The sequence below is a fragment of the Duganella sp. GW821-FHT07F09 genome, assembly GCF_059418705.1.
On the sequence record NZ_JBWKQJ010000001.1, the window covers coordinates 867464 to 982806 of the forward strand.

The window sequence follows — 115343 nt, forward strand, 5'->3', positions numbered from 1 at the left end:
CGAGGCCTTGTATTCGCCGTCGCTGCCGTCCCAACAAGCGGCCGGCCAGCCCGCCGGCACCGGCCGCCCGCCGGCCGCCACCGTCCCCGGCCAGCCGGGCCAGGCTGAAACGGCCGCCGCCGGCGACCCGGACGCCCTTCCCGGCCAGGCGCGTCCCGGCGTCGCGCCCGGCGGTCCGGCCGCCCACCCCGCCACCCAATCAGCCACTCAGCCCGCCGTGACACGCCCCGGCAGCGAGGCTGCCCAAACCGCCGCGCAGGGTAAACCCGACGCCGCAGCGGCCGGACCTGCCGGACGTCCATTGCCGGCCGCCGCCGGCCAGCCCGCCGCCGGACCGGCCGCATCAGCCGCCGGCACGCCGCCGCCCGCCGACGCCGTCAAGCCGCAAAGCCTGGCGGCCACCTTGCTGGGCAAGGCGCCGTTGACGCCGTCCAGCGAACTGCCCGAACTCGACCACACCACGCCGCAATCGACATTGAGCAACACCGCCCGCGTGCTGACCACCGTGCTGACCGCGGCCCAGGGCGGCCAGATGGCGCAACTGGCGCTGATCGGCAAGACCGCGCTGTTCGGCAACAGCCTGCCGGCCACCGACGCGCTGGCGCAAAAGCTGCAGGACACCATCTCCAAGAGCGGCCTGTTCTATGAATCGCATGTCACCGAATGGGTCAAGGGCGAGCGCACCTTGCCCGATCTGATGCGCGAGCCGCAGATGCAGCGCATGGCGCAGGGCGGCGAGCAGGCCGCCGCGCGCGCTGCCGCCAACGGCCCCGACCTGACGGCCGCACAGATGATCAACCAGCAACTGCACACCCACGAGCAGGGCCGGGTCCAGTGGCAGGGCGAGGCCTGGCCGGGCCAGCAGATGCAGTGGGACGTGCGGCGCGAACAGCGCGAAAAAGACAAGCAGGATGGCGGCGCCGGCGACGAGACGCCGGAACAGATCTGGCGCAGCGGCGTGCGCTTCCGCTTCCCGCTGCTAGGCGAGGTGTCGGCCTCGGTCACCCTGGTCGGCGGCCAGGTCCACATCCAGGTGCAGGCCGGCAGCGACGACACCGCCGACACCCTGCGCATCCACGCCAGCCGGCTGGAGCAGGCGATGGAGGCGGCCGGGGCGCCGCTGTCGTCGCTGCTGATCACACAGGATAGTGGAGGCGGCGATGGCGGATAACACCCCGCGCCGGCCGCTGCAGCAGGCGGTGGCCCTGGCCTACCAGGAGGGGGCGCCGGCGCCCAAGGTCGTGGCCAAGGGGCGCGGGCTGGTGGCCGAGCAGATCATCGACGTCGCCAAGGAGGCCGGCGTGTTCATCCACGAGTCCAAGGAACTTGTGTCTTTGCTCATGGATGTGGATTTGGATCAACAAATTCCACCCACGCTCTATAGGACGATTGCGGAACTGTTGGCGTGGCTATATCATATTGAATCAGCGCAAAAGTCCGGCTTGCCGCTTCCCGAGGCGCCGGACACCAGCCTCCCACTCACCGAAATTTGACGCCGGCCGAGATGTATCCACACTTTCAGGATGTCGAATTGGAAAACTGGCATGACTATGAAATCGAGTCACGCAAGGAGATCGTCTCCCTGCTGCGTGGCATCGGTGAGAAAAACCAGCTGATCCGCATGCTGATCCAGGGCGAGTCCGACGTCTGCGTCACCTCCATCCTCGACGTCGACGACCAGCTCGACACGGTCGTGCTCGACAGCTCGATCGACCCGGAGCAAAACAAGCGCATCCAGGCCTCGCAGGGCTTGTCGTTTGAAACCACGCTCGACAAGGTGCGCATCCTGTTCGCCGCCGAACGGGTCGAAGCCATCGTTTTCGAAGGCAATCCGGCCTTCAAGATCGTGGTGCCGCCGACCCTGATCCGCCTGCAGCGGCGCGAGTATTACCGCATCGCCACGCCGGTGACCAATCCGGTGCGCGTGGTCGTCACACTGCCCGAGGAACTGGGCGGCAGCACCACCTTCCCGCTGGCCGACATCAGCTGCGGCGGCATCGCCATCCTGGACAACAAGATGATCCTGGGCGACGCCATCGGCAAGGAATACCCGAACTGCCGCATCGACCTGCCGGAGATCGGCCAGGTCACCACGGCGCTGCAGGTGCGCAACTCGCTCGACCTGACCCTGCTCAACAACAAGACCAACCGCCGCCTCGGCTGCGAGTTCGTCAACATCCAGCGCAGCACCCTGTCCTATGTGCAGCGCTACATCACCAAGCTCGAACGCGAACGCAACGCCCGCATCGCCGGCATGATGTAGTCAGCGGCGATACGTTCCACGGTAGGCCGACGGCGACGTCTGCAACACCGCGCGGAAATGCTGCCGCAACGACAACGCCGAACCGAATCCGGCCTCCTGCGCCACCACCTCGATCGACGCGTCGCCGCTTTCGAGCATCCATTGCGCGTGCGCCAGCCGCTGTCCCAGCAGCCACTGCTTGAACGAGGTGCCGGTGGCCTGGCGGAAATGGCGCGTGAAGTTGCGCCGGCTCATGGCGGCGCGTTCGGCCAGCGCGTCGATGCTATGGGGTTGCTCCAGGCGCTGCGTGACCCATTCCAGCACGTCGGCGAAGCGGCCGTCGCTGCTCGACACGGGCAACGGCCGTTCGATGAACTGCGCCTGCCCGCCCTGCCGGTGCGGCGCGATCACCAGTTGGCGGGCCACGCGGTTGGCGGCGTCGGCGCCGCGTAGCTGGCGCAGCAGATGCAAACAGCAATCGAGCCCGGCGGCAACGCCCGCCGACGTCAGCACCTGGCCGGCATCGACATACAGCACATCGGGATCGATGTCGATGCGCGGATGGCGCGCGGCCAGCGCGGCGGCGAATTGCCAGTGGGTGGTCGCGGTTTTGCCGTCCAGCAGGCCGGCCTCGGCCAGCGGAAACGCCCCCAGGCACAGCCCCACCACGCGGGCGCCGCGCGCATGGGCCGTGCGCAAGGCTGCCAGCAGCGCGGGCGGCGCGGCCCGGCAATCGTTATGCCATGAGGGCATGATGACGATATCGGCGTCGTCGAGCGCGCGCAGGTCGTAGTCGGTGGCGATGGCGAAGCCAGCGGAGGTGCGCAGCGGCGTGCCGTCGGCCGCGCAGACGCGCACGTCGAAGCCCGCCTGCCCGCTGTCCTGGCCCGCGTCGAACACCAGGCACGGCACGGACAAATGGAAAGGCGTGATGCCGTCGTAGGCGATCACGGCAACGCCGATGGGGCGGTCGGGACTGTTCATGGCCCGATTATACCGAAACGGTGCCTTCGGGCCACTGGCCGGGGTGGCGGGATGGACCGACAATTGACTCATCATCCACCACCCGAAGGAATCCACCATGTCCAGCTCCCCGCGCCGCGCCCTGCTCGTCATCGACGTGCAAAACGAATACTTCACCGGCCAGCTGCCGATCGAGTTTCCGCCAGTGTCGACCTCGCTGCCCAATATCACCTTGGCGATGGACAGCGCCACGGCGGCGGGCATCCCGGTGATCACGGTGCAGCACGACGCGCCCGCCGAGTCCCCGGTGTTCGCCGTCGACTCCCCGGCATGGCAGTTGCATCCGGGCGTGGCCGGCCGCCACGCGGACCACCACATCCACAAGCAAGCCTCGAGCGTATTCGCCGGCACCGACCTGGCGCAATGGCTCAAGGACAAGCGGATCGACACCTTGACGATCGCCGGCTACATGACGCACAACTGCGACGCCGCAACGATCTACCACGCGGCGCACAACGGTCTGACGGTGGAGTTTTTGGCCGATGCGACCGGCTCGCTGCCCTACAAGAACGCGGCGGGAGAGGCCAGTGCCGAGGAGATACACCGGGTCTACAGCACGGTGTTCCATTCGAACTTCGCGGCGGTGACAACGACCGCCAACTGGGTAAAAGCCGTGCAAGCAGGCCAAGCCATCGAACGCGACAACATCTATCTGTCCAACCAGCGCGCCCGAAACCCGGACTAAAACCAACGGGGTCATAAAACCAACGGGGTCATAAAACCAACGGGGTCAGGTCCGACATTCGGACAAACCAGTCGGAATGCGGAACCTTTTGCAGTCAAAAGAGTTCCGCAATGTCCGAATGTCGGCACTGACCCCAGGGTTAGACTTGCATATTCATGATCTCGTGATACGACGACACCAGCTTGTTGCGCACCTGGATCGTTGCCTGGAAGTTAATGCTGGCCTTTTGCATCGCGATCATCGTGTCCGACAGGCTGACGCTGTCGTCGCCCATGGCGAAGCGCTTGCCCATGTCGGCCGCCTTGACCTGGCTGGCGTTGACCGCCGCCAGCGACTTTTCCAAGGCGTCCGAGAACTGCGCCTTCGGCACGGCCGGCGCCTCGGTCTGGATCACCGGCGGCGTCAGGCTCGGGCGCGTGGCGTGCGCCTTCAACTGGGCGATCATGGCCTGGATCTGGCTGCTGTCGATGCCACCTGTTTTCATTTCACACTCCTATCTGTTGCTGTCGCGAAACAAATTCCACGACATGGCCTAGCCCGGCGTTACAATACGGAACGGCTCTATCAGTCCTGCCAGAATACCAAGCCCGGCGCAACGGCACATGGACGAGCAGGACGGTAAAGGGTGCTCTATTCCAAGTATTAAATTTCCGGACGACAAGCAATAATCTGTTCTGCCCTCCCCCATTTCAGACCCAGTTACCCGGAACCCAACCATCATGGCCGCAGCCGAAGCAATCGACAACGACACAGCAGCCCCGCCAGCACCCGGCGACGACGGTGCGGAACGGCTGCCCTTCATCCGCACCCCGATGGGCCGCAACTTCATGCGCGCGGCGGCCGCCGCCGCGGTCGTGGCGGTGCTGATCGGCCTGTACATGTGGAACAAACCGCCCGATTACGGCGTGCTGTTCTCCAATTTCACCGACCGCGACGGCGGCGCCATCACGGCCGAGCTGGACAAGCTGAACATCAAGCACAAGTTCTCGGAGAACGGCGGCGCCATCCTGGTGCCGACCGAGCAGGTCCACGACGCCCGCCTGAAACTGGCCGCGCAAGGCTTGCCCAAGGGCGGCAACGTCGGCTTCGAACTGATGGAAAACCAGAAACTGGGCGTGTCCCAGTTCCTCGAGCAGGTCAACTACCAGCGCGCGCTCGAAGGCGAGCTGGCGCGCTCGATCCAGTCCCTGGCCGCCGTCGAGAACGCCCGCGTCCACCTGGCGCTGCCGAAGCCGTCCGTGTTCGTGCGCGACCAGCAAAAGCCGACCGCGTCGGTCCTGCTGACCCTGCACCCGAACCGCATGCTCGACCCGGCCCAGACCGCCGCCATCGTCCACCTGGTCGCCTCCAGCGTGCCGGAACTGATGCCGGCCAACGTCACCGTCGTCGACCAGGCCGGCAACCTGATCTCGGACCAGAACAAGAACGGCAGCGGCGGCCTGAACGCCAAGAACATGGATGAAACCCAGCTCAAGTATGTCAAGGACATGCAGCTGCAGGTCATCAAGCAGGTCGAGTCGATCATCGTGCCCATCGTCGGCGAAGGCAATGTGCGCGCCGAGGCGACCGCCGACGTCGATTTCTCCAAGGTCGAACAGGCCGCCGAGACCTACAAGCCGAACTCGCCACCGGCGGCGTCGGCCATCCGCAGCCAGCAAAGCAGCGAGACCAGCGGCGACGCCAACGTCAACCCGGGCGGCATTCCGGGCGCGCTGTCGAACCAGCCGCCGGGCACCGCCACCGCCCCGCTCGACCAGGCCGTCGCCAACGGCCCCAACGCGCCGGCGCCGGGCACGCCGCCGGGCGGCGTCAACGCCAACGCCACCGGTCCGAAGCACAAGGAATCGACTACCAATTACGAAGTCGACAAGACCGTGCGCTACGAGACGCGCGGCATGGGCGGCCTGCGCCGCATGACGGTGGCCGTTGTGGTCAATTACAAACGCATCGTCGACAAGGACGGCAAAGTCACCATTAAAGCCTATACTCCTGAAGAGATGTCCAAGATCAACGATCTGGTCAAGCAGGCGATGGGCTACAACCAGGACCGGGGCGACGCCGTCAGCGTGGCCAACTCGCCGTTCGACGGCGTCGACCGTCCGTTCGAGCCGGCGCTCGACTGGTGGCGCGATCCGGCCAACCTGCCGATGGCCAAGGACCTGGCCAAGTTCCTGATCACCGCGCTGATCCTGCTGTACATCGTGCTGCGCATCGTGCGTCCGATGATGCGGCCGGTCTTCAAGAAGATCGACGAGATCAACGCGCCGGAGCCGGAGCCGGAAGAGCCGGAGGAAGTCGTCGAGGAAGGCCCCGACGAGGCCCTCATCGCCGAGGAAGAACTGCGCAAGATGGAAGAGAACACCGTCAAGACTTACCGCGAAAACCTGGCGATGGCGAAAAAGCTCGCCGTCGAGGACCCACGCATCGTTGCCAACGTCATCAAGGAATGGATAGGCGCAAATGACTGAGAATACCGGACTCCAAAAAGCCGCCATCCTGATGCTGGCGATGGGCGAGAGCGAAGCGGCCGAAGTGATGAAATACCTCGGCCCGCGCGAAGTGCTGAAACTCGGCGCGGCCATGGCGACCATGAAGAACGTGCCGCACGAGGAAGTCGTCGGCACCCTGGACAACTTCCGCGAGATGGTCGCGGCCGCCTCCACGGTCGGCCTCGATTCGGACGAGTACATCCGCCAGGTGCTGACCAAGGCGCTGGGCGACGACAAGGCCTCGGTGCTGCTGTCGCGCATCCTGGGCGGCAAGGACGCCTCCGGCATCGAGTCGCTCAAGTGGATGGATTCGCAATCCGTCGCCGAGCTGATCCGCAACGAGCACCCGCAGATCATCGCCACCATCCTGGTCCACCTGGAGCGCGACCAAGCCTGCGAAATCCTCAGCCACTTCACCGACCGCCTGCGCAACGACGCCGTGCTGCGCATCGCCACCCTGGACGGCGTGCAGCCGGCCGCGCTGCGCGAACTGAACGACGTGCTGACCAAGCTGTTGTCCGGTAACGAGAACATCAAGAAGTCGTCGCTGGGCGGCGTGCGCACGGCCGCCGAGATCCTCAACTTCATGAGCGGCGAGCAGGAAGGTTCGGTGATGGACAACATCAAGAACTACGACAACGACATGGCGCAGAAGATCATGGACGAGATGTTCGTGTTCGACAACCTGATCGACATCGACGACCGCGGCATCCAGCTGCTGCTGCGCGAAGTGCAGTCGGAAATGCTGATCATCGCGCTCAAGGGCGCGTCGCAGGAATTGCGCGACAAGATCTTCAAGAACATGTCGGCGCGCGCCAGCGAGATGATGCGCGAAGACCTGGAATCGAAAGGACCGGTGCGCCTGTCCGAAGTGGAAACCCAGCAGAAGCAGATTTTGCAGATCGTGCGCCGCCTGGCCGACGAAGGCCAGATCGTGTTAGGCGGCAAAGGCGAGGATTCGTTTGTCTAATTTGCCCAAAGAGCAGCAAACCGCATTCCAGCGCTGGGAGATGCGCTCGTTCGGCGACGAGCGCCCGAGCGTGGTGGCGCTGCGCGACGCCGAGCAGCGCGAACGCGACGCCGAAAACGCCCGCGTCGAGGCCGAGCAGCGCGTGCACGAGGCGCTGCTGGAGCAGCAGGAACTGGTCGAAATCGGCCCGCCACTGCCGCCGCCGCTCGAATACCCCACCGTCGAAGAACTCGAACAGATCCGCGAAGAGGCGCGCCAGTCCGGCTACGACGAAGGCCACGCGGCCGGCCACGCCGACGCCATCGCCGCCGGCGAAATCGTCACCAAGGAAGAACTGCAACAGATGCGGGCGCTGGCCGACGGCTTCAGCGGCGCGCTGCGCGACGCCGACCAGTTGATCGCCAACGACGTGCTGGACCTGGCGCTGCAGCTGGCCAAGGGCATGCTGAAGAACGCGCTGCAGGTCAAGCCGGAACTGATTTTGCCGATCGTGCGCGACGCCATCGACTACCTGCCGGCGCTGCAGCAGCCGGCGCAACTGCACCTGCATCCGGACGACGCCGTCATCGTGCGCGCCGCCATCGGCGAGGAGCTCGACAAGAGCGGCTGGCGGGTGATCGAGGATGCAAACGTCGGGCGCGGCGGCTGCAAGGTCGATACCGCCAGCAACCAGATCGACGCCACCGCCGCCGCGCGCTGGCAACGCCTGAGCCACGCGCTGGGCAAGGAAGTCGATTGGCTGGACTGACATGAACGCCGCCCGCGACAAAAACCCCAACGACGCGGACGCCCCCGCCAGCGCCAGTCCGGCCACACATGCAGGCCGCTGGAAAGCCTATCTGGGCGACTGCGGCGCGCTGGTCGGCTTCGTCGAACCGATGCAGATCTCCGGCCGCGTCACCCGCGTGGCGGGCCTGGTCATGGAGGCGGTCGGCCTGCGCCTGGCCGTCGGTGCCGCCTGCACCGTGCCGCTGCCCGGCGGCGGCAAGATCGAGGCGGAAGTGGTCGGCTTCGAGGGCGAGCGCCTGTTCCTGATGCCGCAAAGCGATGTCGAGGGCGTGGTGCCCGGCACCCGCGTGTTCCCGGTCGAACCGGCCATCCCCAAGCCGGGCACCGTGGCCCATCCGCGCCGCCGCCCCAGCGACCGCGCGCGCCACCTGCCGGTCGGCCCGGAGCTGCTGGGCCGCGTGCTCGACGGCGCCGGCCGCGTGCTCGACAACCTCGGTCCGCTCAACGCCTCCGACAGCGCGCCGATCAACACCCGCCCCGCCAACCCGCTCGGCCGCGCGCCCATCGTCGACACGCTCGATGTCGGCGTGCGCTCGATCAACGCCATGCTGACGGTCGGACGCGGGCAGCGCATGGGCCTGTTCGCAGGCTCCGGCGTCGGCAAGTCCGTCCTGCTGGGCATGATGGCGCGCTACACCGAGGCCGACGTCATCGTCGTCGGCCTGATCGGCGAACGGGGACGCGAGGTCAAGGAATTCATCGAGCAAATCCTCGGACCCGAGGGCCTGGCGCGCTCGGTGGTCGTGGCCGCGCCGGCCGACACGCCGCCGCTGATGCGCCTGCAAGGCGCGGCCTACGCCACCGCCATCGCCGAGCACTTCCGCGACAAGGGCCAGAACGTGCTGCTGATCATGGACTCGCTGACCCGCTACGCCATGGCGCAACGCGAGATCGCGCTGGCCATCGGCGAGCCGCCGGCCACCAAGGGTTATCCGCCGTCGGTGTTCGCCAAGCTGCCGGTGCTGGTCGAACGGGCCGGCAACGGCGAGGTCGGCGGCGGCTCGATCACCGCCTTCTACACCGTGCTGACCGAGGGCGACGATCAACAAGACCCGATCGCCGACTCGGCGCGGGCGATTTTGGACGGCCACATCGTGCTCAACCGCCGCCTGGCCGAGTCCGGCCACTACCCGGCCATCGACATCGAACAATCGATCAGCCGCGCCATGCACTCGATCACCTCGCACGAGCACCAGCAGCGCGCGCGCCACCTGAAACAGTTGTTTTCCCGCTACGAGCGCAGCCGCGACCTGATCAGCGTCGGCGCGTATGCCCCCGGCACCGACCCGGTATTGGACCAGGCTATCGTGCTGCACGATCGGATAGAAAACTTTCTTCAGCAGCAAATCACCGAACGGGTCACCATGGACGAGAGTTTGGGCCAACTTACCTCTCTGTTCGACTGATGGACGCGGTACGCCGCCACCTATAATTGATTCACTATGGCATCCAAAGCGCAACTTGAAACCTTGATCGACCTGGCCCGCCGGGAAACCGACGATGCGGCCAAGCGGCTCGGCGCATCCTTGAAAGCGGTGGACGAAGCCACGCAAAAGCACCAGATGCTGGTCGGCTACCGCGACGAATACGTCAAGCGCTTCGAGGAGGCGCAGGCGGCCGGCATCACGCCGATGGCCTACCGCAATTTCCAGGCCTTCATGGAAAAGCTGGACGTGGCCGTCAAGGGGCAGCTGGAGATGATACGGCACGCCGAATACCGCGCCGACCAGGAAAAAGCCGCGTGGCAGACCGCCGAGCGCAAGCGCATGTCCTACTCCACGCTGAACGAGCGGGCGGACGCCGAGGCGCTCAAGCTGGAAAACAAGCGCGACCAGAAGCAGATGGATGAACACGCAGCACGACAGGCTTATTACAAGCGTTGACCCGAAATCAGTTGAACCCTACCGACACGGCGCGATCATGCAAACCACCAATCTCCAACTTCCGACGCTGAACGCCAACGCGGTCTCGGCACCCAAGGCCAACCTGAACCTGGGCGCGGGCGGCGACAACAACGCGTTCAAGAAGGCGCTGTCGCGCGAGATGGATCAACGCCAGGCCAACAACACGAATATGATCGCCAAGACGCCGGACCGCCCGGCGCCGGCCTCGCGCCCGTCGGCGCCGAAACAGACCGCGCCGACCAAACCGGCGCAGCCACAGAACCAGCAGGCCGACGCGGCCGACAAAGCCGCGCAGCCGGCCGTGCGCGGCGAGACAACAACGACCGCCGCGCCGACCGCTCCCGCTAAAACCAGCGCCGGAGACAGCGGCACCGATGGCGCCAGCGACAGCGCGACCAGCGACGCCCAGGCCGCCAAGTCGGCCGATCCGGTGGCCGATATGCTGGCATTGGTGGCAGCGTTCAATCAACCGCCCGTCCCGGCCGCCAGCGCGCCAAGCGAGGCCTCCGCCGCGATAGGCGGCAAGGCCGGCGCCAGCGCCGCCGCGCTCGCCGCGGAAGCGGCCGCCGCCGCAGCGGAACTGGCCGCCGCCAAAGCGGGCGATGCCGCCATCGACGCCGAGGCCCTGGCCGCCGCCGGCGACCCGGCCAAAACCGCCGACGCCGGCGCGCTCGACGACGCCGCCCTGTTGGCCGCCAAGGCCGGCGCCGGCGCCGATGCCGCCGCCGACTTCAAAGCCGCGCTGACCAACGCCGGCGCCGGCGCGCAGGCGGTGGCCGATGCCGCCGCAGCGGCAGCGGGCGCCAAGGCCGCCGCCGATGCCGCCAACGCCGCCGGCAAGTTGATACCTGTACCGTCCAACGCCGTGCGCGGCATCGCCGCCGGCACCGACGCCAATCCGGGCGCGGCCGGCTTGGACGACAAGGCCGGCGCCACCGCCGTGTTGAAAGACACGGCCGCGACGGGCGCCGATGCCGACGCGGGCGCGGCCACCAGCGGCAAGGCCGCGCCGGCCGCCGACTTCCAGCAGCAACTGACGCAGTCACAGCAAGCCCAGCAGCATCAATCGGAGGCCGCGCTGGCCGCCGCCGCGCCGCGTTCCGCCGCTGCCGCTAGTGCCGAATCCTTGCCCGTGCCGAGCGAGACGGCGACCACCGCCCTCGCGCCCACCGCGCAGGCGGCGCTGGAGACCGCCAAGGCGGCCGTCGCCGTGCCGACGGACAAACTCACCAGCCGCGTCGGCACCCAGGCATGGGACCAGCAGTTGGGCCAGAAAGTGATCTTCATGGCCGCCGGCGGCGAACAAAGCGCCACCATGGAATTGAATCCGCCGGACCTCGGTCCGCTGCAGGTCGTGCTGAGCGTGAACAAGGACCAGGCCACCGCCGCCTTCAGCTCGGCGCAGCCGGAAGTGCGCCAGGCGCTCGAGGCGGCGCTGCCGAAGCTGCGCGAAATGATGAGCGAGGCCGGCATCCAGCTCGGCAGCGCGACGGTCTCGGCCGGAATGTCGGACCAGAACAACGGTTTCAACCAGCAAGCCGCGTCCATGCAAAACGATAACAACGGCCAGCGCGGCGGACGCGCCGGCGGCAGCGGCCTTGCCGGCCGTGGCGACGGCGACGACGGCGGCAACGCCGCGCGCGCCGCCACCCCGGCGCGGCGCGTGCCGGCCGGCGCGGTCGACACCTTCGCCTGAACGGCGGCGGCCGGCGCGCCGGGAACGGCGGCGCGGCCCTCACGGTTTTGTTGTCGGTTCAACTATGGAAGCGTCAAGCAGCCACTGGATCACCGTTCTTTTCGGCATTTCCAACCGCGCAGGCACAACCGATAATGACATAATGGCGAAATGATCCATTCGTCCCATACGGGCAAAGGCAAGGGTAATTTTGAAAGCGAATCCAAAAGTGAAAGCTGATCAGAAAGTTGAAGCGCCCGCGGGCGGCGGCAGCAAAAAGCTGATCATCATCATCGTCGCGGTGGTGCTGTTGCTCGGCGCGGCCGGCGGCGGCGCGGCCTGGTTCTTCATGCACGGCAAGGAAGAAGCGCACGAGGAAGAAGACAAGCCGGCCAAGAAAAAATCGGCCAAGAAGGCCGGGCCGTCGGAGTACATCCCGGTCGAGCCGTTCACCGTCAACCTGCAGCCGGGCGAGGCCGGCGGCGACCAGTATCTGCAGCTGGCGTTCACCTTGGAAGTGGGCAGCCTGGAAGAGGCGGACAACCTCAAGAAGAACATGGCCAAGGTGCGCAACCGCGTGTTGCTGCTGTTGTCGAGCAAAAAAGCCGCCGACATCAACACGCCCGAGGGCAAGGTCCAGCTGTCCAAGGAAATCACCGAGCAGTTGTCGGAACCGTTCGAACATCGCGGCGACAAGCAGGACATCATCGATGTGCTGTTCACGTCGTTTATCATCCAGTAAGCAGCAGTTGACAGGTAAGTAATCCACCATGGCCGATAATTTTCTCTCCCAGGAAGAAGTCGATGCCCTTCTGAAGGGCGTCAACGGCGACCAGGACGACGCCCAGCAACAAGAGGACGTGGCCGGCGTACGGACCTACAACCTGGCCACGCAGGAACGCATCGTCCGCGGCCGGATGCCGACCCTGGAGATTATCAACGAGCGTTTCGCGCGCCTGCTGCGGGTGGGCCTGTTCAACTTCCTGCGCCGCAGCGCCGAGGTGTCGGTCGGCTCGGTGCGGGTGTCCAAGTACAGCGAATTCATCCGCAATCTGGTGGTGCCGACCAACCTCAACCTGGTGCACATGAAGCCGCTGCGCGGCACGGCGCTGATGGTGTTCGATCCGGGCCTGGTGTTCCTGCTGGTGGACAACCTGTTCGGCGGCGACGGCCGCTTCCACACCCGCGTCGAGGGCCGCGACTTCACCCAGACCGAACAACGCATCATCCTGCGCATCCTCGATATCGTGTTCGAGGCCTACACCAAGTCGTGGGAGCCGGTTTATCCGGTCGAGTTCGAGTACATCCGTTCGGAGATGAACACGCAGTTCGCCAACATCGCCACCCCGAACGAGGTGGTGGTGGCGTCGACCTTCACGGTGGAGCTGGGATCGGTCTCCGGCCAGATCCACTTCTGCATGCCGTACTCGATGATCGAGCCGATCCGCGATTCGCTCACCTCCAGCCTGCAGGGCGAGGCGCTGGAGGTCGATAAGCGCTGGATCCGCCTGATGACGCAGCAAATCCAGATCGCCGAGGTCGAGGTGGTCGCCTCGCTGGGCACGGCCAAGGTCAATTTCGACGAGATCCTCAACATGCGGGTGGGCGACATCATCCCGCTGACGATCCCGGAGATGATCTCGGCCACCGTCGACGGCGTGCCGGTGATGGACTGCAGCTACGGCGTGATGAACGGACAATATGCGTTGAAGGTCGAGAAATTGCTCTCCAATGCAGAAAACCTTAAATAAGACCTTAAATAAGACCGGGGCGTTGGCCGCCGGTAACCGCAACACAGGAGAGAAACATGTCGGATAATCAAGACGACGATCAAAGCATGGACGACCCTTGGGGCGCCGCGATCGCCGAGCAAGCCCAGGCCGAGGCGGAAGCGTTGCAGGCGCAACAAGCGCAGCAGGCCGCCAGCGCGGCCGTCTTCAAGGACTTCTCCGGCTCGCCGAGCAAGACCGAGACCCACAACGACATCGACTTCATCCTCGACATCCCGGTCCAGCTGACGGTCGAGCTGGGCCGCACCAAGATCGCCATCAAGAACCTGCTGCAACTGGCGCAGGGTTCCGTGGTCGAGCTCGACGGCATGGCCGGCGAACCGATGGACGTGCTGGTCAACGGCTGCCTGATCGCCCAGGGCGAGGTGGTGGTGGTCAACGACAAGTTCGGCATCCGCCTGACCGACATCATCACGCCATCCGAACGTATCCGAAAACTGAATAAATGAAGCACGGACCGACCCTCTCCCTGATCCTCGCGGCGGCCCTGGCCGCCGCGCCCGCGATGGCGCAGACCACCACCGCCGACAAGGCCGCCGCGACCTCCGCGCCGGCCGCCGCCACCCCGGCGCCGACCGTGACGCCGCTCGTCCCGGCAGCCGAACCCTCGACCGCCCCCCCCAACGCAGCGGCCGCGACGGCGCCGGCCACCCCGGCCGCCACCCCGCCCGGCCCGCTGGCGATGACGATTCCGACGCCGCCGCCGGCGGCCCCGGGCGCCGGCAGCCTGATGCAAACCACTTTCGCGCTGCTGTTCGTGCTGGCGCTGCTGGTGGGCGGCGCCTGGTTCCTCAAGCGCTTCGGTCCGAAGAACCTGGGCGGCGCCGGCGGCACCGTCAAGCTGGTCGGCTCGCTGAGCCTGGGCACGCGCGAGCGCATCCTGGTGGTCGAGGTGGGCGACCAGTGGATCGTCGTCGGCGCCTCGCCGGGCCGCATGAACGCGCTGGCGACGATGCCGCGCCAGGAAAACGCCGAAGCGGTGCCGGCCACCTTGCAGACGGCCAACTTCGCCGAGTGGTTCAAACAAACGATCGACAAGCGCAATGCGAAATAAAACGCAGGGCAACAAGTCGCGCGCGCTCAAAGCGCTGCTGCTGGCCGGCGCGCTGGCGCTGCCGCTGCTAGCGGCGGCCCAATCGAACATCGGCATCCCGGCGCTGAACGCCACGCCGGCGCCGGGCGGCGGCACCAACTACACCCTGCCGCTGCAAACCATGCTGTTGATGACGGCGCTGTCGTTCATCCCGGCGGCGTTGTTGTTGATGACTTGTTTCACCCGCATCATCATCGTGCTGTCGCTGCTGCGCCAGGCGCTGGGCACGCAGTCGGCGCCGCCGAACCAGGTCATCGTCGGCCTGGCGCTGTTCCTGACCTTGTTCGTCATGGGACCGACCTTCGACAAGATCTACAACGAGGCCTACCTGCCGCTGCAGGAAAACAAGATCACCATGACCGAGGCGATGGACAAGGGCGCCGCCCCGCTCAAGACATTCATGATGAAACAGACCCGCCAGGCCGACCTGGCGCTGTTCGTCAAGCTCTCGCGCAGCCCGGCGCTGCAGGGGCCGGAGGACGTGCCGCTGCGGATTTTGGTGCCGGCGTTCGTCACCAGCGAACTGAAGACCGCGTTCCAGATCGGCTTCGCCATCTTCATCCCCTTCCTGATCATCGACATGGTGGTGGCGTCGGTGCTGATGTCGATGGGGATGATGATGATGTCGCCGGCGGTCATCTCGCTGCCGTTCAAGCTGATGCTGTTCGTGCTGGTCGACGGCTGGCAGTTGCTGCTCGGCTCGCTGGCGCAAAGTTTCTACTAGGAGGCCGCGATGACACCCGAAAGCGTCATGACGATGGGCCGCCACGCGATGGAGGTCACCCTGATGATCGCCGCGCCGATGCTGCTGGTGGCGCTGATCATCGGCCTGGTCGTCAGCATCTTCCAGGCCGCCACGCAGATCAACGAGGCGACGCTGTCGTTCATCCCCAAGCTGGTCGGCATCTTCGTCGCGCTGGTCGTGGCCGGCCCGTGGATGTTGTCGGTCATGCTCGACTATATGCGCGAGGTGTTCGGCGGCATTCCCAATCTTGTTGGCTAAATGCTATTAGTTCCGCAAAGAAATGTAACTGTGGGTAACAAACCCTCATGATTACCATCGCCAGTGCCGATATCAACATGTGGATCGCAGGATTGCTGTGGCCGCTCACGCGCATCCTCGGCCTGCTGGCGGCCGCCCCGCTGTTCGGCAACAAGGCGGTGCCGGCCAGCGTCAAGGTGCTGCTGGGGGTGATGCTGGCGGCGATCGTGGCGCCGGCCGTGCCGGCGCTGCCGGCGACCGATCCGATGTCGCTGGCCGGGCTGCTGATCCTGGCGCAGGAGATGCTGATCGGGCTGGCGATGGGTTTCAGCATCCGCATCATCTTCGCCGCGGTCGAGATGGCGGGGGAAATCTCCAGCCTGACGATGGGCCTGGGCTTCGCGACGTTCTTCGATCCGAACACGCAGGGGCGCTCGTCGGCGATCAGCCAGTTCCTGGCGCTGGTGGCCACCCTGGGTTTCCTGTCCGTCAACGCCCACCTGGTGCTGCTGTCGGCGCTGGTGGAGAGTTTTTCGTCGTTGCCGGTGTCGGCCACGCCGATCTACAGCGGCGGCTTCAAGCAGTTGGCCGACTGGGGCGGACGGATCTTCAGCACCGGCGTCCAATTGTCGCTGCCGATCGTGGCGGCGTTGTTGATCACCAACGTCGCGCTCGGGATTTTGACGCGCGCGGCGCCGGCCTTGAATTTGTTTGGTATCGGTTTTCCGATCACTTTAGGTGTGGGTTTGCTGGTGGTCGCCATGACACTGCCGTACCTGGCGACGCCGGTACAGAACCTGTTTTTGGATGGCATTGAACGGGCGCGGCTGATGCCGCGCACCTGGTCCCAACGGCCCCCTCCCGTCGCCCCGGCAAGCTTGCCGAACCGACAACCGGGCCCGGCGCCATAGCGACGTTCAATCGCCTTTCGGTAGTATTTGGTTTCCATGTGGCAATTTAGTGCGTATCATGGAAGCTCCCCGGGAGACCCAGTAATGACTTCGCTCATATCCAGCTTTACCACAGACCAGATCATCAGTCTTTCGACGACTGACATCGCCGGCCTGTCGACCGAAGACATGCGGGCCTTCAGTTCCGACCAGTTCGCCGTGCTGAACACGGCGCAGCTGCGCGCCATCGGCACCCGCCAGCTGAGTTTCCTGAGCGCCGACGGCCTGGCCGGCATGACCACCGACCAGGTGCCGGCGCTATCGCTGCCCCAGGTGTCGGCGCTGACCACCCTGCAGATCGCGCTGCTGAGCACCGACCAGCTCGTCGCGCTGAGCACGCGCGAAATGACCGCCCTCACCAGCCGCCAGCTCAACACCCTCAACCACCTGCAGGTCGCCGCGCTCGAGACCGACGACCTGCGCGCGCTGCAAACAATCCAGATCGCCACGCTCGGCTCCGACCAGGTCGCCTCCCTGACCACCGACCAGCTCAACGCGCTGGCCACGCGCCAGCTGGTCGCGCTGAGCACCGGCGCCATCCAGGCGCTCGGCCCCGACCTGCTGACCTCGCTGGCGACGGCCGCCATGGCGCGCCTGACGAGCCAACAGATCAACGCCTTGACGGCCGAACAACTGGCGCTGGTCTCGACCGACCAGATCGCCGGCCTGGGCACCTTGCAGATCAGCGCGCTGGCCACCGCCTCGCTGGCCGTGCTCACCAGCGACCAGATCGCCGCGATCGAGACGCGCGACCTGATCTGGATGAGCTCGGCCCAGATCGCCCTGCTCAACGGCGACCAGCTCGCCGGCCTCACCACCGACCAGGCGCACGCGCTGCGCAGCAACGCCGTCGCCGCCCTCACCGTCAACCAGTTGCCGGTGCTGACGACCGACCAGATCGTCGCGCTGGCGTCGCTGGCTCCGCTGAACTCGGCGCAGATGGCCGCGCTTACCACCGACCAGCTCGTCGCGTTGACGACCAGGACCGTTTCCCTGCTCAGCAGCGCGCAGTTGGCCGCGCTGCTGCCCGAGCAGGTGCAGGCGCTGACCACCGACCAGGTCGCCGGTCTGACGACCGCCCAGGTCATGGCGCTGGGCACGGCCATGGTCGCCCAGTTGACCACCAACCAGGTGGCCGCGCTCGAGACGCGCGACCTGGCCCGGCTCACCAGCGGCCAGATCCGCGTGCTCAACAACGACCAACTGGCGGCGCTGACCACCGACCAGATGGTCGCGCTCAGCAGCGACAACCTGGCCGCGCTGCTGCCCGAGCAAGTGGCCGTGCTCAGCACCGACCAGGTCGCCGCGCTCAAGAGCCTGGCGCCGCTGGGCACCCTGCAGATGACGGCGCTCACCACCGACCAGATCGTCTCGCTGGAAACGCGCGACCTGGTCAACCTGACCAGCACCCAGCTGGCGGCGCTGACCGCCGAGCAGGTCCAGGCGCTGACGGCCGCGCAGATCATCGACCTGACCGCCGCCCAGTACCGCGGTTTGAGCACCGCCATGCTCAACGCGCTCACCAGCGCCCAGATCGGCCAGATCGAAACGCGCGACATCGCCGCGCTGCAATCGACGCAGGTGGCGCGCCTGTCGACCGACCAGATCGTCGCCCTCAATTCCGACCAGTTCGGCGCGCTCGCCAGCGCCGCCGTCGCCGCCCTCGACACCGACCAGATCGGCGTGCTCACGAGCGACCAGGTCAACGCGCTGTCGACCCTGTCCATGCTGTCGAGCGCCCAGATCACCGGCGTCACCACCGGCCAGCTGGCGTCGCTGACGACGCGCCACCTCGGCACGCTCACCAGCGGCCAGCTGCGCGCGCTGTCCTTGGAACAGGCGCAATCGCTGACGACCGACCAGATCGTCGCGCTGAGCGCCGCGCAGCTGCGCGGCCTGGGCTCGGCGACGATGGCCGCGCTCTCGACCGACCAGATCGCCGCCATCGAAACGCGCGACATCGCCGGCCTCGACACCAACCAGATCGCCCAGCTCACCAGCGACCAGATCGCCGCGCTGGGCACCGCCCAGGTCGCCGCGCTCGACACCGCCGGCACCGCCGCGCTGTCGACCGACCAGATCGTCGCGCTGTCCACCGACCAGATCGACGCGCTGCGCTTCATCGCCGCGCTCTCCACGCGCCAGGTGCGCGCGCTCACGACCGCCCAGGTCGCCAGCATCACGACGCAGGACTTCAGCGCGCTGGCCACCCGCCAGTTCGGCGCCCTCGACGGCGACCAGTCGGCCGCGCTCACGACCGACCAGATCGTCGCGCTCAACAGCGCGCAACTCGCGGCGCTCAGCACCGACGCCGTCGCCGCGCTCACCACCGACGCCATCGCCGCCATCGAAACGCGCGACTTCCGCGCGCTGCGCACGGCGCAGCTGGCGCGCCTCGGCACCGACCAGATCGTCGCGCTGACCACCGCCCAGCTGGCCGTGCTGGGCACGGCGGGCATCCGCGCGCTCAACGCCGAGCAGTTGGCAGTGCTCAACAGCGACCAGATCGCCGCCTTGAGCGCGCTCACGCCGCTGACCTCGCGCCAGATGGCGTCCTTGACGACCGACCAGATCGCCCAGATGGGCACGGCCGACTTCGCCTCGCTGCAAACGGCCCAGATCGCCGCGCTCAGCGTCGAGCAGGCCGCCGCCATGACCAGCGACCAGGTGCAGGCGATGACGACGGCGCAACTGCGCGCGCTGGGCACGGACCGCATCGCCGCGCTCGGCACGGACCGCATCGCCGCGCTGCGCCTCGACGAGATCGTCGCGCTGAGCACGCGCCAGATCACCGCGCTGGGCAGCGACCAGCTCGACGCGCTGAGCAGCCGCCAGCTGCGCGCGCTCACAACGGCCGAGGTGGCCGCGTTGACGGCCGCCCAGATCGCCAGCCTGGACGACGCCCAGATCGACGCGCTGGCCACGCTGGCCGCGCTGACGTCGCGCCAACTGGGCGCCTTCAGCACCGACCAGCTGTCGCACCTGAACCTGGCCGACCTGCGCACCCTGCGCTCGAACCAGATCGCCGCCCTCAACAGCGACCAGCTGATCGCGTTGACCACCGACCAGATCGCCGGCCTGGCCACCGCCCAGGTGCGCGGCGTGTCGACCGCCAACATCGGCCTGCTGACCACCGACCAGATCGTCGCGCTCAGCTACACGGTGCTGGCCAGCCTGTCGACGCGGCAAGTGGCCGCGCTGTCGACCGACCAGGTGGCCTCGTTGACGACCAACCAGATCACCGTGCTGACGACCCAGGAGATCGCCGCGCTGACGGCCGAGCAAAAGGCCGCCCTCACCAGCGACCAGCTCGGCGCGCTGTCGTCGCTGGCGAGCTTCTCGACGGCCTCGATCGCCGCGCTCACCACCAACCAGATCGCCTCGCTGTCGCTGGGCATCCTGGCCAGCCTGACGACGCGCCAGATCGCCGCCCTCACGACCGACCAGATCGGCGCCTTGACCACCAACGCCGTGGTGGCGCTGAGCACCGCGCAGATCCGCGCGCTGGGCTCGGCCCAGATCGCGGCGCTGAACTCGGACCAGGTGCCGGCCATCGAGCTGGCCGACGTGCTGGCGCTGTCGACGCGCCAGATCGCCGCGCTGACCACCGACCAGCTGGGCCGGCTGACCAACACCCAGTTCGCCACGCTGAGCACGCAGCACATCGCCGCCTTGACCACGCGCCAGATCGCCGCGCTCACGACCGACCAGGTGGCCAGCTTCGCCAACCTGGCGCCGCTGACGAGCCGACAGATCGCCGCGCTCACCACCGACCAGATCGCCAGCCTGGCGCTCGACAAGATCACCACGCTGCGCACCAACCAGATCGCCGGCCTGACCAGCGCCCAGGTGGGCGCGCTGACGACCGACCAGATCGTCGCGCTGAGCACCGGGCAGGTGCGCAGCCTCAACGCCGCCACCCTGGCCGCGCTGTCGACCGACCAGGTGGCCGCGATCGAGGCGGTCGACATCGCCGCGCTCGGCACCAACCAGATCACCATCCTCAACAGCGACCAGCTGGCCGCGCTGACCGCCGGCCAGTTCGCCGCGCTGAGCACGCGCGCCATGGCCAGCCTGAAGAGCGCGCAGATCGCCGCGCTCTCGACCGCGCAGCTGGGCAGCCTGGTGTCGCTGGCGCCGTTGACCACCCTGCAGATCCGGGCCTTGACCAGCACCCAGATCGACAGCCTGGGCCTGGGCCAGATCACCACCCTGGGCACGCGCCAGCTCAACGCGCTGGCCAGCGCCCAGTTGCAGGCGATCAGCACCAACCAGATCGTCGCGCTCGAGACGCGCCAGGTGCGCGGCCTGTCGACGGCCGCGCTGGCGGCCCTGACGACCGACCAGATCGCCGCGATCGAACTGGCCGACATCGTCGTGCTGCGGACCGACCAGGTCGCCGCGCTGACGACCGACCAGGTCTCCGCGCTGACCCTGGTGCAACTGGCCAGCATGACCAGCCAGGAGATCGGCGCGCTGACCACCCGCCAAATCGCCGTGCTGAGCAACGCGCAGTTCGCCGCGCTGGGCAGCCTGGCCAGCCTGAGCACGCGCCAGGTGGCCGGCCTGTCGAGCGACCAGATCCTCGCGCTCACGCCGGACCAGTTCGCCGCGCTGCGCACCGCCCAGATCGCCGCGTTCACCACCAGCCAGATCCAGTTCTTCACCACCGACCAGATTCCGGCGCTGACCACCGCGCAAATACGGGCCTTGTCGAACGCGGCCATCGCCGCGCTCACCACCGACCAGATCGCCGCGCTGGCCGGCGACGACCTGGCCGCACTCAGGACCAGCCAGCTCGTCGTGCTGGGCAGCGACCAGCTGGCGGCGCTGTCGGCCGACCAGTACAACGCCCTCACCAGCAGCGAGATCTCGGCGCTGACCACGCGCCAGATCGGCTACCTGACGGCCGACCAGTTGGCCGCGCTGTCGAGCCTGAAGCCGCTGACAAGCGTGCAGATCGCCGCCCTCAGCACCGACCAGCTCGGCGCGATGTCGGCCGAGCGCTTCGCCACGCTGGGCACGCGCCAGCTGGCCGCGCTGACGAAAAACCAGGCCGGCGGCCTGACCGCCGCCCAGCTGGTCACGCTGTCGACCGCGCAGATCCGCGCCATCGCCACCGCCCTGCTGTCGCGCCTGGACCCGACCCTGATCGCGCAGATCGAGGTCGAAGACCTGGCCGCGTTCACCACCGCCCAGCTGCGCTCGCTCACCACCGACCAGATCCTCGCGCTGACCCTGGACCAGTTGCACGCGCTCAGCAGCGCCGACATCGCCGCCTTCTCGCAGACCCAACTGGGCGCGATGACGCCCGAGCAGGCCGCCGCGCTGGGCAACCTGGCCGACTACACGACGGCGCAGATCGCCGCCATGTCGCTGGCGCGCATCGCCGCGCTGACGGCCTCCGACATCGAACTGCTCAACTCGCGCCAGATCGGCGCGCTGCAGACCGAGCAGATCGCCGTGTTCAGCGCCGAGCAGCTGGTCGCGCTGAGCGCGGCCCAGGTCGGCGCGCTGAGCCTGGCGGCCGTGCGCGCCCTCACGCTCGAGCAAATCGCCGCCATCGAGGCGGCCGACATCCCGGGCATGAAGACGGCGCAGATACAGGCGCTGTCGACCGACCAGCTGCTGGCGTTCACTATCGACCAGATCGGCGCGCTGACAAGCCAGGAGGTGGCCAGCCTCAAGCTGCAACAGGTGAACGCGCTCAGCGCCGACCAGTTGCGCGCGCTCACCAACATCCGTGCGCTGACCACCGCCCAGGTGCGGGCGCTGACCGGCGACCAGCTGCAGGCGCTGTTGCCCGACCAGATCGCCATCCTGCGCACCGCGCAGATCGCCGCGCTGAGCAACACCCAGGCGGCGCTGCTGACGACCGACCAGATCGTCGCGCTCACCGCCGCCGAGCTGCTGGCGCTGACCACGCGCGCGCTGGCCGCGCTCACCGCCGAGCAAATCGGCGCGATCGAGCTCGGCGACATCGCCGCGCTGCGCTCGACGCAGCTGATGTCGCTGGCGACCGCGCAGATCGCCGCCCTCAGCCTCGACCAGATCGGCGCCATCACCACCGGCGCGATCAGCGCGCTGACGGTCAACCAGGTGCGCGCGCTGAGCGTCGACCAGATCATCAATCTGAGCCCGGGGCAGGCGGCAGCGCTGTCGACCAAGGCCATCGCCTCGCTCAGCATCGAACAGTTCACCGCGCTCGAGCCGCTCGACCTGGCCGCGTTCAAGACCGCCCAGATCCGCGCGCTCACCTCCGCCGAGGTCAGCAGCATGACCAGCAGCCAGCTGCTGGCGCTGACCGCCGCCCAGGTGGCCGCGCTCAGCCCGGCCCAGCTCGCCTATCTGACGCCGGAGCAGTTCGCGCTGCTCGACGTGATCGGTTCGTTCAGCACGGCCCAGGTGGCCGCGCTGAGCACCGATCGCATCCAGGCGCTCAACGACACCCAGCTGGCAGCGCTCAGCAGCAGGCAGGTGGGCGCGCTCACCAGCCGGCAGGTGCAGGCGCTGACCACCCATCAGATCCAGGCGCTGTCGGTCAACCAGTGGCGCGCGCTGGGTACCGCCGCGCTGCGCGGCCTGTCGGGCGAGCAGATCGCCGCGATGGAGATCGAGGACCTGTCGGGTCTGCGCGCCAGCCAGTTCTCGACCCTGTCGACCCTGCAGATTTCCCAGTTGAGCGTCGACCAGTTCGGCGTGCTGTCGACGGCCGAACTGGCGTCGCTGACGGCGGCCCAGATGAAGGCGGTGTCGAACGAACAACTGGCCGGCCTGACCACCTTGTCGGCCTTCACCACCGCCCAGGTCAGCGCCTTGACCACGGACCAGTTGGTCGCGATCGGTATGGACCAGCTCGCCACGCTGCGCTCCGCCCAGGTCGGCGCGCTCACGCTCACACAGATGCGCGGCATCACCACCGACCAGTTGGTGGCGCTGAGCACGGCCCAGGTGCGCGCCATCAACCTGACCGCGCTGGCCGGGCTCAGCACCGACCAGATCGCCAGCATCGAGATCGAGGACATCGGCGCGCTCAGCGATGCCCAGGTCGACGCCCTGACCCGGCCCCAGATCGCCGCGCTGACACTGGCGCAGGTGGCCAACTTCAACACTTCGCAGATCGAGGCCATCAGCGTGGCCGACATCGGCGCGTTGTCGACCGGCCAGATCAACAACCTGCGCACCTTGGGCGCGTTCAACGGCGCCCAGGTGGCCGCGCTGACCACGCAGCAGATCGGCGCCATCGATGGCGAGCACTTCGCCACGTTGCGCTCGGCGCAGCTCAGCGGGCTAAGCCTGACCCAGGTGGCGCAACTGACCGCCGGCCAGCTCGGCGCGGTGAGCACCCGGCAGTTGCCCGGCTTGAATCTGGTGGCGCTGAGCACGCTGCAAATCGGCGCGCTGAACGTGGCGGCCGTCGCCGGCCTGAACTCGGCACAATTGAGTTCGCTGAAAACCAACCAGCTGGGCGCGCTCACGATCGAGCAGTTCTCGGCGCTGAGCACGCGCACCCTGGCCGGGCTGGACGTGACCAAGGTGCGCGGCCTGACCGCTGCCCAGCTCGGTTCGCTCACCTCGTTGAACACCTTCACCGCCGGCCAGATCACCGGTTTCACGTCGGCGCAGATCGCCGGCCTGGGCGCCGAGATGATCGGCAACCTGCGCACCAATCAACTGGCCGCGCTGGGCGCGGCGCAGGCGCTGGGCCTGACCACCGGCCAGATGGCGACCTTGGAGGCGCCGCAGGTGGTGGCGCTGAACGCGTCGGTGTTCAACGCGTTGAACTCGGACCAGCTCCAGATGCTCGACGCCAACGACATCGTCGCGCTGCGGACGGCGCAGGTGGCCGCGCTGTCGGCCGCCACCATCGCCAACCTGAGCGCGCAACAGGTCGCCGCGTTCACCACGGCGCAGGTGCGCTCGCTCAAGGCGATCCAGATCGCCGCGCTGACGTCCGACCAGGTCGCCGCGCTGACGGTGGCCGAGCTGTCGGCCTTCACGATGACACAGGCCGGCGCGTTCACCGCCGACCAGCTCGCCGCGCTGAGCGACGAGCAGCGCGCGGCGTTGCTGACCAGTCCTCTGATCCTCGACCTCGACGGCAACGGCGTGCGCACCCTGGCGCTGGAGGCCGGCGTGCGCTTCGACCTGCACGCCGACGGCCAGCAGGTCGCCACCGGCTGGGTCGGCCAAGGCGACGGCCTGCTCGCGCTGGACCGCAACCATGACGGCACGATCAACGACGGCGGCGAGCTCTTCGGAACCAGCACCAGCACAGCCACCGGCGGCGGCAAGGCGCGCGACGGCTTCGCCGCGCTGGCCGACATCGACGCCAACGGCGACGGCGTCGTCGACGCAAAGGACGCGCAGTTCGGCGACCTGCGCGTGTGGGTGGACGCCAACGCGGACGGCGTCAGCCAGGCCGGCGAGCTGCAATCGCTGGACGCGCTGGGCATCACCGGCATCAACGTCGGCGCCACCAAGGCCAGCGAGCTGGACAACGGCAACTGGATCGGGTTGCGCTCCAGCTACACCACCGCCGACGGCGGCGTCCACCAGGTGGCCGACGTCTGGTTCCGGGCCGAGCGCGCCACCCCGGCGGGTACGCAGGTGGGCACGCAGGTGGGCACGCAGGTAAGCGCGCTGACACAGGCGCTGGGCGGCTACGCCCGGGCGCAGGCGACGCCGGACATTGCGGGAGGCCAGTTGACGATGCCTGCCGGCATGCCGACAAGTGCGCTGGGCGGCAGCGTCGCCGCCCTGGGCGAGCAGATGCGGCAGTACCAGGCAAGCACCGGCTTGAGCGGCGGCGCCACGGCGCATACCGACGAGTGGTTCCGCAAGCCGGCGCAACCGGGCATGCTGGCGGCCAAGTAAGGCCGCGCGGTCAACATGGGGAGCAACGGAAGCGGCAAGCGCCATGCTTGCCGTTTTTTTTGCGCCGTCCGTTTGCACTTTGTAATTTACACAACGTTGATTCCTTCGTAGACTAGCGTCGATACCTCCACCGGCCGACCAGCATGCCCACGCGAAAAATCAAGATCGGCGCCAAGACCGTCCAACTGGACGCGCGCCCGGACCGGCTCGACCTGCGCGACCGCCCGTACGCGCCGCCGATCGCCTCGCTGCCGCCGCGCTGGCCCGACGACGCCGCGCTGCGCAAGCTGCTGCCGCCGTATATCAAGCAGGGCCTGGTGCTGGACCAGAAAAAGGATGGCGCGTGCACCGGCTACGGTCTGGCGGCCGCCGTCAATTTCCTGCTGTGGACGAACACGAAAAACAAAAAGGATTTCGCCGGCGTCAGCCCGCACATGCTGTACGACCTCGCCCGTTTCTACGACGAATGGCCGGGCGAGGATTACGACGGTTCGAGCTGCCGTGGCGCCATGAAGGGCTGGAACAAGCACGGCAGCTGCGCCGGCGCGCTGTGGACGCGCAGCGTGCACGCCGCCGGCGCCAGGGCCTACCGCCCGGCCGCCGACTGGGCGCGCGACGCGCTGGCGCGCCCGCTGGGCACCTATTACCGGGTCGACAGCGCCTCGGTGACCGACATGCAGGCGGCCATCCACGAGATCGGCGCCATCTACGTGTCGGCCGCCGTGCACGACGGCTGGGCGCTCGACGCCAGCCCGCCACAGGCGCCGGGCAAGGGCCACGACGGCCTGCCCGACATCGCCTGGCGCGAGGGCGAAGAGGCGACCGGCGGCCACGCTTTCGCGCTGGTCGGCTACAACGAGCGCGGCTTCGTGGTGCAAAATTCCTGGGGCACGGACTGGGGCGCGGGCGGCTTTGCGGTGCTGGGCTATCACGACTGGCTCGCCAACGGCACCGACGCCTGGGTCGCCGCGCTGGGCGTGCCGCAGGTGGAACAAGCGCTGCCACCGTCGCGCGCGCGGCGCATCGGCCACTCGCTGGTGTCGGGCGAGGTGCGTGCACACAGCGGTCCGCCCACCGGTCCGGCCACGGCGGCGGCCCACCCATGGACCACCGACGCCGCCTACGAGCACGCGCTGGTGGCCGGCAACAACGGCGCGGTGCGCATCGGCCGTCCCGACATCGGCCGCGCCGAAGACCTGGTCGAGCGGGTGGCGCTGGACAACATCGACCGCTGGCTGCGCGGCGACGGCGCCGCCGGCAAAAAAATCGTCATCTACGCGCACGGCGGCCTCAATGCCGAGGACGACGCGATCCGGCGCATCCGCGTCATGGGCCCCTACTTCCTGGCCAACGGCGTCTATCCGCTGTTCTACACCTGGCGCACCGGCATCCTCGACACCGTGGCCGGCGCGCTCGACGACGCGCTCGGCATCGTGCCCGGGCAGGCCCTGTTCGGCGGCCCGGTGGCCGAGGCCCGGGACAAGCTGCTGGAGGCGGCCGCCCACAACATCAAGTGGGCGTGGAACGAAATGAAGGCCAACGCCGCCGAGGCGGCGCTGGCCGGCGGCGCGCTGCACCTGCTGGCCGCCGCGCTGGTGCGCCTGCGCGCCGCCCACCCGGAGCTGGAGCTGCACCTGGTGGGCCATTCGGCCGGCGCCTTCGTGCACGGCCACCTGCTGGACCTGTGCCAGGCCGCCGCCGTGCCGGTCGCGTCGGTGACCCTGTACGCGCCGGCCTGTTCGCTCGACTTCGCCGCGCGCCACTACCAGGCCCGGGTGGCCGACAAGTTCGTCGCCGCCGACCGCTTCTGGCTGCACCTGCTGTCGGACGTGAGCGAGCGCGCCGACACGGTCGGGCCGTACGGCAAGTCGCTGCTGTATCTGGTGAGCCGGGGCTTCGAAAACCAGCGCAAGACGCCGCTGGCGGGCCTGCAGCGCCTGCTGTACCGGGGCGCCAACCAGCACGACGACGATCTATGGAAGCCGGCCGACTGGCCGCGGGTAAAGGCGTGGCGCGCGTGGGTGGCGGCGCTGCCGCCGCAGGCCGACGGCGCGGCCGCCTGCGAGGTGACGAGCGACCGCATCAGGGTCTCGGCGACGCGCACCGAGCAGGCCAGCCACGGCGGCTTCGACAACGATATCCGCGTGCTCGGCCGCACCATCAACCGGGTGCTGGGGCGCTCGCCGGCCGCGCCGCTGGCGGTGCCGGTCGCGGACCTGCGCTATGACTAACTCAGGCGACTAGGTGATGTAGCTAAGTGATGTAATTAAACAGCGACAGGCCGGCCATGGTCTTGAACGACTTCTGCGCCGCGTCCAGGTTGGTCTGCTGCTGCGTGAACAGCGAGATCGCCTTGACCACGTCGACGTCCTGCAACCCGGACAGGGTGGTCGCGTATTGCAGGTTCAGGTCGTCGCCGGAGCTGTCGAGGTAGTCGAGCTCCTTGAGGCGCGAACCGACCGCCGACTCGATCGACAGCATATTGTCGTAGGCGTTGTCGATGTTCAGGTGCGCCTGGTTGAGCTTGTTGGTCAGGCTGGCCTGGCCGGCCGGGCCGTCGCCGGGCGCGCGCAGCGCGGAGATGATGTCGGTGACGGTGGTAAACACCGATTGCTTGGTGCTGGGCTCGACGCTGAAGCTGTCGAGATCGGCCGGATCGCCCTTGATATCGAACTGCAAGCCGTCAAAGGTGATGTTCTGGCCGCTGACATAGGGCTGCGGCACGGCCGGCACCGGCGTGGCGGGCACGGGCTGGTTCAAGGTCAGGTCGGTGACGGTGTAGGTGGTCACCTTGGGCACGCCCGGCGTGGCCGGCACCACCTGGAAATCGATCTGGTAGCGGTTGCCGGTCAACTGGGTGGCGTCCTTGACCGAGCCGCCGCTGATGATGCCGTTGCCGCCGCGGTCGAAATTGCCGGGCGCCGCGCCGGTGACGAAGGTGCCGTTGCCTGTGGCGTTGTTCTCATACACGGACGCGCCCGAATCGCTGATCGGCAAGGTGCGCGTCGAGCCCACCTGCAGCGAGCGCTGACCCTGGTCGCCCTGGTAGGCGGCGCCGGTGGCCGTCTGCGTGAACGGCAAGGTGGTCGATTTATAGCCGGAAAACACATAGCCGCCGACCCCGTCCGAGCTGTTGGCCTGGCCCAGCAGATCCTCCAGCCTGCCTTCGAGCTCGACCGCCAGCGACTCGCGGTCTTTCTGGGTCATGCTGCCGTTGCCGGCGTTGACCAGCAGCGTTTTGATATCCTGCATGATCGTGCCCGAGCTGTGCAGCGCCACCGTTTCCAGCGACAGCATGCTCTTGGCGTTGGCGCGGTTGGTCACCAGCTGGGTATTGATGCCCTGCGACTGCGTCACCTCCAGCGCGCGCGCGGTGGCGATCGGATCGTCGGCGGCGGTCAGATTCTTGCGCCCCGTGGACAACTGCGACTGGGTGCGCGCGAGCGCCGACTGCAGCGAGCTGATCTGCCCGACGCCGACGTCGTAGATGGTCTTGGAACTGATGCGCATGATCATGATGCTACCTCTTTAATTTTGCTCATCCCTGATTTACCCGACTTAGTTGCCCAAACTGAGCAGCGTATCGAACAACTGGCTGGCCACCTGCATCACCTTGCCCGAGGCCTGATAGGCCTGCTGGTAGCGTAACAGATTGGCCGCCTCCTCATCCAGATTCACGCCCGACACGCTCTGCTGGGCGTTGGTGGCCTGGGCCACGGCGGCGTCGGCGGCGGCGCCGCCGATCTGCGCCTCGCGCGCCTTGTTGCCGACATAGTTGACCATCTGCGCGTAGGTGGTCTGGAAGTTGGCGTTGCCGTTGTCCATCGTGTTCTTGGTCTGCAGCGCCGCCAGCAAGGCACCGTTGCGGCCGTCACCCACGCCGCTGGTGTTGGGACCGACCGTGAACTTGTCCAGGTCGGCCGGCGTGCCGCTGATGGCGAGGTTGACGCCGCCAAAGCTGATCGAGGCGCCGTCGGTGTACGGAATGCTCGGCGTGCCGGCCGGATACACCGTGGCCACGCCGTTGACGGTCACCGTCACGTCCTGCGCGGCCGGGAAGCCCGACAGGGTATTGGTGGCCTTGTCGAAGGTCAGGGTTACCGGCGCCGTGAGCGCGTTGCCCGGCGTCAGATAGTTGGCGTCGACGGTGCCGGCGGTGATCTTGGCGTTGCCGGCGTTGGTGGTCGGCGCGGCCGTGGCGATCGGCGCGGCCAGCGCGATCTTGGTGCGGTCCTCGACCAGGACGTCGAAATCCTTGGCGGCGTTGTAGGTCGGGCGCACCAGGAAGTTGTCGTTGGCGGCCGGCGTGCCGGTGATGGTGTAGGCCACGCCGTCGATCACCTGCGGCTCGGTCTGCGGGAACGGGTTGATCTGCGTAACCTGGCCATCGCTCAGGCGCTTGACGCTGAAACTGGTGCCGTCGAAGTCGACGCTGTAGTCGCTCGCCGTCAAGGCGCTGGCGTCCTTCACCACGGCCGTGACGTCGGCGGTGCTGGACGACAGGTTGTTCGTATTGGTGCCGACGTAGGCGTTGATCGGGCCGAAGAAGGCGGTGCCGAGGGCGCCGTTCTGGTCCTGGCCCAGCTGGTGCTGGGCGTTGAAGGTGACGGCGATGGCGGCGGCCACCTGGCCCAGCGAATTTTGCGCGCGGTCCATGGCGCCGTTGCGGAACTCCAGCAGGCCGCCCAGTTGGCCGCCGGTCAGCACCCGGTCCGGCAGCGGGCTGAAGCCGCCGTTGTCGGCCAGGTAGCCGACCGTGACGCGCGAGACGTCGGTCGGCGAGGTCGAGGTGCCCAGGGTGAAGGCCTTGTTGCCGACCACCAGCGGCTGGCCCGTGCCCATCTGCACGGTCAGCGTGTTGTTGTCGCCGGGGATGACGCTGGTCTTGACCAACTTGTTCAGTTCGGTCAGCAGCGCGTCGCGGTGGTCCAGCAGGTCGTTGGGCGCCTTGCCGTCGGTGGTCAGCCCCGCGATGGTATTGTTGAGTTCGGCAATCTGGCGGGCGAAGGAATTGATCTCGCCGACGTTGGAGACGATCTGGCCGTTCACGCCGGAGGCGATTTCCGTCAAGCGCGCGCTCATGCCCTGGAAGCGCGCCGCCAGCGACTCGGCGCTCGACAGCATGGCCTGGCGCGACGCGGCCGAGGCCGGATTGGAGGTGGCGTCCTGGACGCCGTTGAAGAAGTCCTGCATCGCCGGCGACAAGCCGGCGGTCGGATCGGCCAGCAGGTTGTCGATCTGGCTGATTTGCTTGTTATACACATCGAGCGAGGCCTGGTTCGACTCGGCGTTGCGCAGCTGGGTGGCGAGGAAGTTGTCGTAGTAACGGCGCACGGCCGCCACCTCGGTGCCGGTGCCGACGAACCCGAAGCCCTTGTCCTGCGTCGGCGTGTCGACCTGGATCGCCACCTGACGGCTGTAACCGGTCACGCCAGCGTTGGTGATGTTGTTGCCGGTGGTCGCCAGCCCCACCTGCGCTGCCAACAAACCACTTTTGCCGATGCTGAGAAGACTCATGATAGTTCACTCTATGTTGTTATTGTTAACGGCGGCGCAAGCGAAAACTTGAATAACCCGCTTGAGCGCGCCAGGCCGTCAACGGTCAGCCGGCCAGCGAGCGCTTGATGATGCTGGTCAATTTGGCCGCGTAATGCGGGTCCGTGGCGTAGCCGGCCTTCTGCAAGCCCTGGGCGAAGCTGCTGGCGTCGCCGGCGCTGGCGAGCACCTTCTCGTAGCGTGGATTGTTCGACAACAGTTTCGCGTAATCCTTGAAGCTATCGGCATAGCTGTCGTAGGCGCGGAATTTCTCGACCCGGGTCTGGGCCTTGCCGTTGATGTATTCGGTGGTGGTGGCGTCGACCGTCTTGCCCTTCCAGTCGCCGCCGGCCTTGATGCCGAACAGGTTGTGGCTGTTGGTGCCGTCGCGGCCCTTGATCTCGCGCTTGCCCCAGCCGCTCTCGAGCGCCGCCTGGCCCAGCATGAACTTGGCCGGGATGCCGGTGGCCAGGCTGGCCTCCTCGGCGTGGGACGACAATTTTTCCTGGAAGCTGCGCACGTGCGGCGCCTGCGAGCCGCGATTGCCGATCACGGTGGCGGGCACGGCGGAGTTGTCATCCACAGACCCAGCCTTCGGGGCGACATTCGCGGCACCGGCCCCCCCGGCCGCGGCGATGGCCTTTTGCAGCTTGGCGTCCATCAGGCTGGCCACGCCGCTGAAGCTGCCCGCGTTGGCGCCGTTGGCGCTGTCGCCGGCGCCGCCGATGGCCAGCGCCTTGGCGTCGGCGGTCTTGGTCAACTGTCGGATCAGCACGTCGGACAGGCCGATGCCCTTCTTGGCGATGTTCTGGCTGGTCTGCTGGTCGAGCATGGTGGTGAACATCTTGGTCTGCTCGCTGTTCATCATGCCGTCCTGCGGCGAGGCGTCGCGCATGCTCTTCATCATCATGTTGACGAACATCGCCTCGAACTGCGTGGAGGCGGTTTTCAGCGACTCGGCGCTGCCCGACTTGGCCGACTGGCGCAAGGCGCCCATGTCCTTGACGTCGAGGGCGAACTTATTGCTCAGATTACTGCCGAGGTCGTTGGAGGTCTTGGGACTGGTCATGGCGAACTCCGCTTAAATAATTTCCAGCTCGGCGCGCAACGAGCCGGCGGCTTTCATGGCCTGCAGGATCGACAGCAGATCCTGCGGCGTGGCGCCGATGGCGTTGAGTGCCTTGACCACCTCGGCCAGCGAGGCGCCGCCCTTGACCATCATGACCTTGCCGCTATCCTTTTTGATATCGACGGTCTGGTTGGGCGTGACGACGGTGCGGCCGCCGGCCAGCGCGTTGGGCTGGCTCACCTGCGGATCGGCTGTCACCGAGACTGACATATTCCCGTGGGAAATGGCGCACGTTTCGAGCGTCACCGCGCGGTTCATCACCACCGAACCGGTGCGCGCGTTCATGATGACCTTGGCGGGCTGCTCGGCCGGATTGACTTGCATGTCCTGCAAGGTGCCGATGAAGGTCACGCGCTGGTCGCTGCCGCTGGGCGACTGCACGCGGATCACGCGGCTGTCGAGCGCGTAGGCGATGCCGGCGCCGTATTTTTCGTTGATGGCCTCGACCACGCGGCTGGCGGTGGCGAAATCGGCCGTGTTCAGTTCCAGCTTGATCTGGTTGCCCTCGCCCAGGCTGGAGGCGACGGCGCGCTCGACCGTTGCACCGGCGGAAATCTTGCCCACGCTGAGGTGGTTGACGGTCAGCGAGCTGCCGCCGGCGCCACCGGCGGCGATGCCGACGCCGCCGACCAGCACGTTGCCCTGCGCCATGCCGTAGACCTGGCCGTCGGCGCCCTTTAACGGCGTCATCAGCAGGGTGCCGCCGCGCAGGCTCTTGGCGTTGCCCATCGACGAGACCGTGATGTCCAGGGTTTGGCCCGGCTGCGCGAACGGCGGCAGCGAGGCGGTGACCATGACGGCGGCGACGTTCTTCAATTGCAGCTGGGTACCCTGCGGCAGGTTCACGCCCAGTTGCTGCAGCATCGACACCACGCTTTGCACGGTGAAAGGGGTCTGCGTGGTCTGGTCGCCGCTACCGTCGAGGCCGACGACGAGGCCGTAGCCGATCAGCTGATTCTGGCGCACGCCGGCGATGCTGGCCAGGTCGCGCAGGCGCTCGGCGTGGGCGTTCTGCACCAGCGAGGCGAGCAAGGTGAACGCGAGGACGATCGCCACCAGCTTGCACACTTTGGCAAGACGGCGCGGGCCATAAATCAGGTCGGGAGTTTTCATCATCGGCCTCAGAACGGCAGCAGGCTCTGGAAGAAGCGCGAGGCCATCGAGGCCATTTCCGCGCGGTCGACCTGGCTGCTGGTGCGGTATTCGACCTTGGCGTCGGCCACGGCGGTCGAGGCCACGGTGTTGCCGGTGGCGATATTGTCTGGATTGATCATGCCGGAGAAGCGGATGAATTCGACGCCCTTGTTCATCGCCACTTGCTTCTCGCCGGCCACGATCAAGTTGCCGTTGGAAAGCACCTCAACCACCGTCACGCCCATGGTGCCGGTGAAGGCGTTGCTGGCGGTCTGGTTGTCGCCGTCGGAATAGCTGCTCTCGTTGGACACGGCCAGCGGATTGCCGAAGGTCGACTGCAGCGGCTTGGGCATGGCCACGCTGACGCCGCCGGTCTTGTTGCCCGAGCTGGTGCCGGCCTTGTTGGCGGTGGTGCGTTCGGTAATGACCAGGGTCAGCACGTCGCCGACCTGGCGCGCGCGGCGGTCCTCGAAGATCGGGCGGAAGGCCGAACCCTGGTAGATGGCGCCGTTGTTGGGCTTGGCGGCCAGCTGCTCGGCGTTGAGCGGACGGGCCGACATCGGCGAGTTGACGATCGACGTCGGCGTCGTCATGCAGCCGCTCAGGGCGGCGGCGGAGAAGATGATGGCGATAGCGTGTTTCATGGTCTGCCCCTTACAGCTGCGCCAGCTTGGCCAGCATCTGGTCGGACGTGGTGATGGCCTTGGAATTGATTTCGTAGGCGCGCTGGTTCTGGATCATATTGACCATCTCCTCGACCACGTTGACGTTGGACGTTTCGACAAAGCCCTGCAGGATCACGCCGGTGCCGTTGGTGCCCGGGGTGTTGGTCTGCGGATTGCCCGACGCGCCGGTTTCGACATACAGGTTCTCGCCCTTCGACTCCAGCCCGGTCGGGTTGATGAAGGTCGACAACTGGATGCTGCCGATCTGCTGCGGCGCCACTTGGCCCGGCAACGTCACCGAGACGGTACCGTCGCGGCCGACCGTGATGCTTTGCGCGGTGATCGGGATGGTGATGGCCGGCTGCAGCACGAAGCCGCTGGAGGTGACCATCTGGCCGTTGTTGTCGCGTTGGAAGGAGCCGTCGCGGGTGTAGGCGGTGGTGCCGTCGGGCAGCAGCACATTGAAGAAGCCGTTGCCGTTGACCATCAGGTCCTTGTCATTGCCGGTCGACTGGGGATTGCCCTGGGTGTGGACGCGCTCGATCGCGACGGGACGCACACCGGTACCGAGCTGCATGCCGGACGGCAGATTGGTCTGTTGCGACGATTGGCCGCCGGGCTGGCGGATGTTCTGGTACAGCAGGTCTTCGAAGACGGCGCGCGACTTTTTAAACCCGTTGGTGCTGACGTTGGCCAGATTGTTGGATGTGACGTCGAGCGCGGTCTGCTGCGCCTCCATGCCCGTCTTGGCGATCCAAAGTGAACGTATCATTTTCCTTCTCCCGTAGCATGGATGGGAGCGGCCAGAAGCGACAGCTACTCATCCCACACCACCATTATGCGGGAGAGGTCATCAACCCAAAGCGAGGATCTGGGTGGCTTTTGCGGCGTTATTCTCGGCGTTCTTCAAGAGGCTCATTTGCATCTCGAACTGCCTTGCCAGACTGATCATATTGACCATGGAATCGACCGGATTGACGTTGCTGCCCTCGACCGCGCCGTCGACCACGCGTACCAGCGGATCGTTCTGCGCCGGCGTGCCATCCTTCTGGCGGAACAGGCCGTCGTTGCCGCGCACCAGGCCCTTGGGGTCCGGATTGACCAGTTTGATGCGGCCCAGGGTGTTGGACGGGCCCGGCTGGTAGTCGGTCGAGACGGTGCTGACGGTGCCGTCGCCGGCGATCATCACCGTCACGTCCGGCGGAATGGCGATCGGGCCGCCGTCGCCGATCAGGGTCTGGCCGCTGGCCGTTTGCAGCAGGCCGTTTTCGCTGACCTTGAGGCTGCCGTTGCGGGTGTAGGCCTCGGAGCCGTCCGGCGACTGCACGGCGATCCAGCCCTGGTCGCGGATGGCGATGTCGAGCGGGCGGCCGGTGGTCTGGATCGGCCCGGCGCGCATGTCGGCGCCGACCGTCGAATCGACCACGAAGGCGCGCGTCTGCAAGCCCTCCGACACCACCGGCACGGCACGGAAGCTGTCGAGCTGCGCGCGAAAGCCGGTGGTGTTGACGTTGGCCAGGTTGTTGGACGTGGTGGCTTGTTGCTCCAGCACGTGCCGCGCCCCGGTCATCGCGGTGTAGATCAGACGGTCCATGACTTACCTCGTTAACGTTAGCGCAGATTGACCAGGGTCTGCATGATGCCGTCCTGGGTCTTGATCGTCTGCGCGTTGGCCTGGTAGACGCGCTGCGCGGTGATCATATTGACCAGTTCGGCCGTCAGGTCGACGTTCGAAGTTTCCACCGAGCTGGCGCGCAGCGAACCCATCGAACCGGCGTTGGGCACGCCCACTTGCGGTGGACCCGAGTTCGAGCTTTCCGCCCAGGCGTTGTTGCCCAGCGGGGTCAGGCCGTCGACGCTGGCGAAATTGGCCATGGCGATCTGGCCCATGGCGCGCGACTTGCCGTTGCTGTACTGGCCCAGGATCACGCCGTTCTCGTCGATCGCGTAACGCTGCCACGAACCGGCCGAGTAACCGTCCTGGGTCGAGCCCAGATCGTTGGTGACGCTGCCGTACTGGGTGGTCTTGTCGAACGTGGTCAGCACGGTCATCGGCTGTTCCGCGCCGGTGTCCGGGAAGATCGGCAGGGTAATCGAGAACGGCAGGGTTTGCGCCGGCACCATCGCGGCCATTGCACCAGGGCTGAGCGCGCCGTTGCGGTCGAATACCAGGGTACCGGCTTTGACGGCTGGCACGGTGACCGCGGCGGCCAGCCTGGCGGCGATGTCGTCCGGCGTCATGTCGATAATCGCACCGCTGCTCGTCGGGTCGAGCGCGGCGAGCGCGTCGGCCAAAGCCTGCAATTGTTCTGGTGTTGCACTGGCCGGCGGCGTAACGGCGGAGGCAGCCATCACGTCGTGGGCGGCCTGCGCGTAGACGAAAGCGGCGGCAGCGATGTCGGCCGGCACTGGCGGTGTAGCCTTCACCGCGTCGTTGTAGGCGGTACGGGCCGCGACCACGCCAGGCTCCAGGTTAATCGACGCGACCACGCCGGCCGACACCACCTCCTTGTTATCGGCCGACGCGTACACGTCCCAGGTATTGGCGTCGGTCTTGACGTAGTACGTGGTCATGATGTGCGAGGTGCCCAGGCTGTCGTAGACGTTGAGCACGGTCTGCTTGTTGTACGAGTTCGGATCGTTGGCATTGAACGGGTTCGTCTTCGGCACTTTTTCGGCCGAACTCAGGTTCATCTGGAAGTTGGCCTTGGTGGTCTGCACCGGCGTCAGGTCGGACTTGTCCAGGGTCAGCGGCACCGGGGCGCCGAGCTGGATCACGCCGGCAGTGTTCGACAGGTAACCCGTCAGCTGCGCGCCTTGGGCATTGACCAGGGTGTGGGTGTTATCTTCGTGGAACTGGCCATTGCGCGAATACTGCACCGCGCCGTTGACCACCAGACGGAAGAAACCGCCGCCGTTGATCGACACGTCAAGCGGGTTGTTGCTGGTCTCGATATTACCTTGCGTGAATTGCTGGGCCAGTTTGGCCGTCGTCACACCGATACCCGGGTTGTTGCCGGAGACGCCGTTGAGCGAGTTGGCGTACAGGTCCGCAAACTGGGCTTGCGAACCCTTGAACCCGACCGTGCTGGCATTGGCGATGTTGTTGCCGATGACGTCCAGCGATTTGGATGCGGCGTTCAGGCCGCTCAGTCCTTGTTGGAACATGGTATTCCCCTATGGTGTGAAGACTTACAAAACTTCCTTGATTTCAGCCATCGTGAAATGGCCAAGCGAGGTATTCAATTTGACGCCGGCCGCTCCGGTCGACACGCTGGCGACGGCCGCCAGTTGCAATTGGGTGGCGTCGGTGAGCGTCTTACCGGTGCTGACGGCCTTGACGCTGAAGGTGTAGCTGCCCGCCGCCGCCGCGGTCTTGTCGTCCATGGTGCCGTCCCAGGTGATAGGGTAGGTGCCGACATCGACGTTTTTCATCGACATGTTGCGCACCACCTTGCCGGTCTTGTCCATGATGCTGATGTCAACCGTTTCGGCCGGCGAGGCCAGGTCGACGCCGAACACGCTGCTGCTGGTCTTGACGCCGGCCGCGTCGGTGCTGGTGCTCAGTTCGATGCCCTTGCCCGCCACCAGCACGCCTTTGCCGATCAGGCTGACCGCGTTCATCGACTGCGCGCTGGCCTGGTCGGTGCGCAGCGACTCCAGCGTGGCGTTGACCTTGTTGATGCCGGTCACCGTCGACAACTGTGCCAGCTGGCTGGTCATGGCCGCGTTGTCCATCGGGTTGAGCGGGTCCTGGTTCTTCAGCTGCGTAATGAGCAGCTTCATGAACTTGTCCTGGTCGGCGCCGATGTCGTTGTTCGCCGCCGCGCTGGTGCCGCTGGCGGTGTTGGTGGTGTTGTACGTCGACGCCTTGGGCGTGTCGATGATGCCGCTGGTGGCCATGGTTGGACTCCCTTGATCTTGTTAGTTCTGACCGATGGTCAGCGTTTTCGCCAGCAGCGACTTGGCCGCGTTCATGGTCTCGACGTTGGTCTGGTACGAGCGCGACGCCGACAGCATGTTGACCATCTCGTCGACCACGTTCACGTTGGGCATGGTGACGTAACCCTTGTCGTCGGCCATCGGATGCTTGGGGTCGTACATCTGCTTCATCGGCGACTGGTCCTCGACCACCTTGCGCACGCGCACGCCGGTCGAATCGCCACTGGCCGTCGGCGTGGCCTCGAACACCACCTGGCGGGCGCGGTAGGCCTCGCCGCTGGCGCTGGTGGCGCTGTCGGCGTTGGCCAGGTTGGAGGCGACCACGTTGAGGCGCTGCGCCTGGGCGCTCATGGCCGAACCGGAGACATCGAAGATTTTAAATAGTGACATGATTAGTTCCCTGACTGGATCGCCGCCATCATCCCTTTGATCTGGGCGTTGATCATGGTGACGCCGGCCTCGTAGCGGATGGCGTTGTCGGCGAACTGGTTGCGCTCGACATCCATGTCGACCGTGTTGCCGTCGACGGCGCCCTGCACCACGCCCCGGTACAACAGCGGCGTGCCGTCGGCCAGCGTGCCACCTGTTTGCTGGGGGTTGGGGAAATGCTTGGTGGCCGTGGTCTTGAGCGCGGCGTTCGCGCTCGGGCTGGCCTTGTCCAGCGCGGCCTTGAGCGCGCTGCCGAAATCGACGTCGCGGGCCTTGTAATTGGGCGTATCGGCGTTGGCGATGTTGGACGCCAACACCGTCTGCCGCTGCGAGCGCAGGCTCAGCGCGGCTTCGTTAAAGCGCATGTAATCGTCGAGTTTACCAAGCATGACAACCTCCGGATACCGCCCAAACAGTGGACGAACTTGTTATGACAGGATTCATCATACGGAGTTGCTCCAGTGAACCATCGACAGAGAAGCACCCGCTTTTCCGCGCTATTCAAGGTTTCAAGTCGGGGCCGCCAGACTATGATGGCAACATTGAAGGGGAAACCTACGCCATGACATCACGCCTCACACAAACCGCCCGCCCAGCCATCCGTCTGGCCGCCCTCGCCCTGTTGTCGGCGGCGGCATCGACCGCGCACGGCCAGCAAACCCTGCCCGGCCAGTCCGCTCAGCAGACTCAGCCGCGCCAGGCCGCGTATCACGACCGCGCCGCCCTCAAGCGCACCGTGGAGGAGTTCCTGCAGGTGCAAACGGGCGGCCTGCCGGGCCAGGTGACGGTGGCCGTGGGCGCCATCGACCCGCGCATGAGCCTGGCCCCATGCCCGGCGCCGCAAGCCTTCTTCATGCCCGGCGCGCGCGCCTGGGGCAAGACCACCGTCGGCGTGCGCTGTGCGACACCGTCGGCCTGGACGGTATATATTCAAGCCAGTGTGACCGTCATCGGCGAGTACGTCGCCAGCGCCGCGCCGCTGGCCCAGGGCCAGACCATCGAGGCGGGCCAGTTGGTGATGCTTAAGGGCGATTTGACAATGTTGCCAGCAGGTATAGCCACCGACATCAGCCAGGTGGTGGGCCGCAGCAGCAATAGTTCCCTGCCGCCGGGCACGCCGATGCGGATCGACACCCTGCGCACCAAGCCGGTGGTGCAATCCGGACAACTGGTGCGGCTGGTGTCGAGCGGTTCCGGTTTCAGTGTTTCGGCCGAGGCGCGCGCCATGAGTACGGCGGGCGACGGCCAGGTGGTACAGGTAAAAACTTCCGGTGGGCAACAAATCACCGGAATCGCCAAAGTAGGCGGACTGGTGGAGGTGGCGTTTTGATCGAACGCCGGGTTCTGATGACGCGCGAGGCTAAAGTTTTTCAAGCGGGCGCCGTTAAATACTCAGATCCCGGGGCTTTAGGCCCCAACCAGAGAAGGATGATGCTGTGAAAATCAACGATACATTAAAGAACACGACCGGCTTGCCGGCGTCGAACGCGCCTTCCGCGCCCGCCTCGCGCGGCGCGGACAAGGCCGCGCCGGCGCCGACCGCCACCAGCTCGGAAAGTGTGCGCCTGTCGCCCCAGGGCCAGGCCATGGCGGCCAGCGCGGCCGGCGGCAGCAGCGGCGTGTTCGACACCAAAAAGGTCGAGCGCATCAAGCTGGCCATCGCCGACGGCCAGTTCCAGGTCAACTCGGAAAAAGTAGCGGATGGCTTGCTGGATACAGTCAAGGATCTGCTGCACTCACGAAAACGTTAGGATAGTCATGTCAACCGTCACCCCGCTCAACAATCTGCGCGAAGAAGAGCAGATCATGGCTACGCTGCTGGAGCTGCTCAAACAGGAGCAGCAATTGCTGGTGACGGCGGAAATCGACGGCCTGCCGGCCGTCACGGCAAAAAAAACCGCGCTGATCGCGCAGATGACCTTGTTGTCGGCCCAGCGCCACCGGGCATTGGGCAAGGCCGGTTTTCCGGCCCAGGAGTCGGGCATGGAGGACTGGATCGCCGCCAGCGCCGACGACCAGATCGCCCAGTCGTGGAAACTGCTGCTCGAGCACACGCGCGAGGCCAAGGAATTGAACCGCATCAACGGCATGTTGATCAATAAGCAGATGGGCCATACCCAGGGCGCGTTGCAGGCGTTGCAGCCGCTGTCTTCCGGCGCGAATAACTTCTACAGCGCCAGCGGGATGTCGAGCACGATTCCGCGTAGCCGCGGCTTTTTGGCCGGCTGACCGCTCCTTCCCCCCTTTAATACGATTTTCTTGCGGCGCGCTTCCCCCCATGCGCCGCGTCGACGCGGGCATGGCGGATTACGCTTCGTTAATCCGCCCTACGTGGTTTAGAGTGTTTTTGATTATGGGGCCGGGGCCGGCGCTGGGACCGGGACGGGCGACGCTGGCGTCGTCGGCAATTCGGTGACCGTGTCGGGGATGCCCGACAGGATGGTGACGGCGACGCGGCGGTTGCGCGCGCGGCCGATCGGGTCGTCGTTGGGCGCCACCGGCACGTTGGAGCTGAAGCCGACGGCCGTGAGCCGTTCCGGCGCCACGCCCGCGTCGATGAACAGGCGCACCACGCTGCTGGCGCGCACCGCCGATAATTCCCAGTTCGATGGATACAGCGCAGTGCTGATCGGCAGATTGTCGGTGTGGCCCTCGACCTGCACGTTGTGACTGTCGTCCTTGAGCAGCGCGGCGACCGCGCGCAAGGCCTCGACCGAATCGGCCGTCAGGCGCGCCTCGGCCGGATCGAACAGCACGCTGGCGTTGATCTCGACGCTGACGCCACGGCTGTTCTGCGTCACCCGCACCTTGCCCTCCTTGACCAGCGGCGCCAGCGTGGACAGCAGATCCTGCGCCAGCTTGGTCATCTGCTCTTTTTCCTTGCGCAGCATTTCGGTGCGGCGCTTCAGGCCCGGATTGGGAATCGGGAGATTCTGCACCTGCGTGTTGATCGGTTCGGCCGAGCCGGCGCCGCCGAAGGCGTCGCCCAGGGCGTCGGAGAACACCTTGTACTTGCCGATGTTGACCGAGGAGATGGCGTACATCACGACGAAGAACGCGAACAGCAGTGTGATGAAGTCGGAGTAGGAAATCAGCCAGCGCTCGTGGTTCTCCACTTCCTCGTCGAACTTCCTGCGCGCGCGCCGGTACTGGTACTGCATCTCAGTGCTCCCGCAGCAAGGTGGCGATGCGCTCGTCGATGACGCGCGTGTGGTCGCCGGTGGCGATGTCGTAGAACACGGCGGCGGCGATCTCCTGCTGGTGCACGGCCTGCGTGACGATGGCCTTGAGCTTGTTGGCCACGGGGTAGAAGAACAGGTTGGCCAGCCCGACCCCATAAATGGTCGAGACGAAGGCGACGGCGATGCCGGCGCCCAGCTTGTTCGGATCGGTCAGGTTTTCCATCACGTGGATCAGGCCCAGAACGGCGCCCAGGATGCCGATCGTCGGCGAGTAGCCGGCCGCCGATTCCCAGATCCGCACCGCCTGGCGCTCCTCGGTCTCGTAGGCGGTGATCTCGGTGTCGAGCAGGTGGCGCAGCTTGTCGGGATTGATGCCGTCGACGATCAGGCGCAGGCCCTTGGTGTTGAATTTGTCCTTGGAGGCGAGCATGTAGCGCTCCAGCGACAGCAGGCCGTCGCGGCGCGCGGCCAGGTTCCAGGCATTGATGTCGCGCGCCAGCGCGGCGCGCGTGTCCTTGGGCGGCGCGAACACCAGCCGCAGCATCTTCACGCCGCGCACGAAGGTGCGGAATTTGGTCTGCAGCAGCACGGCGCCGAAGGTGCCGATGACGACGATGGCGAAAGCGGCCGGCTGCAGCAGCGACGACAGCTTGCCGCCCTCAAGCGTCTGGCCGACGGCGATGCCGGCCAGCGCCAGCAGCACCCCGATTACACTGGCCCAGTCCACGACTTCTCCCTGAGCGAGGCGCGCAGGCGCGCGACGGCCTGCGTATGCAATTGCGATACGCGCGATTCCGATACGCCCATCACGGCGCCGATTTCTTTCAAGTTGAGCTCCTCTTCATAGTACAGCCCCATCAGCATTTTTTCGCGCGGCGGCAGCGCGTCGATGGCGTCGATCACGGCCTGGCGGAAGTCGCCGTCGAGCAGCGAGCGCAGCGGGTCGCTTTCCTCGTCCGAGCAATAGCGGTCGAGGAAGCTGTCGTTGCCGTCGTCGTCGTGGAAATCCTCGTAGTACACCAGCTGGTGGCCGCCGCCGTCGGACAGCATCTCCTGGTAGTCGGCCAGCGACAGCTTTAGCATCTTGGCCACCTCCGACTCGGTCGGCGGATGGCCCAGGCGCTGCTGCAGGGTGCTCATCGCCGTTTCGATCTTGCGCATGTTCTGGCGCATCGAGCGCGGCAGCCAGTCGCTGTTGCGCAGCTCGTCGAGCATGGCGCCGCGGATGCGCAGCACGGCATAGGTCTCGAACTGGGCGCCATGGGTTTCCTCGTAACGGCTGATGGCGTCGAGCAGGCCGATCATCCCGGCTTGCACCAGATCGTCGACTTCGACGCTGGGCGGCAGTTTCGCCTTCATGTGATGGGCAAGGCGCTTGACCAACGGCATGTGCTCCGTCAGCAAAGAATTCTTGTCCGCTTTCCCTTTGACCGTGTACATAGCCTGATGTTTATATTCTTATTGATAGTTCATTGATAGTTAGCTATGCGCCAAGATCTTCGCCACGCCGCTCCTTTCCGCCCCTTTCCGCTCACAGTGAACGTGCGACCGAAGGCGAACCGGCCAGCGCGAAGCGCCCCGCCAGTTGACGGAACGCGACCGACGCGCCGGCCAGCGGAAAAGCGTCGACCACCGCGCGACCCAGGCGCGCGGCGCGCTGCAGGTATTCGTCGGCCGGCACCGATCCCATCGAGACCAGGTTCACGGCCAGATAGCGGCTTGCCGCTTGCGCCATATTATCGTATACCACTTTTGCTTCCGATTCGGAAGCCCCGGTGACCAGAATTCCGAACGGGCGGCGGCCCAGTTCCTGGTTCAGGCGCTTGATCATGCTGTAGGCGGCCTTGATCGAGGTGGCGCTGTTCGACACCTGCACCACGATCTCGGAACTGGCCATGACCGGCACCGGGAAAGCCTCGCCGTCGAATTCACCGTCGACGATGACGATGCCGGTCTGCTTGACCAGCACATCGAAAGCCTTGGCCAGGCGACGCGTTTCATCGGGACCGCTGCGCAGGGCGCCGCGTGTCATCGACGCCACAGCAAAACCCTGCGGCACCTGGTGGATCACCTGATTAATCGCGCACTCCTGGCGCGCGACATCGAGCAGGCTCGCGCCGCCATCGACGCCGAGGCGGGTGGCGACGCCGTGCGCGCTGGCGCAAGCGTCCATGATCAACACGTCGTTGCCGGCGCGGGCCAGCGAGGCGCCCAGGTTGACCAGCATGGCGCCCTTGTCGTCCTGCGGCGTGGCCGACAGGAAGGTGACGATGCGGGGCTTGGGCCCCGCCAGCATGCGGCGCAGTCCCTCCGCCTGGTCGAAATCGAAATTAGCCAAGGTGCACCTCGCGCATGGACTGGTCGTTGGTGGCGTTGGACATCAGCATCGGCAGCTCGGCATCCAGGTATTGGGTGTTGACGGCGTCGCGTTTCAATTTGAAAGCGCGGTCGATCAGGTAGGCCGGATCGGCCAGGTGCAGGTCTTCCGGCACGCGCTGGCCGTTCGAGACGTAGAACAGGTTGAGCTTCTGGCGGATGACGACATCGAGCACGTTGCCGATCGCCGCCGCCTCATCGAGCTTGGTCATGATGCAGCCTGCCAGGCCGCTGCCCTGGTAGGCGCGCACCACTTCGTTGAGCGTCTCCTGGGTGGCGGTGGCGTTGAGGCACAGCAGGCGCTTGACGTCGGAGCCGGCGCCTTGCAGCATCGAGACTTGTTCGGTCACCATCTGGTCGCGCTGGCTCACGCCGACGGTGTCGATCAACACGGTGTGCTTGTTGCGCAGTTCCTTGAGGGCGATGCGCAGGTCGGCTTCGTCCTTCACCGAGTGCACCATCACGCCGAGGATCTTGCCGTAGATGCGCAGCTGTTCGTGCGCGCCGATACGATAGGCGTCGGTGGTGATCAGGGCCAGCTTGTCCGGGCCGTGGCGCATCACGCAGCGCGCGGCCAGCTTGGCGGTGCTGGTGGTCTTGCCGACGCCGGTCGGGCCGACCAGCGCGAACACGCCGCCCTGGTCGATCAGCGCGTCCTCGTTGGCCATGGCCGACAGGTTGCGGGTCAGGACGGTTTTAATCCAGCGCATGCTGTCGGCGGCGTCGCGGTCAGCCGGCAGTTTCTCGATCAGGTAGCGCGCCAGGCTGGCCGAGAAGCCGGCGGCCAGCATTTCGCGCAGCACGGCGGCCTTTTGCGGTTCGCGCGCTTGCGTGCTTCCCCAGGCGATTTCGGCCAGCTGGGTTTCCATCATGCCGCGCATGGCGCGGATCTCGCCCATCATCACTTGCATTTCGGCGGCGGCGTTCTGCTTGGCGCTGGCGACGGCCGAGGCGACCATCGCGGTGATCTGGTCGACGTCGAGCGACGGCGCGCGGAGCTGGGCAGGCGCCGATGGCGCGGCAGCGTGAGTGGCAGCAGCGGCGGTCTTGCTGGCATAGGACGACGGCGAGGCGACCACGCGGCGCACCGGCTCGGCCGGCATCTCGGCGGCGCGGTTGTCGAAGCGCGGCTCCATGCGTTGTTCGAGGCGGCCGGACGGCAAGCCCAGGCCCAGATCCAGCGACGGCGCCGGCTCGGCCATCGGCGAATGCGGCGCCGGCGACGACAGCGACGCGGCGTCGTCGTTGGCCAGCGCGAGGATTTCGACGCCGCCGTCGGACTGGCGGTTCGACAGGATCACGGCATCCGGGCCGAGCGATTCGCGCACCTTGCGCAGCGCCTCGCGCGAAGTCGGCGCGCTGAATTTTTTGACGTTCATGGCTGGCTCCCCGGGGACTGGGTGGCGCGTGCTTGCGAGGTAGGTTTGGCCATCATCGACTCCTGTAGCTTGAGTAGCGCGTCTTCCGGACGAGACGCTTTTCTACTCGGACAGTGCCATTATTGACGATGCACTTAGGAAACGATCCGCCGAACAAGGGCGGAAAGGGGCCGCATTTCACCCCGGCTGCGGGGATTGCCTATTTATCAGCAAACACCTCGGACAAACCGCGGGCGCCGAGGACGTTTTTGGTCCAGGCGGTGAGCTGCTCGACATCGGCCAAAGCCAGGCTCGCACTGCTTGCCGCGTCGAGTTCGCCAAAGCGCTCGGTTAGCAACACCGTCAACATTTCGGCGAGGGCCTCCCGCCGTCCTTCCTGCCGTCCTTCTTTCCTGCCGATCTCCATGCCGATGCGTTCGATGGAAGACATATAAGTCATGGTCGTTCTCCTTTCCCAATGCAAGATGCCATGGCGCAGCCGGGCATCCAATTCCTGTGGCAACGCCATGATCCAATCGATCACGCGATACAGGTTGATGATACGCTGACGATCCCAATTCCGCTGATACAGTAGCTTGGTCAAACGCCACTTGGCGATGCACCGGCGGCGCGCGTCTCCCTTGGTTTGCTGCGTCAGCAAATGCGCCACGGTGACCAGCGCGAACGGGTTGTCCAGCGCCAGCAATTCGTCCACGCGGTCGGCGTAGTCTTGCAGCTTGACGATGGGGAAATCGATGTGCATCTCACAACCGAGCAGCTTGTAAGAGAATGCGCGGGGCCGCCAGCGCTTGCTGGCATCCGTGAGCAGCGCCAGGCTGGCAACCGGCCGCCGGTAACGGTCGTAGATACGATAGTTGTAGATGAAAATGCGCTCGGCAAAATCCTTGTCGTGCCGCCCCTGCACCTCCAGATGGATCAACACCCATTGCTCGCCGCCGGTATGCAGATGGACGCCCACCAACTTGTCGAGCACGCGTCTACCGAGCTCGGCGTCGCGGGTCAGCGCGGCGAATTCCTGATCGAGAAAATCGTGCGGCCGCGACCAGTCGATCGCGGCGTAGACCTCGGGAAAATAGAAGGCCATGAACTCGGGAAAGTGGTGCGTTACCACTTCCTTCCACGGCGTGTCGAAATCATCATCCATGTGGCCAGTCTAGGCCGGCCGCACGGACGCGAACGCGACGGGATCAATCCCGCGCCAGTTGCCCTTACTGCTGCCCCACCAACGCCGTCACGCGGATGGTTTTAGTTTCCGGAATCTCCGCGTGCGACAGCACCTTCAATTGCGGCAAGGCGCGGCGCAGGAAGCGCGACAGCAAGGCCCGCAACGGCCCCGGCACCAGGAGCACCGGCGTCAGCCCCAGCGCCTCCTGCTGCTGCGCCGCCTGCTGCGCCTGCTGGGCGATGGTGTCGGCCAGGCCCGGCTCGATGCCGGCGCCGTCCGGCCCGCTGGCCGCCAGCGCCTGCATCAGCAAGCGTTCCAGGCGGTTATCGAGCGTCATCACCGACAGCTCGGACGCGCCCGGGAACAACTGCTGCACGATGGCCCGGCCCAGCGAGATGCGCACCAGCGCCGTCAAATCGTTCGGGTCCTGCGTGTGCACGGCGTGCTCGGCCAGGGTCTCGATCACCGAGCGCATGTCGCGGATGTGCACGCCTTCCATCAGCAGGTTCTGCAGCACCTTCTGCAAGGTCGACAGCGACACCATCTTCGGCACCAGGTCCTCCACCAGCTTGGGCGCCTCCTTGCCCAGGTGGTCGAGCAGCGACTGCACCTCGGCGCGGCCCAGCAGCTCGGACGCATGGCTCGTGATCAAATGGTTCAGATGGGTGGCCACCACGGTGCCGGCATCGACCACCGTGTAGCCCATGCCCTGCGCCTGGTCGCGCAGGCCGGCGTCGATCCACGTGGCCGGCAGGCCGAAGGCCGGATCGGTGGTCACCAGGCCCTGCAGGGTGCCGCTGGCCATGCCGGGATTAATCGCCAGGAATTGTCCGTTGAAGGCCTCGCCCGAACCGACCTCCACGCCCTTGAGCGTGATGCGGTAGGCCGACGGCTTGAGTTCCAGATTGTCGCGGATGTGCACCGGCGGCGCCAGGAAACCGACCTCCTGCGCGAACTTCTTGCGGATGCCCTTGATGCGCTTGAGCAGCTCGCCGCCCTGGGTCTTGTCGACCAGCGGAATCAGGCGGTAGCCCACTTCCAGGCCCAGGGTATCGACCGGCATGATGTCCTGCCAGCTGGCCTCCTCCTGCTCGGGCGCGGCGGCCGGCTCGGCGGCCTCGGCAGCCGCAGCGTCGGCCGCCGCCCCGCCGCCGGCCTTGGCGCGCTTGGTCATCAGGTAGGCCGAGCCGGCCAGCACGCCGGCCAGCAACAGGAACACCAGATTCGGCATGCCCGGAATGATGCCCATGCCGCCGATGATGGCGGCGGTGATGTACAGCACCTGCGGCTTGGCGAACAACTGCCCCACCATCTGAGTGCCGATGTCCTCGTCGCTGGCCACGCGCGAAACCACGATACCGGCCGCCACCGAGATGATCAGCGACGGGATCTGCGCCACCAGGCCGTCACCGATGGCCAGCAGGGTGTAGAGCTTGATCGCCTCGCCGAATGGCAGGTCGTGCTGGATCACGCCGACCAGCAGACCGCCGACGACGTTGATCACCGTGACCAGAATACCGGCGATCGCATCGCCGCGCACGTATTTACTGGCGCCGTCCATCGCGCCGTAGAATTCGGCTTCCTGCGACACTTCGCTGCGGCGCTTGCGCGCGTCGGCTTCGCCGATCAGGCCGGCGTTGAGGTCGGCGTCGATCGCCATCTGCTTGCCCGGCATCGCGTCCAGCGCGAAACGTGCGCCCACTTCGGCGATCCGGCCCGCGCCCTTGGTGACGACGGTGAAGTTAATGATGGTCAAAATGATGAACACCACCAGGCCGACCGTGTAGTTACCGCCGATCAGGAAATGGCCGAAGGCCTCGATCACCTTGCCTGCGGCGTCGGGACCGGTGTGGCCCTCGGTCAGCACCACGCGGGTCGAGGCCACGTTCAGCGACAGGCGCAACATGGTCGACACCAGCAGGACGGTCGGGAACGCCATGAAGTCGAGCGGCTTGACCGTGTACAGGCTGGTCAGCAGCACGATCACCGACAGCGCGATGTTAAAGCTGAAGAAGATGTCGAGCACGAACGCCGGCAGCGGCAGCACCATCATCCCCAGCAGCATGATGATCAGGATAGGCGCGGCCAGGCTCGCCTTGTTCTTGCTGTTGGCGATGCCCTGCAACCATGGCGGCAGTTTGATGTTGCTCATTGCGTTCATGCGGAAGCTCCGTTATTCAAATCTGGTTTCTTGCCATTCTTGGGGACATAGGCCGGGTTCAGCGGATCGAGCTCGGGCGGCACATCCAAGGTCTTCGGCACATCCGGACGGTTGCCGCCGCCTTTGCTGAACAGGCGCAGCTGGAAGACATAGGCCAGCACCTCGGCCACGGCCGCGTACAGCTGCTCGGGAATCTCGTCGCCGATCTCGGTGTGCTTGTACAGCGCGCGCGCCAGCGCCGGCGCCTCGAGCAAGGTGACCTTGCTGTCCTTGGCGATCTCGCGGATCTTGGCGGCCACCTCGTCGGTGCCCTTGGCCACCACCTTCGGCGCGCCGCGCATGCCGTCGCTGTACTTGAGCGCGACCGCGTAGTGGGTCGGGTTGGTCACCACCACGTCGGCGGTCGGCACGTCGGCCATCATGCGGCGCTTGGCCATCTCGCGCTGCAGCTGGCGGATCTTGCCCTTGATTTGCGGGTTGCCGTCGGATTCCTTCGATTCCTGGATCATCTCCTGGCGGGTCATCTTCAGCTTGTTAGCGTAATGCCACATCTGATACGGCCCGTCGATGGCGGCGATCAGGCCGAGCGCGCCGACGATGAACAGGAAGCTGCTGCCGAGCATATTCAGCAGGTGCACGCTGCCCAGCTTGAGCGGCTCGACCGCCAAGCCGATCACCGCATCCTTCTGCTTCATCACCACCATGTAAGCGACCACGCCGACCACCAGCGCCTTGGCGATGGCCTTGAACAGCTCGACCAGGGCGTTCTTGGAGAACATATTGCCGATGCCGGTGATGGGATTGAGCTTGCTGAACTTGGGCATGAAGGCTTTGCCGCTAAACAACCAGCCGCCCACCAGCAGCGGCGAGGCCAGCGCGACGACCATGACGGCAACGGCCAGCGGCAGGCAGGCGATCATCACCCGCACCACGTCGACCAGGATGCGGTTGATCAGCACGTCGGCATTGAAGATTTGCTCCTGGTTCAGCGTCAGCCCGGACACCAGGGCGGAATTGAGTTGCCGTATGAGGCCGTCGCCGGTCAGCCACAGGCCGGCGCCGGCGGCCATCAGCACGGTAAACGTGGCCACTTCCCGCGATCGGGGAACGTCGCCTTCCTCGCGCGCCTGCTCGAGGCGCTTCGCTGACGCGGGTTCGGTCTTTTCTGCGTCGCTATCTTCTGACATGTCGGCCTGCCGCGTGGTTCATTTCGATGTTGCCATTATCGAGTGCGGCAGGGCAAGACCATCGGTGGAATACGGCGGTGTTTCAGTGCTTGCTCACTGATTCTGCACGGCAATTATCAGTTTGACTAGCTTGTCTTTTGGACGACCTTCTGGTCGATGGCGCCGAACACCGACTTGCCGTCGCTGCCGAGCATTTCGATGCGGATGGTGTCGCCGAAGGCCATGAAGGGCGTGACCGGCGCGCCGCCGGCGATCATTTCCAGCGCGCGCTGCTCGGCGATGCAGGAATACCCCCGCTTGGCGTCCTTGTTGGACACCGTGCCCGAACCGACGATGGTACCGGTGCGCACGTTGCGGGTCGCGGCCAGGTGGGCGATCAGTTTCGGGAAATTGAACACCATGTCGACGCCGGCGTGCGGCTGGCCGACCAGCTTGCCGTTCCACGTCGAGCGCAGCGGCAAATGCACCTTGCCGCCCTTCCAGGCATCGTCGAGCTCGTCCGGCGTGACCGCCACCGGCGAGAAGCTGGTGGCCGGTTTGCTTTGCAAAAAGCCGAAACCCTTGGAGAGCTCCTCCGGAATCAGGTTGCGCAACGATACGTCGTTGGCCAGCATCAGCAGCCGGATGCGCTGGTGCGCCTGGTCCGGCGTCGCGCCCATGGGCACATCGTCGGTGATCACGGCCACTTCCGCTTCGAAATCGATGCCCCACTGCTCGTGGAACAGTTCGATATCGTCGGTCGGACCGAGCAGGTCGTCGCTGCCGCCCTGGTACATCAACGGCTCGTCCCAGAACGAGTCCGGCATGTCGGCGCCGCGCGCCTTGCGCACCAGCTCGACATGGTTGACATAGGCCGAACCGTCGACCCACTGGAAGGCGCGCGGCAACGGCGCCATGCAGTTGGCGGGCTCGAAATCGAAGGCGCGGCGGGCGCGCCCCTGGTTCAGATCCTGGTAGATCGCCTCCAGTTGCGGCGCAATGAAGCTCCAGTCGTCGAGCGCGCGCTGCAGGCTGCGCGCCACGCCGTCGGCCAGCTGCGCCGTTTTCAGGTCGCGCGAGACGACGGCAAGCTGGCCGTCGCGGGTGCCGTCCTTCAGGGTGGCCAGTTTCATGGGGCGGCTGGCACGGAGGAAGGAGCCAACAGCGCCAGCTGTTCGGCGGTCAGGTAGCACCACTGGCCCTCGGCGATGCCGAGCGATTCCAAGGTCAGGCCGCCGATGGCCGAGCGGTGCAGCGCGCTGCAATGGTTGCCGGCGGCGGCCAGCATGCGCTTGACCTGGTGGTATTTACCCTGCTCGAGCACGATTTCCAGCAGATGCTCGCCGCGCCGGACGCAGGTTTGCGCCGCCAGCGGCGCCGGTTCGTCGTGCAACTGCACCCCGGCCAGCAATTGCGCCACCAGTTCATCGGTGACGGGTTCCTGCGTGGTGGCCTGGTAAACCTTCGGCACATGCCGCTTCGGCGACGATTGTGCATGGATAAAGGGGCCATCGTCGGACATCAGCAGCATGCCGGTGGTGTCGTGGTCGAGCCGGCCGACCGGCTGCACGTCGCGCCAGGTGAACTGCTCGGGCAACAAAGTCAGCACGCCGGGATGGTGGCTGGGCTTGCGCGAACACTCGAAATTGGCTGGTTTATGCAGGGCAATGTACAAATGCTCACGGTAGACCCACTCTTCGTCGAAGATGGTCAACACCAGGCCATCGGTTTCGATGGCGGTTTTGTAGTTGTCGTGTACCACGCCGTTGATGCTCACTTCGCCATCCTCGATGAGGGAGCGGCAGTACTTGCGGGTGCCATAGCCCTGCGATTGCAGGATGCGGTCCAGGGATAATTTACTCATGGCGGGATTTTACAGGATGCACCAGATAGCTGGAAGGTAGCGGAAGGTGGCGTCCGCGCGACAGTGCAATGTCCTGGACACTCCATTTTATTGATCCACATCAAGTGCCCGTGGGATTGAATCGGTAGACTCAAAAGCTCATTAGGAATCCGCCTAATGGACTAGGAAATACTCAGCAGGACGACAACATGACTACCGTACTCAACGTCAACCCGGCGGCACAGAAACAGGCCGCCATGCACAGAACCGAACTATTGCTGGCCCGCTGCCGCAACTGCACCCTCCCCCTCGCCTTGGTGGCGGGCGTCCAGACCCGATGGCACGAGCAGCGCCAGGCCCATTTTCTCGCCTGGCTCGACGCCGGCGGCTTCGCGCAATCCTGGCCGGAGCGCCATCAGCAAGAACAAGAGCAAGAGCGGGCTGGCCATGCCCCGCGCGACGGCGGCCCGGTGGCCGACCCGCATGCCGACGCCGACCCGGCAATGCTGCGCCCAATAGAAAACAGCGGCATTGCGCCGCTGTTTTCAGTCCCATGAAGGGACTCTGACGAGGAATCGAAATTCTCTCAAATCCGCATCCATGATGCGGTTTAAGTAGTTCAATCACACTGAATCAAGATCTGCTGACAACGAGATAAACTGTTTATATCGGCCTCCCTTGGAAAGAACTACCCCCTTACTATAGTCCACCAAGTCGGATATGCAAGCCGAAATAAGACCGGATTGTTAATGTTTATCGGCTCACCAGAAATACCTCCATGGCGGCTAACGCGTCAGCGCAGGCTCGGCGTCACGGTCTGCACCGCCGATTTCATCGCGCCGGCGCCCATCGCCGCGCCGAATTTCTTCAGCACGCGCTCGGGCAGGCCTTCATGCTGGGTGTAGTCAACGATGTCTTCGGCGCGGATGACATCGCGCGCGACGCTGTCGACCGTGCCCAGGGCGTCGGCCAGCCCCATGTCGATCGACTTGGCGCCGGTCCAGAACAGGCCGGAGAACATTTCCGGGCTTTCCTTGAGCCGCTTGCCGCGGCCGTTGCGCACCACCTGGATGAACTGCTGGTGGATCTCGTCGAGCATCGCCTGCGCATATTGTTTATGTTTGTCCGTCAGCGGCGTGAACGGGTCCATGAACCCCTTGTTCTCGCCGGCCGTCAGCAGGCGGCGCTCGACGCCGACCTTGTCCATGAAGCCGGTGAAGCCGAAACCGTCCATCAGCACGCCGATGGAACCGACGATGCTGGCCTTGTTGACGTAGATGCGGTCGGCGCCGGCGGCGATGTAATAACAGCCGGAGGCGCAGATCTCATCGACCACCACATACAGCGGCTTGCCGGGATAGCCCTTGCGCAAGCGGTTCATCTCGTCGACGATCATGCCGGCCTGGACCGGACTGCCGCCCGGGCTGTTGATGTGCATGACGACGGCGACCGAACCGGAATCGGAAAACGCCTTGTTCAGCGCCGGGATCACCACCGAGGCTGCGCCGCTGCCTTCCGATTCGATGGCGCCGTCGATTTCGATCAGCGCCGTATGGCGGCCCAGCGTCTCCTCGGAGCCGGTCCAGCTAAAATCGAAATAAGTGCTGAGGGCGACGACTATCACCAGCAAGGTGGCGAACTTGAAAAAGATTCCCCAGCGGCGCGACGACTTTTGTTCTTTTAACGTGGCAAACACCAGTTTTTCCAGCACCTCGCGCTCCCAGTTGGAAGCGGGCACGGTCGGCGTGACCGGCTGGGCCGGCGTCGGTGGGGTGTGGTGGCTGTCGATGTTGTCGCTCATGGATTACTTTGGTTGGAGGTTTTCAGGCGTTTTGGGGACAAGCGGGCGTACGTAGTCGTCGGGTTGCCAGAAGATCCGCTGGTCGTGTTCGACCACGCCGATCGGCCGCAGGCGTCCGCCCCGGCACGGACCGCCGGCGCACAAGCCGCTCTCGGGCACATAGATCGCGCCGTGGGTGGAACACATCAGGTACAGGCCGCTGGATTCGAAAAACTCGCCCTCCGCCCAATCGAGTTCGATCGGCACGTGGGCGCAGCGGTTCAGGTAAGCATACGGCTTGCCGCCGTAGCGGACCACGAATCCGGTACCGTCGGCGCCGCCGGCGGTGACGGCGAAGCGCACGCCCCTGCCGCCCTCCAGCACCGCGTCCGACGCGCAAACCAGTATTTCTTCGTTCATCAAGCGTGCTCGCTCAACCATTGATGCAGTTCGGCCACGGTCGCCGCCGAATACAGCGGATTGCAGGCGGCCAACTGGTCGACCGGGTGGGCACCATATTGCACCGCGATGCCGGCCGCGCCGGCGTTGTTTGCCATCAGTAAATCGTGGGAAGTATCGCCGATCATCACCGTACGGCGCATATCCTGGCCCAATTCCCGCGTCAACTCCTGCAACATGGCCGGGTGTGGCTTGGAGAAGGTTTCGTCGGCGCAACGCGTGGCATCGAACATCGACAACAGCTTAACGTCGTTCATCGCCCGGTTCAAGCCGACCCGGCTTTTGCCGGTGGCGACGGCCAGGAAATAACCGTTCTGCGACAGTTCCACCAGCATATCGTGCACGCCCGGGAACAGCACCAGCTCGTGATCGCGCGACAGGAAATGGTAGCGGTAACGCTCCACCATGCGCGGATAGTACGACGGGTCGATCTCGGGCAGCACCGCCTGCATGGCCTCGTGCAAGCCGAGGCCGATGACATGCGCGGCCGCATCGTCGCGCGGGATCGGCAGGGACAGGTCGCGCGCCGCCGCCTGTATACACTTCACGATCGTCGAGGTGGAATCCATCAACGTGCCATCCCAATCGAAGACGATCAGATCAAATTGCTTTCTTGCCATGTGTTCCGGCCACGCATCGCGGCCGGCTCCTTAGAATATTTGCGATTAGTTAAGAGGTTTTCCCAAGCTTACCAAGAATCGTTCACATTCGGCGGCCAATGGCGCATTCAACGTCATGATTTTTCCGGAATCAGGGTGGGTGAACGTAATTTGATGCGCGTGAAGGAACATCCGCTTGAGCGCGCCACGGGTCGCGTCGGCCTTCAGCAGGACCCGGTTCAAGGCGAAATCACCGTATTTGTCGTCACCAAGGATGGCGAAGCCGGACGATGACAGGTGAACGCGGATCTGGTGCGTGCGGCCGGTCTTCAACTCGGCCTCCAGCAGCGCGAAATCCTTGAATTTCTTCAACAGCGAAAACACCGTATGCGACGGCAAGCCGTCCGCCTGCACCGCCACGCGGCGCTCGCCGTCGGCCGTGGTGTACTTGTGCAGCGGCAGCTTGACGTGCTGGCGCGCGTTTTTCCAGTCGCCGGCGACCATGGTCAGATAGCGTTTGTCGGTATGGCCGTCGCGCATCTGCTCGTGCAGGTTGGTTAGCGCCGAGCGTTTCTTCGCCAGCAACAACAAGCCGGACGTGTCGCGGTCGAGCCGGTGCACCAGCTCGAGGAACTTGGCGTCCGGACGCGAGGCGCGCAGTTGTTCGATGACGCCGAACGACACGCCCGAGCCGCCATGGACGGCGACGCCGGCAGGCTTGTCGATCACTAATAAGTGGCTGTCTTCGAAAATCACCTTGAATTCGGCCGCGGGCACGTGCGTGGTGTCGGCTTTTTCCGCGATGCGCACCGGTGGAATGCGCACCACGTCGCCCTGGACCAGCCGGTACAGCTGGTCGATGCGGCCCTTGTTGACACGCACCTCGCCCGAGCGCAGGATGCGGTAAACGTGGCTTTTCGGCACGCCTTTGCAAATACGCAACAAGTAGTTGTCGATGCGTTGACCGGCTTCTTCTTCAGTGATGGTGACGAATTGTGCTTGCAGCGGCAGCGGTGTTGAAGGGGGAACAACATCATTTTGCATCTTCATTTGCTCTGTCTTCCCAGAAATCTCTCTAAGTCCTTCATTTTGAATATATAATTGTTTCGCTGCGGTTCTAACTGCGGCAAGTGTAAGAATAAAAGCACATTTTACACAGGGGCGTCTCCACTGGCCTCGCCAAATTGCAAATTCAGAGGAAAATATGTATACGCACCAGCCATGCGGGAATCAAGGTTGCACCGTTGTTGTAATCGGATGCCGGCATGGATGCAGAATTAAAATGATTGGATTGTAAGGATAAAGTCCGGCCAGCCTGGCTTCGAGCCAGGCTGGCCGGTTGATGAAGTTGATAACGCTTGCCGTTTTCGCCAGACCCCATGCTTTGCTGCAAGCGACGGAAGGCTGAAACCAGCCTGGTTACATTGCAACTTCGCGAAGTTGTAAATATCGAAGTTGTAATACTTGTAGTACGTAAGCCTGGTCAGGATTTGGCTTTCAACGACGTTGCTCACCGCCTGCATTTCTCTGCCTCCCCTACGGGCCGCATGGAAGAGTTGCAGGTGATGCGGGCACTCGGCATGTCGATCGACCTCTCAGCGCCCAGTTGCGGCCGCAACGCTGGCTCACCGCCCGCGTCGCTGCGCCGCACAGGATGGGCATACCCACCGCAATCGTCTTAATTCTCGCGTATATCCCTGTACCTCGCCGTTTCGCTTCAGGGCGAACGGCATAGAGATGGCCTACGGGTCGCGGAGTTAATTAAAATGAAACGCATGTTGTTTAATGCTACGCAGCAAGAAGAGCTGCGCGTAGCGATTGTCGACGGTCAGAAACTGATCGATATCGACATCGAAACCGCCGGACGCGAACAGCGCAAGTCCAACATCTACAAAGGCGTGATCACCCGCATCGAGCCGTCGTTGGAAGCGTGCTTCGTCAGTTACGGCGAAGATCGCCACGGTTTCCTCCCTTTCAAAGAAGTAGCCCGCACTTATTTCCGTGAAGGTGTCGACGTCCGCACCGCCTCGGTCAAGGAAGCGCTGCGCGAAGGCCAGGAAATCATGGTCCAGGTCGAAAAGGAAGAGCGCGGCAACAAGGGCGCCGCCCTGACCTCCTTCGTCTCGCTGGCAGGCCGCTATCTGGTCTTGATGCCGAACAACCCGCGCGGTGGTGGTGTTTCCCGCCGTGTCGAAGGTGAAGAGCGCCAGGAATTGCGCGAAACCATGGACAAGCTGGACCTGCCGCCAGGCATGTCGGTCATCGCCCGCACCGCCGGCATCGGCCGCAACGTCGACGAGCTGCAGTGGGACTTGAACTACCTGATGCAACTGTGGCGCGCGATCGAAGGCGCCGGCAAGTCGGCCTCCGGCGCATTCCTGATCTACCAGGAATCGTCGCTGGTGATCCGCGCCATCCGCGACTACTTCCAGCCCGATATCGGCGAGATCCTGATCGATACCGACGATATCTACGAACAAGCGCACCAGTTCATGAGCCACGTGATGCCCGACATGGTGCACCGTGTAAAACGTTACAGCGACGACGTGCCGCTGTTCTCGCGTTTCCAGATCGAACACCAGATTGAAACGGCGTACTCGCGCACCGTGCCGCTGCCGTCGGGCGGCGCCATCGTCATCGACCACACCGAAGCGCTGGTGTCGGTCGACGTCAACTCGGCCCGCGCCACGCGCGGCTCGGACATCGAGACCACCGCCTTCAACACCAACTGCGAAGCGGCCGAGGAAGTGGCCCGCCAGCTGCGCCTGCGCGACCTGGGCGGCCTGATCGTGATCGACTTCATCGACATGGAAGTGGCCAAGAACCAGCGCGAAGTGGAACAGCGCCTGAAGGACGCGCTGCACCACGACCGCGCACGCGTTCAAATGGGCAAGATTTCCCGCTTCGGCCTGATGGAACTGTCGCGTCAACGCCTGCGTCCGTCGCTGTCGGAAGGCTCGCACGTGACGTGCCCGCGCTGCTCCGGCACCGGCCACATCCGCGACACCGAATCGTCGGCCCTGCAGGTGCTGCGCATCATCCAGGAAGAGGCGATGAAGGAAAACTCGGCCACCATCCACGTGCAGGTTCCCGTGGACGTCGCCGCCTTCCTGCTGAACGAAAAGCGCGGCGAAGTGCTGAAGATCGAAAACCGCCACCGCATCGCCGTGATCCTGATCCCGAACAAGCATCTGGACACCCCGCACTACAAGCTCGAACGCATCAAGCACGACGATCCGCGTCTGGAAGACAGCCAGGCCAGCTACACCCTGGCCGAGACCGCCGAAACCGACATGGCCTACAGCAAGCGCCAGAAGGAAGAAGCCAAGCCGCGCCAGGAAGCCATGGTCAAGACCATCACCCCTGACCAACCGGCACCGCTGGTCGAACGCAAGCCGGCCGAAACCGTCATCACGCCGGCCCCGGCCCCAGTGCCGGCGCCGGCCGAGCAAGGCTTCTTCGCCAAGCTGTTCAGCTTCCTGAGCCCGAAACCGGCCCCGGTCGCGCAGCCGCAGCAACCAACCATCGTCGTCAAGGCGCCGTCGCCGGACCGTGGCGACCGCAACGCCCGTGGCCCGCGCGGCCGCAGCCGTAACGGCAAAGGCGCCCGTGGCGAGCGCGAAGAACGCGAACCAGGCGCGGCCCGTCCGGCGGCGGACGAAGCCAAGCCGGTCGACGCCACCGGCCGCCCCGCCCGTCCACCACGTCCGCCGCGCGAACCGCGCGAGCCGCGTGAGAACACGGGTGTCGCCGCCGAAGGCCAGGCGCCGCGCGAGCGCGCCGAACGTCCTGAACGCGCCGAGCGTCCGGAACGTGCGGAACGCACGCCGCGTCCACCACGCGAACCGCGCGCCGACAAGGCCCCGGTCGAAGCCAAAGTGGAAGAGCTGGCATTGAACGCGGGCCTGGCGTCTACCGGTCCGCTGACCGGTGTCGACGCCGCCACCAGCATCCTCAAGACCGCGCCGAACGCCGGTCCCGAGGGGGATGAGAACGAAGTGACGGCCGACGGCGAAGAGCCGCGCCGCCGCCGCCGTCGTGGCGGTCGCAACCGCAATCGCCGCGACCGCGAAGGTGGCGAGGGCGTCGAAGGTGTTGATGGCCAGGAAACCGAAGCAGCCGGCGAGCACGGCGAGCACAAAGCGCCGAGCTTCAGCGTCGCTCCGGCTGCCGAGACGGCTGTCGTGGTAGACGTCGTCGACGCCGCACCGGTACCGGTCGAAGCGTCCTTCACCACCGAGCATGTTATTGCTCAAGTCGAAGCGGCCGAGCCGGCGCCGATGGTTGAGGCGGCTGCTCCCACGCCAGCTCCTGCCCCGGTGATCGAATCGGCACCAGTTGCCGAGCCGGTCGCCGCGGCGGTCGAAGGCACCGTGGTGGTACAAGCCCAAGCGCCTGTCGAAGTAGCGACGCCGGTTCAAACCGAGGACGCCTTCGCGGCCCCGGTCGCAGAGCCAACGCCGGCCCCGGCAGTTGCCGAAGCCGCCGCGCCAGCGGCAGCCGAGCTTGCTCCGGTGGAAGCACCGGTGGCAGCCAAGGTCGAAGCTCCGGTTGAAGCGCCAATTGTCGAAGCGCCAGTCGTTGCCGAGCCGGTCGCCGCCGCGCCTGCGCCGGCACCGGTGGCAGCCCCTGCACCGGCACCGGTGGCAGCGCCTGCCCCGGCACCAGCTCCGGCAGCCGCCGCTCCAGCCGCGCCGATCGACCTGCAGGCAGTGCTCGGCTCCGCCGGCCTGACCCTGGCAGCCACCGACCCGGCCAAGCTGCGCGCGGCACAGGAAGCCGCCGCCAAGGTTGCGGCCCCGGTGCGCGTTCCACGCGAACGCAAGCCACTGCCACCGCAAGCCGACGAACCGCTGGTTCAAGTCGACACCCGCCGCTAACCCGCTCACGGGTCAAGTAGCGAACCAAAAGGGAAGCCGCGCGCTTCCCTTTTTTCATCCTCCCGGAGTTGTTTGATATGGCCGCTAACCCGGCCGGCGCCATCGTGCTATCGTAGCTCCTTCGGTGGTAAGCGAATTTCCTAAACAGCAATATTGTAGAGTCATGGCAGAAAAAATCATCATGATGGCCGAGCAGCGCCGCAACGCGCCCGCCATTCCCGCGATCCTGGAAGCGCCGACCGGCCTGCTGAGCGATCAGTTGGCCCGGCCGTTGCACGACCTGCGCATCTCCGTGACCGACCGTTGCAACTTCCGCTGCGTCTATTGCATGCCGAAGGCGGTGTTCGACAGCGATTACCAGTACCTGCCGCATACCTCCCTGCTGTCGTTCGAGGAGATCACGCGGCTGGCCAAAACCTTCATCGCCCACGGCGTCGAGAAAATCCGCCTGACCGGCGGCGAGCCGCTGCTACGCAAGAACCTCGAGCGCCTGATCGGCATGCTCGCCGAACTCAAGACCATCCACGGCAGGCCGCTCGACCTGACCTTGACCACCAACGCCTCGCTGCTGGCGCGCAAAGCGCAGTCGCTCAAGGACGCCGGCCTGCAACGCGTGACCGTGTCGCTCGACGCGCTCGACAACGCCACCTTCCAGCGCATGAACGATGTCGACTTCTCGGTCGACGACGTGCTCAAGGGCATAGACATGGCGCACCAGGTGGGCCTGGGGCCGATCAAGATCAACATGGTGGTCAAGGGCGGCATGAACGACGATCAGATCCTGCCGATGGCGCGCCACTTCAGGAACACGCCGTTCATCCTGCGCTTCATCGAGTACATGGACGTCGGCGCCTCCAACGGCTGGAAGATGGACGAGGTGATCCCGTCGGCCGAGGTGGTGCGCCGCATCCAGGCCGAGATGGCGCTCGAGCCGGTCGCCGCCAATTACGCCGGCGAAACGGCCGCGCGCTGGCGCTACAGCGACGGCGGCGGCGAGATCGGCTTGATCTCCAGCGTCACGCAGGCCTTCTGCGCGGACTGCTCGCGCGCGCGCCTGTCGACCGAGGGTAAGCTCTACACCTGCCTGTTCGCCACCAGCGGCCACGATCTGCGCGCGCTGCTGCGCGAGGGCCGCAGCGACGAGGAAATCAGCACCGTGCTGGCGCACCTGTGGCGCGCGCGCGGCGACCGCTATTCCGAACTGCGCACCAACAATACCGACGGACTGCCACGCAGCGCCAACAAGGTCGAAATGTCTTACATCGGAGGATAGGGTCTGTGAAGAGCAAGATCACCGGGCTGATACTGGCGGGTGGGCGCGGCACCCGCATGGGCCGCGTCGACAAGGGCTTGCAACCGTTTCGCGGCACGACCATGATCGCCCATGTGCTGCAACGTCTGGCGCCGCAGGTCGACACCGTCGCCATCAACGCCAACCGCAATTTGCCGCAGTACCAGGCCGCCGCCGGCGCAGACACCGTCGTCATGCCCGACCGGATGAGCGGCTTCGAAGGCCCGCTGGCCGGCCTGCAAGCGGGCTTGCATTACTGCGCCACCGAGCTGCTGCTGACGGCGCCTTGCGACTCGCCCTTCCTGCCGTCCGACCTGGCCGCGCGCCTGTACGCCGCGCTGGAGACGGAGGACGCCGACCTGGCCGTCGCCGTGACCATGGAAACGGACGAGCAGGATGGCGGCGCCCCCTATCGCCAGCCGCATCCCGTATTCAGCCTGCTCAAGGCCAGCCTGCTGCCGCAACTGGAGACCTACCTCGCCACCGGCGCGCGCCGCGTGGAGGGCTGGCACAAGTCGCTGCGCGTGGCCGAGGTGATGTTCGACGACGCCTCGGCCTTCCGCAATATCAATACGCTGGAAGAGCTGAAGCGGCACGAGCCCGAATCAGCGCCACCCGCCCCCGCCGCATCCCCGGCGGGCGTGACGGGCGACCCGGACGCCCTGCCCGTCGACGAGGCGCGCCGACTGATCACGCAACGCATAACGCCGGTCGCGGCGACCGAAAAAGTCGCTTTATGCTCCGCGCTGGACCGCGTTCTCGCCGAAGACATCATCTCGCCGATCAATGTTCCCGCCTACGACAACTCGGCGATGGACGGCTACGCGCTGCGCGGCGCCGACTTGCCGCTCGACGCGGGCTCCGGGCCGGTCACCTTGAAGGTCATCGGCGCCGCCTATGCGGGCCGCCCGTTTGAACAAAAGGCGGCGCCCGGCGAATGCGTCCGCATCATGACCGGCGCCGCCATGCCGCCCGGTTGCGACAGCGTGCTGCCGCAGGAACTGGCGGCGGCGATCGGCGACTCGGGCGTCACCATCGCGCACGGCACGATCCGCGCCGGCGCCAATCGCCGCTTCGCGGGGGAGGATCTGAAAGCCGGCGGCGTCGCGCTGGCGCAGGGAAAAATCCTGCGTCCCGCCGACCTGGGTCTGGTGGCGTCGCTCGGCATCGCCGAAGTGACGGTGCGGCGCCGCCTGCGCGTGGCGTTCTTCTCCACCGGCGACGAACTGCGCTCGCTGGGCGACACGCTCGATACGGGCTGCGTCTACGACAGCAACCGCTACACCTTGTTCGGCATGCTCACGCGCCTGGGCTGCGAGGTTGTCGACCTGGGCATCGTGCGCGACGACCCGGCGGCGCTGCAAGCGGCGCTGCGCTCGGCGTGCCGGGATGCGGACGCCATCATCACCTCCGGCGGCGTATCCGAGGGCGCGGCCGATTACACGCGCGACACCATGGCGCTGCTCGGCGACGTCGCCTTCTGGAAGCTGGCGATGCGGCCGGGCCGGCCGCTCGCCTTCGGCGAGGTGCGGACGGACGACGGCGCCGCGTGGCTGTTCGGATTGCCCGGCAATCCGGTGGCGGTGATGGTGTCGTTTTATATGTTCGCGCGTCCCGCTCTGCTGCGCATGATGGGGGTGGGCGAGACGCAGGCGGCGCCGCAAACGATGCGGGCGCGGGCCTCGGAGGCGATCCGCAAGCGTCCCGGCCGCACCGAATACCAGCGCGGCATCTTGTCGACCGGCGCCGATGGCGGCGCGCAGGTGCGGCTCACCGGAGCGCAGGGTTCCGGCATTCTCAGCTCGATGACGGAGGCCAATTGCATTGTCGTGCTGCGGCATGAGCAGGCCAGCGTCGCCGTTGGCGACACGGTCGACATCATCCTGTTCGACGGTTTGATTTAGCGCCACCGGCGGCTCACAGATGGCGGATTACGGCGTTCCGCCTAATCCGCCATCCATGCGCCGCCCGCGACTATTCCCCCTCCTGCCGCAACCGCAACAACGCCTCCGCCGAGTTGGCGAACAGCGCCGCGTCCTTCTCGATGCGGCGGAACGCCCGCCCCAAACTGGCGCGCATGAAGGTGCTGTGCGCGTAGCGCGTGACCTTGCTGTAATAGCGCTCCGCCAGCTGGTTGACCGCCTCCACATACTGGTCCATCAAGTCCGGCGCGATCGAAAAATTATCGTAGTTGATCACCGCCGGCACCTTGCGTCCCAACGGCGCCAGGCGCTCCGACACCAGCTCGCAAATACGCTCGATGGTCGCCGCGTCGCCCACCTCGAACCCTTCGAAGTTCACGAAAAACAGCTCCTGCTGCGCGTCGTACACCAGCCGCTGCTCCAGCGGCTGCGCGAGGAAGTCGACCCGCCAGTTCATCGGCAACGGCCCGAAAATGCGCGCGTCCATCAGCTTGAGCTCCGCGCCGATCGAAGGCTTGAAATCCATCTGCGCCAGGATATCGCGCTCCAGGTCGACGCCGGGCGCGATCTCGATCAACTCCAGCCCCGACATGCCGCCCTCCATCACCAGCTTGAACACGCACCGCTCGGTGACGAACAAGGCTTCCTGGCCGCGCCGCGCGGCATACTCGCCGCTATAGGTGCGATGCTCGACTTCGTCGATGAATTTTCGCGTGCGCCCCTTGTCGGCGGTGAAGGTGCCGACGAACACCACCTTGCGCGCGTTCTGGCTGATGTTGATGAAACCTCCCGCGCCGGCCAGCTTGCTGCCGAATTTGCTGACGTTCAGGTTGCCGTGCCGGTCCGCCTGCGCCAGGCCGAGGATGGCCACATCGAGCCCGCCGCCATCGTAGAAATCGAACTGGTAGGGTTGGTCGATGATGGCGTCCGCGTTGGTGGCCGCGCCGAAGTTCAAGCCGCCGGCCGGCAGGCCGCCGATCACGCCCGGTTCGGCCGTCAACGTCACCAGGTCGAGCAGCTTCTCTTCCGCCGCGACATTGGCCACGCCCTCCGGCATGCCGATGCCGAGATTGACGACATTGTTCGGCCGCAGCTCCATCAGGGCGCGGCGCGCGATGATCTTGCGCTCCGACAGCGGCATCGGCGCCATCGCCGACAAGGCCACCCGCAGTTCGCCGGCGAAGGCCGGGCTGTAAGGCTCGGCGAAGGTCTGCATGTGGTACTCGGGCTTTTCCGCCACCACCACGCAGTCGACCAGGATGCCGGGTATCTTGACCTGGCGCGGGTTCAGCGTGCCGCGCTCGGCGATCCGCTCGACCTGTACGATGACGATGCCGCCGGAGTTGTGCGCGGCCATCGCGATCGCCAGCGCCTCCAGCGTCAGCGCCTCGCGCTCCATGGTGACGTTGCCGTTGGCGTCGGCCGTGGTGCCGCGGATGATCCCCACGTGCACCGGCTGCGCCTTGTAGAACAGGTACTCGTTGCCGCCCATGGTGGCCACCTCCACCAGCTCCTCGGTGGTGCGGTCGTTGATCTTGCCGCCGCCGTGGCGCGGATCGACAAACGTGCCGAGGCCGACGTGCGTGAGCAATCCCGGCTTGCCGGCGGCGGTGTCGCGAAACAGCTGGCTGATGACGCCTTGCGGCAGGTTGTACGCTTCGATCTTTCCGCCGATGGCCAGCTGCTGCAGCTTGGGCACCAGGCTCCAGTGGCCGCCGACGACCCGTTTGAGCATGCCCTCGTGCGCCAGGTGATTGAGGCCGCGGTCCTTGCCGTCGCCCTGGCCGGCCGCGTAGACCAGGGTCAGGTCGCGCGGGTGGCCGCCGCCGTCGGACGCCGGCGCCAGAAAGCGCCGCTCAAGCGCCACCGCGATATTCTCGGCGAAGCCGACGCCGACAAACCCGCCGGTGGCGATGGTGTCGCCGTCGCGTATCAGGCCGACCGCGTCGGCCGCGCTGACGATCTTGTTGCGCTGGACGGCCGGCATGCCGACGGTGGAAAAATCAAGGCTACGTCCTGGCATGATCGACTCCTTTTTTTAATCCCGCTTTTAGTCGGACTCGAGATCTGTTTTGTCTAGTTCAGGCCCCAGCAGCAACTGCGCCGCCTCGCTCGGCAGCGCTTCCACCGTCTTGAGCTTGCGCGCCATCTGGCGGCTGCGGGTCTCGGCCGATTCGATGTTCTTGGCGGCGCGCTCCAACGTCAGCTTGGTGGCGGCCAGCACGTCGCCGAACTTGGCGAACTCCGTCTTCACGGCGCCCAGCACCTGCCACACTTCGGACGAGCGCTTCTCCAGCGCCAGCGTGCGGAAGCCCATCTGCAGGCTGTTGAGCAGCGCCGACAAGGTCGACGGCCCGGCGATGCTGATGCGGTGCAGCCGCTGCAGTTCATCGGCCAGCCCGGGACGGCGCATCACTTCCGCGTACAGCCCCTCGGTCGGCAGGAACAGGATGGCGAAGTCGGTGGTGTGCGGCGGCGACACGTATTTTTCCGAGATCGTCTTGGCCTCGCCGCGCACGGCCCGTTCCAGCTCGCGCCCGGCCAGCGCCACGCCCTCGGCGTCCGCGCGGTCGGCGGCGTCCAGCAGGCGTTCGTACTGCTCCTTGGGGAACTTGGCGTCGATCGGCATCCACACCGGCGCCCCGCCCTCCACCTGGCCCGGCAGCTTGAGCGCGAATTCGACGCGCGCGCCGCTGCCGGCGATGGTTTCGACATTCTTCGCGTACTGCTCCGGCGTCAGCACCTGCTCGAGCAGCATCTCCAACTGCACCTCGCCCCAGGTGCCGCGCGTTTTGACGTTGGTCAGCACCCGCTTCAAATCGCCGACGCCCAGCGCCAGCTGCTGCATCTCGCCCAATCCCTGGTGGACGCGCTCGAGCCGCTCGGACACCTGCTGGAACGACGCCGTCAGCCGCGTCTCCAGCGTCGCGTGCAGCTTCTCGTCGACGGTCTTGCGCATCTCTTCGAGCCGGGCGCCGTTGTCCGCCTGCAGATCCTTGATCTTGGCTTCCAGGGTCGCGCGCACCTCCTGCATGCGCGCCGCGTTCGACTCGGTCAGCCGGGCCAGCGCCTGGTTCATGCTGTCGGCGAACTGCTTCAAGCCCCGGCTCTGCTCCTCGCGTCCGACCAGTCCTTGCGCCTGCAACTGGCGGCGCATGTCCTCGAACTGCTGCACCGTGGCGGCGTGCGTGGTTTGGGCCGTCGTTTGCAGCTGCATGCGCACCTCGCGCTCGACCCGTTCGATGCGCTCGGCCAGGCCGGCGTCGGCCTGGGCGCCGTCGGCGCGCCCGCGCAACAGCACTACCACCTGCATCACCAAAACCATGGCCAACGCCGCCAGCAGGACAAAAAATTCGGTCTGGGTCATCGTGTCAATCCGGCTTGTTGCGCATCCAGTCGGCGGTCTGGTAGAACGACTCCATCAGCCGCACCCGCAGCGCCTCGTCGATGCCGACGTCCTCCATCGCCCACGCCATCGCGCGCAGCCACTGGTCGCGCTCTTGCGTGCCGATGGCGAACGGCATATGCCGCATCCGCAGGCGCGGATGGCCGTGCGCTTCGATGTACAGGTCCGGCCCGCCCATCCAGCCGCTGAGAAACATGAACAGACGCTCGCGCGCGTTGTCCAGGGTGGGCGGATGGGCCGCGCGCAGTAGCGCGAACTCGGGCTCCAGTTCCATCAGATCATAAAAACGGTCGACCATCTCGCGCACGCGCGATTCGCCGCCGATCACTTCATACAGGGTTTGTGGTTCAGTCATAGCCGTCATGATAGCGCACCGCGCCGCCCCATGCGCGCGGCGCGCAACGTACCCACGCGGAACAACGCGCCGCTTACACCAGCGCCAGACGGTTCAGGCGACGCGTCGACGACCAGCTCTCCAGATCGATCTGCGGGCGGATATCCTCGCACGCCTGGACGATGCGCGCCAATTGCGAACTGTCCAGACCCGAGTTGAGCGTCAGCCGCACCAGCGAGCGGTTCTTGGCCGTGGCCGGCGCGCAGAACATGGCGCCATAGATGCCGTGCGTTTCCAGCAGCTTGCGCAACGCCAATGTCTTCGGCTCGGGGCCCGGCTCCAACGCGATGATCTGCTCGCTGCCCTCGCCGACGTTGTAGCCGAGCGCGCCCAGATCCTCGCGCAACTCCAGCGATTTCGCGTGCAGCGCGGCGCGGCGGTCGTCGGCGGCCGCGACAAAATCGATGGCGGCGTCGAACCACGCCAGCTCGTGACCCAGCAGACAGGAGCTGAAAATGGCCGGTCGCGATTCCGACAGGAAGTACCCTTTGAACTTGCTCGAACAGGTGACGAACCCGGCGCGCCCGGCGAACGCCTTGGCCAGCGACGCCGTGCGGAAATGGACGCGCCCGCTTAGACCGTGCGCCGCCACCAGCCCGGCGCCGCGCGGCCCGTGCGTGCCCAGCGAATGCGATTCGTCGACGATCAGCAGGCAGCCGTACTGCTCCGCGATCTCCACCAGTTCCCGCAACGGCGCCAGGCTGCCGTTGGTGCTGTAGAGCGCGTCGACGGCGATCAGCCCGCGTCCATGGCGCGCCAGCTGCTTGCGCAGATGCTGCATGTCATTGTGCAGGAACGACACCGGCGCCGCCCCCGCCGATTGCACGCCTTCCCACAAGGAAGCGTGGGCCTGCATGTCCAGGTACACCGGGATGCCGGGCGCGGCCAGGGTTTGTACCAGGCCGACATTGGCGGCCCAGCCCGATTGGGCCAGGATGCCGTCCTGCGCGCCCATCAGCGCGGCGAACTTGCGCTCCAGCCGATGCTGGGCGCTGCCCTCCTGCAAATACACGGCCGACATCAGCATTTCCCCCTGGCTGTCGCGCAGCGCGGCGATCTGCGCCCCCACCAGCGCCGGCTCCCCGCCCAGGCACAGGTAGTCGTTACCAGCCAAAAACACGGCACCGCGCGGCGTCGGCTGCCACGCGTGCGGATGCTCGCCGCCCAGCAATTGCTCGATGCGGGTGACGTAGTGCTCGTCCATGCGGACGTTGACATAGTCGGGCATCACCTGCTCGGCGGACAGGGCGATGGCGCGGAAGGTGGAAGCGGAATCGGAACGGGTGCGGTGACCAGCGATAGCGTTTGACATCTTATTCTCCTCAGAAGTTGAAAGGTTGCTATTTGTGAATCTCATGTCGCACCTTGCAGCAAATAAAGAGAAGGAGATTGATGCAAATCAACTTGTGATTTGATATGGCCGAGCTCGGTTCAATTTCAGGCGATGATGCTAACTTGATACACGTCACATTGGCCATGAAGCATCCCCTGCAAGCACGCTGGAAACGTTGGCAACACGGAGTGGTCCAGTCGCTGCTGCTTTATCATGGCCGTGAGGACCATGCGACCGTGCGCGTGCTGCTGCTCGCTTGCATCGGCACGGTCGGCATGCCGCTGTACTACGTGATCTGGCAGCATTTTTTCCCGCAAGAATATGAAAGCCTGCCGCTGCGCATGGTCGGCATCCTGCTGTGCGCGCTGGGTCTGTTCGCGCGCCAGTTCACCCGCCGCATGCTCGATCTGTACCTGCTGGTCGCGCTAAGCTATATCTTTCCGTTCTTCTTCACGTTCATGTTCGTGATGAACCACGCCTCGGGGGTCTGGGGGGAGTCGCTGCTGATCGGTCTGGTCGTTCTGTTCCACTTCGACACCAGCCTGGCGCTGCGGGCCTATGTGATCGGCACCGCGCTGGCCTGCGTCGTCGCCGTCGCGCTCGGTGAAACCGCCACCCTGCTCAGCAAGCAGGTGTTGCAGCAGCTGCCGGTGCACTGGTTCACCATCGCCGTGCTGTCGGCGGCCAAGATCAGCCGCAACGTGCTGGCGCAGGAAAAACTGGCCGGGCTGGGCGCCGGGCTGGCCACCGTCGCCCACGAGTTGCGCACGCCGCTGACCAGCGTGGACGCCAACGTGCGCGGACTGCTCAGGTTGTTCTCGGACATCAACGGGCGGGTGGCGGACGACCGGCTCGGCACGATCGACGCGCTGGCCCGCATCCAGTTCGAGGTGCGCCACATGAACCACATGATCGATCTGTTCCTGCTCAGCGCCACGGCGGTGCGGCAAAACCTGCGCCCGGTCGAGACGGTATCGATGGAAACGGTGGTCGAGGCGGTGCTCAAGCGCTATCCGTTCTCCAGCACCGGCCAGCAAAAGATGGTCGCCCTGGAGGTGCGCCACAACTTCCGCTTCGCCGGCCAGGCCGAGCTGTCGGTGGTGATCCTGCTCAATCTGCTGCGCAACGCGCTCAAGGCGGTGCAGCGCGCCGGCAAGGGCCGCGTGCGCATCGTCGTCGACGGCGCCCACGAGCCGCCGCGCCTGCTGTTCATCGACACCGGCTGCGGCATCCCGGCGCCGCAGATGTCCCTGATTTTTCGTCGCTTCTACTCCTACCCGCCGCACAACGGCGCAGGGATAGGCCTCGCGCTGTGCCAGGAAATCATGGAAGCGTGGAACGCCACCATACGCTGCGTGTCGCGCGAGAGCGCGTACGCCATCTTCGTGCTGGAGTTTCCCCAGCAGCTGTCCACTTCAAGGTGAATCCAATGCATCTGCCCGTCTACTCGCATCCCACGCTGACCGTACTCGTCGACGACAGCGACTCCTTCCTCAAAAGCCTGTCGTTCCAGCTCGATCCCATGCTGGCGAGCAAAACCTTCCACGACACCTCCGCCGCGCTGCAATGGCTGCGCCAAAGCGAAGCGGACGACGGCGTACCGCTGCAGGTGAACTTCGACATGCAAAACCTCACCGGCGACCAGTGCAACATCGCGCTCGACCTGGAGCGCATCTATCGCATCGGCGAACAGCGCCGGCGTTTTTCCACGCCATCGGTGCTGGTGATCGACTATTCGATGCCGCAAATGAACGGGCTGGAATTTTGCGAGGCGGTCAGCCACCTGCCGTGCAAGAAGATTTTGTTCACCGGCACGGCCGATGAAAAGATCGCCGTCAGCGCCTTCAACCGTGGCCTGATCGACCGCTACATCAAGAAGAGCGACGACCACGCGCTCGATATCCTGGAAGTGGAGATCGCCGCGCTGCAGCGCAGCTACTTCGACGACAAGTCGGAAACCTTGCGCGAGCTGGTGCTGCTGCATAACTACCATTTCCTGGGCGACCCGGTGCTGGCGGGCCTGGTGCAGCATCTGATGGCGTCGATGGGATTCGTCGAGCATTACATTTTCCCGAATCCGACCGGCATCCTGTTCCTCGACAAACACGGCAAGGCCAAGCTGATGATGATCGAGACCGAGCAGGGCATGTACGCGCAGTACGAGATCGCCCGCGACAGCGACGCGCCGCCGTCCTTGCTCGACGCGCTGCTGGCGCGGCGGGTGTTGCCGTTCTTCTCGGATGCGGAGGGGGACGGGATGTATTCGCGCCAGGTCGGCGACAGTTGGCATCGTTATTGCGCGGCGCCGCAGGTGTGCCAGGGCAGCGAGACGTATTATTGGGCGCTGTTCGACCTGCCGGCGCATTATTTCGACAAGCTGCCGTATGCGTATGCGCAGTTTTTGAAGGAGCACGCGGCGCAGGAACGTGTCGCCGCGTAGGGCGGATTAGGCGGAACGCCGTAATCGGCCATGCATGCGCCACCGACGGCGCAACCATGGCCGATTACGCTGCGCCAATCCGCCCTACGTGGATCCGTGGTGTAATCCGTGATGTATCCACTGGAATGTCCATCGCGCCCCTGCCATCCGCATTACGCCTCGCGCAAGGTCTGCAACGGCGGCTGGCGCAACACATTGCGCAGGCCCAGCCATCCACCGGCGATGGCGCACACCGCGCCGGCCACCAACCCGACCAGCCACACCGACGGACTGAACGCCCAGGCGAACTTGAACTGATACGTCGCCAACGCCCAACCCATGGCCGCCGCGCCCGTCGCCGCCAGCACACCCGACAGCGCGCCCACCAGCGAGAACTCGATCAACTGCGCCTGCGACAACTGCTTGCGCGTGGCCCCCAGCGCCCGCAACAAACCGGACTCCCGCGTGCGCTCGTCCTGCGATCCCATCAACGCCGCGTACAGCACCAGCAAGCCCGACGCCAACGTAAAGATGAACAGGAACTCGATCGCCGTCACCACCTGGTCCAGCACCGACTGCACCTGGCGCAGCAAGCCGCCGACATCGACAATGGTCAAGTTCGGGAAATCGCGCGTCAAGGCATTCATCACCCCGCCCTGTTGCGGCGGCAGGTGGAAGGCCGTGATCCAGCTCTGCGACACTTCCTTCATCGCCGCCGGGTTGATAATCACAAAGAAGTTGACCCGCATCGAACCCCACTCCAGCTTGCGCAGGCTGGTGATGGTCACGTCCACCGGCGCGCCGGCTATGTCAAAGCGCAACTTGTCGCCCAGCTTCCAGCGCAGGGTCTTGGCGATGCCCTCCTCCACCGACGCCTCGGCCGAGCCCGGCGTATCGGCGAACCATTTGCCGGCGCTGATCTTGTTTTCCGCCTGCATCTGCGCCATCGTCGACAGATTGAACTCGCGGTCGGCCAGGCCGCGCGCGCGGTCCTCGGTATACGTCTCGGCGGTGATCGGCTGGCCGTTCACGGCCGTCAGGCGGCCGCGTATCATCGGATACTGCGGCGCGTAGCGCACGCCGGCCGCCTCCAGCCGCTTGGCGACCTGCTCGCGTTGTTCCGGCTGGATATTGATGATGAAGCGGTTAGGCGCGTCCGGCGGCGTGGCGTTGCGCCAGGCCAACATCAAATCCTCGCGCACCACCGTCAGCACCAGCAGCGCCATCATGCCCAGCGCCAACGACACCACCTGCACGATGGTCGCGCCCGGCCGGCGTTGCAGCGAGGTGATGGCGAAGCGCCAGCTTTGATGATCGATGGCGCCGCGCAGGGGTTTGAGCGCCTTCAGCCCCAGCCAGGCCACCAGCCCGAACACCACAAAGGCACCGAGGAAACCGGCCGCCGTGTACGCCGCCAGTTGGGCGTCGCCGGCCTGCCACAGCAACAGCAAGCCGAAACCGCCCATGCCCAGGCCGTAGGTGGCCAGCGCCGCCACCTGCGGCGGGTCCTGCTCGCGGCGGATCACGCGGTTGTGCGGCACCTTGCGCAATTGCAGGATGGGCGGCAGCGCGAACGCGGCCAGCAGCAGCATGCCGATGGCCAGGCCCTGCAGCGCGGGATAGATCGTCGGCCCCGGCAAATCGGCCGCGACCAGCTTGCCCAATACTTCCAGCAACACGTAGTGCGCGCCGAAACCGACGACCACGCCGATGGCGCTGCCGACCAGGCCCACCATCAGGAATTCATATAAGTACATCGCCGTCACCTGGTTCTGCGTCAGGCCCAGGCAGCGCAGCATGGCGCAGGCGTCCAGATGGCGCTGCATGAAGCGGCGCGCGGCCATCGCCACGGCCACGGCGGCCAGCATCGCCGACAGCAGGCCCACCAGCGACAGGAAGCGGTCGGCGCGGTCCAGCGTGTTGCGCATTTCCGGACGGCCGTTTTCCAGCGACTCGACGCGCACGCCCTTGATGTTCTCCGCTTTGATCTTGTCGTCGAGCCATTTCTGGAAGGACGCGGCGACGGCGGGGCCGTTGGTCAGCGTGGCCGGCGCCGCCAGCAACAGCCGGTAGGTGACGCGCGAGCCGGGCTGGATCAGGTCGGTCGCCGGCAGATCCCGCAGCGCCAGCATCACGCGCGGCGCGAAGGCCAGGAAGTTGGCGCCGCGATCCGGCTCGGAGGCGATCAGCTGGGCGATCCTGAAGGTCTTGTCGCCAAGCTTGAGCTGGTCGCCGACCTTGGTGTTCAGGCTGCCCAGCAAGCCGGCGTCGATCCACACCGTGCCGGGCGCCGGAATATCGGCGGCCGGGGTGCCGTAGCTCTGCTCGGCCTGGGCCGGATCGGTGGTCAGCTTCAGCTTGCCGCGCAGCGGATAGCCGGGGCCGACCGCCTTGAGCGAGGCCAGCATCGAGGTCGACGATTCGCCCTCGCCCGCCTGCGCCATGCTGGGAAAGACCACGGTGTCGGTCACCACCAGGCCGCGCCGCAGCGCCTCGGCGCGCCACGCCGGAGCGACCGGGTTGTCGGCGCTGATGACGACGTCGGCGCCGAGCAACTGGTGCGCATCGCGGTCGAGGCCGCTACGCAGGCGGTCGACGAAGAAACCGGTGGCCGACAACGCGGCCACCGCCACCGTCAGCGCGATCAGCAGGAAGCGCAACTGGCCGGCGCGCCAGTCGCGCGCCGTCATTTTCAGGGCAAGCTTGAACATTGGTGTGACCCTCGGTGTCGTCGAGTTTTATACAGCGGCGGTGGCGAAGTAGGCGTCGACCTCGTCGAGGAATTTCTGTTTCTGCTCCGGCGGCAGGAAGGCGGCGGCGAAGCCGTTGCGCGCCAGCCGCTGCGCGTGGGACAGGCCCAGCGGCAAGGCGTCGAAGGTGGCGATGAAGTTGTCGTTCATATAGCCGCCGAAATAGGCCGGATCGTCGGAGTTGACGGTCGCCACGATGCCGGCGTCGAGCAGTTCGAGCAGGTTGTGCTGGCCCATGTGCTGGAACACGCACAGCTTGACGTTCGACAACGGACACACCGTCAGCGCGATCTGCTCGCGCGCCAGGCGCTGGGTCAGCGCGGCATCGTCGAGGCAGCGCACGCCGTGGTCGATGCGCTCGACCTTGAGCACGTCGAGCGCCGTTTCGATGTACGCCGGCGGGCCTTCCTCGCCGGCATGGGCGACCAGGCGGAAGCCGAGCTCCTTGCAACGCGCGAACACGCGGGCGAATTTCTCCGGTGGATTGCCGAGCTCGGATGAATCGAGGCCGATGCCCATATATTTGTCGCGGTACGGCAGCGCCTCCTCCAGCGTGGCGAAGGCGTCCTCCTCCGACAGGTGGCGCAGGAAGCTCAGGATCAGCGTGGCGCTGACCGGGCTGTCCTGGCAGGCGCGGTGGATGCCGTCGATGACGGTCTTGATCGGCACGCCGCGCGCCGTGTGCGTCTGCGGATCGAAGAAGATCTCGGTGTGGCGCACATTGTCGGCCTCGGCGCGCTGGAGGTAGGCGGCCGTCATGTCGTAGAAGTCCTGCTCTTGCAGCAGCACGCTGGCGCCGGCGTAGTAAATGTCGAGGAACGATTGCAAATCGGTGAAGGCGTAGGCGGCGCGCAAGTCCTCGACCGACGCGTATGGCAAGCTGACGTTGTTGCGCCGGGCCAGCGCGAAGATCAGCTCCGGCTCCAGCGAGCCCTCGATGTGGATGTGCAGCTCGGCTTTGGGCATGCCCTCGAGAACGGCGCGCAATTGTGGGTTCAACATGTTCTTTTTCCTGATACGGGTGGCGATGGGGGGACGTAATACGGCTATCTTATCTTATCCCGGAGCCGGGTTCATCGCGGCCGCCCGCGCGGTGCGACAGCGCACGCCGACTTGCGGCAAAATTTATCTATTATGAGGCGCGATCAGCACGGCGCGCACAGGCATGATACTGTGGCATTAGTGTGGTAAAAACGAGCTAAAAAAATGCCATAAAACTCACGGGAAACCTCAAAAAATTCGCAATAATATTCTTTAAAATCATCATGTTACGAAAGAGTATTAACGATATTACGACATATCTTTTGACTTCCTGCGGCAATAGAGCAATAATAAATTTCATAGACGTAAGAAGCATTACGACCAACACATAAAAGCCGTCCACCGGCATGCAGCCAGCGGCAATAAAGCCAGCTCAAGGACACGGGCAATCCGTGCCATCAAAGGAAGCTGGAGACAAGAAAAATAAGATAGAAGGGAACGCACAAATTAGGGCCAGGGCAGCCGTAACTGCCGGTGACCCGTGACTAGTAGGCTTACATTAAAGGACACCCAAATGACCATTTTTGACAACTACGCCGCACGGTACGAACGGACCAAGGAAGAAGAGATGTCCATGAAGGAATATCTCGAACTTTGCAAAAAAGATCGACTTACCTACGCGAGCGCCCCCGAGCGCATGTTGGCCGCCATCGGCGAACCAACCCTGGTCGACACCCGCAACGATACCCGGCTGTCCCGCATCTTTGCCAACAAGGTCATCAAGATCTATCCCGCGTTCCGCGAGTTCTACGGCACCGAGGAAGTGATCGAGCAAGTGGTCTCCTACTTCCGCCACGCGGCGCAGGGCCTGGAGGAACGCAAGCAGATCCTTTATCTGCTCGGTCCGGTCGGCGGCGGCAAATCGTCGATCGCCGAAAAGCTCAAGTCGCTGATGGAACACGTGCCCTTCTATTGCCTCAAAGGCTCGCCGGTCAACGAATCGCCGCTCGGCCTGTTCAACGAGGAAGAGGACGGCGTGCTGCTGGAAGAGGATTACGGCATTCCGCGCCGCTACCTGCGCAACATCCCCAGCCCGTGGGCCGTCAAGCGCCTGCACGAATTCAACGGCGACATCAACCAGTTCCGCGTGGTCAAGCGCTACCCTTCCGTGCTGAAACAAGTGGCCATCTCCAAGACCGAGCCGGGCGACGAGAACAACCAGGACATCTCCTCGCTGGTCGGCAAGGTCGACATCCGCAAGCTCGAGGACTATTCGCAGGACGATCCGGACGCCTACAGCTACTCCGGCGGCCTGTGCCTGGCCAACCAGGGCTTGATGGAATTCGTCGAGATGTTCAAGGCGCCCATCAAGGTGTTGCATCCATTATTGACGGCCACGCAGGAAGGCAACTACAAGGGCACCGAGGGCTTCGGCGCCATCCCGTTCGACGGCATCATCCTGGCGCACTCGAACGAGTCGGAATGGAAAACCTTCCGCAACAACCGCAACAACGAGGCCTTCCTCGACCGTATCTACATCGTCAAAGTACCGTACTGCCTGCGCGTGACCGACGAGATCAAGATCTACGACAAACTGGTGGCCAACTCGTCGCTGTACCAGGCCCCGTGCGCGCCCGGCACCTTGAAGATGATGGCGCAGTTCGCCATCCTGTCGCGCCTGAAGGACCCGGAAAACTCCAGCATCTTCAGCAAGATGCTGGTCTACGATGGCGAAAACCTCAAGGACACCGATCCGAAGGCCAAGTCCATGCACGAGTACGTCGACTACGCCGGCGTCGACGAGGGCATGAACGGGCTGTCGACGCGCTTCGCGTTCAAGATCCTGTCCAAGGTCTTCAACTTCGACAACACCGAAGTGGCGGCCAATCCGGTCCACCTGTTGTATGTGCTGGAGCAGCAGGTCGAGCGCGAGCAGTTCCCGCCGGAGACCGAACAGAAATACTTCTCGTACATTAAAGAGCACCTAGCGCAGAAGTACGTCGAGTTCATCGGCAAGGAAATCCAGACCGCCTATCTGGAGAGCTATTCCGAATACGGCCAGAACATCTTCGACCGCTACGTCACGTTCGCCGACTTCTGGATCCAGGACCAGGAATACCGCGACCCGGACACCGGCGAGAGCTTCGACCGCGAGTCGCTGAACAACGAACTGGAGAAGATCGAAAAACCGGCCGGCATTTCCAACCCCAAGGATTTCCGCAACGAGATCGTCAACTTCGGCCTGCGGGCGCGCGCCAATAATGGCGGCAAGAATCCCGCTTGGACCAGTTATGAGAAATTCCGCACGGTGATCGAGAAGAAGATGTTCTCCAATACGGAGGAACTGCTGCCGGTGATCTCCTTTAACGCCAAGGCCAGCGCCGAGGACGCCAACAAGCACGCCGACTTCGTCGCGCGCATGGTGGAAAAAGGCTATACGGCCAAACAGGTCCGCCTGCTGTGCGAATGGTATTTGCGCGTGAGGAAGTCCTCTTAAGCAGTATTTTCGGCAATCTCGCGCGGCCGTGCCGCGCGGCCGCATGCGCGCCGGCCCGCCGACAGCGGCGGCCGGCGCGGCGCCGACCCATAGCAGCAGGAGGCATCTTTTGACTTACCTCATCGATCGACGTTTGCAGGGCAAGAACAAATCCGCGGTCAACCGCGAGCGCTTCTTGCGGCGCTACAAGTCGCAGATCAAGGACGCGGTGGGACGGGCCATCAAGGGCCGTTCCATCACCGATATTGAAAACGGCGAAAAAGTCTCGATCCCCGTCAAGGACGTGGGAGAGCCATCGTTCGGCCACGCCCATGGCGGCGTGTGGGAAACCATCAACCCCGGCAACCAGGAATACCAGAAAGGCGACCTGATCAACCGACCCAAGGGCGGCGGCGGTTCCGGGCGCGGCAAGGCGGGCAATAGCGACCAGATGACCGAGGATGACTTCATCTTCGAGCTGTCGCGCGAAGAGTTCATGAACTATTTCTTCGAGGACCTGGAACTGCCGCACATGGTCAAGACGCAGCTGACCGCGACGACCGAATTCAAGAACCAGCGCGCCGGCTACAACATGTCGGGCACGCCGTCCAACATCCACGTGCTGCGCTCGCTGCGCGGCGCGCTGGGCCGGCGCATCGCCGTTGGCGGCAACTCGCGCAAGCGGCTCGAGGAAGCCGAGGCCGAGCTCGAGCAACTGCTGCTCGACGGCGAGCCGCTCGACGCCCCGCATGTGCTGGAGCTGAAGAAGCTGATCCACCACCTGCACACGCGGCTGCTGGCGATCCCCTTCATCGACCCGTTCGACCTGCGCTACAGCAACCGCATCAAGGTGCCCAAGCCGATGACGCAGGCGGTCATGTTCTGCATCATGGACGTCTCCGGTTCGATGGACGAGACCCGCAAGGACACGGCCAAGCGCTTCTTCATCCTGCTGTACCTGTTCCTCAAGCGCGCCTACGACAAGATCGACGTGGTCTTCATCCGCCACCACACGGCCGCCGCCGAGGTGGACGAGGAGGAATTCTTCCACTCGCGCGAGTCCGGCGGCACGGTGGTGTCGTCGGCGCTGCACCTGCTCGACAAGATCATCGAGGAGCGCTACGGCGCCGGCGCCTGGAACAGCTACGTGGCGCAAGCCTCGGACGGCGACAACTGGGACAACGACTCGGTGCTGTGCCGCCAGCTGTTGATCAACACCATCATGCCCAAGGTGCAGTACTACACCTATGTCGAGATCACCGACGGCCCGCCGCAAAACCTGTGGGAGCAGTACTCGCAGATTCCGGACCACCACGCCAACTTCGCCATGCAGAAAATAGTCACGCCGGCCGATATCTATCCGGTGTTCCGCGAACTGTTCAAGAAACAGCCGAAATAGGCGGCCGCGCCGGCCGCCCACCTAGCGAGCGCCCCATGAACGACATGACGCACCAGCCCTCCCCCAAGCCGCGCCATCCGCGCGCCCTGCCCGAGCAGTCCGAATGGACGTTCGAACTGATCGAGCAGGCCCACCAGGAAATCCGCCGGGTCGCCGAGAACTTCGGCCTCGACACCTATCCGAACCAGCTCGAAATCATCACCGCCGAGCAGATGATGGACGCCTACACGTCGGTCGGCATGCCGGTGTCGTACAACCACTGGTCGTTCGGCAAGCATTTCCTGTCGACCGAAAAAGGTTACAAACGCGGCCAGATGGGCCTGGCCTACGAGATCGTCATCAACTCCGATCCCTGCATCGCCTATTTAATGGAGGAAAACAGCCTGACCATGCAGGCGCTGGTGATCGCGCACGCGGCCTACGGCCACAACTCCTTCTTCAAAGGCAATTACCTGTTCCGCACCTGGACCGACGCCGAGGCCATCGTCGACTACATGGTGTTCGCCAAAAATTACATCGCCGAGTGCGAGCAGCGCCATGGCATCGACGCCGTCGAAACCTTGCTCGACTCCTGCCACGCGATCCAGAACTACGGCGTCGACCGCTACAAGCGCCCCGCCAAGCTGTCGATGATGGAGGAAAGGGCGCGGCAGAAGGAACGCGAGGCCTATGTGCAATCGCAGATCAACGACCTGTGGCGCACGCTGCCGCGGCGCGAGGAGGAAGAGGCCGAGAAGGCCGCGCCGCGCTTCCCGCCCGAGCCGGAGGAGAACCTGCTGTACTTCATCGAGAAGTACGCGCCGTTGCTGGAGCCGTGGCAGCGCGAGATGGTGCGCATCGTGCGCAAGATCAGCCAGTACTTCTATCCGCAGCGCCAGACCCAGGTGATGAACGAGGGCTGGGCCACCTTCTGGCACTACACCATCCTCAACCAGTTGTACGACGAGGGCGTGGTCGCCGACGGCTTCATGATGGAGTTCCTCAAGAGCCATACCAACGTGGTCTACCAGCCGCCCGTCAACAGCCCCTATTACAGCGGCATCAACCCGTACGCGCTCGGCTTCGCGATGATGACGGACATCCGCCGCATCTGCGAGCACCCGACCGCCGAGGACCGCGAATGGTTCCCCGACATCGCCGGCAGCGACTGGCGCAAGACCCTGGACTTCGCCATGCGCAACTTCAAGGACGAGAGCTTCATCGCCCAGTACCTGTCGCCCAAGCTGATCCGCGAGTTCCACTTCTTCGCCGTGCTCGACGACGACAACAACGAGAAACTGGCGATCTCCGCCATCCATGACGACCTCGGCTATCGTTACGTGCGCCAGCAGCTTGCAGAACAATATAATCTCGGCAACCGTGAACCCAACATCCAGGTCTGGTCCGTCAATACCCGCGACGACCGGGCCTTGACGCTGCGCCACGCGCAGTTCCAGCGCCGTCCGCTGAACCAGCAGGCCGGCGAGGTGCTGAAACATGTGGCGCGTTTGTGGGGCTTCGACGTCCACCTGGAAACGGTGGCGCCGAACGGCGAGGTGGTCAGCACGATGGAGGTCAAACGGGAGAAACGTGCCCGGGGAAGTTGACCAACATATATATAGTGCTTGCGTTGGGGGCGGTGCGGTTCAGGCACGGCTCTTGCAAGGTCTAAGTCGGGGTCAGGGGCGGTGCTCTGGCCCCGGTTTTTTTTGGTGAATGCATGACGCGATCCCGAAGTCAACAGGTTTTTGCATGTTTTTGCAAATTACCTGCCGCAACAATTTCGTGAACGAAACATTCGCGGCCAAATTATCAACTGTTGGTAGTAAAATTACGCTGATAATATTCCGTGATTGCGCTTAAGGGAAAACTAAGTAACGTGGTGGCCCGTAATGCCCCAATTCTGCGCCGCGCACGCTTGCCCGGCGAACCAATTTGGTGCAAAGTGAGCGCTATCACATAGGAAAACCCTATGAAATTTAACCGGTTTTAGGGATGAAAATTCTATGTAAAATCAAGAATTCGTATGTATAATTCGCCGACGTCCCGGATGCGGCTGTTGTTTTATGTCGCCATTTTGGGGTTTAGTAGCAACAAAAAGAGTTGGTATTGGAGAAAGCAGGCATGAATTTCACGCACAACGAGAAAAGCACCGGGAAGAACTTTACAGGCATTACCATTGTCGTTTTGTTGCACGTCCTGGTTGCTTATGGAATCATAACGGGCCTGGGAACCCGCCTGGTGGCAAAGATGATCGCCCCAGTGGAGACAAAGATCATCGAGGAAGTAGCACCTCCTCCACCAAAGGAACTCCCACCACCGCCACCTCCGCCAGAGATGAAGGCTCCCCCGCCGCCATTCATCCCGCCAGTCGAGGTGAACGTGCAGCAGCCGCCACCGCAGCAGAACGTGATCGCTAACGCGACCAACGTGAAGCCGCCGACGACCGAACTGCAAAAAGCGCCGCCGGCACCACCGGCGCCGCCGACACCAGGCCCAGCGAAGGCGGTCAACGTCGCCGCCGTAGCCGACTTCAGCACCTGCGCCAAGCCGGAATGGCCGAAGTCGTCGCTGCGTAACGAAGAAACGGGAACGGTAACGTTGTCGTTCCTGATTGCCGCCGATGGCCGTGTTGCCGACTCCAAAGTCGTCAAATCGAGTGGTTTTAGGGATCTGGACAAGGCAGCGGTTAGCGGCATCAGCAAATGCCGTTTCAAACCGGGTCTGACCGACGGGAAACCGACGGAAGCGTGGATGCAGATGCAATACGTCTGGACGCTGGAGTAAAAACCGAGACAGCTGTTACGTCTCACTTAGTAAGTTTCGTTGTCATACATTCAGCGATCTGATTATTTTATCAATTTGGAGGAAGCATGTTTAAGAATACCCGTTTGTCCGCTGTACTGGCCGCTGTGCTGTTTTCCGTGACCGCAGCCACCGCCCTGGTAAGCGCCCCAGCTTTCGCTGACGCGCCAGCCTCGGCAGCTTCGGCTCCAGCAGCCGCTCCAGCGGATGCGGCAGCAGCACCAGCACCGGCAGCCGACGCAGCCGCCGCTCCAGCAGCAGACGCAGCAGCTCCAGCAGCCGCCCCGGCAGCCGCCGGCGGCCATGAAGAAGTGGAAAACCCATACGGCTTCAAGGCGGTGTGGGATGCAGGTTTCGTTTCGCGCGCCACCCTGATCATCCTGACCATCATGTCCATGGGTTCGTGGTACATCATCATCACCAAGCTGATCGACCAGGCCAAGATCTTCAAACAGTCGAAAGAAACCTCGGCCAAGTTCTGGAAAGCTTCGTCGATCGCTGCTGGTTCGGCTGCCCTGAAAGAAGGCTCGCCATTCCGCTTCATCGCCGAGACCGGCACCAAGGCCACCGTGCACCACGACGGCGCCCTGCTGGAACAAATCGACCTGTCGACCTGGGTGACGATGTCGATCCAGCGCGCTGTCGACAAAGTTCAGTCGCGTCTGCAAGATGGCCTGTCGTTCCTGGCAACCGTCGGTTCGACCTCGCCGTTCATCGGTCTGTTCGGTACCGTTTGGGGTATTTACAATGCGCTGATCGCCATCGGCATGTCGGGTAACGCATCGATCGACAAGGTTGCAGGTCCGGTCGGTGAAGCGCTGATCATGACCGCTTTCGGTCTGTTCGTCGCCGTTCCAGCCGTTCTGGGTTACAACTGGCTGGTGCGTCGTAACAAGGCAGCGATGGAAGATGTCCGTTCGTTCTCGGCCGACGTGCACTCGGTGCTGATCTCGGGCGCCATGTCCACCAGCGAAGCCGGCCGTCTGGCTGGCGCTAAAAAGATTGGATAATTAATCATGTCGATGTCCGTAGGCTCCGATAGCGGAGAAGAAGACCAAGTCATGTCAGAGATCAACACGACGCCCCTCGTGGACATCATGTTGGTTCTGCTGATTATCTTCCTGATCACGAGCCCGGTTGTTCTGAAGCTGATCAAGATCAAGCTGCCGGAAGAAACCAACCAGGTTATTCAGACCAAGCCGGAAGATGTCAACATCGTTGTGAGCAAGGATGGCGACATCTACTGGAACCAGAAGAAGATGCGCGACGCGAATGAGTTGTTCGACAATCTGAAGGTGGAAGCAGTGAAAGTGCCGCAGCCGGAAGTGCACGTTCGTGGCGATCAAGAAACACGCTACGAATCGATCGGCAAGGTTATTTACACTACCCAGCGCGCTGGTATTCAGAAGGTCGGCTTCATCACCGAACCGCCTGATAAGGGTTAATCCCCGTTAGTGCATCGCAGGCCTGAAACACGGCCTGCCCTTCTAAAAAGGAAACATCATGAGTATGAATGTCGGCTCCCCATCCGCAGGCGCGGATCCGGAACCAATGATGGAAATGAATATGACGCCCCTCATCGACGTGATGCTGGTGCTGATTATCATGATGATCATTACGATTCCGAAAGCCAATCACTCGGTCAACTTGAACATGCCGGTCGGCACCCCGCCGCCACCGACCAAGGACCCAGTGGTCATCACGATCGACGTCGACTTCGACGGTACGATTCTGTGGGATAACGTGGTCGTTCCCGACCGCGGCGCCCTGGAAGCGAAACTGACCGATGTCGCGGCCCAACCCGACCAGCCGGAGGTGCATCTGCGTCCGAACAAGCTGGTCGAGTACAAAGCCGTGGCAGGCGTCATGGCTGCCGCACAGCGTCTCGGCGTGACCAAAATTGGCCTGGTCGGCAACGAACAGTTCCAATAAATCAGTTCTATGTTCAACGATAGGCAGGACCATTCCTGCCTATTTCGCATTTTGAAGAAAGAAAACTTACCCATGACCAAGTTTCGTCTCGCTCATCTCGGCCTGGTAATGGCCGCTATTGGTTTTACAGCAGCAGCTCCTATTGCGGGTTTTTCGTCGGTCGCCTACGCTGCCGAAGCGGTGCGCGCTGAAATCGGCAAACCATTGCAGGAAGCACAGAAACTGGCTGCGGCAGGAAAGAACAAAGAAGCAGTAGCAAAACTGAAGGAAACCGATTCCGTCGGCGGCAAAAGCGCCAACGAGACCTATCTGATCGAACGCACCCGCGCCTCGGCCGCCGCTTCCGCTGGCGATTACGACACCGCCGCGCGCGCCTTCGAGAGCGTGATCAACTCCGGCAAACTGTCGGCCGCCGAACAACCGAAATTCACCCAGGCGCTGGCCGGTATCTACTACCGCATCAAGGATTACCCGAAAGCCATCACCTGGATCCAACGCGCGCTGAAAGACAATCCGAACGACGGCGCCATGCACGAACTGCTGATCCAGACCTATTACATCAGCGGCAAGTACTCCGAGGCCGCCAAGGAACTGCAAGCGTCGAAGAACCTGAACGAAGCCCAACTGGGCATGCTGGCCAACATCCAGCTCAAGCAGAACGACAAGGCCGGCTACGTGCAGACCCTGGAACGCATGGCCGCCAGCTATCCGAAGCCGCAAACCTGGGCCGACCTGCTGCAACGCGTACAAGCCAAGCCCGGCTTCTCGTCGGGCCTGTCGCTGGACGTGCTGCGCCTGCGCCTGGCCAACGGCCTGCTGAGCAAGCCTTCCGAGTACATGGAGATGAGCCAATTGGCGCTGCAGGCGGGTAACCCGGCCGAAGCGATCAAGATCATCAACGAAGGCTACAAAAAAGGCGCGCTGGGCACCGGTTCCGACGCCGCCCGCCACCAGCGCCTGAAAGACCTGGCCGCCAAGACCCAGGCCGAGTTCGACGCCAAGCAGGCCGCCAACGAAGCCGAAGCCGTCAAGAACAAGGACGCCGACGCGCTGGCCAACATGGGCTACGCGCTGGTCTCCGCCGGCAAGGCCGACAAGGGCCTGCCGCTGCTGGAACAAGCCGTCAAGCTGGGCACCGGCCGCAATCCGGAAGCCATCAAGCTGCACTACGGTATCGCGCAATCGATCGCCGGCAAGAAATCGGCCGCGTTGTCGACCTTGAAATCGGTCAAAGGCACGGACGGTACCGCCGACCTGGCCCGCTACTGGACCCTGGGCCTGAACAAAGCCGCTTAATCCGGCCGCGTTTTGATCCTGAAAGCGCTGTCTGCTCCGGCAGGCGGCGCTTTTTTCCATTTCAGGGACCCAAAATCGGGCAAAAAGCCCCTTCCCGCCCCCGCCCATGCCCTTTGCGGATGTGCATCGCCGAAACAAACCGTATAATCCTCCATTTAGCGATAGTTCCCCCAGATTCCCATGAAGGTATTTCGAGGTCTCCCCAACGCAGCGGCGCGCGCGCCGTGCGCGCTTACGATCGGCAACTTTGATGGTGTCCACCTCGGCCACCAGGCGTTGCTGGCCCGCGTGCGCGGCGCCGCCACCGGCCTCGGCCTGGAAGCGGCGGTGATGACCTTCGAACCGCATCCGCGCGAATTCTTCGCCAACAAGGCCGGCGACCCGTCGAAGGCGCCGCCGCGCATCGCCAACCTGCGCGACAAGCTGCAATCGCTGTCGGACAACGGCATCGACCGCGTCATCGTCGAGCACTTCTCGGCGCCGTTCGCCGCCCTCACGCCCCAGGAATTCACCGAAAAGGTGCTGGTCGAGGGCTTGCACGTCAAATGGCTGATGGTCGGCGACGACTTTTGCTACGGCGCGCGCCGCGCCGGCAATGTCCAAATGCTGCTGGAGGCGGGTAAACAATACGGCTTCCACGTCGAGACCTTGCCGACGGTGATGAACGGCACCACCCGCATCTCGTCGTCGGCCGTGCGCGCCGCGCTGGCCGGGGGCGACTTCGGCCACGCCGAGGCGCTGCTGGGCCATCCGTACGCCATCTCCGGCCATGTGATCCACGGCCAGAAGCTGGGCCGCACCCTGGGCTTCCCCACCCTCAACCTGCGCGTGCCGCACCGGCCCGCGCTGTCCGGCATCTTCATCGTCCAGGTACACGGCCTGGCCGAGCGGCCGCTGCCGGCCGTCGCCAGCCTGGGCGTGCGCCCGACCGTCGACGACAGCGGCCGCGTGCTGCTGGAAGTGCACGTGTTCGACTTCAACCAGGGCTGCTACGGCAGGCAGGTGCGCGTCGAATTCCTGCAAAAGATCCGCGACGAGGAAAAATACGTCGATCTGCCGACCCTGACCGCCGCCATCCACCGCGACGCCGACATCGCCCGCGCCTACTTCGCGCAACGGGATGACGCCACTGGCGGCGACCTCGGCGACCTCGTTAGCGCGACCAACGCCACCGACCGAATTTGAGCGCGCGATCAGCTACGCGCGCCGGCTATCCAGAATTCCCGCATACTTCACTGAAGAAAAAACATGTCCGATAAAAGCAAAGCCCCGAAGAAACCTGAAAGCAAATACCCGGTCAACATGACCGAAACCCCGTTCCCGATGCGCGGCGACATGGCCAAGCGCGAACCGGACTGGGTGCAGCAATGGCAGGAAAAGAAAATCTACGAGCGCGTGCGCAAGGCCGCCGCCGGCCGTCCGAAATTCATCCTGCACGACGGCCCGCCGTACGCCAACGGCGACATCCACATCGGCCACGCCGTCAACAAGATCTTGAAGGACATGGTGGTCAAGTCGCGCGGCTTCGCCGGCTTCGACGCCCCGTATGTGCCGGGTTGGGATTGCCACGGCATGCCGATCGAGATCCAGATCGAAAAACAGTACGGCAAAAACCTGCCGACCGCCGAGGTGCTGACCAAGGCGCGCGCCTACGCGCTCGAACAGGTCGACCGCCAGCGCAAGGACTTCATCCGCCTGGGCGTGCTGGGCGAATGGCAGAATCCCTACCTGACGATGAACTACTCGAACGAGGCGGACGAACTGCGCGCGCTCGGCACCCTGCTGGAAAAAGGCTATGTCTATCGCGGCCTGAAACCGGTCAACTGGTGCTTCGACTGCCAGTCGGCGCTGGCCGAGGCGGAAGTGGAATACCAGGAAAAGCGCGACCCGGCGATCGACGTCGGCTTCAAGTTCGCCGAATTCGACAAGCTTGCCAAGGCCTTCAGCCTCGATAGCCTGCCGACCGAAAACGGCTTCGTCGTCATCTGGACCACGACCCCGTGGACCATCCCGTCCAACCAGGCGCTCAACGTCAATCCGGAGGTGATCTACGCGCTGGTGAAGACGGAGTGTGACGGCCAGCCTTTGCTGCTGATCCTGGCGCAGGACCTGGTCGAATCGTCGCTGGCGCGCTTCAAGCTCGAAGGCGTCACCATCGCCACTTGCCATGGCGCGGCGCTGGAAGGCATCGGCTTCCGCCACCCGCTGCACGCGGCCGACGCCTTCTACGACCGCCTGTCGCCGATGTACCTGGCCGAGTACGTGACCACCGAAAGCGGCACCGGCGTGGTGCACTCGGCGCCCGCCTATGGCCTGGACGACTTTATCTCCTGCCGCGCGCATGGCATGAAGGACGAACAGATCCTGACCCCGGTCATGGGCGACGGCAAATTCGCCTCGACCCTGCCGCTGTTCGGCGGCATGACGATCTGGGAAGCGTCCAAGCCGATCTGCGGCGCGCTCAAAGAAGCCGGCGCGCTGTTCGAAGTGAAGATGTTCGACCACAGCTACATGCACTGCTGGCGCCATAAAACGCCGATCATCTACCGCGCCACCTCGCAGTGGTTCGCCGGCATGGACGTCAAGCCGAAGGACGGCGGCGCCACCTTGCGCGAAACCGCGCTCAAAGGCATCGACGAGACCAAGTTCTTCCCGGACTGGGGCCAGGCGCGCCTGCACGGCATGATCGCCAACCGCCCCGACTGGACCCTGTCGCGCCAGCGCCAGTGGGGCGTGCCGATGGCCTTCGTGGTGCACAAGGAAACCGGCGCGCTGCATCCGCGCACGCCGGAGTTGCTGGAGCAGGTCGCCAAACTGATCGAAAAGAGCGGCATCGACGCCTGGCTGGCGCTCGACCTGAAAGACCTGATCGGCGACGAGGCGGCCGGGTACGAGAAGAACAAGGACACGCTGGACGTCTGGTTCGACTCCGGCTCGACCCACCAGACCGTGCTGCGCGGCTCGCACAAGGAGCAATCGGCCTTCCCTGCGGACCTGTACCTGGAAGGCTCGGACCAGCACCGCGGCTGGTTCCACTCGTCGCTGCTGACGTCCTCGATGCTGAACGGCGTGCCGCCGTACAAAGCGCTCTTGACGCACGGCTTCGTGGTCGACGGCGAAGGCAAGAAGATGTCCAAGTCGGTCGGTAACACCGTCGCGCCGCAGGACGTCTGGAACAAGCTGGGCGCCGACATGCTGCGACTGTGGGTGGCCACCACCGACTACACCGGCGAACTGTCGATCTCCGACGAGATACTCAAGCGCGTGACGGAAGCCTATCGCCGCATCCGCAACACCTTGCGCTTCCTGCTGGCCAACCTGTCGGACTTCGACGCCGCCAAGGACGCCGTGCCGGTCGCCGAGCTGCTGGAAATCGACCGCTACGCGATCGCCAACATGGCCGCGCTGCAGGCGGAAATCGCCGAGCACTATCTGCAGTACGAGTTCCAGCCGGTCTACTCCAAGCTGCAGAACTACTGCTCCGAGGACCTGGGCGGCTTCTACCTCGACATCCTCAAGGACCGCCTGTACACGTCGGCCGTCGGCTCGCACGCGCGCCGTTCGGCGCAGACCGCGCTGTGGCACATCACGCAAAGCCTGCTGCGCGTGATGGCGCCGGCGCTGTCGTTCACGGCGGAGGAAGCCTGGGCCATCTTCGCCGGCGAGGAAGCGTTCAAGGCCAGCGACGAGACCATCTTCACGCAGACGTGGTGGCAGCTGCCGGAACCGGCCGACGCCGAAGCGCTGCTGGCCAAGTACACCGCCCTGCGCGCGGTGCGCACCGACGTGACCAAGCAATTGGAAGATTTGCGCACTTCGGGCGCGATCGGTTCGTCGCTGCAGGCCGAGCTGACCATCAAGGCCGCCGGCGACAAATACAAGCTGCTCGCCAGCCTCGAGGACGACCTCAAATTCGTCTTCATCACGTCGCTGGCGCAAGCCGTCGAAGTGGCCGCCGAAGCCGATGAAGCGGTCGAAGTGGCCGCCTCCACGGCCGAGAAGTGCGAGCGTTGCTGGCACTACCGCGCCGACGTCGGCGCGCACGCGGACCATCCGACGCTCTGCGGCCGTTGCCACAGCAATCTGTTTGGTGCGGGCGAAAAACGCAAGTTCGCTTAATATTGGGCCCGCCGATTTTCACAAGAAATCGGCGGCGCCGTCGCCACGAACCTCTCTGATATTTTATGGCCACTAAAAAAATCTTCCCGACCAAGTCGTCCTCCAGTCTGATCCCTTGGCTCGGCATCGCCTTCATCATCATGCTGGTCGATCAGCTGACCAAGATCACCATCACCCGCACCTTCCAGCTGGGCGAGGAAAAATTTGTCACCTCGTTCTTCAACCTGGTGCTGGCCTATAACAAGGGCGCGGCCTTCAGCTTCCTGCACAACGCCGGCGGCTGGCAGCGCTATTTCTTCACCGGCATCGGCATCGCCGCCGCCGTCTACATCATCTACCTGTTGAAAAAGCATGGTGGGCAACGCATGTTCTCCTGGGCGCTGTCGCTGGTGCTCGGCGGCGCGATCGGCAACGTCATCGACCGCCTGCTGTACGGCCACGTGATCGACTTCCTCGATTTCCACTGGGCCGGTTGGGGCCACTTCCCGGCGTTTAACATCGCCGACGCGGCCATCTGCATCGGCGCGGCGCTGTTCATCCTCGACGAACTGCGGCGCGTGAACAAATAAGCGGGAGAGCGGCATCATGGAACTGACTGGTAAAAAAATCGTCCTCGGCCTGTCCGGCGGCGTGGCCTGCTACAAGGCGGCGGAACTGTGCCGCGCGCTGACCAAGGCCGGCGCCTCGGTGCAAGTGGTGATGACCGACGCCGCGACCCACTTCATCACCGCCGTCACCATGCAAGCCCTGTCGGGCAACAAGGTGTTCAGCAGCCAGTGGGACCCACGCGTGGACAACAACATGGCCCACATCGACGTCACCCGCGACGCCGACGCGATCCTGATCGCGCCCTGCTCCGCCGACTTCATGTACAAGCTGGCGCACGGCGTCTGCGACGACCTGCTGTCGACCATGTGCCTGGCGCGCCCGCGCCGCGTGCCGCTGCTGGTGGCGCCGGCGATGAACGTGGAGATGTGGCAGAACCCCGCCACCCAGCGCAACGCCCGACAGCTCGAAGAAGACGGCATCGTCATCTTCGGCCCGGCCGCCGGCGACCAGGCCTGCGGCGAAGTGGGCATGGGCCGCATGCTGGAACCGGCGCAGCTGCTGGAGGAATTGATCGCGTCGTTCGAGCCGAAAGTGCTGGCCGGCAAACGCATCCTGATCACCGCCGGCCCGACCTTCGAACCGATCGATCCGGTGCGCGGCATCACCAATCTGTCGTCCGGGAAGATGGGTTATGCGGTGGCCCGCGCGGCGCGTGAAGCCGGCGCCGAAGTGGTGCTGGTGTCCGGCCCGACCGCGCTGCCGGCGCCGTTCGGCGTGCAGCGCATCAACGTCCAAAGCGCGATGCAGATGCACGACGCCGTGCTGGCCAACGTCGACCACCAGCATATCTTCATCGCCGTGGCGGCCGTTGCCGACTGGCGCGTGTCCAATTCGAGCGAACAGAAACTGAAGAAGAATCCGGACGGCTCGGTGCCGGATCTGAAGTTCGAACAGAATCCGGACATCCTGGCCACCGTCGCCGCCCGCACCTCGCTGGCCGGCCATCCGTACTGCGTCGGCTTCGCCGCCGAATCGGAAAACCTGATCCAGTTCGGCGCCGACAAGCGTGAGAAAAAAGGCATTCCCCTGCTGGTCGGGAACATCGGCCACCACACCTTCGGCCAGGACGACAACACCATCATCCTGTTCGACGAAAACGGCCACACCATCCTGCCGCGCGCCGACAAACTGACCCTGGCGCGCCAGCTGATTTCCGAAATCTCCAAACGCATCTCGCAGCATTCGCTGTTCGCAAAATAACAAAGTAAACGCATGAAAAACATCGACGTCAAAATCCTCGACCCGCGCATGAAAGACCAGTTGCCGGCCTACGCCACCCCGGGTTCGGCCGGCCTCGATCTGCGCGCCTGCATCGACGCGCCGATCACCATCGAAGCCGGCCAGACGGTGCTGATTCCGACCGGCCTGGCGATCCACGTCGCCGACCCGGGCTACGCCGCCATGATCCTGCCGCGCAGCGGCATGGGCCACAAGAACGGCATCGTACTGGGGAATCTGGTAGGCTTGATCGATTCCGATTATCAGGGCCAGTTGATGATTTCGACGTGGAACAGGGGCAACAGCGCCTTCACCCTGAACCCGATGGAGCGCCTGGCGCAGCTGATCATCGTTCCGGTCCTGCAAGTCGGTTTCAACGTCGTCGAAGAATTCGATACCAGCGAACGCGGTGCCGGCGGTTTTGGAAGCACCGGAAAACACTAAAAAAATACGGAGACTAGGGATGGTCCAGCAAAACAATTCGAAGAAATTCGCCACTGTATCCCTGCTGGCCACGGCGATGCTGCTGTCGGCCTGTTCGACCTTCACCTCCGGGACGGCCGAACCCGAACAGGGTCCGGTGGTCGCGCGCACCGTCGACGAAGGCGCGCCGGTGGTCACCGCCAAAATGGCAGCGGCACGCCAGGCACTGGGACAAATGGTCGCCTTGCAGGACCGGCTGTACCGCATCGCCGGCCCGCTGTTGATCAACAACGCGGACCTGTGCCGCAACCAGGCCCGCAACCTGCTCGGCTTCACCGCCAAGAATAAATACTCGTACTCCGGGGAGTTCGTCGACGCCGCGCAGGCGGTGCTGAACTACGGCGACCGGCTGGAAGTGGCCAGCGTGCTGACGGGCAGCGGCGCCGCGCGCGTGGGCCTGCGCAAGGGCGACGTGCTGCTGGCGGCCGAAGGCAAAAGCCTGCCGACCGGCCAACACGCCGAGACCGAGGCGGCCGGGGTGCTCGGCCCCCTGGTGGCCAACAACCAGACGCTCAACCTGATCGTCGAACGCAAAGGCGTCAACCAGGCGCTCAAGGTGCCGGTCACGCGCGCCTGCGCCTTCAAGATCGACATCGGCAATTCGGACAATATCAACGCCTACTCGGACGGCCAGCGCGTGATGATCACGCGCGGCATGGTCAACTTCGCGCAGACCGACGAAGCCATCGCCTATGTGCTGGCCAAGGACATCGCGCACAATGTGCTGGGCCACGCCGCCAAAACACGGTCGGCCTACACGGTCGGCAGCATCATCGACAATCTGGTCGCGGTGCGGCCGGACCTGTCTATGCTGATCGGCAGCGCCGGCATCAAGCCGATGCCGCAAGAGCTCGACGCGGCCGCCGATTCGCTGTCGCTGTACATGGTGGCCCGGGCCGGCTACAGCACCGCGCAGGCGCGCGCCTTCTGGCAGCGGCTGGCCAGCCAGTATCCGGCCTCGGTGCTGAACGGGTACACCGCCAACCACCCGGGCATCAACTACCGCCTGTCCGCGATCGACAAGACCGTCGCCGAAATCAAAAGCAAGCAGGCGGCCAAGAAGCCGCTGGTGCCGTGACCCGCATGCAAAAACCGGCGTTGGTGGCGGCCTTGCTGATGTCGATGGCCGTATCGGGCGTGGCCCAGGCGGCGCAATGGCGCAAAGTCAGTTCGGCTCCGGGCAACGTCTTCTACATCGATAGCACCAAGGTGGTCAAAAAAGACAAGACCCGCAAGGTGTGGTCGCTGCACTCCTACACCAAGGCGCAGCAGACGCCCGAGGGCAAGCCTTATCGCTCGGTCAAGGCGCAGCACCTGTATTCCTGCGAGGACCGCACGGCGGTGATGCTGTCGCAGGTGTTCTATCCCGAAACGATGGGCAGGGGCGAACCGGTCGAGAACTATATCTACGAAAAATTCAGCCCCGAGGAAGTGGCCCCGGGCAGCCCGTTCGAAAAGGCGCTGGCGAGGGTGTGCAAGCGCTAACTTCGCGCAGGCTTTAGCGGATGTTCGGGAAATCCGGGAACACGGTACCCATCAGCCAGGTCAGGGCGCCGCAAAACACCACGGCGATAATCAGCACGATCAACAGCCGGCCGAATTTGGGTGAGCCGTCGTCTTCCTTGTGGTCGGTCATGGCAGTTCCTGCAAGCTTTGTAGAGCCGTAGTATATTCCATCCATGGACAGCATCGATCTCGAAGTACTCAAAACCAGCGCCGCGTGGATCGCCTCCGGGCGCCGCTGCGAACTTATCACCGTCATCAAGACCTGGGGCTCGAGTCCCCGTCCGGTCGGCGCGACCCTGGCCATCTGCGAAGATGGCACGGTGATCGGCTCCGTCTCGGGCGGCTGCATCGAGGATGACCTGATCGCGCGCGTGCGCGACGAAGGCATCAGCCGCACCTTGCCCGAAATCGTCAGCTACGGCATCACCGCCGACGAGGCGCACCGTTTCGGCCTGCCCTGCGGCGGCACCATCGAACTGTCGATCGAACCGCTGTCGGAGCGTAGCCGCGTCGCCGAGCTGCTGGAACGTCTCGACCAGCACGAACTGGTGCAGCGCCGGCTTGATCTGCAAACCGGCGATGTCGAGTTGTCGAAGGCGGCGGCGGGCGCCCAGATGCAAGTGAGCGAGCGCGCCATGGTCACCTTGCACGGACCGCGCTGGCGGCTGCTGATCATCGGCGCCGGACAGCTCTCGCGCTTCCTGGCGCAAATCGCCACCGCGATGGACTACCACGTCATCGTCTGCGACCCGCGCGAGGAATATCGCGCCGGCTGGCACGTCGACGGCGTGCAGCTGGTGCACGACATGCCTGACGATATCGTGCTGTCGATGAAGCTGGATCACCGCAGCGCCGTCGTCGCGCTGACGCATGACCCCAAGCTTGACGACCTGGCGCTGATGGAGGCGTTGAAGTCGGACGCGTTTTACGTCGGCGCGATCGGCTCGCGGCTGAACAACAGCAAGCGCCGCGAGCGGCTGCTGGAATTCGACCTGACGCCGGAGCAGCTGGCGCGCCTGCACGGACCGATAGGGCTGTACATCGGCAGCAAAACGCCGTCGGAGATCGCCATCTCGATCCTGGCGGAGCTGACTGCGATCAAAAACGGCGTACCGACGACGATGCTGATCCCGCACGCCGCCTCGCCGGCGGCGCCGGGCGACACCGTCTGCGCGGTCGACAGCGGCGCTGTATAAGTTCAAAAGCAAGAAGCGGAGAGACGGAACCACGTAGGGCGGATTAGCGTAGCGTAATCGGCCATACATACTCCGTCGGCGACGCAAACATGGCCGATTACGGCGTTCCGCCTAATCCGCCCTACGAAAAAATCGACAAAGCACACGCCAACTGGAACCCGCATGAGCACCGCCAACCTCCTCCGCCTGATCTTCCTGGCCGCCATCTGGGGCGGCTCCTTCCTGTTCATGCGGATCGCCGCGCCGGTGCTGGGCGCCGCCGTCCTGATCGAATACCGCGTGCTGTTCGCCTCCCTCTTCCTGGCGGTGATCGCGGTCGTGCTGAAAAAACCGCTCAACCTGCGCAAGCATTGGAAGCACTACCTCATCCTCGGCCTGTTCAACTCCGCGCTACCGTTTCTGATGTTCGCCTTCGCCGCGCGCACGCTGTCGGCCTCCCTGCTGGCGGTGCTGAATGCCACCACGCCGCTGTGGGGCACCCTGATCGCCGCCGCCCTCACTCGCCAGATGGTCAGCGGCAAAGTCATGCTCGGCCTTGTGCTGGGCGCATGCGGCGTCGCGCTGCTGGTCGGCTTCGACCATGTCAGCACCAAACCCGGCGCCGGCCTCGCCATCGCCGCCGTGCTGTTCGCCTCCTTCAACTACGGCATCGCCAGCAACTACGCCAAATCGGTCAAGGACGTCGAACCGCTGTCCAATGCGCACGGCTCGATGTGGGCGTCCACGCTGCTGGTGCTGCCGATTGTGCCGTTCTTCCCGGCGCCGGGCGAGCCGACCATCGGCATCATGGGCGCCGTGATCGCGCTCGGTGTGCTGTGCAGCGGCATCGCCTACCTGATCTACTTCCGCCTGATCCAGGATGTCGGCCCGTCGTCGGCGCTGACGGTTACCTTCCTCAGCCCCTTGTTCGGCATTTTGTGGGGCACGCTGTTCCTCGGCGAGACGGTCGGCTGGTACACCATCGCCGGCGCCGCCATCGTTATCGCCGGCACGGCGCTGGTCACCGGCTTCCGCCCCAACTTCGGCGCGCTGCGCAAAACCAAGCCCACATGAAAAGCTTCGCGCTCGACCTGCCGGCCAACTACCGCCTGCACGACGTACTGGCCTTCCACAGCCGCGACACTGAAAGCGTGGCCGAAGAAGTCGGCGACACGCGCCTGCGCAAAGGGATAGTGCTGGACGGCGTACCGGTGGTGCTGGACATTGCGCTGGCGCCCACCAGCGCCAGCTGCACGGTGCACGCCGACGGCAAACTATCCAAAGCCGCGCAACAGCGCGTGCGCGAAGCGGCGCTCAACATCCTCGGGCTACGCATCGATCCGGAACCATTCTGCGCCTTCGCCGCCAAGGACGACATGTTCGGCCCCTTGACCGTGGCGCAGCCGGGACTGCGCATCGTGCAATCGGCCACCGTGTTCGAAGCGCTGACCTGGGCCATCATCGGCCAACAAATCAACCTGTCATTCGCGATCTCGCTGCGCCGCACGTTCATCTTGCAGGCCGGCCGCCAGCACAGCAGCGGCTTGTGGTGCTACCCGGAGGCCGCCGACGCGATAAAACTGGGCATCGACGATCTGACCAGCCGCAAATTCTCGCGTGCCAAGGCGGAGACCTTGCTGCGGCTGGCGAATCTGGTCGCCAGCGGCGAACTGCGACTGGACGTCACACCCGCCAACAGCATCGAACAGATCTCGGCGGCGCTGCTGGCAGTCAAAGGCATCGGCCCTTGGACGGTCAACTATGGTCTGCTGCGTGGCTACGGCTACGCCGACTGCTCACTGCACGGCGACGTCGCCATCCGCGCGGCGCTACAACAGCTGCTGGGTGAAGAAACGAAACCGGACATGCCGCGTACCGAACAAATCCTGGCCCGCTACGCGCCCCACCGCACGATGGCCGCCGCCCACTTGTGGGCCAGCCTGCACCCGCGCGGCGACAGCGACGACAAAGATTCCGCTTGATCCTGACGTAACGTCAGGCTTTACGATTCCGGCATCTCCGACACTATCAAGGATGCCATGAGCTGGATCGAAAAACTGCTACCCCCGCGTTTCAACCGCAACGGCGCCGAACCGCGCCAATCGATACCCGCCGGCCTTTGGATCAAGTGCCCGGCATGCGAGGCGGTGCTCTACCGCGCCGATCTCGAAGCCAATCTGCACGTCTGCCCCGGATGCAGCCACCATCTGCGTATCCGTGCCCGCGCCCGTCTCGACGCCCTGCTCGACGCGGGCGGCCGTCACGAGATCGGCCAGGAAGTGCTGCCGGTCGACACGCTCAAGTTCAAGGGCAGCAAAAGCTATCCGGCGCGCCTGCAAGCGGCGATGGAAGCGACCGGCGAGACCGACGCGATCATCGTCATCGGCGGCGCCATCCTGTCGGTGCCGGTGGTGGTGGCGTGCTTCGAATTCGACTTCATGGGCGGCTCGATGGGATCGGTGGTCGGGGAGCGCTTCGTACGCGGCGTGCAGGCCGCGATCGACCAGCATGTGCCATTCGTCTGCATCACCGCCAGCGGCGGCGCGCGCATGCAGGAAGGCCTGCTGTCGCTGATGCAAATGGCGAAAACCACCGCCATGCTGGCCAAATTGGCGGAGAAGAAACTGCCCTTCGTCTCGGTGCTGACCGACCCCACATCCGGCGGCATATCAGCCTCGTTCTGCTTCCTGGGCGACCTGGTGATCGCCGAACCGAAGGCGCTGATCGCCTTTACCGGCGCGCGCGTCATCAAAAGCACCTTGGGGGTGACGCTGCCGGAAGGCTACCAGCGTCCGGAGTTCCTGCTCGAACGCGGCGCCATCGACATGATCGTCGACCGGCGCGACATGCGCGCCGAACTGGCGTCGCTACTGGCCTTGCTGCTAAAACTACCGACGGACGCCATCGCCAACAACACATCGGAATCACGTAGGGCGGATTAGCGCAGCGTAATCGGCCATGCATGCGCCGTCGGCGGCTCGTGCATGGCCGATTACGGCGTTCCGCTTAATCCGCCCTACGTGATTACGTGACATTCCCGGCTGGCGTACACTATCGCGCATGAAAGAACATCGCAATCACGCCGTGCTGAAAGTCGGCGAGCTGGCCGCGCGCTCCGGGCTCACGGTGCGCGCCCTCCATCACTACGACAGCATCGGACTGCTGACGCCATCGGCGCACACCGATTCCGGCTATCGCCTCTACAACCGCGCCGACGTCGCCCGCCTGCACCAGATCCAAGCGCTGCGCCGCTTCGGCATGTCGCTGGCGGATATCGCCACCTTCCTCGCCAGTCCCGACGCGCCCTTCGCCGACGTCGTCGCGCAGCAGATCGCCACGCTCGACCAGCAAATCGCGCAAGCGAGCGCGCTGCGCGAACAGCTCTCGCACCTGCACCGGCAGATGGCCGGCGGCGGCGAGCCGGAACTGGCCGACTGGCTATCCACGCTGGAGCTGATGAACCTCTACGACAAATACTTCACCAAGGACGAATTGCACCGCCTGCCCTTCTGGCAGCAGGACGCGCGCCGCAACAGCGGCTGGGCCGCGCTGGTGACGCAGATACAGGACCTGATTCGGCAAGGCGTTCCGCCGGCCGACGCCGAGCCACGCCAACTGGCCGAGCGCTGGATGCAAATGCTCGAACGCGACACCGCCGCCAATCCAGACTTCGCGCGCCGCATCACCGTGATGATGGAGATGGAACCGGCCGCCCAACTGCACACGGGGATCACGCCGCGACTGAAGCAGTACGTGATCGAAGCGTTCGGAGAACACAAACTGGCGCTCTACGCCGACTATCTCGACGAGGATGAGTTGCACCGCATGCGCGTCGGCGCCAGCCAGCATGGCGCGGAGTGGATGGCGCTGATCGCGGCGGTCCACCGGCAACTCGAAGCAGGCGCCGATCCCGCCGATCCGGCATCGCAAGCGCTGGCCCGCGAATGGATGACATTATTCAGCGCCCGCATCGGCGACAACCCGGCCACGCTGGAAAAAATACGCCACGCCCACACGCAAGAACCGCGATTACTCACCGGTACCTGGGTCACGCCGGCCATGCTCGATTTCATCCGCGCATCCTGCGCCACGTTGCCGCCGGCCTGACTTGCCCGCCCCTTTGAGCGGGCGTAAAGTAAAGTTCCGACGACCGCATTACGCTGGCGGAGGTGCCCCATGGACGATCACATCAACACCGATTACGACACGGACTTTCTCGTCTGGCTGCAAAGCCAGGCCGAGCTACTGCGCGCCAAGCAATTCGAACGACTGGACCTTGAACATTTGATCGAGGAGCTCGAGAGCATGGGTAGCAAGGAAAGGCACGAATTCAAAAACCGCATCGTGCAATTAATGATGCATCTGCTGAAATGGAAAGTACAACCGGACCACATTTCAGGCAGTTGGCTGCGTTCGATCAGGGAACAACGCTATGGCATCGCCGATCTCATGGAAGAAATGCCCAGTCTAAAACCGCTGCTGGACAATTGCGCAACGCGAAACTACGCAAGGGCCGTGGCCCTCGCCGCAGACGAAACACGCCTGCCCAAGTCGGCCTTCCCCGCCACGATGCCATTCATCAAGGATCAACTGCTCGACCCCGACTATTTGCCATAAAGCGCCGCACAATAGAAAAAGCCGCTGATCCCTGTAAAAGAATCAACGGCTTTCGAATTTGGTTGCGGGGACAGGATTTGAACCTGTGACCTTCGGGTTATGAGCCCGACGAGCTGCCAGACTGCTCCACCCCGCGTCTGTGCAATCATTATAGGGCAGTTCAGCAATTTAGGCAATGTTAATCCTGAAATCGCGCGTGATAGTCCAAATAAATGCATTCCCTTGCCGCCGTAGCCAATCCCGTGCGTGGCGCAATCGGTGTAAAGTAACTAATATGAACAAAAATATCCGCCCCTGAGCACCGTCCCCTATGAAATTCTGTTCCGAATGCGCCTCCCCCGTCAGCCTGCTGATACCAGCCGGCGACAACCGTCCCCGCTACGTCTGCGAAAGCTGCTCCACCATCCACTACCAAAACCCGAAAATGGTGCTGGGCACGATCCCCGTGTGGGAACGCGACGGCGAGTTGAAAGTCCTGCTGTGCAAGCGCGCGATCGAGCCGCGCCACGGCTATTGGACCCTGCCGGCCGGCTTCATGGAAAACGATGAAACCACGGCCGAGGCGGCGATGCGCGAGACGCAGGAGGAGGCCGGCGCCAACATCGAACTGGGTAAACTGTTTTCACTGTTGAACGTCTCGCGCGTGCACCAGGTCCATATGTTCTACCTGGCCACCCTGCTCGACCTCGACTTCGCCCCCGGCGAGGAAAGCCTGGACGTGCAAATGTTCAGCGAGGCGGAGATCCCGTGGGACGACCTGGCCTTCCCCACCATCCGCACCACCCTGGAATTGTTCTTCGCCGACCGCGCGCGCATGCGGGAAAACAAGAGCACCGACTACGGCTTCCACGCCCAGGACATCACCCGCGCGATGCGTTCGGACACGGAACCGACGTGATCCCCTGGCTCGAACGCGACACGCCGTTCCCCGACGTCTCGCAGGCGCTGACGTCCGAGGCGCCCGGCCTGCTGGCAGCCGGCGCCGACCTGTCGCCGCAGCGTTTGCTGATGGCCTACCGGCACGGCATCTTCCCGTGGTTTTCGGAAGGCCAGCCCATCCTGTGGTGGAGCACCGATCCGCGCATGGTGCTGATGACCGAGCGCTTCCGCATCTCCGACAGCCTGAAGAAGACGCTGCGCAAGGTCGAGCGCGAGATGGCGGCCGGCGGGCGCTGGCAGGTGCGCTTCGACAGCGCCTTCGAGGAGGTCATGCGCGCCTGCGCCGCGCCGCGCCGGGACGGCCCCGGCACGTGGATCTCGGAGGACATCATCGAAGGCTACACGGGCCTGCACCGGCTCGGCTACGCGCACTCGGCCGAGGTATGGCTGGACGGCGAGCTGGTCGGCGGCGCCTACGGCGTCTCGATCGGCCGCATGTTCTACGGCGAGTCGATGTTCGCGCGCGTGACCGACGGCTCCAAGATCGCGCTGGCCTACCTGGTGGGCTTTCTGCGCCGGCACGGCGTCAAGATGATCGATTGCCAACAAGAGACCGGCCACCTGGCCTCGCTGGGCGCGGCGCCGATTCCGCGCGCGCAATTCCTGGCGCATCTGCGCAACAATATTGAATTGCCGCAAATCACCGTGTGGGAACCCATTGCACCGCTAGCTGCGGGCAGTTAAGCTAAAGGTGACAGCGCTGTACACAACTAAGCGCTATCATCAGGACTGGAACAGGATCAGAACTTCGCCATCGATAGGACGTGCATGACGCACCTGAACGATCTGCCTTTCGCGACGCTGCAGTTTTACACCACGGCGCCCTACCCTTGCAGCTATCTGGACGCGCGCCAGGCGCGCTCGCAGGTGGCTACGCCTTCCCATCTGATCAACGCCGACGTCTACTCCGAACTCGTCAAGAACGGCTTCCGGCGCAGCGGCATCTTTACATATCGACCATATTGCGACGGTTGCCAGGCCTGCATCCCGGTGCGCGTGGTGGTCGATCAGTTCGCCCCCAACCGCGGCCAGCGCCGCGCTTGGGCAAAGCACGCCGACCTGCGCGCCGGCGTCGCCACCCTGCAGTTTTCCGACGAACACTACGAACTGTATCTGCGCTACCAGAGCAAGCGCCACGCCGGCGGCGGCATGGACCAGGACAGCCGCGACCAGTACGCCCAGTTCCTGCTGCAAAGCCGGGTCAACACGCGGCTGGTGGAATTCCGCGAGCCCGGCGGCACCCTGCGCATGGTCAGCATCATCGACGTGCTGTCGGACGGCTTGTCGTCGGTCTACACCTTCTTCGATCCCGATGTCGAGGGCGCCTCCTACGGCACCTTCAACGTGCTGTGGCAAATCGCCCAGGCGCGCGAGCTGAGCCTTCCTTACATTTACCTGGGCTACTGGATCAGGGAAAGCCCGAAAATGTCCTATAAAACCAACTTCAAACCGCTGGAAGCGCGCATCAAGGGCGTGTGGAGCGTGCTGGAGGCCTGATTTGCGCTGATCAAACGCTGATAAAATACCGGGGCCAACAACCAGAGCCCCCTCATGTCCGAAAAATTCCTGTATTCCCTGGCCCGTCCGCTGCTGTTCTCGATGGACGCCGAAGCCGCGCACCACTTCACCCTTCCCGCGCTCAAACGCGCCGCCGCGCTGGGCCTGACCAAGCTGGTCAAGCAACCGGCGGCCGACCCGCGCACCGTGATGGGTGTCACGTTCAAGAATCCGGTCGGCCTCGCCGCAGGGCTGGACAAGGACGGCGCCTTCATCGACGCGCTGGCAGACCTGGGCTTCGGCTCGATCGAGGTGGGCACCGTCACCCCGCGCGGCCAGCCGGGCAACCCCAAGCCGCGCATGTTCCGCTTGCCGGCCGCGCACGCCATCATCAACCGCATGGGCTTCAACAACGGCGGGGTCGACGCCTTCGTCGCCAATGTGCAAGCGTCGCGCTTCTACCAGGACAAGGCCGGCGTGCTGGGCCTGAACATCGGCAAGAACGCCGACACGCCGATCGAGCGCGCGGCCGACGACTACCTGCACTGCCTGCAAAAAGTCTATCCCTACGCCAGCTATGTGACGGTCAACATCTCCTCGCCGAACACCAAGAACCTGCGCCAGTTGCAAGGCGGCTCCGAGCTCGACGGCCTGCTGGCGCAGTTGAAGGACGCGCAGGCGCGCCTGGCCGACCAGCACAAGCGCTACGTGCCGCTGGCCCTGAAAATCGCGCCGGACATGGACGGCGACCAGGTCAAGAACATCGCCGACGCGCTGCTGCGCCACAAGATCGACGGCGTCATCGCCACCAACACCACCCTGAGCCGCGACGCCGTGGCCGGCATGCGCCACGGCGCCGAGGCGGGCGGACTGTCGGGCGCGCCCGTGTTCGAGCTGTCCAACACCGTGATCCGCCTGCTCAAGGCCGAACTGGGCGACGCCCTGCCGATTATCGGCGTTGGCGGTATCATGCGCGGTGCGGACGCCAAGGTCAAAATGGACTGCGGCGCGCAACTGGTGCAGTTGTACAGCGGCCTGATCTACGCTGGCCCTGCGCTGGTCAACGATTGCGCGCGGGCCGTGCGCGGACATTAAGGAGCGGGCATGCTGAAGATACAACTTGGTTCCAGCGATCTGGAGGTCACGAAGATTTGCCTGGGGACGATGACGTTCGGCGAGCAGAACACCGAGGCGGACGCCCACAGCCAGCTCGACTACGCGGTCGAGCGCGGCGTGAATTTCATCGACACCGCCGAGATGTATCCAGTCATGCCGCGCGCCGAAACGCAGGGTGCCACCGAGCGCTTCATCGGCACCTGGCTAAAGAAATCCGGGATGCGCGACAAGGTGGTACTGGCGACCAAGGCCGCCGGTCCGAATCCGAATATCGGCTGGGTGCGCGGCGGCAAGCAGAACTTCGACGCCGCCAACCTGCGCGCGGCGGTCGACACCAGCCTGCGGCGGCTGCAAACCGACCATATCGATTTATACCAATTGCACTGGCCCAGCCGCAACGTGCCGATCTTCGGCGCCAGCGTCTTCAATCCGCAGCTTGAGCGCGAATGCGTGGCCGTCGAGGAAACGCTGGCCGCGCTGGGCGAGCTGATCAAGGAAGGCAAGATCGGCGCGATCGGCGTCTCCAACGAATCATGCTGGGGCGTGAGCGAGTTCATCAAGCAGTCGGAGATGAAGGGCTTGCCGCGCATCGCCTCCATCCAGAACCTGTACAACCTGACGGCGCGCCACTACGAGACCAGTTTCCTCGACGAGACCTGCTTCCGCGAAAACGTCGGCCTGCTGGCGTACAGCCCGTTGGCCTTCGGCCAATTGACGGGCAAATACCACGACGACCCGAACACGCGCGGCCGGCTGACGATCTTCCCGCCGACCTGGAGCCCGCGCTACCTGCGGCCGACGGTACTGGCGGCGGTCGCGCAATACACCGAGCTCGCGCGCGACAACGGCCTGACGCCGACGCAACTGGCGCTGGCGTGGTGCTACGGCCGCTGGTGCGTGGCCTCGACCATCATCGGCGCGACCAGCCTGGCGCAACTGAAGGAAAACATCGACGCCCACGACGTCACGCTCACGCCGGACGTCATCGCGCAGATCGACGCCATCCACGCGACATTGCCCAATCCCGGCCAGTAAAGCGCGATTACTTCTAAACCACGTAGGGCGGTTAGCGGGCGAGGCCCGCTAACCGCCCCGGGGCCCATCGAAGGGACCGCCTACCTGCCGGTAGGCGTTAAGAGGCGGCACGCCGTAATCGGCCATGCATGCGCCGCCGACAACGCATGACAGATCAGCCCGTGTAGAAATGGTGGACCCGACCCCGGAGCGGGGGTATATCTTTAGACGCAATGGTTCGTTGGTGTTCAATTGTGCGGCTGCTATGCTGTGCCACCACTTTCGCACACGAGACCGCCACATGACCACACGCCACACCGCCACACCGCTTTTGCTGAGCACGCTGATCGCCACCATCGTCATCCCCGCCTTCGCCCAGGACGCGCCCGCCGACGGCGAGCTGCAGTCGGTCGTCGTCACCGGCACCTACGCCAAGAACCGCCGCACCATCGATTCCGAGTCGCCCGTCGACATCATCAGCGCGCGCGAACTGCAGGCCAGCGGCTCGACCGAACTGGCCACCGTGCTCGGCCGCCTGGTGCCGTCGATGAACTTCCCGCGCCCGTCCGGCGCCGACACCAGCGACGCCGTCCGTCCGGCCCAGCTGCGTGGCCTGTCGCCCGATCAAACCCTCGTGCTGGTCAACGGCAAGCGCCGCTACACCTCGGCCGTGGTCAACGTCAACGGCACCCAGGGGCGCGGCTCGGCGCCGGTCGACCTGAACGCGATCCCGCTGGCGGCGATCGAACGCATCGAGGTGCTGCGCGACGGCGCGGCGGCCCAGTACGGCTCCGACGCGATCGCAGGCGTGATCAACATCATCCTCAAAAAAGGCGCGGCCGGCGGCGACATCGAAGTCGGCTACGGCGAGTACAAGGAAGGCGACGGCCAGCAGCGCACCCTGCGCGGCTCGACCGGCTTCAGCCTGGGCGACCAGGGCTGGGTGCGCGTGGCCATCGAGGCCGCCGAGCGCGATCCGACCAACCGAGCAGGCGCCGATGTACGGGATTCGCGTGAACCGCGCTACGGCCAAGTCAACCAGCGTTACGGCGATCCGGAAAGCCATCCGCGCAGCATCTTCGTCAACAGCCAGTACCGCGTCACCGACGATATCGACTGGTACGCCTTCGCCAACTTCGGCGAGCGCAAGACCTCTGCGGCGGCCACCTGGCGCACCGCCTACACCAATACCAACCAAAGCTTGCCGCCGGTGTTGCGCAGCGCGCTGTATCCCGAGGGCTTCCTGCCGCTGCAAAACAGCACCTCGACCGACCAGTCGCTGGTGACCGGCCTGCGCGGCGAGCTGTCCGGCTGGCGTTGGGACGCCAGCCTGAACTACGGCAGCAACAAGTTCCGGCTCAATCTCGACAACACCGCCAACTTCGATCTGGGCGCCAGCAGCCCGACGCACTTCTACGCCGGCCTGCTGCAGAACACGCAGGGCTTGTTCAACTTCGACGTGGCCAAGGAATTCCCGGTGGCCGCCTTCACCGGTCCGCTGACGGTGGCGCTGGGCGTCGAGGCACGTCATGAACAATACGAGATTGGCGCCGGCGATCCGGCCTCCTACGACCGCAGCGGCGCGCAAGGTTTCTCCGGCTTCCGTCCGGTCAACGCCGGCAAGAATAGCCGCCACAACAAGTCAATCTACGCCAACTTCGAAGCCGATATCACCAGGCAGTTCTCGGCGTCGGCGGCGGTGCGCCACGAGCGCTACAGCGACTTCGGCAACACCACCTCGGTCAAAGGCTCGACCCGTTACGCGTTCAATCCGCAGGTGTCGCTGCGCGCGACGGCCTCGTCCGGCTTCCGCGCGCCGTCGCTGGCGCAGCAGTTCTACACGATCACGACGACAAACTTCTCGGTGATTAACAACGTCAACACCCCGATCGAGACCGGCACCTTCGCGGTCGGTAGCGCCGCCGCCAGCGCATTGGGCGCCGAGCCGTTGAAGGCGGAAAAGGCCCGCAACTACAGCGTCGGCCTGCAAGTGCAGCCCACCCGCAACTGGAGCGCCAGCGTCGACGCCTACCGCATCGATATCGACGACCGCATCGCGCTGTCGACCAGCATGACGCTGTCCACCCCGTTGCGCAACGCGCTGGCCAACCAGGGCATCCTGGTGGGCGCCGGCCGCTATTTCACCAACGCCATCGACACCCGCACCACCGGCGTCGACGTGGTCAGCACTTATCGTTGGGATCTTGCTGGCGCCGGCCGCTACGACTTCACGCTGGCGTACAACCGTAATAAAAACACCGTGCAGCACGTCAACGCCAATCCAGCCATCCTGACCGCCAACACGCTGACCCTGATCGACCGTCAGACCATCAACCGCCTGACCGTCGGCTCGCCGAAGGACAAGTTCAGCCTGGCGACGGACTACACCCTGGGCGCCTGGAACGCGCGCGGCGTAATCACCCGCTATGGCAGTTTCACGGTGCCGCAGAACAATCCGGCGCAGGATCAGGTGTACGATCCGCAATGGGTGCTGGACCTGTCGGCCAGCGTCAAGCTGAGCAAGAACTGGCGCCTGAGCCTGGGCGTGGACAACGTGACCGACAAGTATCCGGACACGATCACGTCGGTGGCCAACCTCAACCTCAACGGCATCAACCTGTACAGCGGCTGGGCGCCGAACGGGTTTAATGGCCGGTATTATTACGCCAAGGCTGGTTATAGCTGGTAGTCCCTTACCGCAGCGCCAGCACCTGGCGCTGCGCCACGCCGAATCCCCCCGGCCCGGCCAGCTTGAACACGCTAACGGCCTGCGCCAGCAAATCCGCCTGATCGCGCATGCTCTGCGCGGCGGCGGCGGCCTGCTCCACCAGCGCGGCGTTCTGCTGCGTCACGTCGTCGATCGAGATGATGGCCTGGTTGACCTGCTCGATTCCACTGCTCTGCTCACTGCTGGCGGCGCTGATCGCGTCCATGATCTCGGCCACCTGCTTGACCGATTCCACCAGGCCCGCCATCGTGGCGCCGGCCTCGCCGACCAGCACGGCGCCGGCATCGACTGTCTCGACCGAACGCCCGATCAACTCCTTGATTTCCTTGGCGGCACCGGCCGAGCGCTGCGCCAGGTTGCGCACCTCCGACGCCACCACCGCGAAGCCCCTGCCCTGCTCGCCCGCGCGCGCCGCCTCGACCGCCGCGTTCAAGGCCAGGATGTTGGTCTGGAAAGCGATGCCGTCGATCACGCCGATGATGTCGACGATCTTGCCCGAGCTTTCCTTGATCGCCCCCATTGTGTCGACCACCTGCCCGACCACCTTGCCGCCCTTGGTGGCGTAGTCCGACGCCGCCACAACCAGCCTGGTCGCCTGGCGTGCGTTCTCGGCGTTCCGCGACACCGTCGACGTCAGTTCCTCCATCGACGACGCGGTTTCCTCCAGGCTCGATGCCTGCTGCTCGGTGCGGCTGGACAGATCGAGGTTGCCGCTGGCGATCTCGTTGGAGGCGGTGGCGATGGTGTCGGTGCCGGACCGCACCTGTCCCACCGTGCGCGCCAGGCTGTCGTTCATGTCGATCAGCGCGCGCAGCAACTGGCCGGTCTCGTCGGTCGTATGGCACTCCATGCGCGTCGTCAGATCGCCGCCGGCCACCGCCTGCGCCATGCCGACCGCGCGGTTCAGCGGCAAGGTGATGCTGCGCGAGATGATGGCCAGCACCCACGCCGCGATGCCGGCGGCCAGCACCGTCAGCACAATCATCGTGTTGCGCGAACCGGCATAAGCTTGCTCGGCGACGGTGCTGGCCTCTTCCACCGCCGCGTTCTGGAACTTGACCAGTTCGGTCAGCGCATTGAGATAGGCGGTCTGCTCCTTGCGAACCGTGGTCAGCAGATAAGTAATGGACGCGTCGCGCTGCTCGACGTCGGCCGACATCTTCAGGAACTCGGTTTGCACCACCAAATACTTCTCGCGCGCATCGAGCACGGCCTGCAACTTCGCGGCGCTGCGCGGGTCGTCATCGTCGGCAATCAGCACGCGCAGCTGGTCCAGCCGCTCTCCGATCTCGACCTTGCGCTTGTCGACACGCTCCAGCTCCGCCTTGACCACGGCCGGGTCCTTGGACAGCATGGCGTTGCGCATCGCCCGTGCGATATCGTTGAGGCCGCCTATCGTTTCGTAAGCCAGTATGACCTTGGGCACCTTGTCGACGGCCAGGTCCTTGGTGTTGTTGTTGAGTTTGCCAAGGTTGCCGATGCCGACAATGGCGATGCCGAGCATGAAGATGATCGCCACCCCGAGACCGGCGCCCAGGCGGGTGCCGATTTTCCAATTCCCGATTCCCATGTCGACTCCCAGAGTAAAACCGTTGGTTTAAATAACTGGATGCAGCAATAGCAATTGAAAATTAGTATAGGGTGGTTTTTGAGTGTAAATAATATAAATTGTCGGACTGTTTTATGGCCACCACATTGCCGTGGCAGCCATATGGACGCTTATGCCACGCGCTACGACAGATCCCCGCCGTTCAAGGCCGCATCGATTTCCTCGCGCGTCAGATCGGGCGCGAACTGCTGGATGAAATGGTAGGCGTACGAGCGCAGATAGGCGCCCTTGCGCACCGCCAGCCGCGTGGTGTTCGGCGCGAACAGGTGCGACGCCTCGACCGCGCGCATGCCTTTATCACGGCCGTGGTCGAAGGCCATCGAGGCGACGATGCCCACGCCCAGCCCGAGCGCGACATACTGCTTGATGACGTCCGAATCCATCGCCGTCAAGACGATGTCGGGCTTGACGCCGGCCTGCGAAAACGCCGCGTCGATATGCCCGCGTCCGGTGAAGCCGACGTCGTAGGTGATCAACGGGAACTCGGCCAGATCCTCCAGCTTGATCGGCGAGCGGCCCAGCAAGGGATGGCCGTCCGGCACCACGATCAAATGGCTCCAGCGGTAGCATGGGAAGGACACCAGGTCCGGGAACTGCGACAAGCCCTCGGTGGCGATGCCGATATCGGTCTTGCCCGACAAAATCCATTCGGCGATATGCTCCGGCGCGCTTTGCTGCAAGGCGATGCGCACGTCCGGATACGCGCTGCGGAAACTCTGCACCACCTTCGGCAGCGCGTACCGCGCCTGCGTGTGCGTGGCGGCGACGCTGAGCGTGCCGCTTTGCTGGCCCGTGTATTCCAGGCTGGCCTGCTGCAAATTCTCCGCCTCGATCAGCAGGCGGTCGATGATCTTGAGGATGCCCTTGCCCGGCTCGGTCATGCCGGTCAGGCGCTTGCCGTTACGCTCGAAAATCACCACGCCCAGTTCGTCTTCCAACTCGCGGATCTGGCGGCTCACGCCAGGCTGCGAGGTGAACAAGGCATTGGCCACTTCGGTCAAATTGTAGCCGCGCCGGGCGGCTTCGCGGATCGACCGCAGTTGTTGAAAATTCATATGGAAGCTCCAGCGTCGACAAACACATGCAGGCGCTTGGGACGCACCACCAAAGTCTCGCCCTCTTTCAGTTGAAGATGGCTGAAACGCTCGTTCGACATCACCGCCTCGATCAGCTCGGACGTGTCGTCGCGCTCCAGGTCCAGTTGCGCCAGCGGGCCGATCGCGTGCGCGCGGCGCAGCTTGACGACGATACCCTCGGCGCCCGGCGTGTAGCGTTCGATGTCCAGGTCGTGCGGACGCACATAGGCCGTGCCCTTGCCGTCGGCGTCCGGTTGGCCCGGCACCTGGAAGGTCGCGCCGCCACTGGCCAGCACGCCATCCTGCACGCGGCCGTGGAACATGTTGACGTTGCCCAGGAAACCGTACACGAACGGCGAGGCCGGATGGTTGTAGACCTGCTCCGGCGCGCCGATCTGCTCGACGTTACCCTTGTTCATCAGCACGACCTGGTCGGCCACTTCCAGCGCCTCCTCCTGGTCGTGGGTGACGAAGATCGACGTCACGTGCAGGTCGTCGTGCAGGCGGCGCAACCAGCGGCGCAGTTCCTTGCGGACCTTGGCGTCGAGCGCGCCGAACGGTTCGTCCAGCAGCAGCACGCGCGGCTCGACGGCCAGCGCGCGCGCCAGGGCGATCCGCTGGCGCTGCCCGCCCGACAGTTGCGGCGGGTAGCGGTCGGCCAGCCAGTCCAGCTGCACCAGCTCCAGCAGTTCCTTGACCTTGCGGCGGATCTGGTCCTCGGAAGGACGCTCGGCGCGCGGTTTGACGCGCAGGCCAAAGGCGACGTTCTCGAACACGGTCATGTGTTTGAACAGCGCGTAGTGCTGGAACACGAAGCCGACCTGGCGCTCGCGCACGTGGCGATGCGAGGCATCGTTCGAATCCAGCAGCACCTGGCCGGAATCAGGATGCTCGAGGCCGGCGATGATGCGCAACAGGGTCGTCTTGCCGCAGCCCGACGGTCCCAGCAGCGCGGTCAGCTCGCCCGCCGGAAAATCCAGCGAGACGTTGTTGAGGGCGACGAAATCGCCGAAACGCTTGTTGATGTTTTTAACTTCGATCGTCATGTCAGTGCTCCTTGGAACGTGCGTCATCGGCGATCGATTCGTTCAAGCGCCAAGAGATAAAGGATTTCAGGGCCAGCGTCACCAGCGCCAGCAAGGCCAACAGGGACGCCACGGCGAAGGCGGCGGCGAAGTTGTACTCGTTGTACAAAATCTCGACCTGCAGCGGCACGGTGTTGGTCTCGCCACGGATGTGGCCGGACACCACCGACACCGCGCCGAACTCGCCCATCGCGCGGGCGTTACACAGGATCACGCCGTACAGCAGGCCCCACTTAATGTTCGGCAAGGTCACGCGGCGGAAGGTGTCCCAGCCGGAGGCGCCCAGCACGATGGCGGCCTCTTCTTCTTCGCTGCCTTGCGCCTGCATCAGCGGAATCAGCTCGCGCGCCACGAACGGGAAGGTGACGAAGATCGTCGCCAGCACGATGCCCGGCACGGCGAACAGGATCTTGATGTCGTGCTCCTGTAGCCACGGCCCCATCCAGCCCTGCGCGCCGAACAGCAGCACATAGATCAGGCCGGAGATCACCGGCGACACCGAGAACGGCAGGTCGATCAGGGTCAGCAAAAAGCTTTTGCCGCGGAACTCGAACTTGGCGATACACCACGAGGCGGCCACGCCGAACACCAGGTTCAGCGGCACGGCGATGACGGCCGTGATCAGGGTCAGCTTGATGGCCGAGATCGCGTCCTCCTCGACGATGGCGGCCACGTAGGCTTCCCAGCCCTTGCGGAACGCTTCGGCGAACACGGCCACCAGTGGCACGAACAGGAACACGGTCAGGAACAGCAGCGCGATGGCGATCAACACGCCGCGCACCCACATCGGTTCGAGGATTTGCGGCGCCGACGGCAGTTCGCCGCGACGCACCGGGACGGGAGGCAGTCCGCTCATATTATTTACCCGACTTTCCGCGAGCCCAGGCTTGCAACAGGTTGATGGTCAACAGCATGATGAACGACACCACCAGCATCACCACCGCGATCGCGGTGGCGCCGGCGTAGTCGTACTGCTCGAGTTTGGTGATGATGAACAGCGGCGTGATCTCGGAAATCATCGGCATGTTGCCGGCGATGAAAATCACCGAGCCGAATTCACCGGTGGCGCGGGCGAAGGCCAGCGCGAAGCCGGTCATCAAGGACGGCATGATGGTCGGGAACACCACGCGGGTGAAGGTCTGGAAGGCGTTGGCGCCCAGGCTGGCGGCGGCCTCCTCCAGTTCGCGTTCGGCGTCCTCCAGCACCGGCTGCACCGTGCGCACCACGAACGGCAGGCCGATGAAGGTCAGCGCGACGACCACGCCGAGCGGCGTGAACGCCACCTTGATGCCGAGCACGCCCTCGATGAACTGGCCGAACCAGCCGTTGGCCGAATACAGCGCCGTCAAGGTGATGCCGGCGACGGCGGTCGGCAGCGCGAACGGCAGGTCGACCAGGGCGTCGATGATGCGCTTGCCGGGAAACTCGTAGCGCACCAGCACCCAGGCGACGATGCCGCCGAAAATCACATTAATAAATGCGCCGATCAGCGAAGCGCCAAAGGTCAGCCGGTACGAGGCCATCACGCGCTCGGAGGTGACGGCGGCCCAAAAGCCTTCCCACGTCATCGTGAATGTCTTGAGGAAGACCGCCGACAACGGGATCAGCACGATCAGCGTCAGGTAGAAAATCGTGAACCCCAGCGATAGCCGGAAGCCCGGCATCACGCGGAATGGCGCGCCCCTGGCGGCCACGGGGACCGTGGCGGGCGCTGAGAGAACTGCAGACATGGACTTGCTCCCTTATTACAAATTCTTCTATAAGGGCTGCATAATCTCATCTGCGCGTCATATTACAAACGAAGCATTTTTCATTTGGTTAGACGAATACGGTATATAGCTACTCAGAATATGAGTTTGGCGGCGACCGCTACCAAAATGAAAGCCAGCAGGCCGCGCAGCAGCCGTTCCGGCACCGATTTGGCGAAGTAGGAACCCAGGGTGATACCCGGCAGCGAGCCTACCAGCAAGGTCAACAACAGCATCCAGTCGATCGAACCCAGCCACCAGTGGCCGACGGCGGCGATCGCCGTCAGCGGCACGGCGTAGGCGATATCGGTGCCCGCCACCTCGGCCGGCGTCAGCTTCGGATACAGCATCACCAGCACGGTCGCGCCGATGGCGCCGGCGCCGATCGAGGAAATGGTGACCAGCGTGCCGAGCACGACACCGGAGAAGATGGTGGCGGCGGTCAGCACCCCGCCCTGCAGCTGGCGCTCGGGACGGGCACTGATCCAGGCCAGCATCTTGCGCCGGAACAGCAGCGCGCAGACGGTCAGCAGCACCGAGCCGGCGATGGTGTAACGGATGATCTGGCCCAGTTCGGGGCTGAGGGTGCCAAAGTATTTGAGGCCCAGGCTGGCGACCAGCGCGGCGGGCAAGGCGCCGATGCACAGGCGGCGCACGATGTCCCAGTGGACCGTGCCGCGCAAGCGGTGGGTGAAGGTGCCGACGCCCTTGGTCAGCGAGGCGAAGGCCAGGTCGGTGCCGACGGCGACGGCCGGCGAGACGCCGAACAACAAGGTCAGCAGCGGCGTCATCAGCGAACCGCCGCCGACACCGGTCATGCCCACCAATACGCCCACCGCGAAACCTGAAATGACAAACGATACATCCATGCAATTCCCCAAGAGTAGCCCGAAGGGTACCTACTCTAGGGAAATATCCAAACAACGCAATCCTTATTTGCTTATGCGCTTTTTGCTCCGATCACTTGTTCGGCTGAGGTGTGACACGCAGGTATGGTTTGGCGGCGGTAAAGCCTTTCGGGTACTTTTGCTTCAGCACTTCCGGGTCTTGCACGGTCAGCGGGATGATGACGTCGTCGCCATCTTTCCAGTTGCCCGGCGTGGCCACGGTGTAGGCGTCGGTCAGTTGCAGGGCGTCGATGACGCGCAGCACTTCGTCGAAGTTGCGGCCGGTGCTCATCGGATAGGTCAGGCTCAGGCGGACCTTTTTGTTCGGATCGATGACGAACAGGGTGCGCACGGTGGCCGTGGTCGAGGCGTTCGGGTGGATCATGTCGTACAAGGTGGCGACCTTGCGGTCCTCGTCGGCGATGATGGGGAAGCCAACCACGGTGTCCTGGGTCGATTCGATGTCGGCGATCCAGCCCTTGTGCGATTCGGCCGGGTCGACCGACAGCGCGATCGCCTTGACGTTGCGCTTGTCGAATTCCGGTTTCAGCTTGGCGGTCAGGCCCAGCTCGGTGGTGCAGACGGGCGTGAAATCGGCCGGGTGGGAGAACAGCACCACCCAGGAGTCGCCCGCCCACTCGTGGAACTTCAGCTTGCCGATGGAGGAGTCTTGTTCAAAATCAGGGGCGGTATCGCCGAGTCGTAATGTCATGGTGGTCTCCAGGGGTTGTTAAAGGTTGAATTGGCACCGGCGATCAATGCGCCGCGAGGGCTCTATTCTGCACCTTATCTATTAAAAAATACAAGATTTCCAATCCTTCGGGCCAATCGCCCAGGCCGGACTCCGCATTGATGTGCCCCAGCGCGCCGCCGTTGATGAATTGGCTGTGCCAGCGCTCGGCCCACTGTGCCGCGCGCGGCGCCGCCATCCACGGGTCGTCGGTGCTGCCGATCACGATCGACGGCACCGGCAGCGCCTGCTTCGGCAACTGATCGGCGACGTTGAACTTGTCCGGATCGGCCGGCGCCACCAGCAGCAGGCCGGCCACGCCGGACGGATCGCGCGCCACGCTGTGCACGCTCGCCAGGCTGCCGAAGCTGTGCGCGACGATCAGTGTTGGACGCGGATCGTCAGGCTTGGTTCCGGTGCAGCGTAACTGGTCGACCCGGGCCGACCAGCGCGCCAGATCCGGCGCTTCCCAATCATCCTGCTCGACCCGCTCGAAGGCGGGAAACAGGCGCTGCCAACGGCTTTGCCAGTGGTCCGGTCCGCTGTTGTGCAAGCCCGGCGCGATCAGGACACGGAAGTCCGCGATGTTGGGGCCGGGCATGGTGCTTACTTCGGCTGGTAGATCTGGTCGAACACGCCGCCATCGGCAAAGTGGGTCTTTTGCGCCTTGGCCCAGTCGCCCGAGATCTGGGCGATCGTGAACAGTTTCACGGCCGGGAATTGGGCGGCGTATTTCTTCGCCTCTTTCTCGACGGCGGGACGGTAGTAGTTCTTGGCGATGATTTCCTGCGCTTCATCGGTGTAGAGGAAGTTCAGGTAAGCCTCGGCCACCTTGCGGGTGCCGCGCTTGTCGACCACCTTGTCGACCACGGCCACAGGCGGCTCGGCCAGGATCGAGATCGACGGCGCGACGATGTCGAACTTGCTCGGTCCCAGTTCCTTGATGGCCAGCAGCGCCTCGTTTTCCCAGGCGATCAGCACGTCGCCGATGCCGCGCTCGACGAAGGTGGTGGTGGCGCCGCGCGCGCCGGAATCGAGCACCGGCACGTTCTTATACAGCTTGCCGAGGAAATCCTTGGCGCTCGCTTCGGTGCCGCCCGGCTGGCGCAGCGCGTAGCCGTAGGCGGCCAGATGGTTCCAGCGGGCGCCGCCGGAGGTCTTCGGATTCGGGGTGATGACGGCCACGCCAGGCTTGACCAGATCGTTCCAGTCCTTGATGCCTTTCGGGTTGCCCTTGCGGACCAGGAACACGATGGTCGAGGTGTACGGGGTGCTGTTGTGCGGCAGTTTCTTCTGCCAGTCCGGCGCCAGGATCTTGCGCTCGGCGATGGCGTCGATGTCGTAGGCCAGCGCCAGCGAAACCACGTCCGCTTCCAGGCCGTCGATGACGGCGCGGCCCTGCTTGCCGGAACCGCCGTGCGATTGCTTGATCTTGACGGTGTCGCCGGTCTTGGCTTTCCAATCCTTGGCGAAGGCGGTGTTGACGTCCTGGTACAGCTCGCGCGTCGGGTCGTACGAAACGTTGAGCAGGGAGATTTCGGCGGCGATGACGGACGAAGCGGCCGTAGCGGCAAAAATGGCTGCGGCGATGATTTTTTTGGACAGCATTTGATTCCCCTAGTTATGTTAGACCAAAGAGTAATCCCGCCCCTTATAAATGAGAACTAAGCTTTTGTCAGTTCCATATACCAAAAGCGCATATGGATCCAGCCAGTAATCCGCCATCTATGAGCCGCCGACGGCGCATGCTTGGCGGATTACGCTTCGCTAATCCGCCCTACGTGTTTTAGAAGTACGCTTAATTCACAGCACTTCGGCTAATAAAAGCGGTTGAACAGCACCACAGCCCAGGTCGCCGCCGCCAGCAGGCAAGCCAACAACACCGCCGCGCTGCCGAAATCCTTGGCGTTTTTCGACAACGGATGACGCTCCAGCGAAATCCGGTCAACCACCGCCTCGATCGCCGAGTTAATCAGTTCGACGATCAGCACCAGCACCAGCACCGCGATCAGCACCAGCTTTTCGAACGCCGACACCTTGAGCACCAGCGCGACAAGCGTACCGGCGACGAACAGGCCCAATTCCTGGCGGAAGGCGTGCTCGTGCTTCCAGGCGGCCTTCAAGCCGTCGATCGAGTAGAACAAGGCGGAAAAGATCCGTTTCAGGCCGCTTTTGCTTTTGAATTCGCTGACAGGTTCCATGAACGATAAGACGAGATAAAGATGACGCATTATGCATCAATTCCCATTTTTTTCACATTATGGTATAACGTAGATACCGCATACTGCACTGCACCAACCACATCATGAAAATCGAAACCGTTCCTGAGCAAAAGACCACTATCCAGGTGATCGAACGCATGGTGGCGTTACTAGACGCTCTCGCCAAGTACCCCGATCCCGTCAGCCTGAAGGAATTGTCCAAGGTTTCCGGGCTCCATCCTTCCACCGCGCACCGTATCCTCAACGACATGGTGCTCACGCGCTTTGTCGACCGCATCGAACCGGGCACCTATCGCCTCGGCATGCGGCTGCTGGAACTGGGCAACGTGGTCAAGAGCCGGCTGTCGGTGCGCGAAGCGGCGCTGGATTTCATGCGCGCATTGCACAAGAAGACGCAGCAGACCATCAACCTGTCGGTGCGCCAGGGCGACGAGATCGTCTACATCGACCGTGCCTTCTCGGAACGCTCGGGCATGCAGGTGGTGCGGGCGATCGGCGGACGCGGTCCGCTGCACCTCACCTCGACCGGCAAACTGTTCCTGTCGGTGGACGAGCCGAAAGCCATCCGCGCCTACGCCACACGCACCGGACTGGCCGGGCACAACAAGAATTCGATCACGGATTTGTCCAAGCTCGAGCGCGAGCTCAGCCTGGTGAAGTCGCGCGGCTACGCGCGCGATAACGAGGAACTGGAACTGGGGGTGCGTTGCATGGCCGCCGGGATACACGACGACAGCGGCAAGCTGATTGCCGGGCTGTCGATCTCGGCGCCGGCCGACCGTCTGCAGGAAGACTGGCTGGAGGATCTGGTCACGACCGCCAACCAGATCTCCGCCACGCTGGGTTACATGCCGGTCGAATAAACCGGCGAGCTGGTGTTGGTGGTCAACGCGGCAGGCTTGAGCGCCTGCAGCCAGGTGCGCATGCGGCCGGCGTCGGCGGTACGCGACTGCTTGCCCTTGGAATCGAGGAACACCATGATCACCGAACGGCCTTCGATGACGGCCTGCATCAGCAGGCAGCGGCCCGCTTCGTTGATGAAACCGGTCTTCTGCAGGCCGATCGCCCAGTCGGGGCTGGCCACCAGGTGATTGGTGGTGCCGAACTGCATCGGACGGCCGTTGGCTTCGACGATCGCCTTGGAATCGGTGGAGAACTGGCGCAGCATCGGATGCTGGTAAGCCGCCATCGCCAGCTTGGCCAAGTCGCGCGCGCTGGCCACATTCATTTTCGACAAACCGCTGGAATCGACATAATGCGTGTCGGTCATGCCCAGTTCGCGGGCCTTG

General features: G+C 64.6%; 101 protein-coding genes and 1 tRNA gene (2 of these 102 running past the window's edge). 56 read left to right on the plus strand and 46 right to left on the minus strand.

From position 1 onward, the window contains the following. The 3 genes in view from fliK to AC07P1_RS03990 are tightly spaced (at most 11 nt apart) and all read left to right on the plus strand, a layout consistent with a single transcriptional unit that may run on beyond the window. Positions 1-1171, plus strand: partial view of a flagellar hook-length control protein FliK gene (gene fliK / locus AC07P1_RS03980; RefSeq protein WP_494694600.1) — the 3' portion only. Its footprint begins 350 nt before the window's first position; the window shows 1171 of its 1521 coding nt (coding positions 351-1521); the start codon falls outside the window, past its left edge; its stop codon occupies positions 1169-1171. Next, the gene (locus AC07P1_RS03985) at positions 1161-1493 is read left to right on the plus strand and encodes an EscU/YscU/HrcU family type III secretion system export apparatus switch protein (RefSeq protein ID WP_494694601.1); all 333 of its coding nucleotides are present in this window, start codon (positions 1161-1163) and stop codon (positions 1491-1493) included. The genes fliK and AC07P1_RS03985 overlap by 11 nt, the downstream gene beginning before the upstream one ends. An 11-nt stretch (positions 1494-1504) precedes the next feature. Further along, the gene (locus AC07P1_RS03990) at positions 1505-2263 is read left to right on the plus strand and encodes a flagellar brake protein (protein WP_494694602.1); all 759 of its coding nucleotides are present in this window, start codon (positions 1505-1507) and stop codon (positions 2261-2263) included. On the opposite strand, the gene AC07P1_RS03995 is transcribed toward AC07P1_RS03990, so the two are convergent. Further along, on the minus strand, positions 2264-3226 hold the full coding sequence (locus AC07P1_RS03995; protein WP_494694603.1) for a GlxA family transcriptional regulator: 963 nt from the start codon (positions 3224-3226) through the stop codon (positions 2264-2266). 97 nt (positions 3227-3323) lie between these two features. Here AC07P1_RS03995 and AC07P1_RS04000 point away from each other — a divergent pair, with 97 nt between their 5' ends. Next, a complete protein-coding gene (locus AC07P1_RS04000) occupies positions 3324-3950 on the plus strand; it encodes a cysteine hydrolase family protein (RefSeq protein ID WP_494694604.1) in 627 nt (208 codons plus the stop codon). Between the two features lie 139 nt (positions 3951-4089). On the opposite strand, the gene fliE is transcribed toward AC07P1_RS04000, so the two are convergent. Continuing rightward, a complete protein-coding gene (gene fliE, locus AC07P1_RS04005) occupies positions 4090-4434 on the minus strand; it encodes a flagellar hook-basal body complex protein FliE (RefSeq protein WP_315218652.1) in 345 nt (114 codons plus the stop codon). 235 nt (positions 4435-4669) lie between these two features. Here fliE and fliF point away from each other — a divergent pair, with 235 nt between their 5' ends. The 15 genes from fliF to AC07P1_RS04080 all read left to right on the plus strand — a co-directional run bounded on the left by fliF (position 4670) and on the right by AC07P1_RS04080 (position 27700). After that, positions 4670-6418, plus strand: a complete 1749-nt coding sequence (fliF, locus tag AC07P1_RS04010) for a flagellar basal-body MS-ring/collar protein FliF (protein ID WP_494694605.1) — start codon at positions 4670-4672, stop codon at positions 6416-6418. Next, entirely contained in the window at positions 6411-7409 is a 999-nt protein-coding gene (gene fliG / locus AC07P1_RS04015; RefSeq protein WP_090322347.1) for a flagellar motor switch protein FliG, read from the plus strand. The genes fliF and fliG overlap by 8 nt, the downstream gene beginning before the upstream one ends. After that, the gene (locus AC07P1_RS04020; RefSeq protein ID WP_494694606.1) at positions 7402-8157 is read left to right on the plus strand and encodes a flagellar assembly protein FliH; all 756 of its coding nucleotides are present in this window, start codon (positions 7402-7404) and stop codon (positions 8155-8157) included. The genes fliG and AC07P1_RS04020 overlap by 8 nt, the downstream gene beginning before the upstream one ends. Position 8158: 1 nt before the next feature. After that, positions 8159-9604: a flagellar protein export ATPase FliI gene (fliI, locus tag AC07P1_RS04025; RefSeq protein WP_494694607.1), complete on the plus strand. Its 1446-nt coding sequence runs from the start codon at positions 8159-8161 to the stop codon at positions 9602-9604. Positions 9605-9640: 36 nt separating this feature from the next. After that, positions 9641-10081, plus strand: coding sequence for a flagellar export protein FliJ (fliJ, locus tag AC07P1_RS04030; RefSeq protein WP_090322363.1), 441 nt, complete (start codon positions 9641-9643; stop codon positions 10079-10081). A 37-nt stretch (positions 10082-10118) separates the two neighbouring features. Beyond that, the gene (locus AC07P1_RS04035) at positions 10119-11798 is read left to right on the plus strand and encodes a flagellar hook-length control protein FliK (RefSeq protein WP_494694608.1); all 1680 of its coding nucleotides are present in this window, start codon (positions 10119-10121) and stop codon (positions 11796-11798) included. A gap of 208 nt (positions 11799-12006) precedes the next feature. After that, the gene (gene fliL / locus AC07P1_RS04040) at positions 12007-12519 is read left to right on the plus strand and encodes a flagellar basal body-associated protein FliL (RefSeq protein ID WP_494694609.1); all 513 of its coding nucleotides are present in this window, start codon (positions 12007-12009) and stop codon (positions 12517-12519) included. A gap of 28 nt (positions 12520-12547) precedes the next feature. Beyond that, entirely contained in the window at positions 12548-13528 is a 981-nt protein-coding gene (gene fliM / locus AC07P1_RS04045) for a flagellar motor switch protein FliM (RefSeq protein ID WP_090322379.1), read from the plus strand. Positions 13529-13584: 56 nt separating this feature from the next. Further along, the gene (gene fliN, locus AC07P1_RS04050; protein ID WP_494694610.1) at positions 13585-14016 is read left to right on the plus strand and encodes a flagellar motor switch protein FliN; all 432 of its coding nucleotides are present in this window, start codon (positions 13585-13587) and stop codon (positions 14014-14016) included. Next, positions 14013-14621, plus strand: coding sequence for a flagellar biosynthetic protein FliO (fliO, locus tag AC07P1_RS04055; protein ID WP_494694611.1), 609 nt, complete (start codon positions 14013-14015; stop codon positions 14619-14621). The genes fliN and fliO overlap by 4 nt, the downstream gene beginning before the upstream one ends. Continuing rightward, the gene (gene fliP, locus AC07P1_RS04060; RefSeq protein WP_494694612.1) at positions 14611-15384 is read left to right on the plus strand and encodes a flagellar type III secretion system pore protein FliP; all 774 of its coding nucleotides are present in this window, start codon (positions 14611-14613) and stop codon (positions 15382-15384) included. The genes fliO and fliP overlap by 11 nt, the downstream gene beginning before the upstream one ends. A gap of 9 nt (positions 15385-15393) precedes the next feature. After that, positions 15394-15663, plus strand: coding sequence for a flagellar biosynthesis protein FliQ (fliQ, locus tag AC07P1_RS04065; protein WP_209726595.1), 270 nt, complete (start codon positions 15394-15396; stop codon positions 15661-15663). A 47-nt stretch (positions 15664-15710) separates the two neighbouring features. After that, positions 15711-16553, plus strand: coding sequence for a flagellar biosynthetic protein FliR (gene fliR, locus AC07P1_RS04070; RefSeq protein WP_315218665.1), 843 nt, complete (start codon positions 15711-15713; stop codon positions 16551-16553). A gap of 84 nt (positions 16554-16637) precedes the next feature. Continuing rightward, positions 16638-25469 carry an SPM autocatalytic domain-containing protein gene (locus tag AC07P1_RS04075; protein ID WP_494694613.1) on the plus strand — a complete coding sequence of 2944 codons (8832 nt, stop codon included), beginning with the start codon at positions 16638-16640 and terminating at the stop codon, positions 25467-25469. A 143-nt stretch (positions 25470-25612) separates the two neighbouring features. Then, on the plus strand, positions 25613-27700 hold the full coding sequence (locus AC07P1_RS04080) for a C1 family peptidase (protein WP_494694614.1): 2088 nt from the start codon (positions 25613-25615) through the stop codon (positions 27698-27700). 22 nt (positions 27701-27722) lie between these two features. Here AC07P1_RS04080 and flgL read toward each other — a convergent pair whose 3' ends face one another. The 11 genes from flgL to flgB form a co-directional block, all read right to left on the minus strand. Next, positions 27723-28979 carry a flagellar hook-associated protein FlgL gene (flgL, locus tag AC07P1_RS04085; RefSeq protein ID WP_494694615.1) on the minus strand — a complete coding sequence of 419 codons (1257 nt, stop codon included), beginning with the start codon at positions 28977-28979 and terminating at the stop codon, positions 27723-27725. 48 nt (positions 28980-29027) lie between these two features. Further along, a complete protein-coding gene (gene flgK, locus AC07P1_RS04090) occupies positions 29028-30986 on the minus strand; it encodes a flagellar hook-associated protein FlgK (RefSeq protein WP_494694616.1) in 1959 nt (652 codons plus the stop codon). Positions 30987-31071: 85 nt separating this feature from the next. After that, positions 31072-32073 (minus strand): flagellar assembly peptidoglycan hydrolase FlgJ, encoded by a 1002-nt coding sequence (flgJ, locus tag AC07P1_RS04095; protein WP_494694617.1) that lies wholly within the window; start codon positions 32071-32073, stop codon positions 31072-31074. 12 nt (positions 32074-32085) lie between these two features. Beyond that, positions 32086-33249 carry a flagellar basal body P-ring protein FlgI gene (locus tag AC07P1_RS04100; RefSeq protein WP_494694618.1) on the minus strand — a complete coding sequence of 388 codons (1164 nt, stop codon included), beginning with the start codon at positions 33247-33249 and terminating at the stop codon, positions 32086-32088. A gap of 5 nt (positions 33250-33254) precedes the next feature. After that, positions 33255-33911: a flagellar basal body L-ring protein FlgH gene (locus AC07P1_RS04105; protein WP_494694619.1), complete on the minus strand. Its 657-nt coding sequence runs from the start codon at positions 33909-33911 to the stop codon at positions 33255-33257. Between the two features lie 10 nt (positions 33912-33921). Further along, entirely contained in the window at positions 33922-34704 is a 783-nt protein-coding gene (gene flgG, locus AC07P1_RS04110; protein ID WP_090322427.1) for a flagellar basal-body rod protein FlgG, read from the minus strand. 81 nt (positions 34705-34785) lie between these two features. After that, a complete protein-coding gene (gene flgF / locus AC07P1_RS04115; RefSeq protein ID WP_315218680.1) occupies positions 34786-35526 on the minus strand; it encodes a flagellar basal-body rod protein FlgF in 741 nt (246 codons plus the stop codon). A 17-nt stretch (positions 35527-35543) separates the two neighbouring features. Further along, a complete protein-coding gene (locus AC07P1_RS04120) occupies positions 35544-37100 on the minus strand; it encodes a flagellar hook protein FlgE (protein ID WP_494694620.1) in 1557 nt (518 codons plus the stop codon). A 24-nt stretch (positions 37101-37124) separates the two neighbouring features. Next, positions 37125-37835: a flagellar hook assembly protein FlgD gene (locus AC07P1_RS04125; RefSeq protein WP_494694621.1), complete on the minus strand. Its 711-nt coding sequence runs from the start codon at positions 37833-37835 to the stop codon at positions 37125-37127. A gap of 21 nt (positions 37836-37856) precedes the next feature. Then, complete coding sequence (gene flgC / locus AC07P1_RS04130) at positions 37857-38264, minus strand: flagellar basal body rod protein FlgC (RefSeq protein WP_315396596.1); 408 nt, start codon at positions 38262-38264, stop codon at positions 37857-37859. Positions 38265-38266: 2 nt separating this feature from the next. Then, positions 38267-38692 carry a flagellar basal body rod protein FlgB gene (gene flgB / locus AC07P1_RS04135; RefSeq protein WP_315218689.1) on the minus strand — a complete coding sequence of 142 codons (426 nt, stop codon included), beginning with the start codon at positions 38690-38692 and terminating at the stop codon, positions 38267-38269. A gap of 173 nt (positions 38693-38865) precedes the next feature. On the opposite strand from flgB, the gene flgA reads away from it, so the two are divergent. The 3 genes from flgA (at position 38866) to AC07P1_RS04150 (ending at position 40532) form a co-directional block, all read left to right on the plus strand. Beyond that, positions 38866-39633 (plus strand): flagellar basal body P-ring formation chaperone FlgA, encoded by a 768-nt coding sequence (gene flgA / locus AC07P1_RS04140; protein WP_494694622.1) that lies wholly within the window; start codon positions 38866-38868, stop codon positions 39631-39633. 106 nt (positions 39634-39739) lie between these two features. Next, on the plus strand, positions 39740-40054 hold the full coding sequence (gene flgM, locus AC07P1_RS04145) for a flagellar biosynthesis anti-sigma factor FlgM (protein WP_315218693.1): 315 nt from the start codon (positions 39740-39742) through the stop codon (positions 40052-40054). Positions 40055-40061: 7 nt separating this feature from the next. Then, on the plus strand, positions 40062-40532 hold the full coding sequence (locus AC07P1_RS04150) for a flagella synthesis protein FlgN (protein WP_494694623.1): 471 nt from the start codon (positions 40062-40064) through the stop codon (positions 40530-40532). A 122-nt stretch (positions 40533-40654) separates the two neighbouring features. Here AC07P1_RS04150 and motD read toward each other — a convergent pair whose 3' ends face one another. From motD to AC07P1_RS04200, 10 genes are all read right to left on the minus strand, one after another. Continuing rightward, complete coding sequence (motD, locus tag AC07P1_RS04155; RefSeq protein WP_494694624.1) at positions 40655-41464, minus strand: flagellar motor protein MotD; 810 nt, start codon at positions 41462-41464, stop codon at positions 40655-40657. Between the two features lies 1 nt (position 41465). Further along, positions 41466-42212 (minus strand): flagellar motor protein, encoded by a 747-nt coding sequence (locus AC07P1_RS04160; RefSeq protein ID WP_494694625.1) that lies wholly within the window; start codon positions 42210-42212, stop codon positions 41466-41468. Further along, entirely contained in the window at positions 42194-42925 is a 732-nt protein-coding gene (locus tag AC07P1_RS04165) for an RNA polymerase sigma factor FliA (protein ID WP_315218699.1), read from the minus strand. The genes AC07P1_RS04160 and AC07P1_RS04165 overlap by 19 nt, the downstream gene beginning before the upstream one ends. A 91-nt stretch (positions 42926-43016) precedes the next feature. Beyond that, the gene (locus AC07P1_RS04170; RefSeq protein ID WP_494694626.1) at positions 43017-43823 is read right to left on the minus strand and encodes a MinD/ParA family ATP-binding protein; all 807 of its coding nucleotides are present in this window, start codon (positions 43821-43823) and stop codon (positions 43017-43019) included. Continuing rightward, entirely contained in the window at positions 43816-45240 is a 1425-nt protein-coding gene (gene flhF, locus AC07P1_RS04175; protein WP_494694627.1) for a flagellar biosynthesis GTPase FlhF, read from the minus strand. Before flhF ends, AC07P1_RS04170 begins: the two co-directional genes overlap by 8 nt. A 199-nt stretch (positions 45241-45439) precedes the next feature. Continuing rightward, positions 45440-46384: an RpnC/YadD family protein gene (locus tag AC07P1_RS04180; protein ID WP_494694628.1), complete on the minus strand. Its 945-nt coding sequence runs from the start codon at positions 46382-46384 to the stop codon at positions 45440-45442. A 64-nt stretch (positions 46385-46448) separates the two neighbouring features. After that, positions 46449-48557: a flagellar biosynthesis protein FlhA gene (gene flhA / locus AC07P1_RS04185; RefSeq protein WP_494694797.1), complete on the minus strand. Its 2109-nt coding sequence runs from the start codon at positions 48555-48557 to the stop codon at positions 46449-46451. Positions 48558-48562: 5 nt separating this feature from the next. Then, positions 48563-49753, minus strand: coding sequence for a flagellar biosynthesis protein FlhB (flhB, locus tag AC07P1_RS04190; protein WP_494694629.1), 1191 nt, complete (start codon positions 49751-49753; stop codon positions 48563-48565). Positions 49754-49878: 125 nt separating this feature from the next. Then, complete coding sequence (locus tag AC07P1_RS04195; RefSeq protein WP_494694630.1) at positions 49879-50865, minus strand: fumarylacetoacetate hydrolase family protein; 987 nt, start codon at positions 50863-50865, stop codon at positions 49879-49881. Next, complete coding sequence (locus AC07P1_RS04200; protein WP_494694631.1) at positions 50862-51596, minus strand: pseudouridine synthase; 735 nt, start codon at positions 51594-51596, stop codon at positions 50862-50864. The genes AC07P1_RS04195 and AC07P1_RS04200 overlap by 4 nt, the downstream gene beginning before the upstream one ends. 188 nt (positions 51597-51784) lie before the next feature. On the opposite strand from AC07P1_RS04200, the gene AC07P1_RS04205 reads away from it, so the two are divergent. Then, positions 51785-52132 carry a hypothetical protein gene (locus AC07P1_RS04205; protein WP_494694632.1) on the plus strand — a complete coding sequence of 116 codons (348 nt, stop codon included), beginning with the start codon at positions 51785-51787 and terminating at the stop codon, positions 52130-52132. Positions 52133-52368: 236 nt separating this feature from the next. On the opposite strand, the gene AC07P1_RS04210 is transcribed toward AC07P1_RS04205, so the two are convergent. The 4 genes from AC07P1_RS04210 to AC07P1_RS04225 are packed head-to-tail and all read right to left on the minus strand — an operon-like array spanning position 52369 to position 55463. Beyond that, positions 52369-53376, minus strand: coding sequence for a S49 family peptidase (locus tag AC07P1_RS04210; RefSeq protein WP_494694633.1), 1008 nt, complete (start codon positions 53374-53376; stop codon positions 52369-52371). Positions 53377-53379: 3 nt separating this feature from the next. Then, positions 53380-53775 carry a Rieske (2Fe-2S) protein gene (locus AC07P1_RS04215; RefSeq protein ID WP_494694634.1) on the minus strand — a complete coding sequence of 132 codons (396 nt, stop codon included), beginning with the start codon at positions 53773-53775 and terminating at the stop codon, positions 53380-53382. Further along, positions 53775-54434: an HAD-IIIA family hydrolase gene (locus AC07P1_RS04220; RefSeq protein WP_494694635.1), complete on the minus strand. Its 660-nt coding sequence runs from the start codon at positions 54432-54434 to the stop codon at positions 53775-53777. Before AC07P1_RS04220 ends, AC07P1_RS04215 begins: the two co-directional genes overlap by 1 nt. Positions 54435-54479: 45 nt before the next feature. Beyond that, complete coding sequence (locus AC07P1_RS04225; protein WP_315218711.1) at positions 54480-55463, minus strand: RluA family pseudouridine synthase; 984 nt, start codon at positions 55461-55463, stop codon at positions 54480-54482. Positions 55464-56179: 716 nt separating this feature from the next. On the opposite strand from AC07P1_RS04225, the gene AC07P1_RS04230 reads away from it, so the two are divergent. The 3 genes from AC07P1_RS04230 (at position 56180) to moeA (ending at position 62488) form a co-directional block, all read left to right on the plus strand. Next, positions 56180-59293: an Rne/Rng family ribonuclease gene (locus tag AC07P1_RS04230; protein WP_494694636.1), complete on the plus strand. Its 3114-nt coding sequence runs from the start codon at positions 56180-56182 to the stop codon at positions 59291-59293. 163 nt (positions 59294-59456) lie between these two features. Then, entirely contained in the window at positions 59457-60566 is a 1110-nt protein-coding gene (gene moaA / locus AC07P1_RS04235) for a GTP 3',8-cyclase MoaA (protein ID WP_494694637.1), read from the plus strand. A gap of 5 nt (positions 60567-60571) precedes the next feature. Continuing rightward, complete coding sequence (moeA, locus tag AC07P1_RS04240) at positions 60572-62488, plus strand: molybdopterin molybdotransferase MoeA (protein ID WP_494694638.1); 1917 nt, start codon at positions 60572-60574, stop codon at positions 62486-62488. A 70-nt stretch (positions 62489-62558) separates the two neighbouring features. Here the strand turns inward: moeA and AC07P1_RS04245 are convergent, their stop codons facing one another. From AC07P1_RS04245 to cqsA, 4 genes are all read right to left on the minus strand, one after another. After that, positions 62559-64529 (minus strand): acyl CoA:acetate/3-ketoacid CoA transferase, encoded by a 1971-nt coding sequence (locus AC07P1_RS04245; protein ID WP_494694639.1) that lies wholly within the window; start codon positions 64527-64529, stop codon positions 62559-62561. A 27-nt stretch (positions 64530-64556) separates the two neighbouring features. Further along, the gene (locus AC07P1_RS04250; protein WP_494694640.1) at positions 64557-65873 is read right to left on the minus strand and encodes a DNA recombination protein RmuC; all 1317 of its coding nucleotides are present in this window, start codon (positions 65871-65873) and stop codon (positions 64557-64559) included. A 4-nt stretch (positions 65874-65877) separates the two neighbouring features. Continuing rightward, positions 65878-66276: a group II truncated hemoglobin gene (locus tag AC07P1_RS04255; protein WP_315218720.1), complete on the minus strand. Its 399-nt coding sequence runs from the start codon at positions 66274-66276 to the stop codon at positions 65878-65880. A gap of 64 nt (positions 66277-66340) precedes the next feature. Then, positions 66341-67618: an alpha-hydroxyketone-type quorum-sensing autoinducer synthase gene (cqsA, locus tag AC07P1_RS04260; protein WP_494694641.1), complete on the minus strand. Its 1278-nt coding sequence runs from the start codon at positions 67616-67618 to the stop codon at positions 66341-66343. A gap of 164 nt (positions 67619-67782) precedes the next feature. Between cqsA and AC07P1_RS04265 the strand changes: the two genes are divergently transcribed. Then, positions 67783-69063, plus strand: a complete 1281-nt coding sequence (locus AC07P1_RS04265; RefSeq protein WP_494694642.1) for a sensor histidine kinase — start codon at positions 67783-67785, stop codon at positions 69061-69063. Positions 69064-69068: 5 nt separating this feature from the next. Further along, on the plus strand, positions 69069-70079 hold the full coding sequence (locus AC07P1_RS04270; protein ID WP_494694643.1) for a response regulator: 1011 nt from the start codon (positions 69069-69071) through the stop codon (positions 70077-70079). Positions 70080-70231: 152 nt separating this feature from the next. Here the strand turns inward: AC07P1_RS04270 and AC07P1_RS04275 are convergent, their stop codons facing one another. Then, positions 70232-72769, minus strand: a complete 2538-nt coding sequence (locus AC07P1_RS04275; protein ID WP_494694644.1) for an ABC transporter permease — start codon at positions 72767-72769, stop codon at positions 70232-70234. A gap of 27 nt (positions 72770-72796) precedes the next feature. Next, complete coding sequence (locus AC07P1_RS04280; protein ID WP_494694645.1) at positions 72797-73810, minus strand: adenosine deaminase; 1014 nt, start codon at positions 73808-73810, stop codon at positions 72797-72799. Positions 73811-74363: 553 nt separating this feature from the next. On the opposite strand from AC07P1_RS04280, the gene AC07P1_RS04285 reads away from it, so the two are divergent. The 15 genes from AC07P1_RS04285 (at position 74364) to AC07P1_RS04355 (ending at position 91590) form a co-directional block, all read left to right on the plus strand. After that, positions 74364-76286 carry a PrkA family serine protein kinase gene (locus tag AC07P1_RS04285; protein ID WP_209726640.1) on the plus strand — a complete coding sequence of 641 codons (1923 nt, stop codon included), beginning with the start codon at positions 74364-74366 and terminating at the stop codon, positions 76284-76286. Positions 76287-76395: 109 nt separating this feature from the next. Continuing rightward, positions 76396-77664, plus strand: a complete 1269-nt coding sequence (locus tag AC07P1_RS04290) for a YeaH/YhbH family protein (protein ID WP_494694646.1) — start codon at positions 76396-76398, stop codon at positions 77662-77664. 35 nt (positions 77665-77699) lie between these two features. After that, positions 77700-79250, plus strand: coding sequence for a SpoVR family protein (locus AC07P1_RS04295; protein ID WP_494694647.1), 1551 nt, complete (start codon positions 77700-77702; stop codon positions 79248-79250). Positions 79251-79767: 517 nt separating this feature from the next. Beyond that, positions 79768-80430: an energy transducer TonB gene (locus AC07P1_RS04300; protein WP_494694648.1), complete on the plus strand. Its 663-nt coding sequence runs from the start codon at positions 79768-79770 to the stop codon at positions 80428-80430. A gap of 86 nt (positions 80431-80516) precedes the next feature. Next, complete coding sequence (locus tag AC07P1_RS04305) at positions 80517-81458, plus strand: MotA/TolQ/ExbB proton channel family protein (protein ID WP_494694649.1); 942 nt, start codon at positions 80517-80519, stop codon at positions 81456-81458. A 6-nt stretch (positions 81459-81464) separates the two neighbouring features. Further along, positions 81465-81893, plus strand: coding sequence for an ExbD/TolR family protein (locus AC07P1_RS04310; protein WP_315218732.1), 429 nt, complete (start codon positions 81465-81467; stop codon positions 81891-81893). Positions 81894-81951: 58 nt separating this feature from the next. Further along, positions 81952-82380 carry an ExbD/TolR family protein gene (locus AC07P1_RS04315; protein WP_494694650.1) on the plus strand — a complete coding sequence of 143 codons (429 nt, stop codon included), beginning with the start codon at positions 81952-81954 and terminating at the stop codon, positions 82378-82380. Between the two features lie 72 nt (positions 82381-82452). Further along, positions 82453-83676 carry a tetratricopeptide repeat protein gene (locus tag AC07P1_RS04320; RefSeq protein WP_494694651.1) on the plus strand — a complete coding sequence of 408 codons (1224 nt, stop codon included), beginning with the start codon at positions 82453-82455 and terminating at the stop codon, positions 83674-83676. A gap of 180 nt (positions 83677-83856) precedes the next feature. Continuing rightward, positions 83857-84861 (plus strand): bifunctional riboflavin kinase/FAD synthetase, encoded by a 1005-nt coding sequence (locus tag AC07P1_RS04325; protein ID WP_494694652.1) that lies wholly within the window; start codon positions 83857-83859, stop codon positions 84859-84861. Positions 84862-84924: 63 nt separating this feature from the next. Further along, a complete protein-coding gene (gene ileS, locus AC07P1_RS04330; RefSeq protein WP_494694653.1) occupies positions 84925-87795 on the plus strand; it encodes an isoleucine--tRNA ligase in 2871 nt (956 codons plus the stop codon). A 65-nt stretch (positions 87796-87860) separates the two neighbouring features. Next, on the plus strand, positions 87861-88364 hold the full coding sequence (lspA, locus tag AC07P1_RS04335; RefSeq protein WP_494694654.1) for a signal peptidase II: 504 nt from the start codon (positions 87861-87863) through the stop codon (positions 88362-88364). A 16-nt stretch (positions 88365-88380) separates the two neighbouring features. Then, positions 88381-89604 (plus strand): bifunctional phosphopantothenoylcysteine decarboxylase/phosphopantothenate--cysteine ligase CoaBC, encoded by a 1224-nt coding sequence (gene coaBC, locus AC07P1_RS04340; RefSeq protein ID WP_494694655.1) that lies wholly within the window; start codon positions 88381-88383, stop codon positions 89602-89604. Between the two features lie 12 nt (positions 89605-89616). Then, the gene (gene dut / locus AC07P1_RS04345) at positions 89617-90066 is read left to right on the plus strand and encodes a dUTP diphosphatase (RefSeq protein WP_315218741.1); all 450 of its coding nucleotides are present in this window, start codon (positions 89617-89619) and stop codon (positions 90064-90066) included. A 19-nt stretch (positions 90067-90085) separates the two neighbouring features. Beyond that, the gene (locus AC07P1_RS04350; RefSeq protein WP_494694656.1) at positions 90086-91183 is read left to right on the plus strand and encodes a M48 family metallopeptidase; all 1098 of its coding nucleotides are present in this window, start codon (positions 90086-90088) and stop codon (positions 91181-91183) included. Positions 91184-91188: 5 nt separating this feature from the next. Beyond that, entirely contained in the window at positions 91189-91590 is a 402-nt protein-coding gene (locus tag AC07P1_RS04355) for a surface-adhesin E family protein (protein ID WP_494694798.1), read from the plus strand. Between the two features lie 13 nt (positions 91591-91603). Here AC07P1_RS04355 and AC07P1_RS04360 read toward each other — a convergent pair whose 3' ends face one another. After that, the gene (locus AC07P1_RS04360; protein WP_471707622.1) at positions 91604-91741 is read right to left on the minus strand and encodes a hypothetical protein; all 138 of its coding nucleotides are present in this window, start codon (positions 91739-91741) and stop codon (positions 91604-91606) included. 43 nt (positions 91742-91784) lie between these two features. On the opposite strand from AC07P1_RS04360, the gene AC07P1_RS04365 reads away from it, so the two are divergent. The 6 genes from AC07P1_RS04365 to AC07P1_RS04390 all read left to right on the plus strand — a co-directional run bounded on the left by AC07P1_RS04365 (position 91785) and on the right by AC07P1_RS04390 (position 97403). Further along, positions 91785-92807, plus strand: a complete 1023-nt coding sequence (locus AC07P1_RS04365; protein ID WP_494694657.1) for an XdhC family protein — start codon at positions 91785-91787, stop codon at positions 92805-92807. A 162-nt stretch (positions 92808-92969) separates the two neighbouring features. Beyond that, positions 92970-93860: a DMT family transporter gene (locus AC07P1_RS04370; RefSeq protein ID WP_494694658.1), complete on the plus strand. Its 891-nt coding sequence runs from the start codon at positions 92970-92972 to the stop codon at positions 93858-93860. After that, positions 93857-94768 carry a DNA-3-methyladenine glycosylase family protein gene (locus AC07P1_RS04375; protein WP_494694659.1) on the plus strand — a complete coding sequence of 304 codons (912 nt, stop codon included), beginning with the start codon at positions 93857-93859 and terminating at the stop codon, positions 94766-94768. The genes AC07P1_RS04370 and AC07P1_RS04375 overlap by 4 nt, the downstream gene beginning before the upstream one ends. A 57-nt stretch (positions 94769-94825) precedes the next feature. Further along, positions 94826-95728, plus strand: coding sequence for an acetyl-CoA carboxylase, carboxyltransferase subunit beta (accD, locus tag AC07P1_RS04380; RefSeq protein ID WP_494694660.1), 903 nt, complete (start codon positions 94826-94828; stop codon positions 95726-95728). A gap of 118 nt (positions 95729-95846) precedes the next feature. Further along, on the plus strand, positions 95847-96893 hold the full coding sequence (locus tag AC07P1_RS04385) for a MerR family transcriptional regulator (RefSeq protein ID WP_494694661.1): 1047 nt from the start codon (positions 95847-95849) through the stop codon (positions 96891-96893). Positions 96894-96962: 69 nt separating this feature from the next. Next, positions 96963-97403: a DUF29 domain-containing protein gene (locus AC07P1_RS04390; RefSeq protein ID WP_494694662.1), complete on the plus strand. Its 441-nt coding sequence runs from the start codon at positions 96963-96965 to the stop codon at positions 97401-97403. A gap of 59 nt (positions 97404-97462) precedes the next feature. Here AC07P1_RS04390 and AC07P1_RS04395 read toward each other — a convergent pair. After that, a tRNA-Met gene (locus AC07P1_RS04395) sits at positions 97463-97539 on the minus strand. Positions 97540-97713: 174 nt separating this feature from the next. Here AC07P1_RS04395 and AC07P1_RS04400 point away from each other — a divergent pair. The 6 genes from AC07P1_RS04400 to AC07P1_RS04425 all read left to right on the plus strand — a co-directional run bounded on the left by AC07P1_RS04400 (position 97714) and on the right by AC07P1_RS04425 (position 104658). Further along, complete coding sequence (locus AC07P1_RS04400) at positions 97714-98301, plus strand: NUDIX hydrolase (RefSeq protein ID WP_494694663.1); 588 nt, start codon at positions 97714-97716, stop codon at positions 98299-98301. Further along, positions 98298-99026 carry a leucyl/phenylalanyl-tRNA--protein transferase gene (aat, locus tag AC07P1_RS04405; RefSeq protein ID WP_494694664.1) on the plus strand — a complete coding sequence of 243 codons (729 nt, stop codon included), beginning with the start codon at positions 98298-98300 and terminating at the stop codon, positions 99024-99026. The genes AC07P1_RS04400 and aat overlap by 4 nt, the downstream gene beginning before the upstream one ends. 84 nt (positions 99027-99110) lie before the next feature. Next, entirely contained in the window at positions 99111-99839 is a 729-nt protein-coding gene (locus tag AC07P1_RS04410) for an arginyltransferase (RefSeq protein ID WP_494694665.1), read from the plus strand. 54 nt (positions 99840-99893) lie between these two features. Continuing rightward, the gene (locus AC07P1_RS04415; RefSeq protein ID WP_494694666.1) at positions 99894-100934 is read left to right on the plus strand and encodes a quinone-dependent dihydroorotate dehydrogenase; all 1041 of its coding nucleotides are present in this window, start codon (positions 99894-99896) and stop codon (positions 100932-100934) included. A gap of 9 nt (positions 100935-100943) precedes the next feature. Beyond that, positions 100944-101990, plus strand: a complete 1047-nt coding sequence (locus AC07P1_RS04420; protein WP_494694667.1) for an aldo/keto reductase — start codon at positions 100944-100946, stop codon at positions 101988-101990. A 280-nt stretch (positions 101991-102270) separates the two neighbouring features. Next, the gene (locus AC07P1_RS04425) at positions 102271-104658 is read left to right on the plus strand and encodes a TonB-dependent receptor plug domain-containing protein (RefSeq protein ID WP_494694668.1); all 2388 of its coding nucleotides are present in this window, start codon (positions 102271-102273) and stop codon (positions 104656-104658) included. 4 nt (positions 104659-104662) lie between these two features. On the opposite strand, the gene AC07P1_RS04430 is transcribed toward AC07P1_RS04425, so the two are convergent. The 10 genes from AC07P1_RS04430 to AC07P1_RS04475 form a co-directional block, all read right to left on the minus strand. Further along, a complete protein-coding gene (locus AC07P1_RS04430; RefSeq protein ID WP_494694669.1) occupies positions 104663-106267 on the minus strand; it encodes a methyl-accepting chemotaxis protein in 1605 nt (534 codons plus the stop codon). A gap of 161 nt (positions 106268-106428) precedes the next feature. Then, positions 106429-107361: a CysB family HTH-type transcriptional regulator gene (locus AC07P1_RS04435; protein WP_494694670.1), complete on the minus strand. Its 933-nt coding sequence runs from the start codon at positions 107359-107361 to the stop codon at positions 106429-106431. Then, a complete protein-coding gene (locus tag AC07P1_RS04440; RefSeq protein ID WP_494694671.1) occupies positions 107358-108428 on the minus strand; it encodes a sulfate/molybdate ABC transporter ATP-binding protein in 1071 nt (356 codons plus the stop codon). The genes AC07P1_RS04435 and AC07P1_RS04440 overlap by 4 nt, the downstream gene beginning before the upstream one ends. A 1-nt stretch (position 108429) precedes the next feature. After that, the gene (gene cysW, locus AC07P1_RS04445) at positions 108430-109323 is read right to left on the minus strand and encodes a sulfate ABC transporter permease subunit CysW (protein ID WP_494694672.1); all 894 of its coding nucleotides are present in this window, start codon (positions 109321-109323) and stop codon (positions 108430-108432) included. A 1-nt stretch (position 109324) separates the two neighbouring features. Next, positions 109325-110131 (minus strand): sulfate ABC transporter permease subunit CysT, encoded by an 807-nt coding sequence (gene cysT, locus AC07P1_RS04450; RefSeq protein ID WP_494694799.1) that lies wholly within the window; start codon positions 110129-110131, stop codon positions 109325-109327. 179 nt (positions 110132-110310) lie between these two features. After that, the gene (locus AC07P1_RS04455) at positions 110311-111084 is read right to left on the minus strand and encodes a sulfite exporter TauE/SafE family protein (RefSeq protein WP_494694673.1); all 774 of its coding nucleotides are present in this window, start codon (positions 111082-111084) and stop codon (positions 110311-110313) included. Between the two features lie 91 nt (positions 111085-111175). Continuing rightward, positions 111176-111814 carry a peroxiredoxin gene (locus tag AC07P1_RS04460; RefSeq protein ID WP_315218777.1) on the minus strand — a complete coding sequence of 213 codons (639 nt, stop codon included), beginning with the start codon at positions 111812-111814 and terminating at the stop codon, positions 111176-111178. Positions 111815-111857: 43 nt separating this feature from the next. After that, positions 111858-112433 (minus strand): RBBP9/YdeN family alpha/beta hydrolase, encoded by a 576-nt coding sequence (locus AC07P1_RS04465; protein WP_494694674.1) that lies wholly within the window; start codon positions 112431-112433, stop codon positions 111858-111860. Positions 112434-112438: 5 nt separating this feature from the next. After that, on the minus strand, positions 112439-113440 hold the full coding sequence (locus tag AC07P1_RS04470) for a sulfate ABC transporter substrate-binding protein (RefSeq protein WP_494694675.1): 1002 nt from the start codon (positions 113438-113440) through the stop codon (positions 112439-112441). A 209-nt stretch (positions 113441-113649) separates the two neighbouring features. After that, positions 113650-114033 carry a diacylglycerol kinase gene (locus AC07P1_RS04475; RefSeq protein WP_494694676.1) on the minus strand — a complete coding sequence of 128 codons (384 nt, stop codon included), beginning with the start codon at positions 114031-114033 and terminating at the stop codon, positions 113650-113652. A 104-nt stretch (positions 114034-114137) separates the two neighbouring features. Between AC07P1_RS04475 and AC07P1_RS04480 the strand changes: the two genes are divergently transcribed. Further along, the gene (locus tag AC07P1_RS04480; RefSeq protein ID WP_090323796.1) at positions 114138-114917 is read left to right on the plus strand and encodes an IclR family transcriptional regulator; all 780 of its coding nucleotides are present in this window, start codon (positions 114138-114140) and stop codon (positions 114915-114917) included. Here AC07P1_RS04480 and pbpG read toward each other — a convergent pair. Beyond that, positions 114899-115343, minus strand: partial view of a D-alanyl-D-alanine endopeptidase gene (gene pbpG / locus AC07P1_RS04485; RefSeq protein ID WP_494694677.1) — the end only. Its footprint extends 632 nt past the window's final position; the window shows 445 of its 1077 coding nt (coding positions 633-1077); the start codon falls outside the window, past its right edge; its stop codon occupies positions 114899-114901. The two genes, AC07P1_RS04480 and pbpG, sit on opposite strands and share 19 nt — an antisense overlap.

Bases quoted from the DNA above. Each gene is read 5' to 3' on its own strand.
- flgA (WP_494694622.1), top strand. From the start codon at position 38,866: ATGACATCACGCCTCACACAAACCGCCCGCCCAGCCATCCGTCTGGCC.
- fliG (WP_090322347.1), top strand. From the start codon at position 6,411: ATGACTGAGAATACCGGACTCCAAAAAGCCGCCATCCTGATGCTGGCG.
- AC07P1_RS04470 (WP_494694675.1), bottom strand. From the start codon at position 113,440: ATGCTGTCCAAAAAAATCATCGCCGCAGCCATTTTTGCCGCTACGGCC.
- AC07P1_RS04370 (WP_494694658.1), top strand. From the start codon at position 92,970: ATGAGCACCGCCAACCTCCTCCGCCTGATCTTCCTGGCCGCCATCTGG.
- AC07P1_RS04250 (WP_494694640.1), bottom strand. From the start codon at position 65,873: ATGACCCAGACCGAATTTTTTGTCCTGCTGGCGGCGTTGGCCATGGTT.
- AC07P1_RS04410 (WP_494694665.1), top strand. From the start codon at position 99,111: ATGACGCACCTGAACGATCTGCCTTTCGCGACGCTGCAGTTTTACACC.
- dut (WP_315218741.1), top strand. From the start codon at position 89,617: ATGAAAAACATCGACGTCAAAATCCTCGACCCGCGCATGAAAGACCAG.
- fliE (WP_315218652.1), bottom strand. From the start codon at position 4,434: ATGAAAACAGGTGGCATCGACAGCAGCCAGATCCAGGCCATGATCGCC.
- flgB (WP_315218689.1), bottom strand. From the start codon at position 38,692: ATGCTTGGTAAACTCGACGATTACATGCGCTTTAACGAAGCCGCGCTG.
- AC07P1_RS04295 (WP_494694647.1), top strand. From the start codon at position 77,700: ATGAACGACATGACGCACCAGCCCTCCCCCAAGCCGCGCCATCCGCGC.
- flgJ (WP_494694617.1), bottom strand. From the start codon at position 32,073: ATGACCAGTCCCAAGACCTCCAACGACCTCGGCAGTAATCTGAGCAAT.
- AC07P1_RS04300 (WP_494694648.1), top strand. From the start codon at position 79,768: ATGAATTTCACGCACAACGAGAAAAGCACCGGGAAGAACTTTACAGGC.
- AC07P1_RS04215 (WP_494694634.1), bottom strand. From the start codon at position 53,775: ATGAACGAAGAAATACTGGTTTGCGCGTCGGACGCGGTGCTGGAGGGC.
- fliF (WP_494694605.1), top strand. From the start codon at position 4,670: ATGGCCGCAGCCGAAGCAATCGACAACGACACAGCAGCCCCGCCAGCA.
- AC07P1_RS04460 (WP_315218777.1), bottom strand. From the start codon at position 111,814: ATGACATTACGACTCGGCGATACCGCCCCTGATTTTGAACAAGACTCC.
- accD (WP_494694660.1), top strand. From the start codon at position 94,826: ATGAGCTGGATCGAAAAACTGCTACCCCCGCGTTTCAACCGCAACGGC.
- fliQ (WP_209726595.1), top strand. From the start codon at position 15,394: ATGACACCCGAAAGCGTCATGACGATGGGCCGCCACGCGATGGAGGTC.
- flhB (WP_494694629.1), bottom strand. From the start codon at position 49,753: ATGTCAGAAGATAGCGACGCAGAAAAGACCGAACCCGCGTCAGCGAAG.
- flhF (WP_494694627.1), bottom strand. From the start codon at position 45,240: ATGAACGTCAAAAAATTCAGCGCGCCGACTTCGCGCGAGGCGCTGCGC.
- AC07P1_RS04440 (WP_494694671.1), bottom strand. From the start codon at position 108,428: ATGACGATCGAAGTTAAAAACATCAACAAGCGTTTCGGCGATTTCGTC.
- AC07P1_RS04280 (WP_494694645.1), bottom strand. From the start codon at position 73,810: ATGTTGAACCCACAATTGCGCGCCGTTCTCGAGGGCATGCCCAAAGCC.
- AC07P1_RS04320 (WP_494694651.1), top strand. From the start codon at position 82,453: ATGACCAAGTTTCGTCTCGCTCATCTCGGCCTGGTAATGGCCGCTATT.
- AC07P1_RS04285 (WP_209726640.1), top strand. From the start codon at position 74,364: ATGACCATTTTTGACAACTACGCCGCACGGTACGAACGGACCAAGGAA.
- AC07P1_RS04255 (WP_315218720.1), bottom strand. From the start codon at position 66,276: ATGACGGCTATGACTGAACCACAAACCCTGTATGAAGTGATCGGCGGC.
- AC07P1_RS04075 (WP_494694613.1), top strand. From the start codon at position 16,638: ATGACTTCGCTCATATCCAGCTTTACCACAGACCAGATCATCAGTCTT.
- AC07P1_RS04375 (WP_494694659.1), top strand. From the start codon at position 93,857: ATGAAAAGCTTCGCGCTCGACCTGCCGGCCAACTACCGCCTGCACGAC.
- AC07P1_RS04425 (WP_494694668.1), top strand. From the start codon at position 102,271: ATGACCACACGCCACACCGCCACACCGCTTTTGCTGAGCACGCTGATC.
- cqsA (WP_494694641.1), bottom strand. From the start codon at position 67,618: ATGTCAAACGCTATCGCTGGTCACCGCACCCGTTCCGATTCCGCTTCC.
- fliJ (WP_090322363.1), top strand. From the start codon at position 9,641: ATGGCATCCAAAGCGCAACTTGAAACCTTGATCGACCTGGCCCGCCGG.
- AC07P1_RS04305 (WP_494694649.1), top strand. From the start codon at position 80,517: ATGTTTAAGAATACCCGTTTGTCCGCTGTACTGGCCGCTGTGCTGTTT.
- AC07P1_RS04420 (WP_494694667.1), top strand. From the start codon at position 100,944: ATGCTGAAGATACAACTTGGTTCCAGCGATCTGGAGGTCACGAAGATT.
- AC07P1_RS04430 (WP_494694669.1), bottom strand. From the start codon at position 106,267: ATGGGAATCGGGAATTGGAAAATCGGCACCCGCCTGGGCGCCGGTCTC.
- AC07P1_RS04275 (WP_494694644.1), bottom strand. From the start codon at position 72,769: ATGTTCAAGCTTGCCCTGAAAATGACGGCGCGCGACTGGCGCGCCGGC.
- AC07P1_RS04200 (WP_494694631.1), bottom strand. From the start codon at position 51,596: ATGAGTAAATTATCCCTGGACCGCATCCTGCAATCGCAGGGCTATGGC.
- flgL (WP_494694615.1), bottom strand. From the start codon at position 28,979: ATGCGCATCAGTTCCAAGACCATCTACGACGTCGGCGTCGGGCAGATC.
- ileS (WP_494694653.1), top strand. From the start codon at position 84,925: ATGTCCGATAAAAGCAAAGCCCCGAAGAAACCTGAAAGCAAATACCCG.
- AC07P1_RS04315 (WP_494694650.1), top strand. From the start codon at position 81,952: ATGAGTATGAATGTCGGCTCCCCATCCGCAGGCGCGGATCCGGAACCA.
- moaA (WP_494694637.1), top strand. From the start codon at position 59,457: ATGGCAGAAAAAATCATCATGATGGCCGAGCAGCGCCGCAACGCGCCC.
- AC07P1_RS04475 (WP_494694676.1), bottom strand. From the start codon at position 114,033: ATGGAACCTGTCAGCGAATTCAAAAGCAAAAGCGGCCTGAAACGGATC.
- AC07P1_RS04125 (WP_494694621.1), bottom strand. From the start codon at position 37,835: ATGGCCACCAGCGGCATCATCGACACGCCCAAGGCGTCGACGTACAAC.
- cysT (WP_494694799.1), bottom strand. From the start codon at position 110,131: ATGCCGGGCTTCCGGCTATCGCTGGGGTTCACGATTTTCTACCTGACG.
- fliN (WP_494694610.1), top strand. From the start codon at position 13,585: ATGTCGGATAATCAAGACGACGATCAAAGCATGGACGACCCTTGGGGC.
- AC07P1_RS04310 (WP_315218732.1), top strand. From the start codon at position 81,465: ATGTCGATGTCCGTAGGCTCCGATAGCGGAGAAGAAGACCAAGTCATG.
- AC07P1_RS04105 (WP_494694619.1), bottom strand. From the start codon at position 33,911: ATGAAACACGCTATCGCCATCATCTTCTCCGCCGCCGCCCTGAGCGGC.
- AC07P1_RS04455 (WP_494694673.1), bottom strand. From the start codon at position 111,084: ATGGATGTATCGTTTGTCATTTCAGGTTTCGCGGTGGGCGTATTGGTG.
- lspA (WP_494694654.1), top strand. From the start codon at position 87,861: ATGGCCACTAAAAAAATCTTCCCGACCAAGTCGTCCTCCAGTCTGATC.
- AC07P1_RS03995 (WP_494694603.1), bottom strand. From the start codon at position 3,226: ATGAACAGTCCCGACCGCCCCATCGGCGTTGCCGTGATCGCCTACGAC.
- AC07P1_RS04400 (WP_494694663.1), top strand. From the start codon at position 97,714: ATGAAATTCTGTTCCGAATGCGCCTCCCCCGTCAGCCTGCTGATACCA.
- motD (WP_494694624.1), bottom strand. From the start codon at position 41,464: ATGCAGTACCAGTACCGGCGCGCGCGCAGGAAGTTCGACGAGGAAGTG.
- AC07P1_RS04390 (WP_494694662.1), top strand. From the start codon at position 96,963: ATGGACGATCACATCAACACCGATTACGACACGGACTTTCTCGTCTGG.
- fliI (WP_494694607.1), top strand. From the start codon at position 8,159: ATGAACGCCGCCCGCGACAAAAACCCCAACGACGCGGACGCCCCCGCC.
- AC07P1_RS04100 (WP_494694618.1), bottom strand. From the start codon at position 33,249: ATGATGAAAACTCCCGACCTGATTTATGGCCCGCGCCGTCTTGCCAAA.
- fliO (WP_494694611.1), top strand. From the start codon at position 14,013: ATGAAGCACGGACCGACCCTCTCCCTGATCCTCGCGGCGGCCCTGGCC.
- AC07P1_RS04480 (WP_090323796.1), top strand. From the start codon at position 114,138: ATGAAAATCGAAACCGTTCCTGAGCAAAAGACCACTATCCAGGTGATC.
- flgK (WP_494694616.1), bottom strand. From the start codon at position 30,986: ATGAGTCTTCTCAGCATCGGCAAAAGTGGTTTGTTGGCAGCGCAGGTG.
- AC07P1_RS04355 (WP_494694798.1), top strand. From the start codon at position 91,189: ATGCAAAAACCGGCGTTGGTGGCGGCCTTGCTGATGTCGATGGCCGTA.
- AC07P1_RS04165 (WP_315218699.1), bottom strand. From the start codon at position 42,925: ATGTACACGGTCAAAGGGAAAGCGGACAAGAATTCTTTGCTGACGGAG.
- AC07P1_RS04365 (WP_494694657.1), top strand. From the start codon at position 91,785: ATGGACAGCATCGATCTCGAAGTACTCAAAACCAGCGCCGCGTGGATC.
- flhA (WP_494694797.1), bottom strand. From the start codon at position 48,557: ATGAGCAACATCAAACTGCCGCCATGGTTGCAGGGCATCGCCAACAGC.
- coaBC (WP_494694655.1), top strand. From the start codon at position 88,381: ATGGAACTGACTGGTAAAAAAATCGTCCTCGGCCTGTCCGGCGGCGTG.
- AC07P1_RS04210 (WP_494694633.1), bottom strand. From the start codon at position 53,376: ATGAGCGACAACATCGACAGCCACCACACCCCACCGACGCCGGCCCAG.
- AC07P1_RS04205 (WP_494694632.1), top strand. From the start codon at position 51,785: ATGACTACCGTACTCAACGTCAACCCGGCGGCACAGAAACAGGCCGCC.
- fliM (WP_090322379.1), top strand. From the start codon at position 12,548: ATGGCCGATAATTTTCTCTCCCAGGAAGAAGTCGATGCCCTTCTGAAG.
- AC07P1_RS04220 (WP_494694635.1), bottom strand. From the start codon at position 54,434: ATGGCAAGAAAGCAATTTGATCTGATCGTCTTCGATTGGGATGGCACG.
- AC07P1_RS04350 (WP_494694656.1), top strand. From the start codon at position 90,086: ATGGTCCAGCAAAACAATTCGAAGAAATTCGCCACTGTATCCCTGCTG.
- AC07P1_RS04415 (WP_494694666.1), top strand. From the start codon at position 99,894: ATGTCCGAAAAATTCCTGTATTCCCTGGCCCGTCCGCTGCTGTTCTCG.
- AC07P1_RS04465 (WP_494694674.1), bottom strand. From the start codon at position 112,433: ATGCCCGGCCCCAACATCGCGGACTTCCGTGTCCTGATCGCGCCGGGC.
- AC07P1_RS04120 (WP_494694620.1), bottom strand. From the start codon at position 37,100: ATGTTCCAACAAGGACTGAGCGGCCTGAACGCCGCATCCAAATCGCTG.
- AC07P1_RS03990 (WP_494694602.1), top strand. From the start codon at position 1,505: ATGTATCCACACTTTCAGGATGTCGAATTGGAAAACTGGCATGACTAT.
- AC07P1_RS04325 (WP_494694652.1), top strand. From the start codon at position 83,857: ATGAAGGTATTTCGAGGTCTCCCCAACGCAGCGGCGCGCGCGCCGTGC.
- AC07P1_RS04435 (WP_494694670.1), bottom strand. From the start codon at position 107,361: ATGAATTTTCAACAACTGCGGTCGATCCGCGAAGCCGCCCGGCGCGGC.
- AC07P1_RS04245 (WP_494694639.1), bottom strand. From the start codon at position 64,529: ATGCCAGGACGTAGCCTTGATTTTTCCACCGTCGGCATGCCGGCCGTC.
- fliR (WP_315218665.1), top strand. From the start codon at position 15,711: ATGATTACCATCGCCAGTGCCGATATCAACATGTGGATCGCAGGATTG.
- AC07P1_RS04225 (WP_315218711.1), bottom strand. From the start codon at position 55,463: ATGAAGATGCAAAATGATGTTGTTCCCCCTTCAACACCGCTGCCGCTG.
- AC07P1_RS04180 (WP_494694628.1), bottom strand. From the start codon at position 46,384: ATGGATGATGATTTCGACACGCCGTGGAAGGAAGTGGTAACGCACCAC.
- AC07P1_RS04080 (WP_494694614.1), top strand. From the start codon at position 25,613: ATGCCCACGCGAAAAATCAAGATCGGCGCCAAGACCGTCCAACTGGAC.
- AC07P1_RS04230 (WP_494694636.1), top strand. From the start codon at position 56,180: ATGAAACGCATGTTGTTTAATGCTACGCAGCAAGAAGAGCTGCGCGTA.
- AC07P1_RS04150 (WP_494694623.1), top strand. From the start codon at position 40,062: ATGTCAACCGTCACCCCGCTCAACAATCTGCGCGAAGAAGAGCAGATC.
- flgC (WP_315396596.1), bottom strand. From the start codon at position 38,264: ATGTCACTATTTAAAATCTTCGATGTCTCCGGTTCGGCCATGAGCGCC.
- AC07P1_RS04195 (WP_494694630.1), bottom strand. From the start codon at position 50,865: ATGAAACTGGCCACCCTGAAGGACGGCACCCGCGACGGCCAGCTTGCC.
- cysW (WP_494694672.1), bottom strand. From the start codon at position 109,323: ATGAGCGGACTGCCTCCCGTCCCGGTGCGTCGCGGCGAACTGCCGTCG.
- flgG (WP_090322427.1), bottom strand. From the start codon at position 34,704: ATGATACGTTCACTTTGGATCGCCAAGACGGGCATGGAGGCGCAGCAG.
- AC07P1_RS04035 (WP_494694608.1), top strand. From the start codon at position 10,119: ATGCAAACCACCAATCTCCAACTTCCGACGCTGAACGCCAACGCGGTC.
- AC07P1_RS04265 (WP_494694642.1), top strand. From the start codon at position 67,783: ATGAAGCATCCCCTGCAAGCACGCTGGAAACGTTGGCAACACGGAGTG.
- fliP (WP_494694612.1), top strand. From the start codon at position 14,611: ATGCGAAATAAAACGCAGGGCAACAAGTCGCGCGCGCTCAAAGCGCTG.
- AC07P1_RS04270 (WP_494694643.1), top strand. From the start codon at position 69,069: ATGCATCTGCCCGTCTACTCGCATCCCACGCTGACCGTACTCGTCGAC.
- AC07P1_RS04385 (WP_494694661.1), top strand. From the start codon at position 95,847: ATGAAAGAACATCGCAATCACGCCGTGCTGAAAGTCGGCGAGCTGGCC.
- AC07P1_RS03985 (WP_494694601.1), top strand. From the start codon at position 1,161: ATGGCGGATAACACCCCGCGCCGGCCGCTGCAGCAGGCGGTGGCCCTG.
- AC07P1_RS04360 (WP_471707622.1), bottom strand. From the start codon at position 91,741: ATGACCGACCACAAGGAAGACGACGGCTCACCCAAATTCGGCCGGCTG.
- flgF (WP_315218680.1), bottom strand. From the start codon at position 35,526: ATGGACCGTCTGATCTACACCGCGATGACCGGGGCGCGGCACGTGCTG.
- AC07P1_RS04000 (WP_494694604.1), top strand. From the start codon at position 3,324: ATGTCCAGCTCCCCGCGCCGCGCCCTGCTCGTCATCGACGTGCAAAAC.